Raw genomic sequence first — 111,770 nt, forward strand, 5'->3', positions numbered from 1 at the left:
GAAGCCGATGCTTTTGACATCGAACGATCCAACGGCGTCATGGACCTGCGCATCAACGTTCGCCCAGCCTCCCCCCAGGAGGCGGCACAATTTCGAATCAGCCGCAACAGCTCCGTGCTCGACCTCCTGCGCGTCACCTATAACGACACCGGCCAGCCTCTTCAACTGCTGAAACGCACCGTCAACCCGCAACGGGTCCGCATCATCGACCAGCGCTTGCCACTCACGTCACCCCTGGGCGACAGCGTTAGCTGAAATGCGGTGAGGATCCGGCGAAGACGCCGAACCCTCACCATCAAGCAGTCAACGCCTTCAGTTCTTGTACTGCCGGTAGAGCCCGAGCATGGTCAGGGGTCTGCCGCATCAAGTGGTCGATCCACCATTTGATGGTGGTAGTACGGTGCTCAGCGGGCAGAGCCGTGTACGCCTGCAGTGCCTGATCGAGCCCTTCAGTCGGCCGTTCCTTGACCAGCAGCGTGCTTTGAGCGAGACGAGTAGCCGTTATCGCCCGCTGGTCGCCCCCCACCCCTATCGTTTCAAGCTTCCGGGCGAGCTGGTCATAAGCATCATCAGCCCCACTAAGGACGCTCAGGTTCGTTCGGGTCCCAAAGTGACGTTCCGAAGGCCATCCCCAAATGGCCTTCGTTTCACGAATCGCGAACTCAGGCAGTTCGGCGCCTATCTCGTCGTACCGGCCAAGGACCCGCTCAGCCGACAAAACCGGCTCGCCCGGTACGGGGCTCAGCGCCATGACAACGCTACGACCAATCCAGGCCTCCGCTACTCCTACGCTGGACCTGCCCCCGCTGAGATGCTCGGCTTCCTGAGCAAGCCGAAGTACGAGAGGGGCTGTATAGCCGGGCATGTCCGTTTCAATCGCTGCTTGCCTGCCACGAACCCATACGCGCAGGTCGAGATCGCCGCTGGCGTCCGCTGCGGTCCTGGACGACCTCCACCACCGGCGGGCCTCTGCGAACTGGCCGGTCTCGACCAACGCCATGGCCATTAGTGCCGCGAATTGGGAACCGACTCGCTGAAGTCCGGCCCTGTCACTCTCGGGACGCGCCTCCAAAGCTTTGCGGATATCGACGAAGTCAGGCAGCAACCCGGCAATGAAATCCGTAGGGGGCTTGACTCTGATGTCGAAGGCAGCTTGGTAAGCGGCGGCTTCCCAGTCAGCGAGACTATAGTCTCCGGTCGCGTCCACCGACTTGTCGAAACCGTCTCGGATGATCTCTAGGGCCCCAACGGGCACAGCTGCCCCGACGCTCATTGCCGTCAGGAGTTGGAGAACAGTTCGGCGCTCCATGTCGTCTCCATCATCTCTGCCGTTGGGGACTCGCACTTCGAGAGTACTTCCCGGAGCCCCTTCGGCAACACTCACGACCTGACGCAGAGCTACAAGGACACCGTCGGCGTTGTAGAGCTGATCCAGCAGGGTCACCTTATCCTTCGGCGGAAGCCGCTCACCATGCTCCCACCGGGAGAGCACAGAGTCTGTGATCATCATCTGACCAGCAGCCTCTCTAACGGACAAACCGCACAAGTCCCTCCACCGGCGGAGAACTCCCCCGAACGCGTGCGTAGGGGACTTCGAAGGGTCGATGTCACCCTGACGTCGAGCCACATCTTCTCCTCTATTTTTTCCATTTTTGCCATCTACTTTGGCAAGAAAAAGATCTATGCGCACCCCTTGAAGTGCCCCGATTATGTCATGTGAAGGCGCTCTCGCCAGCCCAAAGAAGACGAGGGTCACATTGCGGGCGCCACAAAAGGGGTGATTACGGACATGGAGACGTTGTCTCGACCCACCCAGGCCTGATTCGTAAAAAACGGACCTGCCGGCCGTTTAGGCCGAGCCGGACAGGTCCTCGATCGCAAGGAGGTGCGATCTGGTGGCGACCATACCGGTAATTTCCGGTTGGCGGGTGTTCCGCAGCGACGCAGGAAGGCTGTGGGCAAGCCGAGAGAGGCCGTTCAACTCGGAAGAGGCCCGCCGCACGGTGGACGCTGACACCGAAGACGAACTGCGTGCTGCGGTTTCCACGCAGGAAGAGCAGGAACAGCGCGCCATGGTCTCCTGACCGCCTCGCTCAAAGCTAACTATCCGACTTCGATCTGCCCAGGATGGTTGGCAATCCCCCGTCGGGGACGGGTGCGGTGAGCGCGCCCAAGAGGTCCAATGACTGCCGGTCGGGGACCTTCATAGCCACCGCGCCCTCATAAGCACGCCTTGAACGCGTGCGGCTGCGGTGCGGGCCGATCTCTCCGTTTGGTCGGCCCGCACCGCCTGGCCGAAAAGCCCCTAATCGGAAAGTCTCCTTACCAGAGATGAAAGAACCGTCCATGGCTGATGTCTTCGATGATGATTTGTGGTCTCACCAGCCAGTCGCCGTGGCTGCCATCGAGGCAGCGCTGCGGCACGGCGGCCGTGCCACCGCGGACTCCGCCTGCGGCACCGGCAAGACCCGCGTGGCGGCCCAGGCCGCGGCCCGGCTTGCCCCGCAGGGGCGGGTGCTGGTGATGGTGCCGTCCCTGGCGCTGGTCGGGCAGATCCTGCGGACCTTCGCCAGGCACGGCGGAGTGGCGCTGGGCCGTGTCGCGGCCGTGTGCTCCGATCCTCACGTGCTGACGCGGCGCGCGGCCACGCTGGATGTGGAGGGCGCGCAGGTGACCACTTCACCGGCTGCGCTGGCCGACGCCCTCACGGGCCCGGGGCGGGTGACGGTCATGGCCACCTACCAGAGCCTGCCCGTGTTGGCCGCCGCTCACGCCGCGCACGGTCTGGCGCCGTGGGATCTGGCGATCGCCGATGAGGCGCACCGCACTGCGGGCCGCGCCGGCCGGGCCTGGGCCGGTTTCCACGATGACGCGGTCGTGCCCATCCGGCGGCGGCTGTACATGACCGCCACCCGCAAGATCCTGACGAGCGGCGGCGACGACGACCTTGTGGTGTCGATGGACGATGAGTCCATCTATGGGCCGGTAGTCTTCAAGCTGCCGACCTCGACGGCGATCGAGCGAAAGCTGCTGGCGGACTACGAGATCGTCGTGCCGCTGATAACCGACGATGAGGTCCGCCGCCTGACGTTGGAACAGGAGAAGAGCCAGGGACAGGGGCCTCGGTTCCGGCTCGACAGGACCACCGTGGACGCCAGGACGCTGGCGGCCCAACTCGCGGTGTTGCGTGCCGCGAGTGAACATGACCTTCGCCGCATCATCACCTTTCACAACCGGGTGAATGACGCCAGGGTGTGGTCGATGACTCTGCCTCGGACATGGGCGATCATGGATCCTCAGCACCGCCCGGCCAGGGTGTCGGGGTATCACATTCACGGTGGTCAGGAGGCCGCCGTGCGCCACGCGGTGCTGGAGAAGCTCAGCGCCTCACCCGACGATGACGGGGAAGTGCGGGTGGTGTCCAATGCCCGGGTTCTCGTCGAGGGAGTGGATGCTCCGGCGGTGGACGCCATCGTGCTGGCCGCACCCCGTAACAGCGTGATCGACACCGTGCAGGCCGTTGGCCGGGCGCTGCGTACTGGAGAACGCCGCGACAAGGTGGCCCGCATCATCGTCCCCGTTTTCCTGGGGCCGGGCGAGGACCCCGCATCAGCGCTGGAGGGGTCGGATTACGATCAGGTTTGGCGAGTCATCTGCGCCATGCGTGCCCAGGACGACCGCCTGGCCGGCTACCTGGATCAGGCGCGAGTTCGTCAAGGCCGCGGCGACCCTCTCGGCAGTCCCGCTGATTCCGGTCTGCGCCCCACCTGGTTGTCCCTGTCGGGAATAGCGATCCCCGAGGGGTTCGCCGAAGCGGTCCAAGTGCGCGTGATCAGGGCGGCCTCCTCCGGCTGGCATGAATACTACGGCGTCGCCTGTGCGTATTTCCAGAAGCACGGAAATCTGAATGTCGATCATTTCTTCCAGACGGAAACAGGCCTTCACCTGGGGGCCTGGGTAAAGTTTCAGGCGGCGCAATACAATGCGGGCAAGCTTAGTCCCGAACGTGTGGGCCTGCTTGACGAGATCGGCATGATCTGGTCTCGGGTGGATTTTCGGTGGAACCGCGCCTTGGAAGTAGCTCGCTCCTATGTTCAGGAGCACGGCACTCTGGTGGGTGTCCCCTTAAAATGGCGGAAAGACGGCGTCTCTCTAGGCTTATGGCTGGCCAGCCAGCGTTCTTATGCGCGTCAAGGAAAGCTCTCCGAAGACCGGCGTCTGGACTTGGAGGCCCTTGACCCAGCCTGGGACAAAACCATGTCGCCCTGGGACGCCAACTACGAGTCGGCGCGTGATTTCTTCGCGAAGCACGGGCATCTGGAACCCGATCCCGATTTCCGGACAGAAAATGGGATAAAGCTCCATATGTGGCTTGCTGCGCAGCGTACCGCATACGGCAAGGGAGAGCTTGCCCCTGAGCAGATAGCACTCCTGAACAGCATCGGGATGGTGTGGTCCGTCAGGGGGGACAGATGGTACACCTTCCTCGAAGCTGCCAAAGATTACGTCAATAAGCACGGCCCTCTCCCTAGGAGAATTGACCCGGCCGATTTAGGAGAGCTTGATTTCCGGAGGTGGCTATCACGCCAGCGGAGAAATTTTCGCGCCGGAAATCTCTCTGAAGATTATCTGGCCGCTTTGAACTCTTTGGATCCCGGCTGGGCTATCGGGAGAGCGAGTAGTAAAACATCCGGCGTGAGGAAACAGCCGTGATCGCCGTTTTTAATGCTCATCGTCCCACTCCGATCGACAGCCTCCTCCTCGCGGGCAAGGACGCCTTTTCGGCCGACGGGTGGCCCTGGCCGGTACGGGCCGCCCGGTGATCCCTCTGCCGGGCACGGCCGCTCACGCCCAGCTCGCCGCGGTGGCCGCCGTGAACAGGGGGCTGCAGCGACTGAAGGGCGCCCTGCAGAAGCGCGGGGTCGGCGCCGAGATCGTGCACGACGGTGGGGCACCCGCGCTGTGCGTGGAGGGCCTGACCATCTCGTGCTCCCCGCAGGGGCAGTACACGTGGCGCGCCGAGGACCCCCGTCGCCCCTCTGAGCCGCTTGGTGATGACGTGGCCGTGATAGCGCCCAGGATCGTCGCCCGGCTGCGCCGCAGGAGCGTCGTGCCGCAGCAGGAGTAAGCCCGCGGCGGCCTGGTGTCTTCACCCTGCGGAGGATGCCGGGTCACCGCGTTACGGAGACGGCGACCGCCATCTTCGCCCTTCCCCTTCTTGGAGTTGTTGTGCCTTCGCGCACCCTCAGACGATTACTCACTGCATTCTCTCTGTTGCTTTTGGTGGGATGTACGGTCCCTGACCCCGCCGCCACCGCCCGCCTGGAAAAACCCGACATCACGATCGGCGTCATGCCCATCCCCGACGTCGCGGGCCTCTACCTGGCAAAACGAGCGGGAATCTTCACTCGGGAAGGGTTTCGGTCCGTCCAGTTGGAAATGGTCCAAGGGGCCGCCCTGGCAATCCCCGTCATGCTCTCCGGCCGCATGGACGCGAGCATCATCAACTACGTCACCGCTGTTACCTCTGTCGCACAGAAAACAGCGGACCTGCGATTCCTGTGCGACGCCTACCAGGCAACAAGCAAAACCTTCATGGTGATGGTCCGGCCCGACTCGCCCATCAAGTCCGTGGCTGACCTCAAGGGCAAGACGATTGCCGTCCCTACCACCCACAGCATCGCCACGCTAACCACCACGGAGATTCTCCGTGTCAACGGCCTGAAGCAAGACGACGTTTCCTGGGTCGAGATTCCATTGCCCAACATGTCTGCTGCCCTACGTTCAGGCAGCATCGACGGCGCGTGGATGACTGAACCGTTCATCAGCGCGGCCGGTATCAAAGACGGCGCCGTCGCCCTGGCCGACACCGCAGCCGGCCCAACAGCGGACTTCCCCATCGCCGGGTGGGGAACCACCGCGCGCTGGGTTCAGGACAACCCCCGGACGGCCGCCGCCCTGAGGCGGGTGCTGGAAGAAGGACAGCGACTCGCCGCCGACCGCAAGGCCGTCACGAACATCCTGCCCACCTATACAGCTATCTCCCCGGCGGACGCGCAGATCATCACGCTTGGCACCTATCCCAGATCTCTGCGTCCCGAGCGAGTGCAACGGGTGCCTGACCTCATGCAGGAAATGGGGTACCTGCCCGACCCGTTCGATATCGCACCACTGCTCCTGTCCTCCTCCACATCCTCCCAGGAAACGTCATGACGCACGCCGAACCTGGCTCCAGGCTGCCCAGTAGGCCGGTTTCCCCTCCTTCTTCGATCCCTGTTCCATCCTTCGCTTCGGCGTCTCGCCGGATTCAGCATGTGCTTGAAAGCGAGCTCGCCTTCGGCGTCCTCGTGGCGTTGGCTCGCCTCGGGGTAGCGGACCTCATCGCCGAAGCGGGTCGCCCCTTGACGAGCTCGGAGCTTTCCGAGCAAACGGATGCCGACCCTGACAGGATGGCGCGGCTGCTGCGCACCGCCGCCGCCTTGGGGTATCTGCGCACCACTCACAACGCTGGGTACGCCCTGACTTCGGAGGGTGCACTGCTTCGTGACCTTCCGGGCTCGCTGAGGCCCGCCCTTCTGGTAGCGGCGGACCCGCTGTGGCGGGAGACGATCACCAACCTGGGTCGGGCTGTGCTCACCGGCAAGGCGGGGACGAACATTTCCCCTTATGACTACCTGACCGCCAATCCTGCCCTTGCTCGGCAGTTCCAGCAGTTCATGGCCGTTCGCAGCGCCGCAGCCGCCGCAGCGCTCGCCCAACGCGATTTCACGCAGTGCCAGACTGTGATCGATATCGGCGGTGGGCAGGGGGCGATGCTCTCCACGATTCTGGAAGCCCACCCGCACCTGACCGGTGTGTTATGGGAGCAGGAAAGCGTCGCGGACATTGCAGTGGTCGCCATGGCCGAACGCGGCCATGCCGACCGGTGTCAGATCATCGCGGGCGACATGATCGACAATGTTCCGCATGGCGGCCAGCAGGCCGTATACATCCTCTCCAATATCCTGCACAACCTTGACGATGGCCAAGCCCACCGGGTGCTGAGTAACGTCCGCGCGGCGGCCTCCAATGGTCCCGCCCAGGTGTGGTGCGTGGACATGCTGATCAATCCGTATCGAGCCTACGTGGGGACGCCCGCGGCCGAACTCACCGATATGCGCATGATGTCCCTTTTCCTTGGCGGACGGGAACGCACCAGCGAGGAGTACCTAGCACTCCTCATTAACGCGGGTTTCCCCTCACCAAGGATCGAACGGCTGAGTGGCCCGATGTACCTCATCAGTAGCGAGGTCACGCCTCTGTCGGCGGACGATGCGGGACCATACGCGCCCTCCCTGCTCTGACTACTGCTCCGTACCCGGTGTGAACAGGCGCGGCGGCATAGCCTCGTGTTCTCGCGCAATGTCTTATGCCGCATTCACCTTTCTGGCCGATCACCATTGGGTGGCCATCAGTGTCTCTCTGGAACTGGAGACGGCATGTTAATGCGCGGAATAACCCATCTCGCCCTGGACTATGGAAGCACTCTAACCGTGCCGGACACCCCTCCTGACCTCGATTTGGGGATGCGGCCGCTCGATCCGCTGGTTATACCGGCGCTGAAGCGGGCTCGCGAAGGCCAGCTCACATTGGTGCTGGCCTCCAACACGCGAAAAGGCGATGACCGCCACCGAGCACTGGAGCGGGCAGGAATTCTCAACTGGTTCGGCCCGACGCTGGAGTCGGCGAAGCTGCGGGTAGGAAAGCCCCATCCGGCGTTCTACCAGACGCTGATCGCCATCACCGGAGCCCGACCCGAACAGGTTTTGTTTATCGGGGATAACCTGGCGAATGACGTCATTGCCCCGATCCAACACGGCATACCGGCCGCCCTGGTACGTCATCCCGCTCTTCCCGAGAAACGTCGCATTCCGCTGCCTCCGGCACTCGAAGGAATCGTGCCGACCATCTCCCATGTCAGCGAACTGATACCGCTGCTGGGCCTTTAGATCACGTGATTTCGGCGGCAGGAAAAATTTCCTGCCACCATTCCTCACCAAACACGCAGGAGGACGTATGTCTCACCCCTGCACTACCAGCTCTTCCAATAGGTACCCCGTCTACCAGCGACTGATCACCGCCGTCGATACAGCTATCGGCACCCGACCATTCTCCCTCGATCAGTTACACGCAATCCCGTTTCACGAGCTGACCACCCTGCATGGCTTTCTCACACAGCACCTACCTGCCCGTATCGCTCTTACCGGTAGCGTTGACCGGCGGCTACTCGTGATCGAGAACACCGTCCGGCGTGCCTGGACCATCGCCGACCTGTCTGGCCACGCGCACCACACCCGCAGTTGGCCCATCTGGACGCAGGGCCGTATCCCGCTGTCTCCGAACAACGGGTGGCTGGCCGAGACCACCATCAGCGACGACACCTTCCAGCGGCTGCTACGGCCAAGGGTGTTGCTCGTCGCGCTCTACCACCCTGAGCACTTCCCGCTGCCCCGCTTCCCGCTAGCCATCAGCGACGTCGCCCGCGCGGCCCGTGCCACGCTCACCGGGCAGGTCGAGCTGATGGACATGCAGCTTGGCGTCACTCTGCCCGACATCGTTGCTCGTACCGATCAGATGCGGCCCGACATCGTGGGGATCTCCGCGACCTTCGGCCAGCACGACCTGATGATCCAGCTCATGGATCACCTGGCCAGCATGCCGGACGCTCCGCTCGTCATCGCCGGGGGCAGCCTCACCGTTCGCAACGAACGACTGCTCCTGCAACGTTACCCGCGCATGCTCATCACCCGCGCCGCCGGTGAGCCAACCATCCAGGACGTGCTCGCGTACTGGCACGGTGATCTGGAGCTGCCGCAGGTCCGCGGGATCGGCTACCACGGCCGTCTCCAGCGCGGCGAGGGAACACTCAGCATCGGGCCAGCCCGCCGCAACGCGGCCGTCGCGAACCGGCAGCAGACCGATATCTGGCCTGAGCTCGACCTGCTGCACACCACGCTCGCCCACGGCGGGGTCGCCCAACTGGAGACCTCCCGAGGCTGCACCAGTTCCTGCTCGTTTTGCCCGCGCGGCCACAAAGGACAGTGGTCCGGCGCCGCCCCGGACGGACTGCCGTGGATTCTCAAGGAAATCAGCGACGTCTTCGATCAGCACCCGGACATCGCCCGCGTCCTGTACCTGGTGGATGAGGAGTTCATCGGCCGCGGCGACGACGCGATCCCCCGTGCGCTAGCCGTCTCTGACATCCTGCGACGGCACAGGTTCCGGTGGGAGACCTCCTGCCGTATCGACCAGGTCGTGTGGCCTGGACGTGATCGCACCTGGCACGTGGATCGCGGCTATCTGTGGCGGGCCCTGCTGGCGAATGGGCTGAGACGATGCCTGTTCGGCGTGGAGTCCGGCGTCGATACGATCCTGGAACGCTTCCACAAAGAGACCACCAGCGAGCAGAACGCGCTGGCGATCCGCACCCTGTCCGCCCTCGGCGTCCCGACGCGCTTCACATACATCACGTTCGACCATCTGATGACCCACGAAGAGCTGCGGCAGACACAAGCTTTCCAGGCCCGTACCGACTTGCTGCTGAAACCGCTCCCACAGATGAGCGTCGAGGAGATCATCGATGGAGTTCGCGACGAGGATTTCGTCGCGGCGCACAGTCTCGGGACGCCGTTCTACACCGGCATCTCCTACATGCTCGTGTCGATGGAGTGCTTGACGGGCGCCGCCTACACTCGCAAGGTGCAGGCCGCTGGCCTGGCCGGGCAAGTCCACCCTTCCATCGGGCGAGTGGACGCCGACTTCGCAGACCGCCGGATCGGCGTACTCAGCCGGTGGAGCCAGCTGTGGGTGGACCGCAACTTCGCCCTGGACTACACCTTCAAGTCCTTGGAGAAGATTCTCGACGGGCCGCCTCGGAGCAGTATCCGCGCCGCCCGTGTGATCTTGAAGCAGGCTGCGTTCGACCTGCTGACCGGAATGCTCGTCCTCTTGGAGGACACAGACACCACCCCCAGCGGCCTGAGCCGTCTCGATGGACGCTGTCAGGATCTCGCCGAGACCCTCATGGAGAATCTGCGTCCGCAGATGACCATGGCAGCAGCCGACGTCAGCGCTCTTCTCCCTGCTGACCGCATGAGCGTCCTGACCCGCGAACACACCCGATGGGCCGCCACCGGAAACACTTGGACTTTGATCAACGCCTCCGACCCGTGCGGCACCTGACCACTTCGTCTGAGGAAAACCTCCTATGTCCCTTGAACTTGAACCCCGGCCCCTGCGTTGCTTGGGCCGAGTCGTCTCCGCGATCGGCGCAGGATGCTGGACCATCGGCGGGCCCGCGACTAATCGCGGTATCCCTATCGGCTGGGACGGCGTCGATCCGGACCGGGCCTACGAAGGATTGGCCCGCGCCTACGCCCTCGGCGTCACCCTGTTCGACACCGCCGACGTGTACGGTCTCGGTGCCTCTGAACGACTTCTCGGCCGGCTCCTGACTTCTGTGCCGCGCAACCAGGTCGTCATCTCCAGCAAGGTCGGCTATTTCGCGGGGACAGCCGCCCATCCCTACCACCCTCTGCAGATGCGCCATCAGTTGGAAACGACGCTGACCAACTTGGGCTCCGACTACCTGGACATGTACTTCCTGCACAGCAGCGACTTCGGGCTCGACGACCGATACTTGGATGACGCCGTGGAACAGATGCGAGCCTTCCAACGTGAAGGTCTCATCAGCGCGATTGGGATGCGCGCTCCGCACGTCTTCGCCCAGGAACGGAACGACGCCTCCACGCAACGATTCCTGCGTCTGTTCAACCAGATCCGGCCGGGCGTGCTGACGGTTCGTTACAACCTGCTGTCTCCGCTCTACAGCGCAGACGAGACCGACATCTTCGACTTCGCCAAGAAACAGGAGGTGGACGTGATCATCAAACAGCCTCTCGCGCAGGGTCTGCTCACCGGCACGCACTCTCCCGACCGTCCCCGGCGAACCAGCAGCAGTGACCACCGCAGCACCGATCCAACCTTCACCCAGCACATCGTCCAAGCCGTCCACGAAGTGCTGCGCGAGGTCGTTCAGCACTTCGGTGACCAGCCTGCGGACTTGGTCCGCGTCGCGTTACGCTACGCCCTGCAACGTGCCCCGGACGCCCCTGTGCTGGTCGGATTCCGCGATGCGGGGCAGATCACGATGAGTCTCACCAGCCTTGGCGACCCCCTCGCTGGGGATGCGATCGCGCTGTTACGTCATCTCACGGCCCCTGCCAGGCAGATGATCCATGACCTGCCCGCCAGGGTTCCGCAGTCCCGACCTGCCAGTGCCTGACCCGTCACTTCGACAGAAAGGATCACCGTGAAGTACACCGAGGTCGAGCAGAAATACGCGCTGTCCGATCCGGAAGCCCTGAAGACGAAGCTGAAGGGCCTTCACGCGGTGCCGGGCACCGCGACCCGTCAGATCGACTCCTACTTCAACGCACCCCACCGCGACTTCCTGAAGCCTGAGGTCGTCTCGGAGTGGCTGCGCATCCGCGAAAGCGACCGCGGCGCCTCGGCCAACTTCAAGGTGTGGCACCCGATCGAAGAGAAGATCAAGACGCACGCCGACGAGTACGAAACCGCCGTCGAAGACCCGGAGGCGATCCGCCTCATCCTGGCCACGCTCGGCTTCACGCCTCTGATCACGGTGGACAAGACCCGGGAGGAGTGGATCGTCCCCGGCCTGGTCGCCGTCGCCTTCGATACCCTCGCCGACGTCGGCACGTTCGTCGAGTTCGAGTTCAAGGGCGCGGCCGACAGCATCGACGATGCTACCGAGCAACTCGACGCCTTCATCACCGCATTGGACGTGCCGCTGGGCGAGCGCATCACCCGGGGTTACCCCCACATGTTGCTCGGCCGCGACCACTGATTACAAGATCATGAGCAAGGAACGGGCCGAGTTTCAGCTAACGCAATAGATCGCCTACCAGCGAATTGGCCAGCTGGCCAACCTGAGCTAGGTCGTTCCTGACGGCTTTGAAGCCCGACCACAAGAAACACAAAAACGCCCCATTCCTCCCCGATAGGGAGGAATGGGGCGTTTGCGTTGCAGGCGAAATTACCGCTGGCTGGACGGTAGGTCCGGCCGCGGGGTGTGCCGCGCCTTCCACCCGGCGACAGCTGCCAGCGCGGTCGGGACCAGGGGCAGGATGATCGCCTCGATCCAGTCAGGCAGGAACGCGATCATCGACGGGGCGTCGGCGACAGCCTGTAGCGCTGCCATTCCGGCGACACCAGCCAGGTAGGACACCAGGGTCATGGCTTTGACCTTGGTCTCAACCGGCGGCTTGGAGTAGGAGAGCTTGGGGTCTGCGTGAGCGTTCATTCGCCCTTCCTTCGGGGGTAATCCGCCATCGCGGCGGGAAGGTTCGGATTGAAAATCAGCGACGGGGCGGCCACGACCATTGGCCGTGGTCTGGGCCTTCGGATCGCGACGTCGCCCAGTAGGAGTGGTTGCCGTCCAGGAACACCTGAAGGTTCACGACCCGCTCGGCGCCTTCGAACGTCCGGACGACTATCGCCGGGTAGGTCTCGCCAAGCTCGACGGGGGAACGGACGACGCCCTGTCCTCCGTAGCTCTGCCTCGACTCCAGGTTGATCATGCTGACGTCGTGGCCAGAGAGCTTGTAGTGAACGATCCGGCCGATCGTTGGCGTCGGATTCGTCTCGGTGGACATGTGCCCCCTCAGAGGGTTGAAATCGGAACCGCTATTAGCGTGCGAACATCGAGATCTTCGCCATCGACACCTTCTCGACGACCGCCGTGGCGATGTCCTTTCGTGGGTTGATCACACGGAGACGAAGTTGGTTCTTCGTGTTGAGCGCGAACTGGCCGCCCATTGACTGCTCCACCCGGCCGTTGACGTCCGCTCGGAAGCTCAGCCGCCAAGCGTCGTCCTCGAACGTCTTGCCGTCTCGTGAGTAACGTGACCACGCCACGTCTATCTCCGCGCCCGGGGGCAGACCACCGACCTTCACCAGGCCGTCCACGATGCACCAGCGGCTCCCGCTGGCCAGGACCGCTACTCCGTCTTCGCCGTGTGCGTTCGGATCGTCGGTCCACTCGGTGTGCCAGCGCACCGCCAGCTCACCACCGGCCGGGATGATCTGGTTCTGTCCGGCTCCCAGAGAAATGATCTCGGGCACGTCTTCCTCCTGTTGTGTCGTGGTCTTGCCGGGGTCGTTGATTTGGTGGGCGACGTGCGCCCGGAAGGCGGCCATGTTGAGGCTGTGCGGGTCAGGCTTCTGCGTGTTGACTTCCTTGTGGCCAACAACCCGAGACGCGGGCAGGTCAAACTCGCGGCATAGCTCGGCGCACAGCGCGTAGTAAGCGTCAAGCTGTACCTGCGGCCACGGGCTGCGGCCGTCGTTCTCGGCCTCAATGCCGACCGACGCCGAGTTGGTGTGGTGCACGCTGGTGCTCGGCGCATTGTGCCAGCATCGCCCGGCGGCGACGACCCAGATCCGACCGGTGTGCTCCAGCCAGAAGTGGCTCAGCGGCCCCTCCAACCCGAGCCGGCCGTTCACCACGATGTGCCGGTCGTTCCACCCAGCGGTGTGGTGCGCCACCACCCCCTGAACGAAGAGCTGCGGTCCGTGTCCGCGGGACTTCCAGCCGCCGACCTCGGTGACTGGGAAACCGGTCCTCCGGGCGACGTCGGCGAGTTGCGTAAGCCAAGGCATCAATCCTCCTGGAACTCTGTAGGTCCGTCGAACACACCCGTTCGACGAGAAAGATGATCAGTGTCAGCCGCGGGTGAGCTGGATCAGCGCGATCACTGTGCCTGCCACGGCCACCAGCACGGTGACGATGGCGATGATCTGGCGGGTGCGCTCGGCGAGCTGGGTACGGCTGACGCAGTTCTTCTCGACCTCGGCCAGCCGGTCCTCCAGCTCACCAACCTGCTTGACCAGCTCGGCGTGCCGGTCATCGACCTGGTCGAGCCTCTGCAGGATCAACGCGTTTTGCCCGTTGACCTGAGCGAACCCAACCTCCACCAACCGGCGCAGCTCAGCCAGGGACAACGCAAGGTTCTCATCCACTGGCCACCCCCCAGGGCTTACGGCCCATCCACGTCGCTGGCGGCTTCGCCTGATACGACGGCACGATGGGAATCTGCTGGTTGTCGCGATACCAGGCCACCGCCAGGCGGCGCGCCTCGACCCGAGCGGGGTCCAGGCGGGTCAGAGCCTTGACCGGCTCTAGTGGATCTTCCGGTGCGACGGCGTTGATGCCGACATAGGCCATGACGTCCTGGCGTACTTGCCGGTCTTCAGCCACCATCCGCACCCGGTGGGTTTTGACGGCCTCGATGCGTACCCGGTGCGCCGCCAGTCGGTCAACGTCGGAGACGCCTGGCGTCCAGCATGTCGGCAGGCCGTGGGTGTCGCGTAGTACTTCAGCCGCGCCTGGCTGGAAGCGGGCCATGGCGTCGTTCGGCGATGGGATCCATGGTTCGTGCAGCACGATGTCCAGCAATGTCGTCGTGTCGTCCGGGTCGATACCGTATTCAGCGCACCGCCATTCCCATGTCGAGTGCGGAATGATGTGCATGCGCGCTGTGCCGTCTGGCCCCACGCGGCTGATGCCCCAGATTGGTTCGGCTCCATCGTGTTCGGTGCGGCTGGCTTGTTCTCCTCCAGCCTGCAGCAGGCTGGTGGTGCTGTAGCCGAGCTCGGCGTCCCATATGGTCCAGGTCTCCGCCACGATCAGCGGTCCCCTCTCGTGATCAATGGCGGTGAGCCCACCAGTAGAAGCCCTTGCCTGAGTACACGCCGCCGCCTTGCGACCAGGCGAGGGAGAAATCGGTCTGGTTGCTCAGGTCCTCGCACCAGTAGAAGTTCGCCTTGACGGCGCCGTCACGGACGACGGCGACGGGCCCCATGTTGGACGCCATGCTCGGCCCGTAGTGGATGGTGACGCCGCCGTAGTCCGGCGGTACCGTGCCTGATCCGGCGTGCACTGTGTCGTAGGGGTCAGCGGTGTTGGTGTCCCAGACGCGGCCGCGCAGGTACCAGCGTCCGGAGCTGTTGCAGTGGATGTAGGACTGTGACGAGGCGTATCCGTCGTCGTATCCGAATCGGCCGTACGACTCGGCGACGTCCAGTCCGCCGCCCTTGCGGGTGGAGAAGGAAGAGTCGCGGATGCCGAGGCGTACCAGGCCGGCGGCGACCTGAAGTTCCGCGCGGGCGGTGCCGGAGGAATTGGTGCCGCTGGTGATGAAGGTCGTGGTTTCGCCGGGGTAAAGCCCATCCACGGCGTAGAACCTGCTGTAGTTGCTGTTCCCCGCTGGGTAGAACCGAAGGTCCAAGGTGCTGCTGTCGAGCACAAACCGTTGCCCTGCGGCCGCTGATCGAACGATTGAGCCGGTGATGGTTTTGCCGCTGATCGCATCGGCTGCGATCTTGTTAGCGGTGATCGCGTTCGCGGCGATCTTGTCCGCTGTGATCGCGTTCGCGGCAACGTGCCCGGCTTGGATCGCGCCTGCGGCTACCTTGTCCGCTGTGACAGCGTTCGCGGCGATCTTGTCCGCCTCAATCGCGAGCGCCCGGATCAGGCGGCCGGTGATGGAGTCAGCGGTGATCTTCGCGTCAGCAGGAATCGACCCCGAGATGATGTGCTCAGCGCCGTCGATAACCTCGCCGATGAGATCTGTGTCCACCAGCGGCAGCGTCGCGATCGACGCCGAGTTCGACGGGCCCGACTCGTTCCTCGACCGGTCAACAGCGGTGAACCAAAACGTGCGAGTGGCACCGTACGGCTGGTCTGGAACAACGATCGCCCCGGCCGCGTCGAGGTAGCCGACCTCGACCGCAGGCTCCGGTGTGAGTGGGTTGTCCATCCAGATCCGTAGCCGCTCGAAGTCGCTCGGCATCAGCACCCCGCCACCGCCGCGCCCATCCCAGGCGACGTGAATCACGCCCAACCGTGTGGAGAGCTGCGGCGCGGTCGGTGTCGGAGGTGGAGTCGCGTCGTCAGGTATCAGCGTGACGACCTGGGGGCAAAAGTCGCCCTTCACCCCAGCCGAGAGCGCCCGGACCTTCCACCCGTACTCCCAGCCGACCACCAGCGGCGAGACCGTCGCTTTCGTGTCTCCCGCCGCGGTCTGCGCGACCATCAGCCACAGCTCCCCCGGCAGGTTGCGCCGGGCGTACACCTCGTACGCATCGACGCTGAGCGCGACCCCGTTCGCATCGGAGGCCACCGCGCTCCACGTCACTGTGGCCTGCCCGCGCGCGTACCCGTGCTCATCCAGGTAGGCGTCCGCCGCGACGACGAGCCCCTGTGGCGCGGCCGGGATCCGATTGTTCGTCTCCGGGGCTGGCTCACCACCTGAACCGCCCGACCCCACCCCGCCGTCAAGAATCCCGGCGGCCTGCCTGGCCAGCCTGATCTCCCTCTCCAGGAAACGATCGTTCAAGACAATGTTGCCGCCGACCTGGCCGTCCTTGTCCACTGACAATGTGATCTGTCGCAGGCGGAGCGACTCCATCGTCCCGCCGTCGCCCGGCGCAAGCAGGTAGTCCCCTGGCTGGTAGTGCTCGAACGGCAGCCAGCGCGCGTGGTCGAACAGCATGCCGCGGGTGACCTGGACCCGCTCCCGGCCGACCCGATCCAGTGCGTTCTGGCCCAGCAGCCTCGCGGTACCGGCGTCCGAGACACCGTTCTGCGACTGGTAGGTCTCCCACCTGCCCCACGGTGCGACAGCGGCCGGGTTGGTCACCTCCACCGAGAGACCGGATTCGCCGCCGATGAGGATGGCGGACACGGCGTCCTCCAGCGTTCCCGTGTCCGGAGCTTCGGTGATGTCACGGCCGAGACGTAGGTCAACCGGTGAAGGACCAGATGCGTGGTCCGTGCCGAGCATCGCGTCCGGGTTAAATACCTGCAGCTCGCGGCCCTGCATCCGCCAGTCGATCACACCCTGCTCGCCCAGGTTGATCAGGACGCTCAGCAGGTCCTTGCCCGGCTCGATCGCCAGCGTCAGCCGCCGCGTGCTGTCCCACTCCTTGTTGTCGCTGTCGCGGATGTCGGAGAAATGGTAGGTCAGGCCGGACAGCGCGCCTCGCGCCTTGCCCTCCTGAATGAACGTCGCGAGGATCGCCCCGGCGCTGACCGCGTTGAACTGGCGTTTGCCGTCCACCATCGCGCTGTTGGGGTACAGCACGACCTTCCTCAACAACCACGCCCAGCCGGGCAGATCATAGGACCGGGAGCCGGCTCGGTCCGCGCTGTCGCCGCTCCGCTTGATGCGCAAGAATCTCGCGTTGGGCGGCTCCACCCATGAGCCGCCGTTCGCCGCGTACTCCACCGCGACCTCGCAATGCCCGGCGATGAGGTCGGCGTTCAGCCCGCCATCCGGGTACGTCACCTTGAGGCTGGACACGTCGTTCAGCGGATCGCCCAGCTCGAAGCCGCTGTGGTGAGGCAGCACACCCAGTCGGTCGCGATTCGGCTCGTACGCCACCAGCCGTAGCGCGAACGTCGCGGGCTCACCTGGGATGATCACCTGCACCGCTGGCCTCCCTCAGTAGTTCGTTGATCTCGTCGCGCTGCTGATCGACCGCCGCCGACAACACGGCGTTCTCGTACGTCAGGTCCTCAATGCGGCGGCGCAGCACGGCGATGATCCGGCCCGGCTCGACCACCAGGTCTTCCATCACGCACTCGCCTGCAGGAGCGCCCGCTGCTGCTCCAGTCGTGTGGCGGCGGTCTTCACCGGATCGATCCCCACGTGCGATCTCAGCGGGTCGAGCACATCGGCCGCCTTCCGCGCAACCGCCGTACGAGCCTTCGGTGCAGCTGTTGTGACGGTCGCGTGGTTCCGCTTGCACCGCTCGACCCGCTCCAGGACGGCGGCGCGGGCCTGCTCCCCTGACATCTGCCACGGATTGCCCTCGAGCAAGGTCGGCTCGTAGATCGGATGGACGGCGCGGTGCATGAGCACGTCGATCACCTCGTCTGTCGAGGTCAGCCCGCACGCCACGGCAGTGGACTCGATCGCCGCCTTCGGCAGAAATACCGCCACCGTGACATCATCGGCGGCCCGAGTCAGCGTGATTTCCCACGCCTCGATCCGACCGGACTCATCGGCTGTGTCGATCACCTCTGTGACCTGCCAGTCATCCGGCACCTTGTCACCTCCAGGCCCAGATGTGGAACGTCCGCGTCGGCGGCGAGGTCCCGGCGGACGGGTCGAAGAAGAACAGGTCGCTGTTAGTGCGGCTGAAGAGCTGCATGGTCGTGGTCTGCTCGGCGACGAACGTGACCTTCGGCACGGTCGGGAAGGTGAAACCGAGTGCCACCTGGTAGTAGGTGGCGCCTCTGGACACTGACAGCGACAGCATGATCAAGCCGGAGTCGTTCGCGTATAGCCAGGTCCCTCGGTGAAACGTGCCTGTCTGGTCGAACACGAGGAGCTGGTCCTGCTGCGTCGGGTGCATCCACCCGATCGACGCCTGGCTCTCGACGGCCGACACCGCGCCGCCGCGCCGCTCCCCGTTCGACGGGTTCAGGATGGCCGCCTGCCAGAAGCCGGCCGCGTGGGTCAGGCGACACATCGCGGTGCTCGCCTGGTTGGTGCCCGACTCCATGACCAGGGTCGCCTCCCCTGTGAAGCGGGAGCCGTCGCTGTAGATGCGCGACTGGTTCGTTCCGCTACCCGGGATGAAGCGGATCTCTGGAGCCGCCGTGCCTGCGGGGTTGACCACGATCCGCGCGCCGGTCACCCCCGATGCGAGCTGGCCGACGATGGACACCGCGCCGGTGGCGGCCGAAATGCTGGCGGTCTGCTGACCGGAGCCGTTGAACGCCACCAGGCCCGAGCTGTTGAGCTCAACCCGCGCACCCGACGCACTGCCCGCGACGACCCGCGTGGACAGCGTCAGCACAGCGGCAAGCTTGTCGGCAACCACCGCGCCAGCCGTGATGTGCTCGGCCTCGACCGACCCAGCGGCCAGCTTGTCGGAGGTGACCGCGTTCGCGACCAGCGCGCCCGTCGTAATGCTCTCGTTCGCGGCGTCGCCCTGGACGAGCTGCACCGCGGCGATCGTCGCCGACGCGGACGAAGCCGACTCATTGCCCGACCGGTCAAGGGACGTGAATCGGAACTGCCGGTCGGAGCCGTACGGCAGGTTCGGGACGAGGATCGCCCCGGCCTCGCCCAGCACGCCGATCTCCGACCAGCCGGGCGCGAGCGGGTCCTGCATCCACACGCGGACGTGCAGGAAGTCGGGCGGCATCGGCACCGAGCCAATCCCGAGCCCGTTCCACGTGGCCCGGACCACGCCGAGACGCGTGGAGAGTTGCGGCGCGGTCGGCACGGGCGGCGCTTCGTCGTCATCGGGGATCGTCACCGCGACCTCGGGCGAGAACGGTCCGGCCTTGCCGAGGTTCACCGCCCGGACTTTGAAGGCGTACGACTCACCGATGACGAGCGGCGAGTATGTGGCCGTGGTGTCGCCCGCCTCAGTCGAGGTGACGAAGAACCACGGCGCGCCCTCCTGGTTGAGCCGCACGAACAGCTCGTAGCCGCCTACGTTCAACGCGACCCCGCCGACGTCGGCGGTGACCGCGCCCCACGAGACCGTCACCTGCCCATGCGGCAGGCCGTGCTCGTCGATGTACGGCAGCGGGTGCACGACCAGCCCAACCGGGGCCGTCGGCGTGCGCGGCTCAGGCGCTTCCGGGGCTGGGCGCGCGCCGGACCCTCCGTCCGCCGTCGAACCGCCGACGATCCCTGCCGTCCGCCTGGCTAGGCGGATGTCCCGCTCCAGGAACCGGTCATGCAGGACCAAGGACCCGCCGACCACACCCATTGAGTTGCGCGCCAACGTCACCTGCCGGACCCGCAGAGGCTCCAACATCCCGCCGCCCCCGGGCGCGAGCACCCGGTCACCGGGCCGGTAGTTCTTCAGCGGCAACCAGCGTGCGCCGTGCAGGACGATGCCGCGAGTCCGCTGCACCCGTTCAGCTCCGGCGCGCTCGAGCGCGGACCGCGCGAGGATCGTCGCAGTCCCCTCGTCGGAGATGCCGCCCGCGCCCACGTACTGCTCCCAAGGCCCCCACGGCTGGACAGCGGCGGGGTTGGTGAACGTCTTGACGAGCCCGTTGTCTCCGACGATGAGCACCGACGACGCCGTGTCCTCCAGCGTGCCCTCGTCGGGCGCTTCGGCGATGTCGCGCCCGTACCGCAGGTCCACCGGGCTGGCCCCGGACGCCAAGTCGCGGCTCATCATCGTGTCGGCGTTGACCACCTGGACGGTGCGGCCGGACATGCGGAAGTCACACACGCCCTGCTCGGCAAGGTTCTGCAGCGCCGTCAGCGCGTCCATGCCCGGCTGGTAGTAGATCGTGATGATCTTGTCCCACGACTGACCTGCGCTGTCCTCCTCCGGGGTGAAGTCCCATTGCAGACCCGGCACCGCGCCCCGACCTTTGGCCTCAGCGATAAACGTCTGCAGGATCTCGCCCGCTGTCGCGCCGAGAAATGCCCTCTTGCCGTCCACCAACGGCGCAGGACCGGGATAGAGCACGATCTTGCGGAGCATCCACACGAAGCCAGGCAGCTCGAACTGGACCAGCCCCGTCTGGTCGGAGCCGTCTCCGCGGCGCTTGATGCGGAGAAACCGCGAGTCCGGCTCTTCGGTCCACATGGTGCCGTCCACGCTCCACTCGACGGCGATCTCGCACGGCTGATCGAGCAGGGCCGCGCCGGTCGCCATGGTGGTGTAGGCCAGCTTGAGCGACGACACGTCGTTCAGTGGCCAAGCAACCTCGACTGATAACGGTTGCGGAAGCACACCAATTCGGCTGCCAAACGGTGTGTAGACCATGAGCCGCAGATCGAAGGTCATGTCAGACCTCCTCCTTACGGAAGAACGTGCTCGCAGAACGACTGACTATGACGGCCTCAATGGGCTGAGCCCCTTGCATAGCAACATGGGCTAGTCGCCGACTAGATCGCGGGCAACGTCCGCAGGGTCCACCTGATACGACATTGTTACTAAGCGACTGCCCAAACACCAGAGGATAGCTGGATCATATTATTGTGAATGGAGATCGCCCACTTTTCACAACAGGACGTACCGTGACAATCGTCGCGATATTTATCATCGTTTCGGGGATTGTCGTCCTTTTAGCAACGGCCATGGATTTAATGCCCCCTTGGTGGGCATGGGTGAAGAAATTCACCGCGTTGGTTTCCTTGATCGCGGCATCCGGATCCCTTCTTGGAACCGAGCGCATGCTAACAGTCCGCGAGACCATCAAACGCGGTACAAAGGATGCTGGACAACGCTTGATCCAGGGAGCCGGGGAGATTTTTTCCGGCTACTTTCGCGTCGAGGGGAGCGCACTGGCGAGGCGAGGCGCCATGAAGACTGGCCAATACAAGCGGGCCAGACGGGAAGCGGCGAATAAAAAAATTATTGTTGATCCAGAAACCGGAAAGGTCCAATGGCCGAACATCTGGGATCAGCAACTCATGGACAGCGTCAGTGAGTTCAAGGAGTCGCGTCTCTACTGGGTATTTTCTATCATTCGGCTAGCAGCATGGGGTTCCATTCAATTCTTTGGATGGCGAGCAATTTTCGACCAGGTCAGCCCCCCCAACAATGTTCCATTGATCATCTTTGCATGGGTATATCTGATTTTGATCGGCTTCCCAGGGGGCGCACTACTCGCATATGTACTGGCGTCAGCAATCGCCACTTTTACAACTACAATAATCGGCTCACTTCTCGGATTGATCTTTCATTTCGTAGACATGCTCATCATTCGCCCCGCGTCCTGGGCCGCCCAACAGGAGACAATCGTTCGCCCTCTCGCCATAGCATTATTTATAATGAGTGGAATAGCATCTATTCAGGATACCATCTTCGGCACATGATTTCACATATAAATACCCACGGAATACGCAAAGCTTATTGAGCAATCAAGATCGACGGATGCTTCGCCATTCGATTTCAGAAAGCAGGAGCGTATTGTGCTACTGCGGGTCAAAGGTAAGCACGCTTCGCTCGGATCTCGACCTGTGATGCGATTGTCGTACTGGTCGCGGACGTAGAGATTAGCACTGCGCGGGAGAACGGATCGCTCACCGCTAGCGCAGGCGTCAGATGCAGCCACCTGTATTGGCTACCGGGGCCGATCGTGTCAATCTGCCCTGTGATGTCCATACCGGCAGCCAAGTCCCACGTATCGGTCGTCACCTTCGCTGCCTGCATTCGACCGCAGTCAATCAGCAGCCGCTCCCCCGTCAGCAGACCGCCAGCATGAAGTACCCAACCTCCTGTGGCCACGTCGCCGATGGACGGCTGTACTGCCGGACCAGTGAAGCGCACCAACGCGTCCACAATCGGCCCCGTCGAGCCTGCGAGTGTGGTCACCGCTTGAGCGAGTTGGTTTGGAGCTCCCAGCCAGGTGGATTCGATCTCATCCCGCCACAGTGCCCCCGGTACCTCAACCACCGCCGTGAGCCGGGTGGTGGCGGCACCTGTGTTGACTTCGGGCTCGGACGTAGCGGTGATCGTCACGTCTGCGACGCGGACGAGCGAACCGGCCTGGTAGCGCAGCTTCATCAGCCGATGCCGCGTTCCGAGGAGCGCCGTCAGCGCTTCCAGGTTGCGTTCCATCTGCTCATAGCCGCCGTCCGCTCCCGCGGGGGTGGCCGACGTGACCTTGAACATCAGGCCGAACGTCGTGGCCTCCAGGTCGAGGCCGACGACCGGGATGTCACCGTGCCGGCCTGGCACGCTGACCTTGACGGCCCGCGCGCCAGGCAATGGCCTGCGCTGTGTCCCCCTTTTGAGACGCCAGCAACCCGCGGGATGATCGAGTGGCACCCCGTCAAGTGAGTAGCTCGGCACCTTAGATCACTCCCATCGCGCCGACGTACTGGAGCGACCGGTTCACGGTTACTGACGTAGGCTCGGCCTGCGGGAAATGGTTCGTCACGTTCACCACCGTCCGCGACATGGATCTACCGCCGCCAAGCCCCTCTGGGATGTTCACTCCGGGTACGGGCAGGTTCGGTAGTGCGGTCTTCGCCGCGAGCGAGGTCACCTTGCTCAATGAGCTAGTGACGAGTCCAGCGGTCTTATCAACGCCGACCGCCAGGCCCTGCATCATGAATCGGCCGATGGCGGCGAAGACCTTCGACGGGCTTTTGATCCCGAGCGTGGACTTCACCGAGTTGACGATTCCGGAGAAGAAGTTGCTGACGTTGGCGTAGAAGGTACTGGCCATTGACTGGATGCCTTGCCAGACGCCGGACACGATGTTCCGGCCGATGCCGGCCATGGTGCTACCAATGCTGGACACCGCCGACGTGATCTTTCCGGGTAGGTCGCGGAACCAGCCGACCAGGGTCGTGCCGATCCATCGGCCGATCGCGTTGACCATGTCCGGAATGATCGAGTGGCCTACGAGCACGTCGTACATCCATCGGAAGATGGCCACGGCGTTGTCGATGTAGGGCTTGATGGAGGCGACGACTTGGCCGACCACCGCGCCGAACTTCAGGAAACCGCTGGCCAGGTTGCTCAGCCAGCTGATCATGGGAATGATCGCCGGGATCGCCCTAGAAAGGATCATAACGCCCAACTCTGTAAGAATTGGAAGCAATGGCGTTATCGATCGCATAAGGGATAAAAAGGCAGGAACGAGCTGATCACGCACCGCCGGGATCAGATCCAAGATCGGCGGCAGGAGCTGCTGAACGACGACAGCCGCGAATTGACCGAAGGCAGCATAGACCGGCTGCATAAGCGGACTGAGCTGGGCAAAAGCAGATGAAATGGACGACAGAGCGGGACGCAGCGCGTCGGCGAGTGCGGAGACAACCGGCGTAAGAGCGGCCGAGAGGTTTTGCAGGGCAACGCCGAAGACCTGACCGACGATCCCGGCCAGCTGACCGACTACGGGAAGCAGCGGAGCGGCGGCGGCGAGGGCCGCCGAGAGCCCTTGGCCGAGCGCGAGGAGCCCAGCCCGGAGCTCGGGTGACGCGAACGCTTGCGCGAGCATCCGCGCGACCACGGTCAGCCCGGGACCGAGCGCGGCCAAGGCTGGGCCGAGCGCGCTTACCGCAGCGGCCAGCCCTGGGCCGAGGGCGACCGCGATGGAGGCGACATGCGGCGCGACCTGCGCTAACGCGCCTCCGAGTGCCTGAAAGATCGGCATCAAGGCGCCGCTGACCTGCGACAACGCCCTGAAGATCGCGATCAGCGATTTCTGGCCTTCGGCGCTCGCCAGAAAAGCGTTGAGCCGATCAAGGAGCTGGCCCAGCACGCCGAGCGCGCCCGACCTGCCAGCGGACATCGCCGAGAAGATCGACTTGACGATGCCGAGCACGTCGCCGCCGACCTGGCCGAGCTGCCGGAACACCCCCAGCGCGCCCTGCATCCAGTTAAAAGCGGTACCGCTATTAGCGGCGTTGGAAAGAAACTCGCCGAACCGCTGCGCTACCGACGCGATTCCCGGCGCCAGTCCGGACGAGAAGGACAGGCCGACCACGGCGATGTCGCGGAACCCGGCCAGTACCGGCTCGATCGCGGGCCGGACGTCCGCGACCGCCGATCGCAGTGATCCGAAGACCGACGAGATCGCGGACACCGTCGCCGACGAGGAAACGAACCGCGCCACCTCCACACCGGCCAGACCGAACTCCCGCGATACCCCCTGCATGCCGGACTGCAGCGGACCGACCACAGCAGCCGCGACCGCTCGGACTTGGCCAGCCAGCGGCGCGAAAAACCCATCTTGCACGGCGCTTCGGAGCTCGTCGATCGCAGGCTTGACCGAGTGCAAGTCACGTGCTGCGACCTGCGCCGCAGGTGAGAGACCCTTCAGGGACTCCTCGTACTTTTTTTGATCACCTCCCAGGGCCGCTTTGAAAGCGTCATCAACGCCGAGCACCGCCACCTTGAGGGTGGCCAGCGCGCCGACGCCCAGAGCAACCGCTCCAGGTAGTGCAGCAACGATGCCGCCAGCCGGGGCAAGCGCTGCGGCGAAGCCGACTGCGGTTTGCGTGGCGGCCGCCATCGACGCCGCCAGGGTGGCCGCTTTGAGCGCCGCGGCGGTGAACTGGAGGCTCATCGACCCGGCTGACTTGGCCAGGCCGCCCGCGTCGATGTCGAGTTTCTTCGCGGAGTCCCGCATGAAGGTCATGAACCGGCGGACAGTGGCCGTGCCCCGGTCCTTCACGTTGATCTCGGCGAACAGCTCCCCGACGTTCAACGCCATCGGTCTCACCTCCTTGGATCTTGGGTGGGGTGAAACCGAGCGGAACGTGCCGCCTTACCTCCGCCCCTCGCCGGGGTCCAGAGCGCGGGCCAGTCGTGAGTCACACGTCAGCAGCCCGTGCAGCCGTGTGCGAAACCACCGCCATGACCTGGTGCGCAGCACTCCGGGCTTGCCGAGGTCGATGCCGTACACCTCATGGAAATCAGGCTCGACGTGAGCCCAACGGCTCAGGATGTCGTGCCACGAGACGGTGCGGCCTTGCGAGACGGAGAGGCCGTCGTCCTCGTAGTAGTCCCGGAGCCCCGAGACCGGATCGATTTCGCCGCCGCTCGACGAGTCGCCCGGTTCGGGGCCGGCGCTTCCCCCGCGCCTCCGGAACCCCAGATCTTCGCGGCAGCCTCCTTGCCAGCCGCGACCCACACCAGCGCGGTTGCACCGACATGCTGGATGCGGGGCCACGTCACCCGGTCGGCGCGCAGTTCGTCCCACACCGGTCCGAGAATCCGCTGGTAGAGGTCGCGTTCCTCGTCGTCGTCGAGCACAACGGCGGCCAGTTCGTTGAGCTGGGGGTCGTCCACTTCTTCGCCTTGCTCGACTGCCAGGCTGGCGTGCATGAGCCGCTGGCACAGCAGACCCACCTCAGCATCCGGGGCGGGGATGACGTAGGTCTTTCCTCCCACCGGAAGCCGAAGGCTGTCGTCGAAGAACTCGTCGAGGTCCTGAAACTGGGTCATGCCGTCACCGGGTTCTCGATCTCGACGGGCGCTCCCTGCCCCAGGAGAGTGAAGTTGAAGGGCTCCAGGTCGGTCACCGAACCGCCCTTGGTGAACTCCGAGACAGTACAAACGCCCCTGTAGGCGTCCGGCGCCCCGTCCCTGCGGTACCACCGCACCGGAATGTTCGCGCCGAAACCGACCTTCCGCGCGGCCTTGCGGATGGCTTCCTGTCCAGGGTCGGGGGTGAACGCGGCGGCGTCGGTCCGCTTCCGGCGGCCTTCCGCTTCAATCTGCCAGGTCCGGCCAGTGACGACGCTGCTGCCCCAGCCCTCCTCGTCGTCGAAATCGCCGTCGTCCTCTGTGTTGTCGTCGGTCGTCTCTTGGAAGCTGGTGAGGCCCCGGATCGGAATCCAAGTGAGGTTCTCCATGTCGGGTCCGGTACCGACGTCGAGCTTCCAGTCCTTCGCGAGGAGGGAACGCAGCCCCATGATCACTCCTTATGGGCATGTCGAATTGCCGAAAGCGGAACCGCTATCAGCAGAAATAGGTGGGTCACACGTCGCGGTGAAGTGACGGCCGATGAGCCATCAGGTCGAACGAGTCGGCCCGTTCCCACCGGCCCGAGCTGTCACGGCCGAGCGGGGCGACCAGTGTTCGACGCGCGAGCAGCACGTACACGCCTGTCGAGAGCGTCACGTTCTCCAGGCCGTGGATGGCGTCGAACACGGCGTCCGCGAGGTCGTCCACGACGCGCGGGTCCGTCTTGGCCCGGAACCTGGCCTGCATCTGCACGGCCGAGTCCGGCTGTTCGACGTCGTCGCCCATCTGGCCCACGCCGTACACTGCCAGCGCAATCGCGGTGTCCGGCTTGGCCGGGAGACCACCGATGGTGAGCGCGGTCTGGTTGTCGGCGTAGATACCGTTGGGGTTCCACGTCGCGACCCCGGCCTCGCCAAGCAGGACCGCGAATCCGGTCAGCAGATCACGGGTCCACGTCACTTGAGCGCCTGCCGGAGTTGCTTGGCGATCATCAGCTTGACCACCTCGGCTTCCTCTCGGAGTGCGAGCTCCAGGAATTTCGCGGCCCGGCCGGGCTTGTGCTGGTAGTCGAGGTTTTCGTGCTGAGCGATGCTGTACGGCGTGTCATAGGAGACGATGCCGCGCAGGTCGTTTTCATCGACCACGGCCGCGCCCGACCGTTCCAACGTGCCCTCGTCGTGCGGTACCCGCTGGTTGGACACCGACAGCACGTGCTCGGTGGCGTGACGGAGACCGCGCCCGGCAGCACGCCGGATCTCGGCCGTGACCTCCTCCGTATTGACCTTGGCGTTGAACCTGGCTCTGGCCATCAGCGGCACACCACCTCAACATGGTCAGGCGTCGGCAGTCCGCCGCCGTCGCGAGAGAAGGATGTGATGACGGTCGTCTGCCGTCCGTTGACCGTGACTCTGCTTCCCTCCGGGCAGATCGTGCCCGGAGGGAAGAACACGGTGGTGTCGGACACGGTCTCAGCACCCTGCGCATCGCGCACCAGACGCCGCTCGTCATCCACGAGGCACCGCGACTCGAAAGGCGGCCCGAACACGGGACCATATGCTCCATCGCCCTGAAACGGCTCGATGATCGCCCGGTGCCGCAACAGCCACTCGGGCAGCATCACCACACGCTCCCGTCGAGGATGTAGCCGGGCAGCAGTCCAGCGCGCCGCAGGATCGAGGAGGCGTCCGGCGAATACCGCGGGGGTGGCGCGTCACCGGACCCTCCACGGTCCAGCCGGACCGAACCGATCGACACCGACTTGAATGCTGAGGCGACGCCGAACTCATCACCCACAGCGATCGTCCAAGCAGCCTGCGCGCACGACGCCCGCTTCATCGCGTCAGCGTCTTCGGGCCGTGTCGGCATGCCGGCGTCGTCGGTCGGGTAAATCGACGCGAACAGCAGCTCGTCTACCCTCTCCGACGCGCGTTCCAGTCGCCGCTCGATATCAGCTGGTCCAGCTTGACCGGTGTACGCCGTGTAGTCGGCAGCTGTTGCGTACCCCACGGCTAAGCCGGCTGTTCGAGCACCCCGACCGTGAGCCCGGCCGGGGCTGCGTAGTCGATGTACACCTTGCCGTTGGCCTGGCGGTACACCGCCGAGAACGGCGGCAGCAAGAGGCTGTCGTTGGCCGGGATCGTGACCGGCAGGTCCACCACGTCCTGGCCCTCAACGGTCGCGGGAATCTGCACCGTCGCCGCCGCCGCCGTGCCGTTGCTGTTCTTGATCACGAGCAGGCGCCGAGGGCTGTGGTCGAAGGCGTGCCCGTCCGCGTTGGCCGCGACCAGGCCGACGCCGAGCGCGATGCCGGCGCGCGGCATGGACCTGACGACCAGGTCAGTCCTCGCCATCTGGGTCCTCCCCGAATTCCTCGATCAGCGCGGCTTTCGACAGCGCCTTGGCGTCGGCCTCGGGCATGCCGCGGGCGACCGCGTACTCGACCCACGCGGCCTTGTTGTCATGCTCGGACGGGCGGACCGGCCCGGCCAAAGCCGGACCGGTCATGTGGGCAGGCTCGGACTCGCCGACGACCTGCCAGTTGTCCAACATGTCCAGGCAGGGGTCTCGCTGTTCGAGCGGGACCACCTGCCCGGTGTTGGTGTTGCGGTAGACGTAGGTCACGCCGCGACCCCATGGATCAGCACGGCCCTGTTCGGGTCCAAGGTCTTGACGCCGTAGAGGCAGTCCACACTGACGATGTCCTGCTTCTTCGAGATGTCGTAGTCCATCACCACGCGGACGCCGAAGCCCTTGTATGACTCGACAGCGGCGTTGGCCGCGCCCTGCGGAAGCACCAAGGGCCTGGTCACCAATGCGAACGCCGTCCGATGAAAAGCCACTCCGACCTCAGTGTTCGGCTGGCCCGCAGCCGGCGTGCCGCCGGGGGTCTCGATGTTCTGCGTCTGGTAGCCGTCGAATCCGAAGATTCTTCGACCCAGGTTCGCCTCGCGCAGACCATCGGTGTCACCTCGGGTGTCGGCCTGGTGGAACAGCGGGTCGCTCAGCCACAGCGCCTCCATCTCCGGACCGATGGCGAGGTGACGGTCGGCGGCCGGGACGTTCCTCTGGTTGAGGACGCGCCGAGCGTCGATCGCGACCTGCGGCTTGTCGTAGTCGTGGATGCCGGGGCCGGTGACGCCCGTGATCGCGGCACCGGCCTTGCCCACCCGCTGCACGATGTCGTTACGCAGGCTCAGGATGTCCCGGTCGATTTTCTGCGCGATGGCCTCCATCGCCGGGTTGAGGAGTTGCGTGCCGAAGTCCTCGATCTCCAACGTCAGCTCTTCCGCTGTCACGGCGAAGGAGACGTCACTGAAGTGGTTCAGCGTGATCGGCACCGAACCTTCGCTGGCGTTCTGGATCTGGATGCCCTGCGCCCGGTTGAACTCGTTCGCCGTGAACACCGCAGGCTTGCGCACAGAAATCGTGTCACCCACGCGGGACACGAACTCCTGCTCATAGTCGCGGTGAACCAGTTGCGCCATCACACACGTCTCGTAGAGCGTGGCCAGTGCCGCCTTCGCGATGATGCTCGGCGTCAGGAAAGTGTTAGCCATTCGGGCCTTTCACCTCTTCAGAGAGCTAATTGCGGTACCGCAATTAGTGGCTAGGACGAGGCGCGCTTCTTACGCCTGGCGCGGAACTCGTCGATGGAGGGTTCGGAACTCGGCGCTCGTTCACCAGGCCCGCCGGTGAACTCGCCTCCGCTCCTGGCTGGCGGCCCCGCCTGGGTGGACGCCTTGAATTTCGGGTTGTTCTCCACTGAGGTCGTAATGATCTCGGTGAGCGAAGTGGAGAAGTCGTCAGCGTCCGGGTCCATGTCCCGGACTGCCTTCAGGAAGTTCCTGCTGTCGAGCAGGGCGTCGGGGTCCGCGCCGACCTTCTGGCTGGCGCGGTGGACCGCGAGCTCGATCAGGGCGCGGCGGTGCCGCTCGCGCTCCTGGTCCCGCTCGGTCGCCGTGGTGTCCCGCTCGGCCGTCAGCGTCTCGATCACCTGCTGCGGGTCGATCGGCTTCTCCTCCTCAGACGCCAGGCCCAACGCCTTGGCGATCTGCTGGGCGAAATCCGTCTTGACCTTCTCGGTGATCTCCTCCGGAGTCGGCCCCTGCTTGCCGGTCGCCTCGTCGGCTGCCTTCTGTGCGTCCTTCAGCTTGGACCGCCAGTCGGCCGCCTCCGCGCGGGTGTCCTTAATGAGCTTCTGCGCCCACGTGGGGAGCTGGTCCACCCTCTTGGCGTCGGGGTTGACCGGCGCGTCGTCGGCCGCTGGCGGCTCGGGCGGCGTGACCTCGGCCTCAGCCGGAGAGTTCTGGTCCTCCTGCTGTGACTGGCCTTCACCGCCTTCGTCCTCAGGAGCGCCACCGGCGAGCAGGTAGATCGGGGTGACACCGTCCTTGCGGTAGCCGAGGAACGCGCCTGGCGTCGTCGGCAGACTGTTTTCGATCATGGCTAGATCGCCCTCCTGGAGCGGATCGAGTGTGTTTCCGGCCTCCGGCCCGACCGAAGGAAAGCTCGGCTCACGCCAGGCGAGCCGAGAGAGACCAGATCAAAGCGCCATCCGGTGTTATTCGGCTCCTCGATTTCGGCCGCGGCGCAGTCCAGTGGCCTTGGCGTGCTGGCGCGCCTTCTGCTGGTAGTCGGCCACCCGTTGTTCGGCCTTGCGCCTGGTGTCGTCGTCGAGCGCAACGGCCGCTCGTCGCTTGCTTTCTCGGACCTTTCGTTCCAGGTACCTGCTCCGCTGCGAGTCGGCGTACGTGGTCGTCGCTTGCACGACCGGTGCCGGTCGAGACACGCCCGGAAGGAAGGCGTTCAGGTTGTGCCCGCAGTTCGGATGCAGCAGCCCCGCCAGCCGGGCCTCCGCGACCGTCCCCTCCACGTGGACGAACGTCTGGACGCCCGTCACTAGGTTCTCCTCCACCCGCATACCGGCCGCGCCGGACAGCGCCAGCACCTTGCCTTCCCAGCGGGAGCATCGGTCGCATGTGTACGGCAGCCGGGACACGCTGACCAGGTTGATCCCGGCCTCGCTCAGTGTGGACAGATGCCCGTCCACCGCCGCCCGCGCGGTCGCAGTCCTCATGGCCATCTCGACGTAGCTGGTCATGGACCAGGTGCGGGGTGGGCTCGCTGAATCGGTGAACCCCGTGATCCCCTGTGCGGTGAGCCGATCGATCGCCCGCTGCGCAGCCTCCCTACGAGTCTCCGAGCCGGTCAGCACCCGGCCGGCCGTCTCGGCGATAACCTCGCGGTAGATGTCGTCCACTGCGCGCAGCGCGCCCTCGTGAACCGATGTGATCAGCCTGACGGACTGCGCAGCTAGCTCAGCGACGCCCTGACCAGCGTTGATGCCCCGCTTCGTGCCAAGGTTCTTCGCGTCCTGCAGCACCCGTTCTAGCCGCTTCCGCAGCTTCGCGTCAGCAACCTGCAGCATGGCTCCCCGCACTGCGGCGTCCATGCCTTCGGCCCACGTGTCCAGCACCGCCGCCTGTGCAGCAGCTTTCGCGGCCGACTCCAGACGGCGGACGATGGACTCGGCCTCCTTGCGGAGCTGAGCGACTTCGCTGAGCCGTTTGGCCGCCCAGTCGTCGCCGCCGTCATCGTTGTCGAGATCCTTGCCGACCCGTGCGGCGATGCGTTTCAGCAGCGCTGTCTCTGCGTCGGCGTACATGGCAGCAATCTTCCGCGCCTGCTCCAGGCCGGCCTCGATCGCGGCGGCTGGAGTGATCGCCATCAGTCCTCGCTGGTCGCGTCAGGAACCCATGTCTCGTCCAGGTTGGCCGGGTCAGGGACGTTCAGCCCCAGTTCGTCGCGGAGCCTCTTCTTCTCTGCCTCCACCTGGATGTCGTCCCAGTCGGGATGCACCCATCTGATCTTGGTGTCGAGGCTGAGGGCTTGCGCTCTGTTCAGCATGTCCAGGGTGCGACCCATCAACTCCGGGTCCGGCATGACACCGTCCGGCCATTCGACCATCGCGCGTTCCGCGACGACTTTCGTGCCGAACACCGCATGGTCGACGGCCAGCATCGCCTCCGACAACCATGCCAAGCGCGGCGTCCAGTAGCCAATCTTCCGGCCGCGCGTGGAATACGACCGGTGCTTCTGCATGTGGATCTCAGTCGCCGTCCGAGCCGCCCCGTCGCCGCCCTCACCAAAGCTCTGTACGGAGTACCCGGCACCGCGCACGATCTGTTCCATCAAATGCTTCGATGTCTCCGAGTGCTCCTGCACTCTGATGGAAAACTGCGACAAGGTGATCATGCTGTTAGGGTTCTGCGGTGACGGCAGCATTCCGCCCAGCGGGCTGTAGATCTCCCTGTCCGGGTCCCACGTTGCGGCCTGGCCTCGGCCAGCCGTGGTCAGATACACCTCCGGGACGATGATCCTCGCCTTACCGAGACGGAGGTCACGCATCCAGCTCGTCCAGGTCTCATCGAGGGCGTCCATGAGCGGTTCGACACCGTCGAAGTCGCTTCGACCGATCGCTGTGCCCCGGATCATCCTGTGGGGCCTCATGTTCGGGACGTAATCGACCAGCAGGCCCCGCTCGAAACCGCTGTCGAACCCGCCGTCTTCGTCCACCAGTTCGGCGAACTCAGCGGTCACCGGGTGATCCTCCAACGGCACCTGCTTACCCAGGTGGTCCTCATCGCCCGCGTACAACCCGTGGTAAACACGGCCCCGTTCGTGCTTCTCCAGGTGCCGCCACACCTCGCCTGACCGGTCGTCTTTGTACACGACCCGCCAGAACGTCACCGCCTTGAGCCTGCCGCTGTGAAACTCGGGCACGGCTGCGTCCGGCGGAAGCGCGTCCACGACCGGATGGTCAGCCATCGTCGTGTCCCAACCCACGCGGAGGTAGACACCCCCGTACGCGGCGGCCAGCTCGGCAGCCTCCAACAGGCTGCCGTACACACCAGCTTCGTGCAGCACGCTATCGAGCCGCTGTTGCCCCTTCTTGCCCTTGAGCTTGAGCGTCGGCGGCTCGCTGAACAATAAGTCGGCGCTGGTAGCGGCAATGTCTGCGGCAAGCGGAACGTGAAGTTTTGTCGCACGAGCCTGCGCGGTCGGGGTAGGCGTTCCCCAGAAGTACCGGACCATCCGACCGAAGTAACCGCCAGCGCGGATCGGCCGGTCCCACCCCTTCGGGTCCATCCCCACTGTTGGAGCTCCCCGATTGCCGCCGTACACGCTCGCCAGCTTGTCCGGGTCTCCGGAGTACCACGCGCCGTGCGTGTCGTAGAGCCGCATCTCCTGTCGGATCGCTGGTGGCGGCCACTCCTGGGTGTGTTCGGGAAGTGGCATCGGCCTTCTCTCTTCAGTGCTCGATCTCTGACAGTGCGGCGGCCAGCTGCGTCCAGCCCTCGGCGATGGAGACCTTGGCATCGACCATCGCGGGGTTGGGTTCGCAGTCCGCCCGCTCCAGGACTTCGGCGGCGCGTTGCGCGGCCTGCCGCCAAGTGATCGTCTGATCCCTCATCCGGCGGCCGGCCAGTGCCAGGTGCCCGGAGCGTCGCCCGGAGCGACGTTGTACTCGTGGAATCCGCCGAGCTGGCCCGGCGTGAACACCCACAGATGGATGTGCGACTCGCTGTCGAGTGCGGGCACTGCGCCGAGCTTCACACCTTCCGGGTTCAGAGTCGTTACGTCTGCTGTGACGATCGCGGCGCGTACAGCCTGAAGGCCTCGCCGACCTCGGTAGCGGACGATGTCTCCGGTGACAGGGTTGCGGTTCAGGGTCACTCCTCAGGTGATGGGGATGGGTCCGCAGGGCATCACCGGCCGCTCAATCGGGCCGGTCACGCGGACCCACATCAGGTAGGTGCCGTCTGTCAACGTGACGCTGCCGCCGGGACCGATGAGAATGCGTGCTCGCGCGCCTCCCGCGGTGAGACTGGCCCACTCGGCGGTGTGCCAGTCAGCCTCGCCCGGTTCAGCGCCAAGGTTCGTAAAAGCGATCTCTACCGGCTCTGTCCCAGACGCTCCCGTGACGAAGGTGTAGACATACGGGCGGCTCAGAGATGAAATCGGCTCCATATCGCTATTGCTCTCCTACGAGGTCGTCGGGGGGTCGGCGGCCCATGAGTTATGCGGCGATCCGGCTCGCCACTCGACGACGGGCGGTGACGCTGCCCACTCAGTGAGAGGAGTGCTAGCCCGGAGCGGCGGCGTCAGCCGCCGGATTCGCTGCACGACGCTGGCTTCGACAACCGTGCCGAGCACGGCCACGATCGGCGGTTGCGGTCGCACCGGCAACGCCGTACCGACCCCAACCGTCGCGACGACCACCAGCACTTTGACTTGGCTGAGGAGCTGCGGCTGACCAGCTTCAGCGGCCTGGCCCAAGCGGTACCCGCGGGCGGCGCGATATGGCTGAGACTGCCCGGCCTCGACGACCGAGCCCAGCACGCGGGTTTTGCTCGGCGCGAGCGGTCGCGCGACTCCGGCTTCAGCGACTTTGCGAACCGCTGCCCATCCTCGAACCGCCTGCGCGGCCCCGGTCTCTGCGACCTGCCCAACCACACGGCTCTTGATCTGGACAGCTGACCGTGCCGTACCGGTTTCGGTGGCCAGACCAAGCGTGCGGGTCACGGTTCGCTGCGTTTGGGCAGCACGGCCCGTTTCAACGGTTCGGGCCAGAACGCGAGCTTTGCCTGGCGTAAGCGGTCGCGCGGACCTCTCCTCGACGACCTGGCCCAGCACGCGGGTTTTGGTTTGGCTGAACGGTTGCGGCTGGCCGTTCTCGGTGACCGCCGTCAGGATCGGTCGTGACGGAGCGCGGCGCACGATGGGACGGGCGGAGATTCCTCGTCCTAGGCGGGGCACCGTTCGTCGCCCTTCACCATGAAGCGGCCCGATGAGCTGCGGCTGTACCGCCCATGCTTGTGCGGGGCCGTACGGTTGCTGACGACGGGGCCGGCCCGAGCTTGGCTGCGGCCACGGCCACTTCATCGACGTACAGTCCGCCGGTCCCTGCGGTATCGCCCCGCAGGTGGGTCTCCATCGTGTACGGCTTGCCGCCTGGCCACGTGACGGTTTCGCTGATGAAGTACCCGTCGTGAGTGGGTGACTCCGCGTCCAGGTAAGACCAGATTTCCGTGGTCCCTGAGCCGCTGGGGCTGATCGTGAACCGCCATTCCAGCCGCACCCACTGCCCGACCGGAGTCATCCCCGCTGTGGAGGCCAGGACCAGCGGCGAAGTATTGCCTGCATAGACCGCTACATGCCCGTCTGGGAAAATCCACGTCTTGGCCGTGAGCCCGTTTGGCCCGAGCAGAGCCATCAGGGGGGCTGCGGTCGCTAATGGTGCGTCCAGGTACAGGTACATGCGGGCGCACAGCACATCAGCGGCGGGTTCCACGCCGATCCAGTCGATGTGGGTGTCTGTACCTGGTGTGGCGGCCACCACTGACAGTCCTGTCTCGCCTCGAACCTTAGTCGTGGAGTACTTCGTCGTGCCGACGAAGTTATTGAACGGGATTCCGCTGCTGCCGCCGGAATTAGCTGCGGTGAGGTTACTTCCTGCCGTACCGCCGTCGAAGGTGTTGGAGACGGCCGTCAGCGGCTGAAAGGTGATTGCGATGTCGTCGATGTAGGCGGCGTCATCCCCGCTGCTGCCGCTGCTGTCCTTGCTGTAGCGGAACTGGACCTGGGTGACGCCGGTCACGTCGAATACCTGCGACTGAGTCCATCCCACTTCGCCGGAAGCCGTCATCCTGACCGTGCCGTTGATCAGGAATTCCAGCTTGTCGTAGGTCGGTTCGGAGGAGACGAAGTACCAAAATTGGATCGTGGCCGCGCGAGGCGGCAAGGTGACCGTGAGCGTCGCGGTTTCGTTATGGCCGATGGTGTCGCTTTTGAACGCCCATACGCCGCTGTGCGCCCGTGCCTGTGTCCAGTTCCAGGCGCCCGACCAGGCTAAACGGAGAGGACTGGCCTCGAAGGTCTCAAGCAGCGGCATACAGCCCCCTTTGTCAGGTTCGTTCGAGCCACAGGCCAGCAGAGATGGTTACTGCGGCGGCGAACTTCGCTCGCAGCACGAACCCAGCCGCTGGTGCGCAGTCGGGAGTGTCGCCCAGCGGGATGTCGTACAGGGCAAGACCACCGTTCGGAGACAGCGGGAAGGTGTCGATCACCGTGAGCACCGTCGGCTCCGATGACCACGCGGCCGCCGCGAGGAAGCCGGGGGCGATGATGCGACCGTAGAGCTGCTGCGGAGTGACCGTCGTGGCGTACGCCATCGTCCCAGTCGCCGGCGGGTTCGTCGTGAACGTTGCGGCGCACAGCTCGACGTCGCCTGGCACTCCCGAAGCGGACACGCCGTACAGGCCGACGCGGAGCTTTTTCAGGTCCAGGCCGAAGCCAAGGGAGGCCGGGGCAAGGACGCCGAGAACGCTGCGGGCGGTGTTGGCGGTCAGCGCGACCGGTGCCGGGGTCAGCGCGGAGTATCCAGACTTGGCCATCTCACACCGCCCGGAAGAACCCGGACGGGTCCACCTGGGCAACGACGTTGCTGCCGTCCGGCCTGATTGGGAAGTCGTGCGCGGTCAGCGGCGTCACGTCGGCGTCGGTGACCGCAGCCCCGGGCCGGTAGCAGATCAGCAGCTTCGACCAGTCCGTTCCTGCCTGCACGTTGGCCCAGGTCTGATCCGGCAGCGTCAGGTCTACCCAGTCGTTGGCGTCATCTGGAGTGACAATGTCCAGGCTGGCCCCTCCGAGGACCTTCCGGGCGTAACCGGCGTTCGCCGCCTCAGTCGAGCCAGACAGCACGTCAGCCAGGGTGTCCTTGTCGCGCAACACCGCGTCAGGTTCAACGCCCGCAGCTGCCAGCGCGACGACGAGCAGGACAGAACCAGCCGGGTCACCGATTTTGACGCGGCGGTACAGCTCGACCGCACGCCCCTTGGAAACGTTGAACTGGAAATCAGCCACAGGCCCTCCTAGGCCGGAAAGGATCACAACGGCCCGGTTGTCCACGTAGCCCCTCAACCACGTGGACAACCGAAGCCGCCGGGCTCAACGCACGTGGGTGGACGTGCGGAGCAAACGCACCCCTTCAGCCCGATGGATTCGGGGTGCGCGTCTGAGGTCAGAAGGCTGGTTGCAGCAACGGCTGCCAAACCGCCTGCGTAGTGTGCAGCGCGTACCGAACGGCATCCAGCGCGTGATCGTCAATCTTCACTGGGACGTCTTCGCCGCGCTCCGCTTTCTTGTCGTCCCATGCGTAGCTGCCCACCTCGTCGAGGAACCCGGACACCGAACGGTGAACGCGCAGGTGGTCAGCTCCGAGCAGGTTGGAAACGGTGCGGATGCCGTCGTTGACGGAGTTGTCCCCCATGGTCGGAGTGAAGCCGTCGCGTAGGAGCTGGGTGATGAACGACGCGGCGGACGGGTCCACCACCACCCACTGCGGCCGCACTCCATGAGTGCCCGGACCGTAGGTGTCAGGGATGCCGTCCAGCCAAGCCCCGAGCTTCCGCGAGTATTCGGCGTCGGTAAGCTGCTTCCGCTCGGCGCGTGAATCCCACCGGAACTCGCTGGCAAGGTAGAGGCGCCGCTGACCGGCGTCGTCCGGGGTGGACACGCCGATGAGGATGGCGTCGAACGGGTTCACCGTGCCGTAGTCCACGCCCAGGACCAACCACCGTTCCATGGGCGGCAGCACGTCCACGACGTGGCGGTCTGGGTCGAACATGTCGAATATGGCGCCCTCGGCCATGACCCACTGACCCAGAATGAAGCGCTTGTACCACAGTCCGGTGTACTCGGCCTTGAGCGCCTTGACGTACGCCGGATCCAAGGCCTCGTTGTCATCGAGCCGGAAGTGCCAGTGCTTCAGATCCAGTTCGTACTTACGGTCAAGGAACTGTCTCTTCAACCAGTGGTTTGGCGCGTCGGGGTTGGTCGTGCCAAACAGCTTGGCGTTCTTCACACTGAGCCGGGCGAGGAGCTGGTCCCAGAACTCGCGCTCGATCAGCGTGATCTCATCGACGTACGCCCCGGCGCAGGTCATGCCTCGCAGTCGGTTTTCCGACCGGGCGTCGTTCGACGAGATGATCTCGACACGGCGCCCCAGAATGTTCGCGGTCGGCGCACCTCTCGTATAAATGACCCGCCGCGCGATCGGCCCCGTGATGGCCGGGTCCTGGAGCACGTCGAACACATTTCTGGCGATCGTGTCCGACGTCTTGCCGACGATCACCAGCGACCCACCCCGCGGGGCGTTGGCGATATACATGACCCACCGCAGCAAACTGGCGATCGTCTTCCCGCTCCGGATCGCGCCCGACCAGATGTTCAATCGCGCGGTGGACTCGCCGATCGAACGCAGCTGCTTGGAAGAGAGGGTCAGCGGCGTCAGGGTCGGCGTGCTCAAAGACCGTCCCCCGACTCGATCTCGCCGATCACCTCGGCCTCGAGGATGCTGTCCGTGTCGGGGTCGGGGATGGCGTGCCGCTGCTGAATCTGGAGCAGCAGGTTGCCCAGCAGGCTGGCCATGTCGCCGTCCGCGACGCCGTTGCGGTTGATCAGGTCCAGGCCCAGCAGGGTTGCCCGCCGGTTGATGCACTTCAGCGCGGTCTCAGCGGCGTTGACCTCGCCTTTCAGGACCTTCGGCCAGAGCGCGGCCATGATGCGGTCGAGTCGGTCGATCTCCAACTGGAGAAGCTGTTCGCTGGCCAGGTGCTCCTGCTTGGCGGCCTTCTGCAGCGCCCGGTCGATGTCCTTGCTGACGGAGGCCGCGCCCGAGTAGCCCAGCCGCTCGGCGATGACGGTAGGGCTCACTCCTGCGATCCGCATCTGAACCGCCTGGTAGCGGCGCTGGGAGATCTCAACCTGGCGGGCCTTGCTGACAACCACGTGAGACCTCCAGATCTGCTAGTCGGCATAGGTGCGCAGCGCGGCCAGCACGATGTGAGTGGTCGGGGCGTCGCCGTCGCGGGCCCTGATACGGCTGAGCAGCGTGGTCATCTCGGTGTGCTCGGCGGCGGTCAGCGTGATGAGGAAGTCAGCCGTCACGCCGGCCTTCGGGCGGGGCGGCGGTGCGTCGTCCTCGGCCGTGCCGTCGTCGTCCAGGTCGTCCTCGGCTTCCTCGTCGTCGAGGTCGATGCGTGGCTGCGGCCGCGGCCGTTCTTCCTGGATGCCGTCGTGGTCATCCGGCCTGGCAGTACGAGGGTTGGCGGGGCGGTCATCGACAATTGCGATACCGCTATCAATGTCGGCGAGCAGGTTGTTTAGGTCGTCGTCGGACCAGCCGGTGCCGTCGAGGTCGTCGAGGCCACGCAGCAGCTCGGCAAGAGCTTGGTCGTCATACGCTCCGTACTCGGCGGTGCGGTTGTCTGCGAGCATGATCCTCGTGGCGGCATCGTCGTCCACGTCCACGATCAAGGCGGGCACTTCGACCAGGCCGTGCTTCTTCGCGCCGCGCCAGCGGTGTTCACCGGCGATGATCCGCATCCGCGACTGCTGAACCAGGACGGTGCCGTAGAAGCCGTTCCGCGCGATCGACGCGGCGATCACGTCCACGTCGCCGCGGTGCGGATTCTCGGGGTGCGGTTCCAGGTCGGTAACCGGGACCATGCGGTAGGTCTGGGCGATAACGCTCGGCATGGCGCCTCCGACGATCATCCGAAGAAAGAGGGGATGGAGAAGCCCAGCTCAGTAGCCGGTTTGCTCGCAGGAATACGCCTTGTCGAACTCGTAGCCGTCGTAGTAGCCGATGGCCAGCACGCACCACACCTGGTCACCCGCGTGGTTCGGCGCCGATGTGGATGCCGAGCACGAGGCGTAGCCGCCCCAGCAGCCTTTCTCGTCGTAGCCAACGGCGCTGCCGTTCTCCAGTAGCTGCACCTGGATGTCGAGGTCCACCGCGCGGGGGTTGCTGCTGCAGCTCATCGTGCCTTTGGTGTGCATGCGGCTGTTCGACCAGTACGGCGTCTGCACGGTGAGGCCGCATGCCTCGGCGGACGCGGGTACAGCGGTGGCGACGGCGGGGATGACGGCCGCCAGGAGTACGGAGAGCACGAGGGCGATGCGCTTGAACATTTAGGACCTTCTAGGTTAATTGCGATACCGCTATCAGCGGAGTTTTCAGTCGGGCATGCCCTGATCTTTAGTTATCGGTTGACCCAGATCGACTCGACCGCCAAGGTGCGCACGTCCGACGACGCCTGCCGCACCCGGTAGTCGATGCGGCGCCACCCAGCCAGCACCTCGTCATACAGCTGCGACCGGTAACCGGACAGGACGACCGCGCCACGGCAGGCGTTCAGTAGTTCCAGCAGCTGCACGTGCTCGTCGTCGGCGTCCATCTCCTTGACGTACCGGCCCGACCCAGCCGCGTTCCGCGTCGAACGAAGGTATGGCGGGTCGAGGTAGAACGCCGTGGTCGGCGAGTCCATGCGGGCGATGAGCTCCAGGGCGTCACACTGCTCGATGAACGCTTCACGAAGTCGAGCCGCGTGCCAACGCAACGCGCTGCCCATGCGCTTCGCGGTCATGGGGTTGTTCACCCGGGTACGGGACGTCGGGCGTCGCCATGACGCGCCGGCCTCGCCGGATCGGGACTGGGTGCACTGAATCCACCAGCGGCGCGCCCGCTCCAGGTCGGAAGCACTGGTGTCGCCGAGCTTCGCCGCGGCGTGCTCGGCGCGAGCGTACGGGGTGAGCTGGATAGCGCGCTGCAGGTCACGAGGTTGGTCGCGCAGTACCCGCATGAAGCACACGAGGTCGCCGTTGAGGTCGTTGATCGTCTCGATCTTCGCGGGCTCCTTGGCGAAGAACACCGCAGCGGACCCGGCGAAGGGCTCACAGTACACCTCATGCTTGGGCAGCAGCGAGGAAAGGAAAGGGCCGAGCCGACCCTTAGCGCCGTAGTACTGAAACGGAGGGCGAAGCGCCATGTGCTCCCCCTTATATCCAAGCACGGATGATCTAGTGGCTCAGGTACACGCTGTGCTCGACGAGGACGAAGCCCCCGAAGTGGTCAGAAGGCGCTCGCGGAGCCGTACGGAGCTCGGCGAACCGCTGCGAAGGTGGCGCTTCTCGACCTACTGCTAAGTCATTGACCTGCAGAAATTTCTCAGATCGATTTTAACAAGATCGATCTCAGGGTCCATTGGATTACATTCGGAAGGTCGCGAACACCCCCCAGCGTTGATTTGGGACACGCGAATCTTTCGTACTCAATGCTCTAAATTTCCACGAAAACGACGAATGCGAAGTTCCACGCCAGACCATTCCACCAGTACCGCGTTACACCACGACCGAATTACCGATATAAGGCCGACCAAATTTACGATCGAGACGGTCACCCGACACAACTCCACCCCTGCGCTAGCATGAGACATACGCTTCACCCCAAGGGAGTGCATGTGAGGATTTCCAATCCCATCACTTCTCTACTATCTCGCGCACACAAACTAATATCACAGCAAAGCGAAAAAAGGAGAGCCAAAGCAGATAAGAAAGAAAGGGAAGCTGCGCAAATAGAAATTGAAAAGCTCCTCATCCGCTTAGCCAAGCGTCGAGCAATAACCCCCGAGCGCCGCATTCGCTATACAATTGAAAAGCTCCTCATCCGCTTAGCCAAGCATCGAGTAATAACCCCCAAGCGCCGCATTCGCTATACAAATGCAATTACAGACTCCATCCCCCTCTACAGAGAGCGCCTCCCCCACTACCAGGCAGAGGGCATCTCTATAAGCTCAAAAATCCTCGAAGAACTGGCACAACGCTTCGCACATCTTCCAGGCCTCCCCGATAATGGGGCTTATCACCTATTAGGATCCTATGCCGCATACGTATATACCGCCAAGGAAGCAGCCAGCCAAGAAGAAACGATCGATCCAGCAATCGATTTGCTAAAGCTAAGCGAAAATGAAGAAACTGTAAGCTCGGCCCGCACTATGGCCGAAGGGCTAGATAACCTGTTCAAGCGACTGGGGCCCCCACCTCCCCATCTCCGCTCTGGAGACAGGACACCACTTCTACTCGGAGGCGGGGGAGCAGCTGAATGACTCCCGGTCAACAACAAACGCAGCCCACTGGCCTTGAGATAGCGGTTCAATGGGGACAGCTTCCGCCCGAGCACCTACGCGCCGCACTGAAAGCGCTTGAACCTCAGCTCGCCCGGGAGCACGCTTATCGGATGGCCTGCTTGAAGGCCGAGATGCAGTCGGAGAAAGACCGACGCGCCCACGTGCTGCGCATGACAGGCCTCGTGGCAGGGCTTGCCATGGCGGTTGGCATGCTCGCCGCCGCCGTCGTACTTGGCGTCAACGGTCAACCGTGGCTGGCGGCCGCCCTGTCAGGCCCGAGCGTGATCGTGCTCGTCAAGATCTTCGTGCTCGGTCACGTCGGTGCCGACGACGTCAAGCAGCTCATGAAGGGGAGCAACTCCCAGATGCCCGCCCCGCCTCAGCCAGCGCCGGAGCCGACGCCAGGTAGCCCGCCGTTTGTCTGACTGGGGACACTGAGCGATCACTCGTGAACATAACAGATCGGTGATCCCCAAATCGCGATTTGGTGAATCATCTAGCAGCGTACCGGCCGACAGCGATCAAATGTCTCCGTGACCGATGCCAACCCTAGGAAGTCAAAAAAAGTACCGAAAATACCTCGGGCAAGATTGGCGATCATTCAGGCCTCCCTGACGGTATGTATGGGGGTTGCACTAGCGACCACAGCCACATACTTATCCTCAGGGGAGAACGACACATCGTTCATTCCAACCCTTATTTCTTTCTTGATTTCATTAACCCTCGGCGGGGTAAGCGCAATTGTTATCCGCTTGACCAGGAGGTCCGATCAGCCCACAGCGCCTGTAGATCCTGGCGAACGACTTCGCCACCGCATAAAAGCAGTCAACAATGCCTTCGAGCAGGCCAACACTATATTTGCCGAAGCCGGTGCTCTCACCGAGGAACTACGACGCGAACTCATCGCACAACAAGCTGCTCATCAGCAGCTCGTGGAGGAAGCTGAGCGCCAGCGCGTCCTGATCAACATGGATCGCGAAGAGGCTGAAGCTGTTCAGTCACTCATCTTCGGAAATACTCAAGCGGACAAGAAGCGTCAACGCATCCGCGAATGGGCCTTCTTCCTCTCGGGACTAGTTCTCGCCGTCCCCATCAACATTGTGTCGAACCTCATCTGGCCCAGCTAGCAGATGTCAGTCAAGGCGCGAGTTATAGCGTCTACTCCGTCGGGCTCGTTCGGGGCACCCGTCGGTTACCGCCCCGCGACCGCAGTTCCACCCCCGCCTCCTGCAGCAGCCGGTGAACGAACCCGTATGAGCGGCGCAGCGAGATCGCCAGAGCTCGAACCGACTCGCCCTCCAAGTATCGGCGCTTCAGGTCCGTCTTCAGCGTCTCACGCTCTTCGCCCGTCACCCTCTGGTACTTCTTCGTCTTCACAGCCATCACAGCCACCCCTGTCTGATTTTTAAGCGGCCGACGTCAATCGGGCTCGCATCGCGTCTCGAGCTTCTGGCGTTTCGGGCACAGGATCGCCCCGCCAGATGCAGCCTTCGATCGTGGCCAGATCCGCGAGGTCGTACACGACCTCGCGGCCGGATTTCCCCAGCACCCGCACGCTGTACCGGCGCGCCCACTGGCGGATCGTCACCGCTTCCCGGCCTAGCCGTACCGCGGCGGTTTTCGCTGTCGCAGGGGACATGAACCACCCCCGAGCAGCAGAAAGCCCTCGAACCACTGATTCGGTCCGAGGGCATACGTCTTCCGTTGGCGGAAAGTGTTACACACCCCTGCCGACCCACGCAAGCGGTACCGCTATTAGCTCGCTATCTCTGCTTCCACCCGGCCTGCGGCTTCCGGCTCTGAGACGTGCGTCCCGCATGTGGTGCACACGTAGAAGCCCGCCGCGGCGTCCCACCGGAACGACCGCTCCCCGCACCGGCACCTGGCCGGCGTCCACGCGGGCGGTTCGTCTCCCGCCATCCGTTCCAGCACTGTTCGCCATGACAGGGCGAAGTCCATCAGGCCCACCAGGTCCTCACGGACGAGGATGCTCTCCAGTCGGCCCGACTCCGTCAACCACCCCACCGCTCGCGACCGAGCGACCGCCGACCGGGAACCGCCCAGACGCGCCCCGGCCTTCAGCCACGCCCGCGCCTGGTCCTCGACGTCGAGCAGCTCACCCGTCAGCTTCTCCAGCAGGTCCCCCACCGGCGACGCATCCGGCTTCGGCCTCGACCCCGACACCCTCGACCACTTCGACGGCGGCCGGAATCCGTCCACCTCCCGGGCGAGCTGCGCAGCGAACGTATCCACCTCCAGCAACGCCCTCCGTACCGTCGCCACACACCGACCGCACACCAGCGGCTCCCCCGGCCGCCACTGAACCTCAGGAACTTCAGGCTCCGCAGGCGGGTCGCCCTTCTCCCCCTCGCACACCCACGCATCCACCAAATCCGCGTGCGCGTCACGAGCCGCCTCGAACGCAGCCCAGGCCCGCCGCTGACGCCCGTTGCACGGACCCACGCACGCACCACCAACAGCAGACACCGCAACCCCCAACACTCCAGGCGAAAACCACCACACCCTACAAGATCAATTTCTTTTCGCAAGGACCAAGCCGAGTACGGCGTCCCGCCGGACCTTGGACCGGCCCCCCGGGGGACGCGAAAGCGCCGGTCCGCGCGATGCGGACCGGCGCCGATGTGCGGCATTGAGCCTAGACACGAATGCCCGCGCGGCTGGCAAGCCGTCGCGCGTTCCGGGCGATGCGCAACACGTCATCCCATGCATGGCGCTGTGTCGCTGCCCGGATGGTCTGCAGGAGGACCAGCGTGCCCGCGATGTACTGGCCGGTCTGTGTAGCGCTCTCCCGTGTGGCGCGGGTCTCCGCTCCGATGAAGGCGGCGCTACTCCAGCTCACGGAGATCCCGCCGGTGCTGTTTCGTTCGGCCGTCACGTCGAGACTGACCCCATGCTGTGCCAGCACGGCGCAGCACAGTTCTACGGCGTGCTTCACGGTGGCCAGCCTCATGCGCTGCAGGGATTCCCGGTCGCTCGGCTGGACAACGGGAAGTGTGGCGATGAACGGGCGGATGCCCTGCCCTCGTAGGACGTAGCCGACCCACGGGGTTCGCGGGGTCAGTCCGGCCACGACGAAGACCATCTCTCGGTACTCACTCCGAACGCCGTGGTAGGTGACCTCGGTACCGGCGGGAAGGTAGGCCGCCAAGGCGTCAGCCGCCTCCCGTGCGATCTTGCCCGCTCCCCGCTGCAACATGCTGCCCAACACGCACGGGATGGGTTGGGTCGTGCACATGCGGCACTGCTGCGTGTGGGTGCGGAGGCTGGCTAGGGCGCTGAGGGCGTGTTCCCTGGTCACTTCGGCTTGTTCGCGGCGGATCATGTGGTTCTCCTGTTGGGCTTTGTGGTGTTGGTCGGTGAAGGCGGGTGCGCCCGTGGTGGCGTCACGGGCGCACCCGTAGGGGTTAGGCGTTGGCTGCGGCTTCTTCGGCAGCGTCGGCAAGCGTCTTGGCGTCGGCTTCGACGGTCAGGGCCGCGATGATCTCCCGGACCTGATCCCAGGTCAGGCCACGCTCTGACATGACGTCGTCGTAGGTCTCGGCCGTGTGCGGGGCCTTGAACTTCTCGGCGAACTTCCACGTCAGGCGGACAGCGGCGACGTCAGCAGCACGCTTAGCAGCGGCCTTGCGACGCGCTTCGATCTCCGCCCGGTAGTCGGCCATGCTCGGCAGGTCGGTCAGGAACTTCTGAACCTGTGCGGCGCTCGTTCCGGGGACCTTGCCCAGGTCGATCAGGATCGCCTGACCGAATCCGACCTGTGCGGCCACGTGCATACCGATCAGGGCATAGGTGGAGAACTTCCGTGCGTTCTTACCGGTGCCGTGCGTCGCGATGCACTCGGCGGGCAGGTCGGTCAGGTCATCACCCGTGAGAATGCGGTCGGCAACGCTGCCCTCAGCATCGGCCTTGGCAAGGGCGTCAAGGCGACCCGTGGCAGCCAATCCCAGGACAACGGCCCCGATCGGGCGGGAGACTCCGAGCCGGGTGAAGGTCTTGGGGTAGGCGACGGTCACGGCTTCGATCGCGTCGAACAGGTATGCGGGGTTGTTGTCGAGCATTGATGAGCCTTTCGGGGTTGGGTGCCCGCCCGGGGTCCGGGCGGGCGGGATGGTTACAGGACTTGTGTGGCCTGAGACTCTTCGCCAATAGCGGTTTCGCTATCAGCTTGTGTGGTCGCCTTGCGGCTCTGGCGTCGCCGTCTGATCAGGAGCCCGGCCGTGATCGCTACGCCCACGACCAGTAGCAGCACCCCGGGTAGGAGGGGTGTTTCGTTGGATCGGGGGTCCGCGTTGATCTCGCTAGGCGTGTCGGACGGTTCTTGGTCAGGGGCGCCGAAGGCGTGTGACGTTCCGGGCGGGGTCGGTCCGGGCGGTCCGGTTGGCCCGCCCGGACCGGTTAGACCGGTTGGACCGGGGTTGCCGTTCTTGCCGGACGGTCCCGCCGGACCTGTAGGCCCTGCCGGACCGGGTTTACCGGTTCCGGTTGGACCGGTCGGACCGGGGTTGCCGTCCTTGCCTGGCTTGCCGGTCGGTCCAGGGTCGCCCTTGTCACCCTTGTCGCCCTTCGGTCCGGGGTCGCCCTTGTCGCCCTTCGGTCCGGGGACAGAGATGTGTGTCGGGGTGACAGTGATGGCGGGTCCGGGGTCGCCCTGCTTGCCTTGTGGCCCCATGGGACCGACGGGTCCGGTTTCGCCGGGGTTCCCCTTCGGTCCGGGCGGTCCGGCGGGTCCGGTAGGTCCGGGGTCGCCTTGCGCCCCTTGCGGTCCGGGGTCGCCCTGTGCGCCTTGCGGTCCGGGGTCGCCGGGGTCGCCCTTCGGTCCGGGCGGTCCCGGGGGTCCGGGCGGTCCGGAGACCGTTACCGTGACGGTGGGTTCGGCTGCAACGAAGGACATCACCTCTTCCCCTCCCTGCAGCGTGTTCGCTACCAGGATCGCGATAGCTGCGCTGGTCAGCCATGCGATCCGTGCGCTGTGTCGTATCTGCACATTACAAACCGTAGACCGATATAGACATTCAGGGAACCGGATTAGACAACGCTTTCATGTCATGTTTGCAACAAAGTCATCACGACCCTCGGGAACCCAGGAACCCCAACAAAGGGGAACATGTGTTCGATATCCGCGCCGATGGCTAATCGTGTGCATTGGCGCAAGGCGGCAACCTTTCGGCAACTGCGACTTCGCGGCCACCCCTAGAGGGCACCTCATGCAATGATCTTGAAATGACACCCCCAGAGCGATGTAGAGCGTCTAACCGTCCTAGGGGTAGTCCTACTACCGAGCATGCGGAGTTCGTCCGTCTCCGTTGACCTCAGAGCGTTACATGCGGTTCGCTTGGTTCATTTAGTTCACTTAGACGATTTTTTTGTTCCACTTGGACCACACTCTCCTGCCGGAACCGAGGAGGAGGACCAGCTTCGGCAACGAGGAGGTTCGGCTCGTTTTCCCCGACCTGGAGCGCATCCTGCGCGCAGTCCGGCCTTCCGCCTTGCCACGTTTGTGCTGGTGGCGGATCAAACGAATCCGCCACCAGTCGTCACAGGTCCGGCCGAGCCTTGGCGTCGCCTGCGCAGCTTATGCACGGCTGGGGAAGCCAGTGCTTGTCGCACCGGTCGGTCGCACGACCAGCGCGAACCGCCTTGGTTTCCTGGTTGCGCGTGGTCTCACGCCAAGTGCGCAAGTCTGCGGTGGGGATGCCCGCGACGTAGACGTGCAGGGACTTGCGGACGCTGTTCTCGCGGGCAATGGTCTGGGCGATGCGCTCGGCCTCGTCGAGAGGGCATCCGATCCGCGTGGTGATGACTCGTGCGGCGCGACTGGCGACCGGCGACTTCTTCTCTTGAGTGATCTCGTCGTCTTCCGGGTGGTCGGCGGCCGGTCGGTACGGTTCCTCCTCGACCTCGTGCGGAGATGATGAGGATTGAGAGTGAGGAGTGAGATGAGGATTGGGGGGAAGTCCAGACTTCCCCCTTTCCGGTCCAAACTTCCCCCTTTTGTCATCAGACTTCCCCCTTTCGGTCTCGGAAAGGGGGAAGTCTGGACTTCCTGGTTTCCAGTTGTCCACACTGTTATCCACAGGAGAAAAGGGGAAGTCTGAGCTTCCCCCTTTCTGGTCATCGGATTCCAGGTCTACCGGACGGGGCGGCTGCCCCGGCAGGTAACCAGGCATCGGCGGAATGTAGAACACGGTTGCCTTCCGGCGCCCTCCCCCGGCTTCAAGCACGACAAGCAGGCCGGCCGCCACCAACCGCTCCCTCAGCGCTTTGACCGATCGCACGTCGATCCTCGCCCAGTGCGCGATCTCCTCGCGTGTCAGCCAGCCGGTGCGGGTGTGGTCGTTGATCCTGCGAGCGATGGCAATCAATGCGAGCAGATCCCTCGGCGGGGTCGCCTTCGGCGCGTTGATCGCCACCTCGTCGGCCAGCTTGTACCCCATCAGGCCCCTTCACGTGCTGGTCTTCTCCAAGAAAGCCACCGAGGGAAGAGGCGTCCGGTAACGATAGCGGTACCGCTATTAGCATTCATCTGGCTCTTGGTGCTCGCCCTGTCAGGGCTTAGGTCTGACGTCACTCACGGTCGGGCAGAACGTGGTAGACCTCGCCGATCTCCTGTCGATCACGCGGCGTCTCCGTTGTACCGCGCGAACACAGCGTTGATGGCTTCGAGCTCCGCCTTCGCCTTGTCACGGTCGGCCTTGACCTCGCCCAGCTCGACGAGGAGGTTGTCCCGGTCGGCGCGAACCTTTTCCAAGGCAGTTCGAGCCAGATCCCGGTCGGTGAGGGCTTGGTCTCGCTCGGCTTCGGTTCTCCGGATCGCCTGTTCGAACCCAAGGAGCGCCCGCAGCGCCGGGCCCGCGGTGGCCGGCGGCGACATTTCAGCGGACGACGCAGGTGCGGGGGTCGTCCGCGCAGCGCTCTTCTCGACCGGTGCGACTACCAGGGGCTGGGAAACGGGCTTCGGTGTGGTTTTGGTGACGGTGAGTCCGCCGTCGTTCCACTCCAAGGCGACCCACCACACCGGAGGGGTTGCCCGAGGCCGGTGGCAGCGGGTGTGCTCGGTTCGGTTGAGGTACTGGCGGACATCCTGCTCGTGCACGGTGTCCCAGTCGGGACAGGCGGTCTTGATGATCTGAGCCAGGGCGCCCTGCCACTGAACACCGACGACTCCGCCGTTGGTCAGCGGCTTGTCTCCCTGCTCACGTGCGGCGTCACGCAGCAGGCCCCACAGGGCTTCGGCGTCGGCGGTGATGTCGCGGGGCTTCGTGACGTGGGCGGTCTCTCTGGTCGTCGGCACGGTGATTCCTTCGGTGGCGGCGTTGGTGTTCTTGGTGAGCTGTGCAATTACTTCGTCCTTGCGGGTGTGCAGCATCTCCGCGAAGGGCTGAGCGTCGATCGGACCAGGGGTGTGGAGAAGGCCTCCTGATACGTACGGTCTGAGGCCGTGGGAGTAGGCGGCGGCGAGGAGCGCTTCAACGCTCCACCAGGTATCGCGGGGCATGCTGTCGGCTTTCTCGGTGGCGACGGCCATAGGTGAAGGCTTCGTGGGATGGTTTTGCAGCAAAGACCGGATCTTGGTCTTGTAGTTGTCCAGGCCGTGACCTATGGCCTGAAGTGGGATTTCAGCGGACCGGCCGTTCTGAGGATTGGTGATCACCCAGCGACCGTTGCCGAGCGTCATCGTGAAGCCGAGGCGATCGGTCTCAGTCTCGACGAGTTTCTTCACATCAGACTTGCTGGTCATCCGTGTCTGTCCTTTCGATGGCGGCCCAGTTCACGAGGTCGTCAATGATCAAGAGAGAGGCGCGCTGGCCTTTTTGAGTTGGTGGAGCCCAGCTGTGCCAGCCCACTGATCGAGCCCACCGTTGACCGTGGTCGCGCCGCGCGAGTCTGCACCAGCGGCAGCCGCCCGGCGCGACCTCTTGTTCGATCACCCGCCGCTACGCATCCGGCGTCGCTCACGGCGAGCCATGTGAAGCCGGATGCCGTACACGCCGCCGCGGCGGTGCGGAATCCACTCGGCCTCGACGTAGCCGCCGAGCTCGACGCCCACGGTGCGGACTGTGTCCACCATCTCCGTCATGGACATGGGGTAGAGGCGGCCGCAGCTGTCGAGCCACACGACGAACCCGGCGGCACGTCCGCGGGCGAACTCGCCCAACTCGAGTCGAGCAGTAAACGGTTCCGGGGCTTTCCACACGACTTCGCCTAGCGGTGCCCATGCGGTGCGCAACAGGTTGCCGAATTCGTCGAACGGCACCAGGCCCTCGTCAGTGGGCATGGTTGTTCTTCTTGTCGAGCTGGGCTAGAGCATGGCGAGCGATGGCCGCTCCGCGCAGTCCGCTCGGTGGATTAGGGAGAGGCACGCGCGCGAGTTTCGCTGTCGGCGTCGGCGGTTCGGTCCATCCGTTAGCTCGGAGCCAGAGAACGAACTCGAATGCGAAGTCGGTCGTACTGGTGCGGCCAACGATGTCGGTGTGGTCGCGGTCGTAGACGCGGTTTGCGAGAGCCCTGGTCGCGGCTTCTATGGCGTCGCTCGTCATGGGGTTCTTCTTTCTTGTGCTGGGTCTCGTTGCTGGCTGAGGTAGGAGGTGCGCTCAGCCTCGTCGAGTCCTCCGGCAACGCCGTGCTGGACAACGCTGACTTGCAGGTGCCATTCCAGGCATTCGGTCCGGACGGGGCATCGACGGCAGATCGTCTTCGCTTTTCCCGTTCGGGTTTCTTTCTCTTTGGTGTTCTCCCGGGTTTCGCCTTCGCCTGGTCCGAAGAACAGTTCGAGGCGTTCGCCTTTGCAGGCTGCGCGGTCTCGCCAGGAGGAAATGGCCATTAGCGTCTCCGCATCAGACCCAGTGCGTAAGCGGCCGCACTGTACCTTTCGGCTTGCCTCGGTGAAACTCGCATCTCGTCTGCGGCTTCTTGTGGCGATTTACCGCTAGTGCGGAGGGCTGCGTACTTGTAGACCCGGGTGAGGCTGCGTGGTGTGACAGGCATCCAGGCCGGTTCTGCGTCGGAGACGGGCCGGATGATGTATCCGGCGTGGTCCAGCGCAGCGAGGATGGTGTCGGCCGTGGGCGTGCTGGAGGCTAGGACCTTGGAGATGATGTCGGCCGGTGTACCGCCTCCGGTCGGATCTTTAATAGCAGTAACGCTATTAGCTTCGCTCATAGCATTGGCCTTCCAGAGGTCTCTGGGCACTTCTTGACGGTGAACAGCTCATCTTGATAGCCAACGACTTCGTCTCCAACGACTACTGGTTCACTTTCGATCACCGGTTCGCTTTCGGCCGGTCGGTCGCGGTCCCTGGTCACGCGGATTTCCGTTCCCGTAGTTCATTGAGGTTGATGTTCGCTCGAAGTAACGCCCGCTCCAGTGCTGCCCAGCTCGTACCGAGCCGTTCAGCGAGACGTTCGCCGTCGATCTCTAAGGTTTTCGGGTTGATCGGCGGGTCGGTGGCGAGCACAAACCGAATGTCCTCAATCAGGGCGCTGCGGTTCCGTATGATCCGCATGCCGTCGAAGCTTCCTCGGTCGTGGAGCCGCTTGAGGTGGACTTCACAGAGCAGTCGCTCGTCCTTGGCCCCGCGGATGCAGGTGGGGTGGGAGCATCGGATCGTCGTCCACGGCTGGACCGCAGGGTCGTCGATGGCGTCCGCCCACGCCTCCATCGGATACCACCCGTTGGACATTGCCCGTTTGCGAGAGGCAGTGACAGCTGTGGACCGGCAGTGGTCATACGGGTTGAGCTGAATCAGGACGTCGTAGGTCTCCCGGATCAAGCGGGCGGTCCGCACGAGAACCACGGTTCGTTCTCCGCGTCGGATCGACTTGAGGCCTGACCAGTCAGCTCCTGTACGGTGGGCTACCTCGCGCATGGGCCATCCGGCGACCGACAGCGCTCGCAGTCTCCGCATGGCCCCTACTGTGCTGATCAGGTAGTTGTCCGGTAGGTCGTCCACGGTCACTGTGAGAAGTGCGTCGGATACTCGCGCTGTGATTCGACCGGGAGGGGGAAGCTGCCGGGCTGGGGTGCCTTCAGCGATGTGGCTCACTGTGGTGCCGCCGATTCCAGCGAGTTGGCCGATGGCCTCGTAGCTGACGAGCCAGATCCGGTGCAGGTTCTTCACATGCTCGCGGGCCTTAGTGGCGTCTATCATCCCTCGCCAGGTGCCGGCCTTGATCTGCCGGGCGCGTTTTTGCTCGTAGCGGCGCCGGGCTTCGGCGAGTGCGTCGCGGCTCATCGGGTCACCTCTGGCCACGTCATCCGGTCCAGCGCTACCCGGTGTGCTTGCGGCATGATCGCCAGCGGGTGGCCGAGGTAGTCGGCTCCCATCGCAGCGAGCACTGCGGCGTCGGCCATGTCATGGTTGCCGCCTGTGACGAATACCGGCAGTCGTCGAGCGATGGAATCGACAATTTCCGTCTTGGAGCCGACGCCCTTGCCGAGCGCGTATGTCTTGAGCGTGGCTTGCGGCACCTCGACGACGGGCACACCAGCATCCGCGATGATGCCCATCGTCCGGTAGTAGAGGTAACTCCGTTCCCCGGCGCCGCCGCGGCCGCCGTCCTGCCGGTTGAACACCAACTTCTCGACGAGGACGAGGTCCGCTTTCTCTGCGCTGGTGAGCACGATGATTCGGCTGGCCAGGTCATTGAGCACCTGGTATTTCGCCCGCAGGGGCAGTTTGGTGACGCCGTCGCGTCCGACCTTTTCGCACCAGCCGACTCCGGTGGCCATGCCGGTGCTGGTGATGGAGATGTCGAGTCCAACGATGTGAGGAGTCACGTCCACTCCTTTGGGGTTCTGAGGACTTTGTGCAGGTCGTGATCGAGGAAGTAGTCGGACCACATGGCGGGGTCCTTGGCGACTTGCTCGGTCGGTCTGGTGGCCCGGTAGTCACGAGTGCTGCGGAGACGGCGCCGCTCCGCTCGCAGACCGACCACCACCAGGAGCCCAAGCGTGATGACGCCCGTCACCGTCAGTGCGCCGATCGCTGCGAGGATGTTCACCGTGACCTTCACGCTGGGTCCCCGTGGAGGACGTCGAGCTGGGCACGAAGCGAAGTCTTCTCGGCGGCCGAGGCGAGCAGGTCACGCTCGGCTGACTCGGCCCGCTGCGCCATGGCGGTTAGCTCCTCGTTCAGCTTGTACGCCAACTCGGATGCGGCTTCGTACTGGGAGCGAAGTCCGGCCATCTCAATCTCGGTGTCGCGCCGCATCATCTCGGCGCCGACGGTCAGTCCAAGCAGGGTGCCGACGCCCAGGCAGGCGATGGCGATGACGAGCGCCCACATACCACCGAAGATGACCAGCCCCCCGAAGAACGCAATGATCACGCCGAGTACGAAGTACTTCTGGTACGGTTCGGCCTTCGTCTTCACTTTGTGACCTCGCCCTCAATGCTGAGGATGTTCGGGTAGGACGAGGTGGCCGGAATTCGCCATCCGTTGATCTTGAACCGGTAGGTGTGGCCGGGCTTGAGCGCGCCGTAGATGTCGGAGCTGTTGAACTTCCCGCTCAGCAGGGCGTCGGTGTTCTCGTAGACACCCTGATCAGTGAAGATGAGGTACCTGCAGTTGCGGCTGCTGTCGCACACTCGCTCCTTCGACTCAACTGTGGCGGTCTCGACGCGGCCTGTGCTGGTTTTGATCAGCCCGATGACGACGGCGAGCACCAGAAGAGCTACTAGGGTGAGACATCCGGTCATGAGTTCTCTGTCGGTGCGTCTCACCAGGCACCCCCCTGAGCAGCGCCGGTTGAGGTATCCCAACCGATCTCAAGGACACGAGCGGGCCACCCGGGCAGGGTGATGGTGTAGGTATTCACGATCTTCCTAAGTGGTCTTGTCGGCGTGGGCCTGCTGCAGGCCGAACTGGGTGAGGAGTCAGGTGGTGGCGTTTTCGCGGGCGTACTGCTCGCCGTCGAGCTGCTGCAGTGCGGCCACGATGTCTCCGCGCCAGCCGACGACGGCGGAGGACAGCCGGTCGGCGATCTGCAGGGCCTCCTGCAGGGCGGCCCGGTCGGTCAGGGCGGCGGGGTAGCGGCGGTTCCCCATTGCGAGGACGGTCTCGTGTGCGGATAGCCGATGCTCGATCGTGGCGGGGGTGACGTCGTCGTACTCGACGGTGATGCTCTTCATCGAAGCTCCTTGAGGGGCGAGCCCGGCGCCCGCGGGGCGCAGGCGCCGAACGGGGCAGTTAGATGTGGTGGTCGGGAGGAAGCAGGGCGTAGGGGTCTTCGACCTCCTCGCCGTGCCAGGCGGTAGCGAGGCGGACGATGACGACCCATGCGGCGTCGTGGGCCGTGCGGGCCAGAGGGGCGCCGGATCGGGCGTGTTCGGACAGGTCCTGGTGCACGTCGCGGATGCGCTCCATGCGCTCTACGAGCTCGTCGAGCCTGTACCGGAGCCGCTCGTATTCTTCGCGGATCGTGGGTTCCGGCATGTACTCAACGAGCAGCCGGAACGCCTTGCAGAGCAGGCAGCGGTGATGGTCTACGCATGCTCCTGCGTGGCGCGCGATCTCCGCGAACAGGGAGGTGCGGCGCTCGCGCTCGCGTTTGGCCCGCGCGAGCCGGTCAGCACGGAATGCCGCCCGTTGCTCGTTGGTCAGCGGTATCACTGGCCACCGCCTGGGATGACCTCGCTGTTGGTGAGCTTCTGTAGGAAGGCGGCGAGGTCGGCGTTGGTCGCCTCGGTGACTGGCTTTCCCATGTGCTGCTCAAACGCAGTGGAAAGCTGTTGGTTGGAGCCGCCGAGGTCGGACCAGCCGTTGACGATGCGCTGCTGCAGGTCCTTGCGGCGGTCGGCGGCCTGCTGCATGAGCAGCCTGACCCCGTCGTTCACCTGCGCGGCGTTGAGGTCCTTCGTCGAGGCGACGGTGACGCCCAAGTGCCCGGAGATCCAGGCGAACCGGGCCTCGTCGTTGGCCTTGGTCGCGCCCTTGCCGGTGTGGATGGTGACACCGGCTTCCCCCAGCCAGATGCCGAGGTCGCGCAGTGCCTTGGCGGTCGGCTTCGGCTGCTCCTCTTCGACGACCACCGCGTCCACGATGACTTCGCCGTCATCGGCCGCCGCAACGTTCTGCGCGCGGGTGGCCTCGAGAAGCGCTTCGCCTCGCTCGGACACCTTGCGGGGTTCGTCCGCGATCGGACCTGCGGCGGGCTGGCCGAGCTGGTTGGCGAACTGCTGGAGCTGCTGCAGAGTCGCGGCCTTCAGCGTGGTGCCGGTCGCTTTCTTGAACTCGGTGTGGAGCTGGCTCATCGTGCCGGGCCATGCGGTCATGATGTGCTGGCGAATCCGGTCCGCTTCGGGTTCGCTCGCCTCCGGCGCCGCGTCCGATCCCTGCGGCGGGTTGTGCGGAGGCTCCTCGCGTGGGGCCTTGGACTCGTCGGGCTGTGCAGCGGCCGGGGCGGGCTGTCCCTGCGGTCCGTCCTTGTCCGGCTGCGGGAGGAAGGTGGCGACGCGCGCCTTGGCCGCGGCCACCACCTCTTGCTCCCGGCCCGCCCAAGCGGGGTCGAGCTTGGACGTCCTCCAGATCGCCTCGACGGCGTCGCGGTCCGGGGCGGCCTCGATCATCGCGAGGTAGTCGGTCGCGGGCGCGGCCTCGATCGCTCGCTGTCCACCACCGCGGCCTAGCTCGGCGCGGCGCGCGACCTCGCCCGACATTAGCTCGTCGAACCCGATGCCCTCGATCGTCAGGCCGGGCACCATGTACGTCGCGACCTTGACCACGCGGTCCTTGTCGTCGAGGAACGATCCGGTGCGCTCGGCCACGTACAGCCAGGCGTCCACGTACGTCCCCGCGTGGGCGAGGAACTCGGCGGCGTTCGGCAGCTCGGCCGCAGCGTTGCCGCCCTTGCTGTCGAGTCTCCACAGACCCAGGCTGGGCACTTCCTTGAGGAAGACTCCGAGCCTGGTGTGCGGCTTGCAGGCCCGGCTCTTGATGTCGCGGTCCGCGCCGCACAGGCAGGGGCCGACGAACGGGGGCTGCATCGCGACGCCGGTACAGCGACGAATGCACAGCTTGCCATCCCAGAGCTCCATGTTCTGGCTCAGCCCGTTGGGCGGGACGATGACGGGGATGCGCTGCGCGTTGGTGATGACCTCGAACTGCGGGCCCTGCGGCGACTTCCATGGCTTGACCTCGCCGCCGTAGTTTTCGGCGACGCCCCGGATCATGTCCTCGGACGGCGACGTGAATCGGAACGTGTCGATCTTGCTGGGGTACTCCTTGCCGTTCTTGCTCATCTTCTTGATGCCGAGACGGATCCGGCCGTCCTGCCAGTGACGGCGCTGCAGTACGGAGGGGTCGATGGGCATCAGGCGGCGTCCTTCCTGGTTGTGGTCTTGCTCGGGGGCTGGATGGGCTTGAAGCCGCGCATTTCGAGCCCGTGGACGTAGTGCGCGAGCGGCAGCAGCCCGCAGAACGCCTCGAATGCCGCGGCGTCGGCCGGGAGTGGCACGAAGCCGTAGCCGTTCGTCCTGAGGTTGAGGATCGCCGCGCCGACGAACTCTGGGACGGGGAACTCGTGGCTGTCGTCGTGGTGGTCGCTCTCGCCGTACCTGCAGTCGGGCGGGCAGATGAGCGCGACTTCCGCGTTCCGTAGCGCGGCGAGCTGCATCAGATGGTCCTCGTAGACGGCGCTGGCTGGCTTGGTGAGGCTCGTCTTGATGTCCACGAGCCACAGCCCGGACGGTGTCGGGAGCGGGGTGGCCGGCACCGCGCGGGGCTTGAATTTCGGGACGATCGGCGACGTCGAGCTGGGGAATCGCAAGCGGGCCCAGATGTCGCTCGTCCCGCCGTACGGGATCGTGCGGTTGATGACCGTGCACTCGGCCGCCTTGATGTCGCGGCGGATGTCCACTCCGAAATCGCGCAGGAACTGCAGGTAGGCGTCCACGAACGGCTCGGCTTCCTCGTCCGGGATGTACGGGGCACCGAGGTTGATGGCCTCAGCGATGTTGTGGACTCGGCTTCCGAGGTCGGCTTTCTTGTCCCACTGGAGGCGGTATTGCTTCTTGGCCTCCTTGATGAACGCCTCCATGTCGTCGGGGTCGGCGGCTGCGCGGATCGCGGCGGGGAGGTTGTCCATCAGCCAGATCGCGGTGTCCCTCGCGGCGGCGGGAGCCAGCGCCTCGATCATGTGCTGGTCGAGCGCGTTGGTGACGCTGATCTTCATCCGGTTCGGGTCGTCCAGGTCGCACATCGGGTCGCAGTAGTAGCGGCCCTTGCTGGTGGGGACGGCATGGCTCGGGTCGTATTCGTCCCGCTCCTCGTCGAGGATGGTGATGTTCATGCACCACCGCCGATGTGCCCGTCGTAGTCGGCTTGTCCGTATGGGCTGAACCGGTACTCGTCTTCGGTCATGGGGTCGAGGCCGGGGCCGCCGCGGTAGATGGGCCAGCGCGGTACGTGTTGTTCGTCGTTCTTGAGTGCGCTGATGTACTCGGTCAGTTCGGGGTCGGTGGGGAGAGCGATGCTGGGCGGGGTCATGGGTGTCCTTCCTCGGCGGCTACCAGGAGTTTTCGGCCGGTCTCTTCGACGAGGTCGTAGGCGGCGTCGTAGTCGCCGAGGATGTCGGCGAGTAGATGGATGAGCTCGGATTTGGCATCCCAGGACCAGTGCTGAGCTGCTCTTGCGGCGATGAGCCGCACCAGTTCGTCGTGAGTCAGTGGCGTTGTGGTGTTGGGCATGCTAAATGCGGTATCGCTATTAGCTGTTTGAGGTGTATGTGGCGTACACCCGGAGGACCTTTTCGCCGTCGTTCCCGGTGACGGTGCGGGTGACGGCCTTGTAGGTCCCGGTGCCGGGAGCAATGGCGCCGCAGCGCTTGATGGCGTTGACCATCCGGCTGGTTTCGCGCCTCCCCTCGGTCGTGAGGGGGTTTTCGGCCACTACCGCCCACTGGTCGGGGCGGTCCCTGAGGCTGGCGGCGATAGGGGCGTAGTCGATCTTTGTAGTAGCTCGCGGCGCTGGATCTTCCCAGCTGAGGATGCCGATGGACATGGTGCTCCCATGGTCAAGGTTGGTGTGGTGTAGGCCGGGACGCTTTGATGCGTTCCTGATTCAGTCACGCATGCATCTACCGACACAACCGACACTATCGTCCACCGAGACGCGATGCAACACTTTGAACAGAAAGATGAACTTTTTGTTCAAGGTGAATCTTCGCAGCTAGAAGCACTAGTTACATAGAGTGACGAGCACTGCGAACGCTTTGTGCGCCATGTTGATAATGTTGCGCAAAGTGCATCCGACCCGCCGAAGGGACACTGACACGCATGGCCAAGGTCGAAGACGTGGTGCAGCTCATAGCTGACCGCAGGGAACACCCCGGGCCGCTGCGCCGCCGCATCTCCTCACGCGCCGCTACCAGCCGGTTCACCGAACTCAGCGGCGATCCTCTATCTGTGGGGACCTGGCGGCGGATTGAGCTGGGCGAGAAGGTCCCAGAAGACCGAGAAGTAGTGTTCATGTCGGCCGCGATCAATGACTTGGCGGGCTCGGAGCTCATCACGCCAGATGACCTAGCTCAGCATGGGCGGCCAACGGCCGCCGACTTGCTTCGACAGTGGAACCAGGAGAAGAAAGCCAAGAGCGATCCAGAGCACTCCCTTACCACCGACTCGCTCCAGCAGAGACTGCAGGACATGATCAGCGAGATACACGCCTTGCCCGGAATCTCTGCCTCGGAGAAGTCACAAATGGAAAAAGTCTTGCTGTCTCACATTGAATCCACCATCAAGGCTTACAGCACGCAGCTACGCATCCTTAAGCCTCGGTAACACAGGGTGGGCGCCAGGAAGTAGCCGTCCCCCAGCCGAGCTCCCAGCCGAGTTGGCGCGGATTCATTGAGCCTTGCTTCATCGCAAGCTCGCAAGGATCCGCGCATGCCTCTGTCCAAGTTCAAACGCCTTACGGGCAGCTTGGGCGCGTCGCCAGCCAACCATGAGATGGAACGTTGCAAGCGTAGATGCGACTGCCAACATGCCCAGCGGCAGCACCATTGCACCGGCCAGGCCGCCTGCCGCGATCAGGACGAAGAGCGAAGAGAGCGTCGCCACCCAGCCCGTAGCCGACATGACGGCCATAGCAAGTAGCCACACGCGAACCTCACGACTGATCATGGGCCGGGCCTTCCATCCTCTTCGACGGGCTAATGATCCTTCCTGCAGTCATAACGGGTTGTCAACTGCAAAACAACACTATTCGCCAGTTTTCCCCTTCTACGGCGATATGTGTACTGTTGAACTACAACGACCCCGGGCGCGAGGAGCGGCAGCGTGGCATTCTCTGCTGAGCGGCTGGCCATGGCGTTGGAGCGCAAGGGCCTATCCGCCCGCAAGGCCGCTCGTGAGCTGAGGCGCATCCGGCCAGAGCTACGCGTCACACACGCTTACATCAGCTTCTTGGCAAACGGAACACGTACAAATCCATCTGCCGACGTCGCGGGCGCGCTGGCGCACCTGCTTGATGTGACAGTGGACTGGCTTCTTGGAGGGCAAGACCCCCCCTTGCAAGCAGCCGAGGACCAGCAGCACCAGAAAGTCCGCGAAGGGTTAGCTGACCTCGGTGTGCAACACATCGCCGAACGCCTTGTCGGCTTGTCGCCGTTGTCTTTGGAAGCCGTCGAGAGAATGGTGGACGCAATGCGTGCGGCCGAACGCCTTGATGGCGACCCCGACGGGTAACGCTTCCGGTCACGAGCGTAGCTACCCGATTTCGCGCATGCGCGGAAGGTTGTGATATTGCCCTCCCCCACGCTGCTGGATGCCTTGGCAGCGGCTCCCATCTCGTATCCCTTTAGCCTCGAAGAATTCATCGCGCAGATGCGGGCGCTCCGTCTACGTCCGCTGCATATGCACGATCTACCCGCTGAGGCTGCTGGTGCTGTGTCCGGGCTGTGGATCGCAACTCGCCGCGCCGACCATATCTTCGTCGCGCCTGGCGCATCTGGACTGCTGCGCGTCAACATCATCCTGCACGAGGTCTCACACATGCTGCTGGGGCACGGCCGAGTCGGCGGAGATGTAGAGGAAGTCTTGCGCCGCCTGCTCAAGCCCACAGTGATGGGAGCACGCAGCGGTCGCTACGAGACTGTCGAAGAGCGAGACGCGGAAAAGCTCGCAACGCTCATCCTGACCCGTGCACACACTCCCCCGGAGAACGACGACGCATCCCTTCGTCGTCTCTCCAGAACCTTCGGATACAACACCTAAATATCGAGGAGTCACATGACCGCCATGGATTGGCTGGTCCTGAGCTTGCTGTGGGGAGCATCGATCTCCCGCATCCGACCTGCCCGGCATTCCCTTGAGCACCGCGTGCTGTGGGGGGCGTTCACTGGTCTGGCCCTGTCCCGCGTGTTCACCGCCGCGCCAGTGGTGACATGGATGGACACCACCACCGGAACCGAGCTGGCCACCCTGCTCCGGCACTTAACCGGTCTCACCTCCGCCACATGCCTGCTGGCGTACGTAGAAGCGATTACCCGGCATGGGCGACCATCGTGGGCTCGTTGGATCTGGCCGACCGCCGCCGTGGTGATGACCATCCTCGTCGCCATGTTCGCCGCCCGCGGTGGCCGCATCTACTGGATCGACGGCGCACATGCTCCGTTTCCAACCGCGCCGTCCGGCCGCGTCTACTTGGCGGTGTTCGACGCCTGGCTCATGACCTGCCTCACGGCGGCCGGCTGGATGTTCGCCAGGTACGCGCGGGTCGCGCCACCGCTGTTGCGGCTCGGCCTAGTGCTGTCCACTATCGGCATGGTCGCTGGAGTGATCAATCGGGCGCACGTCATGACCGTCAATATGGTCACCTTGCTCGACTCTGGCACGAGCCTGCGGGAGACCCCGATTCTCGGTCGGGTGACCCTGCTGGTGTGCATCATCGGCATCACGGCCGGCACGTCGATCCCAGCCTGGCGAACCGGGATGGCCAGGCTGCGCGACATGGCGACACTTCGGGAACTGCGGCCGCTCTGGAAAGCGCTCGTAATTCAGTACCCGGACCTGTCACTGCCGATGGAGATACCCATGCGCGGCCGGGTGGTGAGGCGCGTACTGGAGATCCGCGACGGGATGCTCAATCTGACCACGGTCAGTGAACCGCCGCCGAGTGACGACCCAGGCGTAGTGGCCGAGTGGGTGGCTGACACTCTGGCCGCTGCCCGTACCGGGTGTGAGCCTGGGGTGCCATCCGGCACGATTCCGGGCCCTGATTTTGCTGGTGACATGCAGAGGGAGACAAAGTGGCTGGGACAGGTCGCGACGAAGTTCAATCAGCTCGACAGCGGCCGGAGAAGCGTTTCGCTCGACTCCTGACCGATGTGTTCGCTCCGATGTGGATTGTGATCGGTCTGCCCCTGGCGGTAGGTGCGGTCACCTCTGGATGGGGAGGGTTGGGCTGGGGGGCTCTTGCCGCTGGTCTGTGCGGAGGCGTGCCTGCCGTGGTCATCTTCGGTGGGGTTCGGCAGGGTTGGTTCGGGGACTGGCACATTGGGGAGCGGTCTCAACGGCCCAAGCTGGTTGCCGTCATCGTCGTGCTGGTTTTTGTAGCGCTTGCCCTGCTGGTGGTGCTGGGCGCTCCACGGATGATGGTGGCGTGCGTGGCTATCATGCTCGCTACGCTCGCCGTCGTCGGGCCAATCACGCTGCACTGGAAGATCTCGTTTCACACGGCTGTGGCCTCGGGTGCGGTGGTGATGCTCGCGTGGATTTTGCCAGCGGTGCCCATGCTCGTGATCGGCGGTGTGGTGGTGGCGAGTATTGGGTGGGCCCGCGTTGTGATCCTTGACCACACCTCCGCTCAGGTTCTCGCTGGAGCTGCGGCCGGTGGCGTCGCCACGGCGGTAACGCTCACGCTACTAGGCTAAGAGGAACGTTCCACGCCTTGAAAGCAAAACGCGACGCGCCATCAAGTTACCCTACCGTAATAGTAGACAAGAGAACCCAAATATACTTTTATGGCCATCACAAACCGGCGAATATGCGTTCACCGCAGGCCACCCGCAACGCCAACGGCAGCGCAGCACCGGGAGCGATAGGAACCATAGAAAAAAGGGGGCTGATCATGACGCGAGCGATGATAACCATCACTCTGGTTTTCATCATGAGCACAGCTGCGTTAGCAGCGCTTTTCATCGAGTTCGATGACCTTGACCGCCTAGACGCCACCTATGCAGCAGGTGCGGGGCTAGGTGTCACCGCTAGCTTGGCAGCGGCCGTGCGGCGACGTCCAACGATAAAGTCATCGGTTACCGCTTACGCAGCGGGGTGTAGCGAACACGCTGATTAAGCGTCCGGCCACTTATCGGGAGTCGCTACAAATGTCCCGATCGCGGGCACGGTATAAACCCAACCTTGTTCACGCAGTAGAGCAAGAGCAGCACGCACCGTTTTCTTGGCTACTCCATACTTTTCCATCATCTCCGTCTCTGACGGCAGAACCTCATCCGTTTTGAAGTCACCGCGCCTGATGTCTGCGACCACAGCGGCCGCGACCTCTTCGCGTGGCCATGCTGGGCGAATCTTCGGAGCATCTTCGGGCCCGACGTACGACCCTTCGGTACGGACGGTATAGATCAGGCCTTCGTCACGAAGAACGCCCAAGGCCTTACGAACCGTCAACCGTGACGCGGCATGAGTCTCGCCGAGATCGGCTTCTGTAGGCAGCTGCTGGCCGGCCTTGAGTCGGCCAGCAGCGATGTCGTCCTTCACTGCGTTGACGATCATCTGGTAGATCGGCACGGGGCCGCGGACCGGTCGCTTGGGCATGCTCAAAGCATACATGCCTTGCACCTCCATACACATATACGGAACCAATACAGAAGCCCCGGCGTCACCATCAGCGACGCCGGGGCTTCCACATACGTCTGAGACACCGGAACGATCAGGGAACCCGTACGGTAAGAACGCACACCACACCACACGCCACCTACAGGAAGCCCTACATGGCGCACAACCGGAAGCCGCCACAACGCGCTCTGTTCGATGACCCCACACCTGAGCAGCAGCAGAAAGCGGAACCGCAATCAAGCCGTCGAACTGGGCCGCGCCGTGTTCGCGCCGTTCGATGGACAGAGCTCGTTCCCACGTCTATCTACCTGTACAGCGACCTCGATGACCGCCTCACTCAGACTCTTGCGGCTACCGGCATGGGGCTGCAAGAAGCATGGGAGGTGGCTATCAACCTCTACTGCGACACGTTGCAAATCCGTACTGAGTTCCCTGAGATCAACAAGGCCGACCTTTCGTTGCCACGCGACCCCAACCCTCCGCGAGTCGGGACACCGCACGAACGGCCCGTTGCTCCGATCACCTCAGTGCGGCTTAAGCGGACTACAAGGGCCCGGCTCGTAGCCGCGTGCAGGCAGGAACAGATGGGCGGCGCGGCCGCCCTCAACGACGCCATGGAGGCGTACCTCGACGAACTGGACTTGGAGGTCGGCAGCTCCGAGTAACGACGGAAACAAGGCTCATCGCTCAAGCCGCAACGAGTCATCGTTGCGCTAGTCATCGAGCGGAGTGTCATGCTCGCCTTTTCTACGCCGAGCTTCCTGTGAGGACTCGGCCACTTCGTGCAGCCCGCACGGACACTTGAGCCACCAGAAGTACCGGTCGATCTCGCGGATGAATGCTCCGTTCGACGAGTAGTTCTTGTGCCGCTCGGTGGTTTTCGTGATGGTCACCCGGTGAACGGGCTGCACGCCTTCCCTCCGGTGCGGGATCAAGTCGGGCCGCAGTTTGGCCAGCGTCTTGTACGCTTCGCGCCACTCCATGCGGAGCTGGGCGAGCCGGGCGTCATCGAGGAGCGCGATGTACTCCCAGCCGAGGTAGTCGTCTTGCCACTTCCGGTACTCCTCCAGCAGCAGCCGCGGCGGCTCCACTACATCGGCGCCGGCCAGCTCGACCAGGTCGCCGCTGGGCATCCGTACGAGGTAGTCGAAGAACGCGGGCTGGCTCCGGCGGATCACCTCCACAACGTGGCCGACCAGAGCGTACACGCGGCGAGGTTGCACGCGGTCCCCCGGCTCGTACGTCTTTGGCTTCGGCCGCCGGACTGGCTTGCGGCTAGGCACTGGCGGCTTCCTCGATGAGCGTTCGGGCCCACTCGTACGCCTCGTCCACGTCGATGCCATGGTTCTGGGCGACGATGAGGTCCACGAGGTCGTTGACTGCGCAGGCGGCGTCCCACGCGGAGACGACGCGTACGGCCTGGTCTTCGTCGGATTCGGCGACGAGTGCGGCGAAGCCGATCTCCTTGACTGCCTTGTTGGTGGCGTCCTGCAGCAGGGCACGCCTGCACTGGTCAAGCGGTTCGTGGCAGTGGAAGCACATCACGGACATCAGGAATCCCTTTCGGATCAGGGTGAGTTGTGCGGGTTCGGGAGCGAGTGCGGGGATGCGCGATGCGGCCTGGGCCGTGCACACGGGCGCGAGGCCGTACCGGCCGTCGTACGGGTCGTGCACCAGCTCGCACGAACCGATCAGCGACTGGGCTTCCTCAAGCAGCAGTTGCCACGTCCAGCGCAGAACGGACGGCAGGTGCTTGCCGGGGCCGTTGGTGAGGAGCATTCCGTCCGCAGAGATCGGTTTCGAAGGTGTACTCACTCGGGATCTGGCGGCTCTCAGCGTTCTGGACACCGGGTGTCTCCTGGAGCACCGAAGCCGAACGCGAAGGTGGCGCGGCGAAGTCGAGAGGCTCCGCGTCAACCTCACAGCTGCGAGCAAATTCGCGTAGTTCGCTGAACGCGCCCAGCGGGCGGCCACGATCAACCTGGGTATGCCTACTTTCCGCAGGATCGCCAGTCGAGTCGCCGTGGTGTCCAAAAGGGGCCATGATCAACCCATGGATCCGACAACGTAGTGACGGGAGAGAACTGAGATGGCTCCTCAGACGCCGGAGAACCTACCAGTCCCGATGCAGCCGCAGCGCTTGGCCGTCGCAGCTCGCGCAGACCTGGAGGCGTTCGAGAATCTAATGTTCCAGGTGCTGGATGCCTGGGGCTTGCCGACAGACAACATCATTGTCTCCGCCCGGCATCGAGAGATCCTCCTCCGCAACACCCCAGACATCATCGGCGAAGAACTCAGCGAAGAAGAGCGCGCGAAGTCGCCCTACCTGGCAAAGATGATCATGGCAGGGTCGGTCGGCCTATTCGACGCTGCCCTGAACTACCTCTGGAACGAGACCATCAACCGGCTGCGAGACCACGTTGTTGCTTTCGACGTCGCCTACTTCTTCGACCTGGCCGAATCCGACCCAGCTCGCCGCAAGAACCTGAAGTCCCGCGAGGACCTGGCCCAGCTTGACGACTTCAAGCTGCTGGAAGCCGCTAACAAGATCAAGTTGATCAGCGATGTTGGCTACAAGCAGCTTGTCCTCATCAACTACATGCGCAACCACGCCAGCGCCGCACACCCCAACATTGAGGAGCTGACCGGCCTCAAGCTCGCCGAGTGGCTGGAAACCTGTATCAAAGAGGTTTTCCAGATCAAGCCTCGCAACGTGGTCGCCGAGATCGGCAAGTTGCTCCATAACGTGAAGGCCAAGCGGCTGCCGGAGACCGAACTCAAGACGGCTGCGGCCTTCTTCGGAGGCCTACCGCAAGACCAAGTTGACAACCTAGCAGCCGGTTTGTTCGGCATCTATACCCCAGCTGACGCAACCCCCGATGTCCTGGACAACGTCCGCCTGCTCTGGCCTGATCTCTGGCCAGAAGTCAGCGAGGAAGCCCGCAACGACCTGGGCATCAAGCTCGCACGCTTCCGTGCCAACGCTGACCTCGACCGAGCAACACGAGCCAGGGAATTGCTGGACCTCGTCGACGGGGCGGCCTACCTGCCCGAACCTGAGCGCGTTGTCGAGATCCAGCTCGCCATCGACGATCTTCGACGCGCCCACGAAGCACCTCGGAATAACTTTTACGAGGAGCCGCCCGCCGCACAACGGCTAAAGGACGTGGTCGGCCGCTACGGCGACATCCCTGATCAGCTTGCTTTCAACTACGTCGGTAACCTCGTCAACGTTTTCCTCACCAACTCCTACGGAGTGGCTTGGAACGCCGAACCCATCTACATCGAACTCATCGGCCGGTTCAATAGCCTTCAGGCCGGTCTGGCACTGCGCTCATTCATGATCAAAAATATTCGACTCAAGCTCACGGACCAGCTGCCGAGAGCCAAGTGGCTTGACCTGCTCAATCTGATTTCCCCGAAACTGACCAGCCGCAGCGACCGGAGCTTCCTCGAAACCGTCCGTGCTTTCAAGGGGACGCCCGACCAACTCGCCTCCGCCCCCAAGATCAGGACAGCAGCCACAGACTGGCTGAACCGCACCAAAGCCTGACCCCCGCGATCTCACAGGAAGAACCTCCCTCCAGTTCAGAGAAGTATCCCAACCACCAGATACGGTCAAGGTACGGGTATGAGCGGTTGATGCTGGCGGCCGTTGCCGACGACGTCGGGCGCGGTCGCGAACAAGCAGCGATCAGCTACCGGCGCGCGTTCCCCCAGCCAGTCCATGTACGCCTCGTCACCGATGTACGAGTTGTCGAAGATCCCGGAGTCGGCGGCCCACCAGCCGTCCTCGGGCACGCGGTTGCCCGAGGACGGGGTGAGGATGGCGCCGAGCCTGCGTGCGTGAATGTGCTCCCGGATCCGGTCGGTGGACGGCGGCGCCAGGTACAGCAGCGCGTGCATTAGCCGCAACCAGCCGCGGCGTCGAACAAACTCGGCTGCCGGACCTTCTTGTGACGACGGACCAGACCGGCCTCATACCGGCGGCGAAGCTCCGCGAGCGTCAACGGGTGCTTCACTGCCAACCACTTTCGGAGGAAGATACTGACGTGGATCGTTTAAGCCTCTGGGATGAAGCGCGCACCTGGCGCGTCCCACTGATTACCTTCATTGGAGATCACGAGAGTGTTGATGACTCGATCAGGCGTATAGAGGACGCCCTGGAGGAGGATAGCGACAAGGTTTTCCTCGATGTGCTTAAGACGGCTAAAGAGCTTGTGTTTGACGTGAAAGCCGATGGGGCGATTACCCTCACGCCAGTGAGCTGGATTTTGGACTTAAACACTCAACAGCAAGCACTTATGGCCATCTATACTCAAGAGTGTGATGAGAGCGAGGCTAAGGGCAGAATCATGAGCGCCATGCTCTTTGATGTTCCCGTCATCCCCAACCGACCGGAGGTATCTGATGTATTAGAAGTTTTAGTCGGGGAGGTATTGAATACCGGATTTACTGTTTTAAATAACGACGGATCTTCTATGCATTTAAGGCCTCGTGCGATAGCTCGCTTCGACAGGGGCAATGACCAGCCTCGTATTCGATCGCTTGTGCAACCCGCCGAAGTCGTACACCTCGTAAACGCTTTAGATCAAGAGCGTCGTCAGAACGAGCGCGCGAAAAGCATCTTGGCCTCACTGGATCGAGCAATTCTCGACTTGCAGAGCCTCTTGGCAGCATCCGAGCGCAATGAGCATGACCTGCAGCGCTGCTTAAGTCGATACCCGATCTTCTTCGGCCCGAGCTATCGTCGAGTAATTCCTAAACATCGACTCGGATCCGAATATGAGCTTGACTATGCACTCGAACTACTCGACGGCAGCATAGACGTGGTTGAGATAGAGGCTAGCACTCACCGCTTGTACGGTCTCAAGGGGGATCCTACTTCTGCCCTGGTACATGCGGAACAGCAAGTACTCGACTGGCTCGCCTGGCTTGACGAGCACTCACCGTACGCTCGCGCCAATCTGCCAGGCGTTCGGCGCGCAACTGGCATTGTGGTGATTGGCCGCCGGACCACTCTTACAGAGCGCGATGTTCAGCGGCTAGCATGGCGGAACGATACATTCGGCGGCCGCTTGGTCGTTCTAACGTTTGACGATTTGTTAGAACGCGCTCGGTCTCTACGCCGCTTTCTCAGGGAAGAAGTAGGATCAGATTAGTTAATGGCGATTGTTGTGCGCGAATTTCGCCGCAGGATGACGCGGGGTGACTAAAAGCGGTACCGTAATCAGCAACTCAAGCTGCGAGGTCGTGCTCGAAGCGGGACAGCTCGATGCCCAGGAACGCCTCGATAAGGGCGCAGGTCAGGATCTCGGCCATGGGCGGCGGGACCGCGTTGCCGATGAGCTTGACTTTGTCGCGGGCGGTGTCAGCGACGAACACGTACCCGTCCGGGAACGACTGGGCGCGTTGAAGCTCCGGGATCCGGAGCATGCGGAACAGGATGGACGACACGTCGATCTGGCCGTCCGGCGTGAGCAACGCCCACCGGTCCCGGGTTGGGATCGTCCCCAGAGGCTCGTCCGTGCTCTGCGTGCGCCCGTTGCCGTAGTACGCCATGAGCAGCGTTTCGGGCATGGACAGGCCGGGCGGCGCGGTGACGAGCGACTGGTGTCCAGTTGTGGTGACGGTGCGCATGTGCTCGCTGGTCGGTGTGACGTGCTCACGCCCGTCGCCCTTGGAGCCGTTGTTCCGCATGAGAAGCGCTGACGGCGGCTGCCAGCCGGGAGGGACGCCAAGCCCGTGGTGGAAGCCACCGGCCGTGACCGCGTGCGCGGGGTCCTCGAACGCGGGCCTTGACTTGAACTCGTCGCCGCCGCCGCGGAACGGGAACATCAGCGGCAGCATGCCCTCCTCGAGGGCAGGTGCGGTGGGGAGCCCGTGGTTGGAGCCGTTTGAGACGAGGGCGGTCAGCGGGTCCGTGGTCGGGTTGGTGTTGCGCGGCTGGCCCGATCGCATGAGCGATAGGGACGAGGGGAACACGCCTGGTTGTGCGTTCGGAGGGAAGGCGATGCCGTCCTCGTTCCGGGTGGTACTGGTCCGCTTCGGCATGCTGACCAGCCGTGCTACCTTGCCGTCTCGGCCTTCGCATGGCACGACCAGCGCGTTCGCCTCCCGTGTGGTGAGCGCGGGGATCGGCTCGTCCACTCCCCTCGGCCCGTCGTTCCATGTGCCGCCCGCGGGCGTGATGAACGGTTTGATCCAGTGTTCCTCGACCCCGGCGCGGATGCGGGCGATCGTCTTGGGTGCCAGCCCCTCGGGTTTCTTTTTCGTCTTCTTCCTGCTCCCGATGGGGGTTCCGAGGTCGGTCCAGTCGATCGTGTACGCGGCCGGCAGCACGGGCGGTTCGATGAGTTGCCCTTGGCAGGCGACCTCGGGGCATACCCATACGTACTGGCCGTTCTTGATGCCGTAGACGCCCATGTCCGCGCCGCGCTTCTTCCATGCGCGGACGGCCTGTACCCATCCGCCGTGGCGGGGGCAGAAGGCGTACGGGTCGACCCACTTGCGGTAGTTCGGCGTGCGGCCCACGGATTCGTGGATGCCGGAGATGAGCATCCGGTCGCGGGACTGCGGGGTCGGCAGCGTGGTGCGTCCCTGCACGTGGGCGGCGTTGACGGCGTGGATCTGGATGATGTAGCCGAGCTTCCGCAGCTCGCGGATCCACCGGTCCCAGTGGGCCCACAACCTCGCCTGGACGACGTTCTCTACGCCGAACCCGAGCACCGGCCGCCCGTAGCGTTCCTGGCAGTGGCGCAGGTAGGTGACTACCTCCTCCATCAGCGCGCGGCTTCTGATGCGGGTCTTCTGGTGCTCGGTCAGGTTGTCCAGGTCGTCGGCCCAGAGGGCCATCTGGTTTTCCTTGTCGAAGTACCGCGTCTCGCCCGAGGCTGTGGAGAACGCCGGGCAGTTGTGGACGGTGATGCCGTCCGCGACGTAGGACTCGTCGTCGGCGACGTGGATGTTGTAGACCAACTCCAGGCGCCGCGTGCTGGCCGGGTGGTGGGTGTTCGACCAGCGGTGGCCTTCGGCTTGGGCGTACTGGAAGCGCTGCGGCCCGGCCTTCACCCAAGACACGGTCCACGTCGGCCGCTCGTTGACGGCCCTTCCGTCGATGACGCGCTGCCGCTTGCGGGCGGGCTGGTAGCCGAGGTTGGCGACGTGTCCGAGCGAGTTGGCCAGCATCCGGATGCCGATCGCCAGCTTCTTGGACACGGTAGACGCCCTGGTGTACTTCGCGTCGGTGGTGCCGTCCGCCGACAGGTAGCCGTCGAGCAGCGCTTCACGCCACACCCGCGGCATGGTCATCGCCCACGCTGGGATGGTCTTGCCGTAGGCGTGCTGGCCGAAGTGCTCGGCCATCCACTCGACCAGGCCCCGGTGTGAGGCGACGAGTCGGGCGGCGGTCTTGGTCCGGCCCCGGTTCCAGGTCAGCTCGTCGAGGTTGTCGAGCCGCTGGGCCAGCTCCTCCACCTCGTGGTAGCCGCACGTAATGGCCAGCTCGTACCGTCCGTGATGCGGGTTGCGGCGCACGCTGGCTCGCCTGCAGCGGTCCGAGCAGAACAGCCGGACACGGCCCGTGGTGCTCTTGCCGTGCTCCCGCGTCTTCCCACCGCACATGACGCACGGCGACCCAGCCGGTTGAGAGCGTCGGCGCGGGTTGGGGTCGAGCTTGGTCGATCGCTTGGCTCGCAGCCAGCCGTCGCCAACCCACCGGCCGACCATCCACCAGAACTCCGGCGTGAACTTCATCCCGCACCCGCCGACCTCCGGCACCGGCAGCGCGTCACCGAAGTCGGTCGGGGTCGCCCAGCAGATGCCCGGTCCGAGGTCCTTCGCTTCGGTCCATTCGGACTCGTCGGCAACGGAGTATCGATAAGTGCGGGCCTCGTTGTCCCATACTCGGGTGCGCTTCCGCGTGTAGAAAGGGTGCTCAGCGGTGGTTTCGATGCCCTGATGGAAGCCCTTCCCGGACACGACGACGGTCGGAGCGAGCTTGCGCATGGTGCCGGTAACCGGACGCCAGCGGCGCTGGTGGGTGAACACCTCGTCTCCTTCGCGAACCTCCTCGATCGGCACAAGGCCGCGACGGGTGAGGATGAGCGTGCCCGCGACGAAGCACGCCGGGCTCGCCCAGAAGAAGCTGGCGTATGGGAACTTATCGATCGCGTCGGCCGCCTGGACATCGCCGAGCCAAAAGTCCACGTCGGGGTGGTTCTCGACGTACGTCCACTTTGCGGGCTTGGCGTGATTGGCGGCGAATCTGATCCTGGTACCGGGGACGGCGGCGATCCCGGTCCCGGAGCCGCCACCGCCCGCGAACATCTCGACAACGTCGAGGTCGTCGGGAAAGAGCCGGTTCAGCATCCGGGCTCCCTGCGAGACGACTCCTCGGCGGCCCGCACGACGCGGACCCGCGCGACTGCCTTGGCCAGCTCGCCCTCCTCGGGGAGCGGGACGCGGATCGTCTCCAGGAACTGGTAGACGATGCCGCCGGTGGCCGTGACGACCGCCTCGTAGCGGCCGGGGAACGACCAGAACACGGACGCGGCCCGGACAGCTCGACTCGCCTTGACAGGCGCCAACGCTGAGTGATTTTGGGCAGGGGGTACTGCAGAGTGGCGGTTCATCTGTGGTATTGCCTTTCGCAGATAGCGAGGGTTTAGAACGAGAGCTGGGCAGGCCAATCAGCTCAGCTAGAGCCAGATCCCCATTGGGGGCATGGTTCTCATGGTCGCTTCGGCAACCAAAGCGACTATGACCTGCTCAAATACTGGGGTCATCATCAGGCGCTCGACGTGCGTGGTCGTCGTTGTGGGACCTCGTGATCGGACTGGGCTAGGTTGTGTAACACGAACTGGCCCAGGATGGGGCACTAGAGCCTAAGCTGGTGCATCGTGAGCGATCGACTAGGTGACGCAGCCACTCCGGATTCCGCATCGCAAGCGGATGAGAGAGCATCGTTACGGACTCTCTTCCCTGGGTACTTTCGGCCCTCTAGTGACCAACTCTCCGTCTTCATGAAGCGCGGGATGATCGCCTTCGATACCAACGCCCTCTTCGACGCCTATCGATTGAACGGCGATGCTCGTCGAGAGTTTTTAAGCGCTCTCCAACTGGTGGGCAATCGACTGTGGATTCCACACCAAGTCGGCCTGGAGTTTGTGCGCGGCCGCTTAGGCGTTGTACAGGAGTGCGTTAACGCTGCCGACGAAATAAGCCAAGCGGTCGAGCGATCAGTAAAGCCAATACTGCGGGAGTTGGGAAAGCGTCGCGGCCTTCAACAAAAGGCGACAAAAGATCTCGAAGAGATCATGGATCAGGCCGTGACAAATATCAAGAATGCGGTATCTGCTCTTTACCAGTTCGACGTCCCGCCTCACGCACATCCAGACGAGGACCCGATATTTCTACAACTGGATACTTTAATGGAGGGAAAGATCGGATCGCCGCCGCCTTCTCAGAGCATACCCACCATAGAGAAGGAAGGGTTACGTAGGATCGCAAATAAAATTCCCCCTGGATACAAGGACAAACATAAGGATGATCCGCACGCTCTAGGCGATTACATACTGTGGGAGCAGATTATTCTTGAGGCCACGAAGCGCCAGCTTCCTGTTTTGTTTGTCACACGGGACGCAAAAGAAGACTGGGTCTGGAGAGAAAACGGCCGAACCCAGGGGCCACGTGTAGAGCTAGTCGAGGAAATGGCTGTCCGGACAGGTCAGCCTTTTTACCTGATCGACGTTACCTCCTTCCTTCGACATGCCGCGACATACCTCAGCGCAAAAATCAGCAGAGCAACTCTAGAGCAAGCGGATAATCTCTCGGCATCGAATCATTATAACGGATTTGCGATGCGCGTCTTCACGGGGAAAACTAAACTAGGCAAGTGGGCGCGCCATCGGCTTGCCGAGCTGATTTCCGATAGGCAGATGACAATCAGCACCGCCACAACCATGGTGTTAGCCGAATGGATTACAAGAGCCTCAAAAACCCCCTCCTCCCCCGAGCAAGTTCTGGACGATATTAGGCAAGTTCTAAACATACCGCCTTCTCGAAAGAGCGAAAGGATCCTCGAAGCTGCTCAGCGAGCAATGGTAGAGGCAGATCTTAGAGGGCGTGAGTTTGAGTTTGCCGAGGAACTGCTCATACTCCTAAACGGCGACAGACCGCAGACGGAGACTGAGGGCCCTGACGGTTTGTGATTTATTACAGTCTTCCGGAAATGGCCCCCGCCCCTGGCTCAGAGCGACGGGGGCGCGCAAGGTCGGCGGCTACTGCTCGGCGGGAATGACCACGACGACCGTGCTTGCACCGGTCGCAGGAGCGAACGAGTTCTCGGGCAGTTCCTCGAACCAGCCGCTGCGCTCCTCGACCAGGGAGCGGAACCGTTCGACTGCCTTAAACTTCTGGTGCAGCACCCCGGCGGCCATCACCGCGACGAGACGACCGCCGGGCTTCAGGAAGCCGAGTGCGTGAGTGACGTGCGCGAGGTCCTTCCCACCGGAGAACGGCGGGTTCATTACGACCCTGTCGTAGGCGGCCTGTTCCATCCGCTCCAGGTCAAGGAAGTCCGTGCGGTGCACGCTGTTCACGCCGGGGACGCGCTCGACGAGGACGTTCGCTAGACCGTTGTCGAGTTCTACACAGTCCACGACCGCTCCCAGTTCGACGGCCGCCAGGGCGATGTTGCCGGTGCCTGCTGAGGGTTCGAGGACGCTCATGCCGGACTCAATCCCGGCCAGTTCCATGAGTTTGTCCACCACGGCGGGCGGGGACACGAACGCTTCCCGGTCCCGTCCCACGCGCACGTCGAGGGTCCTCCGTCTGGCCGCCTCCAGCTGGTCGGTGTCGAGTTTCGGTACTAGGACCTTCGGCGCCGCCAGCCGGGCACGGGCGGGTTCCTTGTGCGCGACGATCGCAAGCTCGCCACCGTGCGGGCACTCGACCTTCAGGACGTCGGTGTACTTCACCTTCGGCGTCCAGTGGTTCCGAAAACCGAGCTCGACGGTGGTGGGGTTGGTTTTGAGGGCGAGCCCGTTGTACCCCCAGGCCCACACGCGGTCGCCAGGGTGGATGTTGTGTTTGCCCCACTCGACGAACTCGCCTTCGTCTGTAGCGGCGACGAGCTGCTGCCGGTCGTAGGCGAGCTGATTTTCGATGTGCTCCTTCTGCGCGAGGAGCTGTTCGCGGTACTCGCCGGTCGCGGGCTCATGCTTCTCGATGTAGTACGGTGTGCCGTCGTGCTTCAGGTGCCTACGTGTGTAGCCGTCGAGGTTGCGCTGTACCCGCCGTAGGTCCGACTCCAGCCTCTTGATCCGGCGGGCGGTGACGCGCGGCCGCGCGGAGTAGGTGGCTTGGCTACCGACCGCGTTTGCGCGGCGGGCGGCGTCCTGCGCGGCCTCGTCCTCCTCGATGCTCTTGCGCATGGCGGTGTCCATGCGCTTTTGGTCGCGCCGCGCGCCACGTTCGGAAGGGTGTCCGATGAGGATGGGCTGCCCGCCTGCGAATCGCTCCGAGATCTGGTTAGCGCGGTCGGCGGCGGCCGCGGCGTGGCCGGCGTGGCGCGCTGCTTTCGCCGCGAGAGCGTCGCGCCGGTCGTCCAGCCGATCGGCTTGATCGGCGAGGACTCGGGCGCGGTCGCGCGGGGTGTCGTCTATCTCGACGACGACCTCGAACCCGGCGTTCCGCAAGGCCTCGGCGGCGCCGTTGATCTTCCAGCGCTTGGCCACCTGGTCCCGAGACTGGCGGATTCCGATCGTCTTGATGGACGGGAAGAAGTGGAAGCCGTGCTTGCGCAGGATCTCCCATGCGCCGTCGCCCTTGACGGTGCCGTCCACGAGGGTGCCATCCTCGTGGTTGTGCGTGATCGTAATCAAAATGCCTCACTCATGGAGAGGCGCAGGGCAGCCACCCGCCGCCCTGCGCCGGGGGTGGTTACTGCTGGGGGCCGTGCTCGCAGTCGTGGAGCAGGTGGGTGTCCATCGCGACGTCGAGCAGCGCGCTGTAGGTCTTGCTGCTTTCCCACGCGGTACTGACCCGCTCGCGACACAGCGGGCAGTTGACCTGGAGCTTCCGCCCCTGTCCGTCCCTGGCGGGAAGGTCGTAGTAGCCGTGTCGGCGAGCGTTGCGGGCGATCTGGCGGCGGCCCCTCCTCGTCGTCGGGTCCGAGGTCACTTCTCGCCGCCTTCGTCCTCGTCGGTGTCCTTGAGCTGGCTCTGCATCAGCTCGATGACGAGTTCTCGGGGCGGTTTGCCGCCGGGCCGGGGCGCGAACACGACGCAGTCCGATGGGCACTGCGTGGTGTGGTCGTCGGGGCCAGTTGGGGTGGTGCCGCAGTGCGGGCACCGTTCGCCCGGTACGGTCTGGGCGATGTCAAATGTGCCGCGCTTCACGTAGTAACGTGGGCCGCGCTTCGTGCTCTGCCAGCCCTCCTCGGTGAGCTTCTTCTCCTCGGCCTGCTCCTCGTCGGTCTTCTTCCGACCGATGTGACGCCACGTGCCGAGAGACTTCTCTCCCTTGGCGACGCACCGCCCCTGCGTGAGCCAGTAGTCGAAGCCGCCGCACCAGGTGAGCGGGCGGCGCTGCGCGGCGAGCAACGCGACGTTCTGCAGGGAGTAGCCGGGGTCGTCGCTGGCGGGGTCGTACTTCCAGCCGACGCTCGCCGCGATGTCGCGGAACTGCTCCAGTTCGGCCGGGTCGGAGAGGCAGAGCACGGCGTAGGCGTGAAGGGCCTCGGTCGCCGCGGTACGGCTGGCGGTGTCGCGGTCTTTCATGGCCTGCGTGACGCTGCGGCGCCTTCGGGGCTTCTTTGTGGCGGTCGCCATTTTGGCGTTCTCCCAGTTCAGATAGTTAATTGCGGTAGCGCTATTAGCTTTTAGGAGTGGATGATCTCGTAGGCGTCAGGAATCGATACGGCGCGGTTGCACGTCAGGCACTCGAAGCCGTCGTTCTCGAAGCTGCTGTCGCCGAGGTGCGCGGCGATCACGCCGTTCTCCGAGAGGTACAGGACGTTCTCCCGGCTCGCCACGTCCAGCTCAACGATGTTGTCGGTGGCACGGCAGTCGAGCCAGGGGCAGACAAGCGTGCCGTTTTCGATGAGAACCTCGGGCTCGTTACCTTCGTCACCCTCGTCGGCTCCGCTGTCGAGCGTTGCCTCACAGCACTTGGAAACGATCGTGCCTCGTGAGTCGCCACGGGTGATGATGCGCGAGCAGGTGCCGCAGGATGGGCATGGACGCCGTTCCACCTGAGAGTCGTTGGGGTCGCGGGGCATTGATTTCTCCTTAATTGCGGTACTGCCGTCGGGCGGGGCTGCGAGCGATTACAGCCGGACCCAGGTTCCGGCGCGCGGGACCAGGTGCCAGATGGTGTTGGTCGTCTCATGGCGGGCCTTGATCAGGCCGCCGTTCTCGCGAACGCGCAACACGATGTACAAGCCGTCCTGTCCTTTGACGACGCCTTCGACTTTGACGGGCATGGAGGGTGGGGTCACTGCTGCGTCTCCGACTCGACGGGGAGGCCGTACTGGGCGTCGGGAGGACCGAGGATCACCGTCACCCCGAGTGTGGCGGCGCGGGCGAGTGCGGCCGGCCCGTCTGCTGCCCACTCTCGGACCCGCCACCGGCCTCGGCTTTGGTCGCACAAGGCGTACTTGCCGTGTTTCTGCAGGAGTTCGCCGTGTGTGCCGTATGCGATCGGCCCCATAGGCCGGTAGCGCGGGGTGCCGTCCGGAAGGGTCACCTTATGCTGCGCGTGTGGTTGGCAGAAGCTGCAGGGCCATACGTTCACACAGTCGAAAATGACCTGGTAAGTGCCGGTCACCTTGCTCGTCTCGGTGATGCCTTTGAGCTTCGGGCAGCCGGGAACGTGGAAGTCCTTTCCGTGACGGCCCGGCGCGAGGATGTAGGTGTGCTCGTCGTCCGGGGTCTGGTAAATGCGGTGATTCAGCAGCGCGATCGGTCGGCGGATGAGCTTCACTTCGTCCGCTTTCCCTCGGCGCGGACGTGCGTGGTGTAGGGCTCCCCTGCGCTGCCGTCGTCGTAGCGGACAACGAGCCTGACCGTTGTCTCGTCAGGGACGATGTCCTCCACCACGCCGGGCTTGTCGCCGACGACAACCCGCTGACCGCAGCGGAACGCCGCCATCTGCTCCCGGTGGCTCTGCAGGTATCGGCTCACGGAGGAAAGCGGAAGGACGGCCGGGTGGGAGTGACCAGGTCGCTTGATGGCGGCCGCGAACGCTTTCTCTACCTGAATCGCGACGTAGATCGTCCAGTCGTCGCGGGCCAACGTCAGTTCAATGGTGCCGTCGTTGCCGACCTGGTCAGTCTTGACGGCCCATCCGCGCAATTGCGCCTTTGCGGTAATCACGGTGCGGTTGGTAGCTGGGCTGACGGAAGGTCGAATTCTCATCATTGATCACCCTCGTTGAGGTGGTTGTGAGTGGCCTGGCCACGACGTTGACCAGGTGATGTGTGGTGGTTCATCTGTGAGCCGCGAAGTACTCCTCGAACATCAAGGTCGCCTCCGCGTCCGCCCGATCGGCTGCGACTCTGTTCCGAGCGGCTGCCAGCTTGAAATGCTCGTGTGCGGCCGCCCACGTCACCTCCATGTCCTCTTCAGCCTGGGCGGCGACGAAGCCCGCTTCCTCGTAACTAGGCGGGTCGCCGTACAACACGGACTGCTGGGGCTGGCCGTTCTCGAGGGCGGCGCGCGACTGGTCAAGGGCCCTTTGCATGGGCAGGATGGTGCGGACGATCCGGAGGTAAGCGTCGGCGTCTCGGTCGCCGGTCGCTACCAGGACGTCCCGAATCACCGTCACTTCGTCCAGCCGTGCTCGGGTAGGCAGTTGAGCAGGTCGATGATTTCGGACGCACCACCGCCCTCCCTCTTGGTTCTGTTCGGCACCCAGGTAAGGGAGATCCGCAGAGATCGCCCCTTGTCGGCGGAGACATCGAGGGCTCCGAGGTACAGGCCGCGGCTGAGCCGAAGCTGGTAGACGCGACGGTACGGTTCTGCGGGGACGTCTACGGTGAAGCCGTCCCGGCGGAGTCGGGTAATGATCTGGGCGGCGGTCCGGTTCGGTTGGAACACGGGTGGCTCCTTTCAGTGCTGAAGTTCCAGAGGAAGTTCGACGATGGGGATGCGCTGGACGTAGGCGCCCGCACCCCAGTTGCGGACGGTGTTCCAGGCGTGTGCCCGCGCCCATTCGCAGGGCACAGGACGCCGGTTATTCGGGTCGCGCTCGGGAGGTGCGCAGGTGAGGCAGGAGCGGCCGGTCACGTAGACGTTGCCGCCACCGTTCGAACTGACCGCCATGTAGGCGTAGCCGCGCTCGCGGTCGAGGTTGTCGTTAAACATCAGTGGCTCCCGGCCGCAGCTCCGACAGTGACCGGATGTAGCCGAGTGCCTGATCCGTCGTCCACCGCGTGACGCGCCTCAATCGGACGACCCCCGACAGGTGATACGTCAGCGCCCACCAGTCGGTGTCCGTCGTCTCCGGGTCGGCAAGGACTTCCGTCATGCAGATATCCATTACGGCGCGGGCCATCTCGTCGCCGCCAGTGGCGGCGAGGCTTGGCACGTAGACGATCTCGCCGCAAATGGTGTGACGGTATGCCCAGTACCCCATTGGGGCGGTTGCCTGGTCGGCTTCCTCCCACACGGGACTGTTCTCCAGGTGGAGGAAAGCCTTGTGCGGCGGGGCGTCCAGGTTGAGGAACTTGCGGGTGGTGATGGCGGACATTCCTTGGTTCTTTCTCAAAGGGGAGTGGCCCGCCCCGCGGGGTGGGCTATCGGATTTTGATTGCGATACCGCTATTAGCTGGCGGTGTTGTGATTAGGTCCAGTTGATGGAGCAGTCGTAGTGGTGGCCTTCCGGGGGTGCTCCCTTAGGCGCCGAGCAGTCTCCGCATTCGTCGTCGATCTCCATGGGGAATGCCTTGGCGACGTCTTGGGATGAGTCCTCTTCCAGGTCGATGTATCGGTAGTCCACGATCACGCCGGGGCAGCCGACACCGGCGCACCAGTAGAGGTCGTTCCAGTCGGGATGGTCGGGCTCGACGAGTGCGCCGCCGGGCAAGCAGGGGTGGAAACCGGCGTACGACGGGGTGTTGCCGCACAGGCAGGTGATGTCGCCCCACTCGTCTACTGTCACGATGCCGCTCGGCGGGGCCTCTCCGCGCACGCGGATGGGCTGGATGGTCCTTGGGCTTTCTCCGCCGCGTTGGTGAGAGGGGTAGGCGATGATCCCTTCGTACGCGCGATGACGCCCCTCTATGCACTGTGGGGCGTCACAGGTCACGGTCGTGTACGGTCCGTCACAGTCGTATTCGATCACACGCGGTCGAGCGCGACACCAAGAGCAGGCAGGCACCCGTTCGACCCTGAGCGGCAACGCGGTGATAGCGAGCGGCAGGCCCGCGAGACGGGCCGGACGCAAGGACCGGATCACCTGGAGGTCTTCAGTGATGATTGGCCCGATCTGGCTGCCTGGTATGGCCACCTGGTAACGGCGGATGCTGATGTCGATGTACTTCATTGGTCCTTCAGGGTTGGAAGCCGATAGGCTCGGGTTTAGGCCCTTTCGGGCCAGGCTTTGTGGTGTTGGGATGGCCGGGCCTGTGGCGGGTCCGGCCATCAGCCTTCAGGAGCGCAGGACACGCAATGCCTGCGGGTTGATCGCCTCGACCCAGACGCCTGCAGGTAGCGGGATCGACGGGCAGTCGCATCCTTCGTCGTATCCGCCCCAGCAGGCGAGGAACGTCCAGTCGGGCATGTTGTCCCAGACGATGACGCGGCCGGCCTCGCCGTCCCAGTCCGACGGCATGACCTTCGGCCAGTAGTCGCGGTCAGCGTTGAAGTGCTTTCCGATCGCGTCGGCGATCTGCTGCGTGATCTCGTCGGTGACTTCGACGATGGTGTTCGTCTGGTAGCCCGTGCGGGTGGCCATCATCGCGTCGGCTATCGAGATGTGAGAGTCCATCGCTAGGTAGATCGCCTCGTCAGCCATCCCTCGGCCCCAGCTTTCCTCGGCCAGGACCTTGATCAGGGCTTCACGTACGTCGCCGTAGGCGCCACCGTGCTGGGCAGCCAGTCGTTGGTTGTCGGCTCGGTCGAGCAGTCTCAGCGTCTCCAGGAGGTATTCGGCGATGCTCCGGGTGCTGGCGTCTTGGGTCGTTGTGATCACAGCTGACCGTCCACGTGCGCGACGGCCTCGGTGATGCACTTGCCGGTCTCCAGCGCGTAATTGATGGACTCGACTGCCAGCGTGCGGTTCACGGACTGGGTTCTGAGCAGCGTCACCAGCGCCTCACGGATCGAGAGGTAGGTGGGCCCGAAGTGCGGGCCGGACTCTACCTTGAGCGTGGCCGCCTTACGCAAGCCGTTGAGCAGGTGGTCGGCGAGTTCGACCGGCGGTGCAGGCGGTTCGACCAGCGTGTCCGGTTCACCGTGCGAGGTGATGACGTACCGGATGACTCTCATCTGGTCGTGGCCGACCAGGTCGTCGAACGTCGCGGTTTCGTGTGGGTATGGGGTGGCTCCGGTCTCGGTTTCGTACTCGCTGGACAGGTCGTCGTAGTAGAAGCCCGCCGTGTTGAACACACTGACTGTCTTCTGTTCGATCTGAGGCGGGGAGGCGTTCGGCCCGGTCAGCATTCGCGCGATCGTGTGGAGCATCTGGGTCGTGGTGCCGCCTGCGTCGCGGACCTCCGTGGCGGCCACTAGTAGTTCGCCGCAGGTGCCGGTGGTGAGAGTGTCCATGTTGTTCTCCTCAGGTGTGAAGAGGCCCCGCGATCGTGGCGGTCGCGGGGCTTAATCAGTTGATGTCGGCACCGCTATTAGCGGAGCTGGGGCGGTGTCGGCCGTTCGCGGAAGTCGATGGGGACGCAGAACTCGTCCTCGAACTCTCCGACGTGGGCGACGATGTCCGCGAGGAGTTCAGCCTGGTGCTTCGGCGCCAGGTCTTCGTAGGAGAATCCTTCGCCGCTGGTGTTGTAAGTGCCGTCCCAACGTTTGGCGATCCAGAAGGTGGCAGCGCTTGTGATCAGTTCAGTCTCGACGGTGATGGCGTGGTCCCAATTGCCGTCGTATTCGGTGTGTAGTTGCCAGGCGGCTGCGCTGTAGACGATGCCGTCCATCGTGGATGTGAGGGTGGCGTTTTCTTCCCATGCGGCCCGCGCGATGCAGTATGGGGCGGGAATGGTGGCGGTCACGGTTTCCTTTGTGGCGTTTCGGCTGGTCATCAGCGGTTTCGTGTGGTGCTTGGAATTCCAAGTTAACACATTTAGGAGACGTATAAATACAATCAGGGAACCGGTGGCCACTCCAATTGGTCACGATTTGATTAACGTCTCAGACGCAATCTGAGACGCTCAAAGCTCTAAGCACATCCAGATACCACGCGCACCACAAAATCGTCTCAGCGTCGATCTGATTCGCGCAGAGCAGTATCTGCGCATGCCCCATCGCCTTCGACGCCGCCTTTACGGAATAAATCGGATTTGTCGTTTTGTCGGTCCGGCGGTCTCTGCCGTTCACGACGTGCCCGCTCTACCGCCCGTGCCCGCGATAACCGGCGACGCATCAACTCCGCATCGACCTCTTGGACGGGAGCTGACTCCTCGACGAGCATCGGCTGCGCCGAGACCGCCGCTTGCGCGGCCTGGTCAATCCGCTCCCACCGAGAGCGCTCCACCACTCGGCGAGGCTGCGCAGAACCCTTCTCCCGCATAACCCGCGCGGCCGCCGGAGAGGCCTGCGCCAACATTTCCCGCGCCTTCCGGGCCCGGTCAACGTACGCTGCACCCGTCCCTCCGGCACGTTGTGCATTCCTCTTCTCCGACTGCGCGCGTGCAGCCCGTTGCTCGGCGCGAAGCTGCTCGGCCGCGAGCTTGAGCCGCTGCAACTTTCCGGGCAGAGGCCGGCCGTGCTCGTCCAGCCAAGCTGACAGCCGGAAGCGCACCCACCCGGGAACATTGCGGATCTGGTCGCGGCTCGTCCAGGTGTAGGTCCATGCGGTCCCGTCCGGCTTGTGATCCAAGGCGTGAAGCACATCGCTCGCGGTCCACTCGGCAGCGACAAAGGTCTTGATCAGGTAACGGATGTACCACGGTGTCAGCCGCTGCAGCGTGCTGCTTGCGTCGTAGAGCTTCTGGGCGACCTGAAGAGCGTGCTTGCGGGTCCCTGGCGTAGCGGTGGGCTCGCCGGTCGTTGAGATTCGTTTCCCCTGGCGGCGCGAAGATGATCTTCCCTCGCGCGTGTGCGTAGGACCTTCATTGACTCTCTTAGGGAGAGTCAATGAAGGGGGTTCACTTGTCGTTTTGTCGGTGTCCGGAGCGTGTTCGTCCAGCTCCAAAGGGATACAGAGCACCCACACCGCCGCCCGGTTCCCCATGCCGTCGTCGTCGAGCCCGCACCGGGTGCCCCTGCGGAACCGGACAGTGGTGCCTTCCTCCACGACACCGAGGAAGCCGCGTTCACGCAACCATCTGATCCAGCGCTTCACGGTGGACAACGCCAGGTCGAGGTCGTCAGCGATGCGCTGCTCGGTCGGGCGGGTGGTCATCGTTGTCCAGTCGGCCCAGGCAGCCAGCTTGGCCGCCACCTCTGTCAGGTTCCTATAGGCGTGGCACCGGAGCGCAAGGACATCGGAGTGTTCCTTGACAGCGCGTAGGAATGCACGTTGAGAGGTGGCGCGGCGCATGCCCTTGGGAACAGCCGACAGAACCACCGTGCGGAATGGGATCAGGGAAAGCTGAGAGGCGTTCCGCCGTGGAGCCGCCCAGGTGTTCGGGCGTGCTGGGGCGAACGCTTGGCAAGGTGGTATCTTCGGCTCCAAGCATCTAGGGGCACCAACCCGATCGGTTCGTCTGGCGACCAACCTGGAACCGGTCAGGGGTGCGGTGTCACTGGCCATGTGGCTCAGGCGCTCTCCGCTTCGCGGGGGGCGCCTTTCTTTTTGTCCGGCCGGGCGGCTCCTGAGGGGCGGGCGTCCCGGGCGCAGACTCTCGCCGCGCCCCGGAAATCTCATGTGGTACAAATAATACAACTTAGTGAACTTTTTGATCTAAGTGCACCATAGCGTGCAGCTCGCGCGAACGCGAGAGGCACTAACAAGATCAACACGGTGCGAGAGGCGAGTTGCACGGAGAGCGATTCGCAGAAGGTTGCACTCCTGCTACCAGGCGAAATGCCAGACAAAGCAACCCGCCACGCGCCGGTCAACCCCTCAGGAGAAGCACGATGGCCCGCGTCAAGGACCTGTGGTTCAAGACCGTGAAGGACCCAGACGGCAAGACGAGACGGGAAAAGACCGCACGCCACGGGAAGGGGAAGCGCTGGTTAGCTGTCTGGACCAACCCCGAAGGGCGGGAACAGACGCAGGCGTTCACGAAGAAAGTCGATGCCGAGAACCACGGCTCGAGGATGGACGCCGACAAGACGCGAGGTAACTACATCGACCCCAACGGTGCCAAGAAACGTCTGATCGCCCTTGCCGAGGGCACCGAGGGCGGTGAAGAAGGCTGGCTGAAGTCGCTGGTCGCGGACCCCTCCACACGGCAGATCTACGGCGGGTATTGGCGGGTGCACATTAAGCCACGGTTCGGACATCGCGAGATTGGCTCTATCCTGCCCAGCGAGATCCGCGCCTGGATCAAGCACCTCGAAACCAAGCTGTCGAAAACTACCATTCGCAATGTTCTCAGGCTCTTCGAACAGATTCTTCAGAGCGCCGTAGACGACGACCTGATCGCCAAGAACCCATGCGCGTCGAAGAGCATTAAGCGACCTAAGGTCGAGCCACGCCAAGTCGTGCCGTGGACCACGGAACGTGTGCTCGCAGTACACGCCGCGCTGCCGGAACGATACGCCATCATGGCGCTCTTGGGCGCCGGATGTGGCCTGAGGAAGGGCGAAATCCTCGGCCTCAGCGAAGACGCGGTGGACTTTGACAAGGCCGTCGTCCACGTACGGCAGCAGGTGAAGTTGGTCCGCTCAAGGCCGCTGTTCGCCCTGCCCAAGCACGACCGCATACGGGCAGTCCCCCTACCGGCATCTATCGCCGAGGCGCTGAAGAAGTACCAGATTCAGTTTCCAGCTCGCGAGGTGACCCTTCCCTGGGAGGAGCTAGACGGGAAACCTCGCACATTGCGACTGATCATTACTGGCCGTAACTCCAACGCGCTGCGCGGCTGCACCATCAGCGACAAGGTCTGGAGGCCTGCTCTCGTCCGCGCGGGCGTAGTCACCCAGGAGCAGGTCGACGAGCGGACACCTGGGCGTCCCAACCAGGCCATCCGCCAGCATGGTATGCATGCGCTACGGCACTACTTCGCCAGCATGCTGCTTGACGCCGGTGTGTCCGTCAAGGCGCTGGCCGAGTACCTTGGGCACTCGGACCCGGGATACACGCTGCGGACGTACACGCACCTGATGTCCGGCAGTGAGAATCGAGCCGAGAAGGTGATCAACGCAGCGTTCCACCGCGAGATCCTGGGGACTGGAACAGAACCGGAACGGAGCCTATGACGATCGGGAAAACCGCAGGTCAAAGCACTACATAGAACACATCTTGTTCATTCGTTCCCCTGAACGGTACGGACGAGGCGATGGGCGTCCGATCTCCCACGCAGACGGTACTTCCCCCCTTCCTCGGCCACATATCCGGGCGCTCCGGAACCGCGGTTCTTTTCCCTGCCATTCATATGGCGCCGGGAAGCGTGTTCACGGAAAAGGGGAAACCGCTTGGCGGCGGGAACTCTTCTCGTTTCCGGCGCCGAAGGATCAGGCGGTATGGTACATGCTCGTTGAAAATCACTGCTGGCCCGAGTGTCTGGATTACCCGGTCGGAGGATCGTGAGCGGCGAGGACCGGCCGTGGGCGGGGGATTCTCCGGCGGGCACCTGGGGCACCGTCCGCACCCGCCGCAGCGTCCTGGCCGTGGCCAGGAACATGACCTCGGCGGGCCGGCTGCTCGACGTGCTGCCCATGTTCGGCTCCGACCTGCGCGTCCGGACGCTGTTCACGACCGTCGAGGGGTCGGCCTTCGACGACGGGCTCGACGTCTACCTGCGGGCGGCGGGGGCGAGGACCATCCCGTGGGCGCAGGCGGTGGCGACGCGGTTCGACCTGGCGCTGTCCGCCAGCGCCAACGGGGACCTGCACCGGATCGACGCCCCGCTGCTGCTGATGCCCCACGGCGCCGGTCACAACCGCCTGCTGCGCACCGGGAACGGCTACGGCCCCGAGGTCTCGGGCCTGGCGCGCAGCCAGCTGGTCCGCGACGGCCGGGTGGTGCCCGCCGCGATCGCCCTGTCCCACCAGGAGCAGCTGGGACGCCTGGCGCGCTACTGCCCCGAGGCCGTGACCGTCGCCACGGTCACCGGGGACCCGTCCTTCGACCGGCTGGTCGCGCACCTGCCGCGCAGGAGGCGTTACCGGCGCGCGCTCGGCGTTCCCGACGGTCTCAGGCTGGTGCTGGTCAGCTCGACCTGGGGTGAGCACTCCCTGTACGGGGCCAACGGCGACGTGTTGCCCCGTCTGCTGGCCGAGCTTCCCCTCGACGAGTACCGCGTGGCGCTTGTGACGCATCCGAACATCCCGCTCCACCACGGCGAGCTGCAGTTACGGCTGTGGCTGGCGCGTGAGCGGAGCGCGGGCCTGACGGTGATCCCCCCGGAACGGGGGTGGCAGGCGGCGCTGATCGCCTCGGACGTGGTCGTCGGCGACCACGGGTCGGTCACCTTCTACGGGGCGGCGCTCGGGCGGCCGGTGCTGCTGGCCTCCTCGGGGCGGGAGGCGCAGGAGCTCGACCCGTCCTCCCCGACCGCCGAGCTGTGCGGGGTCCTGCCCCGGCTCGACCGGCGCCGTGGTCTGCTCGAACAGGTGGAGGAGGCCCTCTCCGCGCACGTGCCCGGGGCCTACGACCGCGTGACGGGCCGTACGCTGGGAAACCTCGGCCGCGCGGGCGAGTCGCTGCGCGAGGTGGCCTACCGGCTCATGGACCTCGCCCATCCGCCCGGTTCCGCGCCGGGGGTGCCGTTCGCCGAGCCGTACGGGGCGCAGCCGGCTCCGGCCTCGTTCCTGGTGGAGACGTGGGCCGGCGAGGACGGGGCCGTGACGATGCGGCGTTTCCCGGCGGCCGTCACCCGCCCCCTCGACGGCGAGCCACGCGAGACGCACCTCACCGTGGACGCCGAGGAGCTGAACCGGCGGCTGCTGGAGAGCGCGGCCGTCATCGTGCACCGCGACGGCTCACCGGAGTGGGCGCGGGAGGCCGTACGGCGCCACCCGGGCTGCGCGCTGGCCGCCGCGGTCGTCGACGGGCGCCGGGTCCACGTCGTCCTGCGGCGTGACGGGCGGGAGTTCGTCCTCGGCCTGCCGGAGACCTCCCAGGTGACGGACCTCTCGTGCCTGCCCTCCGCGCTGTACGGCTGGCTGGTCTCCGAGCGCCGCGCCGGGGAGCCGCCGTCCGTGTTGCGGCTACGGCTCGGAGCCGTCGAGGGTCGCGTCGAGGTCACCCCCGTCCGGCCGTGAGTCAGGAGTCCGCCGGGGCCGGAGGGGGCAGGCGTCCGCCCAGCTCGTCGGCCTTCGCCGTCTTCCCCAGGTCGAGGTAGACGGCGATCGCCCGGCGCAGGTGCTCCTCCGAGCCCCGCTCGTCTCCCAGGTCGGCGGTGAGGCCGGCCAGGATCTCCCAGGCCCTGGCCTCCTTGAGGGGGACGCCCCTGGCCCGCATGGTGCGCGCCGCCTCCGTCACCCTCCCCACGATCTCCTGCGGCCTGCCGAGCATCCGGTGGACGAGTCCCAGCTCGATGTCGATCTTCGCCTGGCTGGTCTCGTCCTCGGTCCCGATCAGCCCCCTGGCCCGCTCGAACGCCTCGAACGCCTCCCGGGGGCGGCCCGCCGCGGTGTGGGTCAGGCCGAGATGGTAGGACTGCAGCCCCGCGCCCCGGGTCCTGCCCAGCGCTTCGTTGACGGCCAGGGCCTCGGTGAAGTGCCCGATCGCGGCGTCGAAGGCCCCTCGGGCCAGCTCGACCTGGCCGAGTGACTCAAGCACCGCCGCCTCAAGCCGCCGGTCGCCGGACTCCACGGCCAGGGACCTGGCCAGGCGCAGTTCCTCGTCCGCGGGCCCGAGCTCGCCGAGTTCGACGAACGCCCTGGCCGTCTGGTTGCGCATGCGGGCCTCCGCGGCCCGGTTCCCGAGGCGGCCCGCGGCCAGGGTGCCCAGCCTGCCCGCCTCGATCCAGTCGGCGTAGTGCTTGCGGCTGTGGTGCAGCACCCACAGCGCCTCGACCGTCTGCCAGACGACGTCGTCCCATCCGGCCCGCTCCGCGAGGCGGAGGACGGCGAGCATGTTGCCGCGCTCACCGTCCAGCCAGTCCAGGGCCTGCCGCGCCGAGGAGAACGTCACCTCGGGCTCGACCGGCTCGGGGGCGGGGGCCAGACGCAGCCGGGACCTCGTGACCGCCCGGTCGGCCGCCATGGCGCACGCCCGGTACCAGCGGGCCATCCGGCCGAGCGCCGCCTCCCGCTCCCCGGGGGCCTCCTCCCGCTCGGCGAGCCGGGCCGCGTGCAGCCTGACCAGGTCGTGGAACCGGTAACGCTCCTGCGCGGTCTCCTCAAGGAGATTGGCCTCAAGGAGCAGTTCCAGCGACTCCTCCGTCTCCCGCTCCCCCGTTCCCGCCACGACCTGCACGGCCTGGACCGAGAGGTCGGCGACCGGGACCGCGCCAAGCAGCCGGTAGAGCCGTCCCGCCCCGGGCGGCAGCGCCCGGCACGCCGTCTCGAACACCGCCTCCACGATCGTCTTCCCCCCGACCGCCAGGCGTTCCAGCCTGCGGCGCTCGTCGGTCAGCTCCGTCACCAGCCTGGCGATCGGCCGTCCGCGCCGCTGCGCCAGGCGGGCGGCGGCCACCCGCAGCGCGACCGGCAGCCCTCCGCACAGCCGCGCCAGCTCCCCGGCGGCCTGCGGTTCCGCGTGGACGCGCTCCTCCCCGAGCACGCCCGCGAGCAGCCGTACCCCCTGCTCCTCGTCGAGTGGTGCGAGCGGGACCGGGACCGCGCCGGTGACGACCAGTTCGCCGAGTCTGCTGTGGCTGGTCACCACGACGACGCCGCTCCCGGACGCCGGAAGCACCGGCGTCACCTGGGCGGCGTGTTCGACGTCGTCGAGCAGGATGAGAAGCCGCAGGTCAGCGGTCCTGGAGCGGAACAGGGCCGCCCGCTCGGACGGGTCGGCGGGGATGCCCGCCTCGCGGACGCCCAGGGCCCGCAGGAAACCGCCGAGCACGTCGCTCACCGCGACCCCGCCCCCGTGACGCAGGTCGCCCAGGCTGGCGTAGAGCTGACCGTCGGTGAACCGCTCACGCACCCGGTGCGCCCAGCGGCGGCTCAGCGCGCTCTTGCCCACCCCGCCGAGGCCGTTCACGACGGCCACCAGGGGCGCGGAACCGTCACCGCCCTCGGCGAGGAGCCGGTCCAGCTCGTCCAGTTCCCTGACCCTGTTGACGAAGTCGCGCGGTTCGGGAGGCAGCTGCCGGGGAATCTCGGCGACGGGCGGCTCCTGGGCCGCGAACGTGAGGTGCTGGATGACTCCGGCCTGCACGACGTTGCCCCCGACCTGGCCGGAAAGCTCGTTGCGCGTCCCGCTCGCCCCTGACCGCTCGTCATCGGATTCGATCACCATGCTCAAGCAACCGCCTCAGGTCTGGTCACACTTCGGACGGCGGCCCGCCACCGGGAACACGCCTGGGGTAAATGATCGCAACCACGACGCCACTTCACGAGTGGCTCAGGGCCTCGAAGCCTGCCGTGCGTCTCCCGCTTCTCGAAGACCGGCCCGGTCCGCCGGAATCCGGCGGTGAACGTCTCTGCACATGTTCCGCATCGCCACGTGGAAGACCTCGGCCTGGTGGGCGCCGATGAACGTGGTGTGCCCGAACACCTCCAGGGCCACGAGACCGTGCATGCGCCCCCACGCGTCCAGGAAGAGGGACACCGCGGGGGGCGGCAGGGCTCCGAGGCCGTCCGGGGGCAGGTGTTCCAGGTGCGCCCTGAACGAAGGTGAGAGTTCCGGGGTGTCGGCCGCGGCCAGTTGCTCCGTGGAGAACTCACCGAACAGTTCACGCATGAATATGGCGCTCATCCGACGGACGGCCTGGGTGGTCGGCCCCTCGGCAGGCGCCTCGTAGTGCCGCAGCGGCGTTCCGTAGATGAGCTGGAACCGCTCGGGATTGACCATGGCCCAGCGCCGGTAGCCCTCGGCGGCCAGCACCGCACGCGGCACCGTCGTCCTGTCCGGGGCGGCGTCGACGGCACCCTGCACGGCGTCGGCGAGGTCGTCGTACGCCTTGGCGATGAGTGTCGTGACGAGGTGGTCCCGGCTCGGGAAGTAGTGGTAGAGCGCCTGCACGGTCATTCCGAGACTTCGGGCGACCGCTCGCAGGGACATCGCGGCGGGCCCGTGTTCGGTGAGGTGGCGCTCGGCGGCGGTCACGATCTCCTGGACGGCGACGGCCCGGCGCCGCCGGCGCAGTGGCGGTACGTCGGTAGCCGCTTCGTCGGATGTCATGCGGTGACCGTACGGCATCCCCTCCACGGCTCCAAGGAAACCGCGCCCCGTTCGGAAAATCTAACACTGCCAAATTCTCTTTCCGCTCACTAGCGTGATGAACGCCCACGGGAAACGGCCCAGCCCACAGGAGGGGTGGTGACCGGCACCGACCCGGGACGCCGGGATCCGCCGCCCCTGCGGTGCCGGACATGTGGTGGAGCGCTCCGCCGAAGAGGCATCCGGGCGGCGGCGCCGTCCTCAACGCGATATCCGTCCGGCCGGACCCGAACCCCGTCGGCAGGCCCACTCGTCCACCGGTATTGGAGTACCCCTATGACCGCCTCGCCCGCCCCCAGGACCAGCCGCCGCCGGTGGTGGGCACTGTGGGGGCTGATGGCCGTGTCCGCGATCGGCATCACCGCCTACGCGGTGCCCCCTTACCTGTCGGGGAACCCGGCCGACAGCAGCGTGCCGATCGACCCGAACGTGGCACTGCACTACCTGTCCCTCGCCGTGCACGCCGTTCCCGGCGGTCTTGCTCTGATCATCGGCCCCCTGCAGTTCATGACCTGGCCGCGCGTCCGCAGGCCCGGGCTGCACCGGGTGATGGGCCGGGTCTACATGATCTCCGTCCTGATCGCCTCCGGCGCGGCGGCGTTCGCCGCGACGTTCTCACTCAGCGGCTTCTCGATCCAGGTCGCGTTCTACCTGCTCGTCGTGGCCTGGCTGTACACGCTGGCCGAGGCGTACCGGAGCATTCGCCGCGGCGACGTACAGCTGCATCGGATCTGGATGATCCGTAACTACGCCCTGACCTTCGCCGCCGTCTCCCTGCGCGTCTATCTGGCCGTCGGCCTGCAGCTGAAGCAGTCGTTCGTCTCGTTGCCGTTCGACGAGATCTACGACGCCAGTGGCTGGGCGTCCATCCTGGTCAACGTGGTCGTGGCCGAGTACTTCATCATCCAGCGCACACTGGCGTCGCCGGCCCGCCGAGCAGCGTCGGCAGGCCTCCCCGACCGCGACCCGCTGCGGCGGTGAACAGGGCGGTCCGGGGCGCATAAGGTACATCGTGACCTCCATCCTGCTCGTCGAGGACGACGACGTGATCCGCAGAGGCGTCTCGATGGCCCTTGAGCGGTACGGCTACCGCATGGCCACCGCCTCGGACGGCCTGGGCGGCCTGGAGTCCTTCCTGGCCGGTGACCACGACCTGCTGGTGCTCGACGTGATGCTCCCCGGGCTCGACGGCATCGGCCTGTGCCGCAGGGTCAGGGAGACCAGCCAGGTGCCGATCCTGATGATGTCGGCGCGCGGCGACTCCCCCGACGTGGTCTCCGGGCTGGAGGCCGGGGCCGACGACTACGTGGTCAAACCGGTCGACATCCCGGTGCTGGTGGCCAGGATCAGATCGCTGCTGCGCCGTACCACCGCCCCGGTCTCCCAGCCCGGCGTGCTGAGGTTCGGCGAGCTGACCGTCGATCCGGCCGCCCTTGAGGTACGGCTCGGCGGGCGGCCTGTGGCGCTGGCGCCGACCGAGTTGCGGCTGCTGCTGGAGTTCGCGGCCAATCCGGGGATCGTGCTCGAACGCGCCACCCTGCTGCGCGACGTGTGGGACTACGGCTGGGACGGCGACAGCCGGGTCGTCGACCTGTGCGTGCAGCGGCTGCGCAAGAAGATCGGCGCTGACCGGATCGAGACCGTGCGCGGGTTCGGTTACAAGCTGCGCAAGGCATGAAGCCCTCGCTGCGCTGGAAGGTGGCGGCGCTGATCACGCTGGCCTGCTGCGCGGTGACCGCCGTGGTCGGGGTGCTGGTCCACCGGACGACCTTCGACCGCACGATGGGGCAGGCCAAGGAGCGGGCGGTGGAGTCGGTCCACAAGGCCGTCGAGGGTTACCGTGCGAACGCTCCCGCCGAGGATCCCGCCGCCTGGATCGGGCGGATCGGGCGGCTCGGCGAGCTGCCCGACTCCCTGCGGGCTCTGCTGACCGGCGACGAGGCCGCCGCCTGGTACGACGACGGCAGGCCGACGCGGCCGTGGATGTGGGCCGCGCAGCGGATCGACGGGGATCTGGTGGCCTTCTCCCGGCTGGAGATGGGCTCGGAGAGGGTGAGGTTGCACGCCCTGGACCGCGCCATGGTCCAGGCCGCGCTGATCGCGCTCGCGGTCGTGGTCCCGGTCTCGGTCGGCCTGGCCGAGCTGACCAACCGGCGGCTGAGGCGGGTCGCCGCCACCGCCCGCAGGATCGCCGACGGCGACCTGAACGCCCGTGTCGCCGCCCCGGGGCGCGGGCTCGGGCGTGACGAGATCGCCGACATCTCCGTGGCCGTCGACTCCATGGCGGCGAGTCTGCAGTACCGGCTGCTGGCCGAGCAGCGCTTCACCGCCGACGTCGCCCACGACCTGCGCACCCCGCTGATGGGTCTGGTCACCGTGGCCGGGCTGCTCGACGAGGGGGAGGCGGCCGACCTGGTGCGTGACCGGGTCGGGGTGCTGCGCTCGCTGGTCGAGGACCTGCTGGAGGTCTCCAGGCTGGACGCGGGCGCCGAGGTCGCCGAGCGGGTCCGGGTGCCGCTGGCCGAGCTGGCGCGACGGTCGGCGGCCCGCGTCGGGGTCGAGGTGGCGGTGACCGTCTCGGGGGATCCGGTGGCCGAGACCGACCCGCGCCGCCTGGACCGCATCCTGGCCAACCTCGTCCTCAACGCCCACCGTCACGGCGGCCCGCCGGTCGAGATCACCGTCGGGGACAACGTGGTCGAGGTCCGCGACCACGGGCCGGGTTTCCCGCCCGAGCTCCTGGCCGACGGGCCGAAGCGCTTTCGCACCGGTGCCGCAGAACGCGGCCGGGGCCACGGTCTGGGGCTCACGATCGCGCTCGGCCAGGCACACGTCATCGGCGCCGGCCTGACCCTGGCCAATGCCCCCGAGGGCGGCGCCGTCGCCACCCTCAGGCTCCCTGCCTGATACACGGCTGATACACGATTAAGCCACGGTGAAGACACGACGGCGACGGGCCGGAGACATCAGCGGCACACCGTTTCACGTATGCGATATGTCCTGGCTTATCTCCTGGCGTTCGTCCTGCTGAGCGGCTGCGGCGCCGTACCGGCCGTCTCCGGAGCCACGGTGCCCGGCGTGCCGCTGCCGTGGCCCGCCGAGGGGCAGGCCACGGTCGAGGTCGAGGGGGTGGGCAACCTGGGTCTCAGCGGCGGGCGGCGGCCGGTGCCCATCGCCAGCGTGACGAAGGTGATGACCGCCTACGTGATCCTGCGCCGCCACCCGCTGCGGCCCGGCGAGAACGGCCCGCTGGTCACGGTCGACCACACCGCCGCCAACGAGTCCTACCTGCCACAGGAGTCGACCGTCCCGCTGCGGGAGGGCCGCAGGGTACGGCTGCGCCGCATGCTTGAGCTGATGCTGGTGCCCTCGGGCAACAACGTGGCCCGTCTCCTGGCCCGCTGGGACTCCGGCTCCCAGGAGCGCTTCGTCGCGCGGATGAACGCCGAGGCCCGCCGCCTGGGCATGAAGGCCACCACGTACACCGGCGCCAGCGGCAACGAGGACAGCACCGTCAGCACCGCCTCCGACCAGCTCAGGCTGGCCAGGCAGGCGATGCGCGACCCGGTCTTCCGTGAGGTGGTCTCACGGGCCGAGACCGTCGTCCCCGGGGACGCGCTCAGGCTGGCCAACACGAACACGCTGCTGAACAGGCACGGCGTCATCGGCGTCAAGACCGGCTCTGGCACCGCCGCAGGAGGCAACCTGGTCTGGGCCTCGCGGGTGCGGGGACGCCTGGTGCTCGGGGTGATCCTCTCCCAGGCCGCGGGCACCAACCCGGTGGCCGCAAAGGCCGCGGCGCTCGACGTGGGCGGGCGGATGAGCGAGGCGGTCGAGCGGTGGCTGACCGGCCCGGACTCCCCGCTGCCCGCCCGGTGAGAACCGGGCCGGTCAGTGCCGCCCGAGCCGTGCGCAGACCGTCTCCAGCACACCGAGCGCGGCGGTGAGGGCCGGCCGCCGCCCGGTCGCGGTCCGCCACACGCCGTAGACGCGGCGCAGCGGGGCCGAGCTGACGGGCAGCGCGCGGACGGTCGCGGGCAGCGGCCCCCGGCCCATCCTGGGGACCAGGGCCACGCCGAGACCCGCGCCGACCATCTCGATCTGGCTGGCGTACTCGCTGACCATGTGGGTGAAGCGGGCCGTACCCGGCGCGTCGCGGTAGGCGTTGAGCAGGAAGTCGTGGGCCACGGACCCCGGCTCGTAGAGCCAGCTCTCCTCCCGCAGGTCGTCGAACTCGACCGAGGTCCGGCGGGCCAGCGGGTGGGTGTGGGAGACGAGCACGTCGGAGACGTCGTCGCCCAGGTGGCGGGAGTGCAGCCCCTCGGGCAGTTCGAGTGGCATCGCGGCCCAGTCGTGGGCCACGGCGAGATCGACGGTGCCCTTGGCCACGAGTTCCACCGCCCGGTGGGAGTCGACCTCGACGAGCTGCGGTTCCAGCGACGGCCAGGTCTGCCCGAGCTCCCGCATCGCCGCCGGGATCACCCCCCGCGCCGCGGTGGGGAAGGCCGCGACGCGCAGCGGGCCGGTGACCGTCTCCGTCTGCGCCTGCAGCTCGGCGTTCATGCTCTCCAGCTCGATCACGATGCGACCGGCGGCCTCGGCGAGGATGCGACCGGCGACCGTCAGGGTCATCCGCCGTCCCTGGCGGTCGATGAGGACCTGGCGCACGTCGCGTTCGAGCCGGGCGATCTGCTGGGAGATGGCCGAGGGGGTGTAGCCGAGGGCGCCCGCGGCGGCGGTCACCGACCCGTGGGTCGCCAGGGCGTCGATGGCGCGGAGGCCGGCGAGGCTCAGGTTGGTCACGGATGTCACCTCGTTCCCGCCGTGGTTCGCGCCATGGTCCGCGGGACGCGACCGGCAGGACACGCCGTCGGCCTACGGCTCGTGCTCGTCCGGCAGCTTACAGCGATGGCCTCCGGGGGGTCGAGCGTCGCCCTCCGCGGGCGGGGCGGGCAGGTGCAGGACCGCGTCCACCTCGACCTTCACCTCGCGCAGCCCCGCGACCACCGTGGTGCGGGCCGGGCGGTGGCCGCCGAAACACTCGGCGTAGGCCGCGTTGAACTCGCCGAAGTACTCGGGCCGCGCCAGGTAGGCGGTGACCTTCACCACGTCCCCGAGGCCGCCGCCCGCCGCGTGGGAGATCTCGGCCAGGTTGCGCAGGGTCAGCAGTGTCTCGGCGCGCACGTCGGCGGGCGTGTAACCGCCGTCCGGCGCGCGTGGTACCTGGCCGGAGACGTACACGAAGTCGCCCGCCCGTACGGCCTGGGCGTAGTGCCCGGCCGGGGAGGGCGCCCGTCCGGTGTGGACGGGTACGGTGCCGTGCGCCGGCGGCGAGGCGGTCCGGTGTTCCTCCCGGGTGATCGCGTCCTTGGACGTCTGGTCGCTCGGCTCCATGGCGGCTCCTCACTGTGGGCGACGTGCCCCGGCCCCGTCCCGAACCCTGCCGGGGCGGACGGCGGCCACGGGAAGAGGTCCCGTCGCCGACCGCAGAGTCTGCCAAAAAGCCCGGAGACCGGACAAGAAACGTTTTCGAAATCGGTGTTTTAACGTCCGCTAAAAAAGCGGGCCGGGCGGCGACCGCGCCGGGGCCCGTTAGCAAAGCTAAAAGAGACGGTGCAGATTCCCGCGCTTGCCCGTTTCCCGGGGGTTCCCGTTCACTTGATTGACCGCGGCGGTTCCGAGACGGCCCACCGGCCACCGCCTCGACACGACGGGACGCGTCGGCGACTTCAACGGAGCGAACCACATGAGAGCGACGGGGCATTCCATGGAACAGAACCCGGAACCGCAGCCGCGATCACAGCCGGGGTCACGGCTGGAGTCACGGCGCCTGCGGGCGACCCACCTGCCGGAACGGGCGCGGCTCATCGGCTCGTCCGTGCGTGAGGCCGATCTCAGCCTGCGGCTGGACGGCGCGGGGCACGGACTGCTCGACACGACCCATTTCGACACCGTGCGCTTCCCGCCGCCGGACTGGGCGCTGGAGACCTTCGCCCTGGCCGCCGGGGACGGTGAACTGGCCTACACCGCCTACCGGGGCGGCGACGGGGTACGGCGGGCCTGCGCCCGTCCCGTCGCGGAACTGCTGGGCGTGGACGTCGATCCCGACCGTCACCTCGTGCTGACCGCCGGGACCCAGAGCGGCCTGTTCACGACGCTCAGCGCGCTGGTCGACGACGGCGACACCGTGGCGCTCGCCGACCCGGAGTACCTGTTCGTCGAGCGGATGCTGCGTTTCCTCGGCGCCAGGGTGGTGCGGGTCGGCATGGTGGACGGTCCCGACGGGCCGCAGCTCGACCTGGACGCGCTCGACGAGGTGGCCGGGAACGGGATCAGGCTGCTGCTGACGTCCAACCCCAACAACCCGACCGGCTCGGTCTACACCGAGGAGACGGTCCGCGGCCTGGCGCGCCTGGCCGTACGGCACGACTTCCTGGTGGTCGTCGACGAGCTGTACTGCAGGCTGGTCTATCCGGACGTCCCCTTCTTCCATCTCGCGGCCCAGCCGGGGATGGCGGAGCGGACGGTGACCATGCTCGGCGGGTCGAAGACCGAGTCGCTCAGCGGTTACCGGATCGGGGTCGTCGTCGCGCCCCCGGAGATCGTGGACGCGATCGAGCAGGTGATGGCGATGACCTGCCTGCGCGCCCCCGCCTACGCCCAGCAGCTGCTCACCCGCTGGCTGGTCGACGACCGGGAGTTCGTGCGGCGCCGGGTCGAGGAGCTGCGCGTGATCCGCGACCTGACCGTCGAGCGGCTGCGTCAGGTCGACGGCCTGGTCGTACGGCCCGGCGCGGGCACGGCCTACCTGTGGCCCGACGTCTCGGCGCTCGGCCTCAGCGACGTGGCGGTGGCCCGTCTCCTGCAGCGGGAGGCGGGGGTCGTGGTGAGTCCCGGCTACCAGTTCGGGCCGTCGGGGGTCGGGCGGTTCCGGGTCTGCTACGCCAGGGACGAGGCTCAGTGGGAGGCCGCCCTCGACCGGATGGTGAAGGCGCTGAATGACACACCTGACCGACATCGCTGACTCAAAACGGACATTACCCGCACAATAGGCTAGCCTTCCCTAATCATGACGTCGGGAGGCGCGGGTGAGCCGGTCGAGGTCGCCGGGACAGGTGGTTCTACGCCGGGCGCTCGGCGGGCGGCGACGCCTGGTCCTGGCCGGGTCCGTGCTGCGCGCCGGGCACCAGGCGGGAGAGGCCACGGTTCCGGTGCTGATCGGCCTGGCCGTGGACCAGGGTGTCGTCGCGGGTGACCTCGGCGCCCTGCTGCGCTGGCTCGCGGTCCTGGCGGTCGTCTATCTCGTGCTGTCCTTCAGCTACCGGTTCGGCGCCCGTGCCTCCGACCGCGCCATGGAGGAGATCGCGCACACCCTGCGCGCCGAGGTCGTCGGCCGGGTCCTGCATCCCGGCGGCGGCGCCGAGTCCGGGCGGCTTCCCGGCGCGCTCGCCGGAATCGCCACCGAGGACGCCAGGCGGGTCGGCGCGCTGGCCAACGCGATCCCCGGTGCCGCCGCCACGTTCACCGGGCTGCTGGCCGGGGCCGCCGTGCTGCTGTGGATCTCGGTCCCGCTCGGCCTGGTCGTGCTGGCAGGCGCCCCGGCGCTGCTGTGGCTCGGTCACCTGCTGAGCAGGCCGCTCGAACGGCGCAGCGCCACCGAGCAGGACCGGGCCGCGCGCGCCTCCGGCGTGGCCGCCGACCTGGTCGCCGGGCTGCGGGTGCTCAAGGGCATCGGCGCGGAACGGGCCGCCCTGGACAGGTACCGCGCGACCAGCCGCGACTCCCTGGCGGCGACGATGCGCGCGGCCAGGGCGGAGGCGCTGCAGAACGGCGTGGTCCTGGCGTTGACCGGCTGCCTCATCGCGGTCGTCGGGCTGTCCGGCGGACGGCTGGCCGTCGACGGGCGGATCAGCCTGGGCGACCTGATCTCCGCGGTCGGGCTCGCGCTGTTCCTGATCGGGCCGTTGCAGTCGCTGGCCCGGGTCAACACCGCCTTCGCCCAGGCCAGGGCCTCTGCCACCAGGATCGCCGAGGTGCTGGCCACGCCGCCCGCCGTCACCCCCGGCGCCGTACGGCTGCCGCGTGACCTCCGGGGCGGTCTCAGCCTGCGCGCGGTCGGGCACGCCGGGCTGCGCGGGATCGACCTGGAGGTCGCGCCCGGCGAACTGCTCGGTGTCGCCGCGACCGACCCGGCGGACGCTCTCGCGTTGCTGCGCTGCCTGGACCGGCGGGCCGACCCGGAGACCGGGACGGTCGAGCTCGACGGGGTCAGCCTGCGCGACCTCGACCCCGGTGACCTGCGCTCCGCCGTCCTGGTCGCCGCGCACGACGCCGACCTGTTCGAGGGCACGCTGCTCGGCAACGTCGGGGCCGTCGCCGAACAGGACGCCGACCTGGGGCGGGTGATGGCCGCGGCCGGAGCCGACGAGGTCGCCCGCGCCCTGCCGTACGGGCAGGAGACGGCGGTCGCCGAGCGCGGCCGGTCGCTCTCCGGCGGGCAGCGGCAGCGGGTCGCCCTGGCCAGGGCGCTGGCCGCCGACCGGCCGGTGCTGGTGGTCCACGACCCGACGACGGCGGTCGACACGGTCACCGAGGCCAGGATCGCCGCCGGGATACGCGAGCTGCGCCGGGGCCGTACCACGATCATGGTCACCACCAGCCCGGCGCTGCTCACGGTCGCCGACCGGGTGGTGCTGCTGGACGGCGGCCGGATCGTGGAGACCGGGCCGCACACCGAGCTCGCCCGCCGCAACGAGACCTACCGCTCGGCGGTGCTGACGTGACCCGGGACCGCGGGAGGGAGCCGGAGACGGCGCCGCCCCCCGAGGGAGCGCTGCCGACGGCCTCCCCGGCGCGGACCCGCGCCCTCGTGTGGGAGCTGCTGCGGCCGCGCCGCGGGCTCGCCACCGCCGGGTTCGCCGTGATGGTCGGCGCGACCGCGTTCGGGCTGCTCCCCCAGCCACTCCTCGGGCACATCGTCGACCTGGTCGCCGAGGGCCGTCCCGCCACGGAGCTGACCGGTCCCGCCGTGCTGCTGGTGCTCGTCGCGCTCCTGCAGGGCGGCGCGACGGCGCTGGGGCTGACGCTGGTCTCGCGGCTCGGCGAGACCATGCTGGCCGCGCTGCGGGAGCGGTTCGTCGAGCGCGCGCTGCTGCTGCCGCAGGAGCGGGTCGAACGGGCGGGCTCCGGCGACCTGACGGCCCGGGTCACCGGTGACGTGTCCCGGGTGGCCGAGTCGGTGCGCAACGCCCTGCCCGAACTGGCCCGCTCCCTGCTGGCCATCGTGCTGACGCTCGGCGCCATGGCGCTGCTCGACTGGCGCTTCCTGGTCGCCGCGCTGCTCGCGGTGCCGGTCCAGGCGCACACCGCCCGCTGGTACGTGCGCAACGCGGTGCCGCTCTACGCCCGCCAGCGCGTCGCGGCCGGGGCGATACAGCAGCGCCTGCTCGACACGATCGGCGGCGCGGAGACCGTACGTGCCTTCCGGATGGAGGAGGAGCACGCCGGGCGGGTCGCGAACGCCTCGCGGGCGGCGATCGAGCTGACGATGCGCGGGGTCAGGCTCGTGGTGGGCTTCTACAGCCGGCTGCACATCGCCGAGTACATCGGGCTGGCCGCGGTACTGTTCGCCGGGTTCCTCCTGGTTCAGGATGGCTCGGCGTCCATCGGCACCGCGACCGCCGCCGCGCTGTACTTCCACAGTCTGTTCGGCCCGATCAACAACGCGCTCGTGCTGCTCGACGACGCGCAGTCGGCCCTGGCCGGGCTGGCGCGTCTGGCGGGGGTCGCCACGCTTCCCCCGGAACCCGAGACGGAGCCGGAGGCCGGGCGGGAACCGGGCCCGGAGCAGCGGACGGTCACCGTGGCCGACGCCGGGCACGCCTACGAGGCGGGACGACCGGTGCTGCGCGGGGTGGACCTCGTCCTGCGCCCCGGTGAGCAGGTCGCCCTGGTCGGCGCGAGCGGGGCCGGCAAGTCGACGCTCGCCAGGATCGTCGCGGGCGTCCAGCGCCCCTCGTCCGGGACCGTACGGCTGCCCGCCGCCCGGCCGGGCGCGCGGCGCGCGGTGGTGCTGGTCACGCAGGAGTCGCACGTGTTCGCCGGGCCGCTGGCCGAGGACCTGCGGCTGGCCAGTCCGGAGGCGGACGAGGAGGAGCTGTGCTCCGCGCTCGCCCTGGTCGGCGCGCTGGAGTGGGCGCGCGCACTGCCCGACGGGCTTGACACGGTCGTCGGCGAGGCCGGGCACCGGCTCACCGCCGCCCAGGTGCAGCAGCTCGCGCTGGCCCGGCTGGTACTGGCCGACCCGGAGGTCGCGGTGCTCGACGAGGCGACGGCCGAGGCGGGCAGCGCGGGCGCCCGCGCGCTCGAACGGGCCGCCGCCCGCGCCGCCGAGGGCCGTACCGCCCTGGTGGTAGCGCACCGGCTGACCCAGGCCGCGACGGCGGACCGGATCGTCGTCATGGAGGACGGGCGCGTGGCGGAGAGCGGCACGCACGAGGAGTTGCTGGCCGTGGGAGGGCGCTACGCCGCCCTGTGGGAGGCCTGGTCCGACACCCGCGCCACGGCGGAGTGATCACCTGTCACCGTTCCCCCACCCCCGGTGACAGAGTGACGGAAGGTGCTTATAAGGTAAGGCTTACCTAAATCTCCCTCCGTCATTTGGAGATCGCATGCTCACCGCCGTACGGTCGCGATCCAGGACCGCACTGGCCGCGCTGGTCACCCTGACCGCCCTCGCGCTCGCCGGGTGCTCCGCCTCCCCCGCCGAACCCGGGGCGCAGTCCTCTCCGGGCCAGGCCGCCTCCCCCGCCGTGCCCTCCGGCGACGCCTTCCCCGTCACCATCCCCAGCGCGCTCGGCGACGCCGTGATCACCAAGAGGCCGGAGCGCGTGGTCACCTGGGGCTGGTCGAGCCAGGACGCCGTGCTCGCCCTCGGCGTGGTCCCGGTCGCGATGCCCAGGAACACCTACGGCGGGGACGCCGACGGCGTGTTCCCCTGGGACGCGGACAAGATCAAGGAGCTGGGCGGTGCCACCCCGGTCCTGCTCAGCTCCGACAGCGGTGAGGTGCCGTTCGAGGAGATCGTCGAAGTCCGCCCCGACGTCATCCTCGCCCCCTACTCGGGCATCACCAAGGAGGAGTTCGCCAAGCTCAGCAGGATCGCCCCGGTCGTCGCCTACCCGGAGAAGCCCTGGGCGCTGCCCTGGCAGGACCAGGTCGAGATCATCGGCAAGGCCCTCGGCCGCAGCGCCGAGGCCACGGCCCTGAAGGAGAGGACCGCCGCCTACGTCGCCTCCCTCGCCGCGGCCAACCCGGTCCTGAAGGGCAGGTCCTTCCTGTACGGCGCCGCCAACGAGGCCGACCAGCTCAACGTCTACCGGGCCAGCGACCCCCGGGTGGCGCTGCTCGGCGACCTCGGCATGACCGTGAGCCCCAGCGTCGCCGCGCTCGACGCCGACCCCAAGGCGGGCTCCTACTTCTACAACGTCAGCTACGAGAACGTCGGCAAGATCGAGGCCGACGTCCTGGTGATGTACTTCGGCTCCCAGAAGGAGGCCGACAAGTTCGTCGCCGACCCGGTCATCTCGGCCATGCCCAACGTCAGGGACAAGCGCTTCGCGCCCATCGTGGGTGAGTCGTTCGTGATGGCCAGCAGCGCACCGACGGTGCTGTCCATCCCGTGGATGCTCGACCGGTACGTCCCGCAGCTCGCCGCCGCCGCCGCGAAGGCCGGCGCGTAGCCCTCTGGAGATCCGTACGTGCCCGTCCTGTCCGCGCCCCGGGACGCCCGGGGACCCGCGGTCCCTGCCGGTCCCGCGTCCCGGCGCCGGACCGGCCCCCTGGTCGCCGGTCTGCTCCTGCTCGCCGTCGCGCTGGTCGCGGTGTGCGCGTTCAGCCTCGCCGTCGGCGCCAACGCCCTGCCGCCGCGCACGGTGTGGCAGGCGCTCACCCACTACGACCCGGCGGACCCGCACCACCTGGTGATCGTCGAGAAGCGGCTGCCCCGGACCCTCGTCGGGGTGGTGGCCGGGCTGGGCCTGGCCGTGGCCGGGGTGGTCGTCCAGGGGCTGACCCGCAACCCGATGGCCGACCCCGGCCTGCTCGGCGTCAGTTCCGGCGCCTCCCTGGCCGTCGTCGTCGCCGTCAGCGTCCTCGGCGTCCAGGACGGCGGCAGGATCTGGTTCGCCTTCGCCGGGGCCGCGGTGGTGACCGCCTTCGTGTACGGCGTCGCCGGGGCCGGAGGACGCGGCGGTGCCGGCCCGGTCACCCTGGTGCTCGCCGGGGCCGCGGTCACCGCGGCGCTCACCTCGCTGGTCACCGCGGTGCTGCTCACCGACCGCTCCGCCCTCGACCAGATGCGCTTCTGGCAGGTCGGCGCGCTGGCCGCCCGGGGGTTCCCGGTGTTGTGGCAGACACTGCCCGGCGTCGCCGCCGGGCTCGTCCTCGCCGTCGCGGTCAGCAGGCCGCTCAACGGCCTGGCCCTGGGCGAGGACACCGCCCGTGGCCTGGGCCAGCGGGTCGGGCTCACCCGGGCGCTCGCCACGCTGACGGTGGTGCTGCTGTGCGGCTCGGCCACCGCCGCCGCCGGGCCCGTCGCCTTCGCCGGGCTGATCGTCGCGCACACCTCACGCAGGCTCGCGGGACCCGACCACCGCTGGATGGTCCCGTACGCGGCGCTCTCCGGCCCGATCCTGCTCATCGGCTGCGACGTGCTGGGCCGGATCGTCGCGCGGCCCGGCGAGCTCCAGGTGGGCGTGGTGGTCGCGGCGGTCGGCGCCCCGCTGCTCATCGCCCTGGTACGGCCGCGCGGGAGGGGACGCCGATGACCGTCACCGGATCACCGACCGGCAGGCTGCGCAGGCGGGCCCGGCTGCGCGAGGCCTGGGTCACCGCCGTGCTCGCGGCCGGGATCGCCGCACTGGCCGTGTGCGGGCTCGCGCTCGGCAAGGCGTCGGTCAGCCCGCAGGAGGTCCTCGGCGCCGTCCTCGGCCGCGCGGACCCGATGACCGGGTTCGTCATCATGGAACTGCGCATGCCGCGCATGCTCACCGCGCTGCTGGCCGGGGCGTGCCTGGGCCTGTCCGGCGCGCTGCTCCAGTCGATCCTGCGCAACCCCCTGGCCAGCCCGGACGTCATCGGTGTCACGCAGAGCGCGGGTGCGGCCGGGATTCTCGGGCTCATCGCCTTCGGGCTGAGCGGCCTGTCGCTGACCGGTGTCGTGCTCGGCGGCGCCCTGGTCGCGACCGCCGCCGTCTACCTGCTGTCCTGGCGGCGCGCCGGTCACCGCCTCGTCATCGTCGGCATCGGCGTCTCCGCCCTGTGCACGGCCGTCGTCTCGTACGTGCTCACCAGCGGCGACGTGCGCGACACCCAGGAGGCGCTGGTGTGGATCAACGGCAGCCTGGGCAGGGCGGGCTGGGACACCTCGCTGACGCTGGCGGCCTGCGGGGTGGTGCTGGTGCCCGCCGCGCTGGCCGCGGGGCGCGGGCTGCCCGTCCTCGAACTGGGCGACGACCCGGCGACGGCGCTCGGCGAGCGGGTCGGGCGCGTCCGGACGCTGGTGCTCGGGCTCGCCGCCGCCCTGGCCGCCACGGCCGTCGCCGTCGTGGGGCCGGTGCCGTTCGTCGCGCTGGTCAGCGCCCCGGTGGCGCGCCGCGTCGTCCGGACGGGCTCCGTCGCCCTGCTGCCGTCCGCGTTGGCCGGGGCCGCGCTGCTGCTCGCCTCCGACCTGGTCGCCCAGTTCGCGGTGCCCGGCGTGCCGCTGCCCGCGGGTGTCGTGACCGGTGTCGTCGGGGCGCCGTACCTGCTGTGGCTGCTGGTCAGACGCCGCTAGAGCAGGTATCGCACCCACAGGTACGGCGTGGCCACGGCGACGGTGACGAGCGTGACGACGAGGCCGTACCTCGTGAAACCCCAGAAGCTGATCGGGGTGCCGTTGCGGGCGGCGATGCCGAGCACGACGACGTTGGCCGCGGCGCCGACGGCGGTGGCGTTGCCCCCCAGGTCGGCGCCGAGCGCGAGCGCCCACCACAGCACCCTGGCGTGCTCGCCGCCTCCGGCCGCGTTCACCAGGTCGGCCACGATGGGGCTCATCGTGGCCACGTACGGGATGTTGTCGACGATCGCCGAGATCCCGGCCGACCCCCACAGCAGGCCCGTGGCGGCCACCCCGAGCCGCCCCTGGGTCGCCTCGACGGCGGCGCGGGAGACCTGTTCGATGACGCCGGTCTCGACCAGCGCTCCGACCATGACGAACAGCCCGGCGAAGAAGGTCAGGGTCGGCCACTCCACCTCGGAGATGGCCTCCTCCGCGGTGACCCTGGTCGCGGCCACCAGGAAACCCGCCCCCAGGATCGCCACGACGGACGGCTCGTAGTGCAGGACGGGGTGGAGCACGAAGGCCACCAGGACCAGGGCAAGCACGACCAGGCTCTGCCACAGCAGCCTGCGGTCGGTGATCGCCTCACGTTCGTCGAGTGCCATCACGTCGGCCGCCCGCGCCGGGTCGTGCGCGAACGCCCCGCGGAACAGGAACCGGCACAGCACCACGAAGACCACCATCAGCAGCACGATCAGCGGCGCCAGGTGGACCAGGAAGTCGTTGAAGGTCAGGCCGCCCCGGCTGGCGATGATGATGTTGGGCGGGTCGCCGACCAGGGTGGCGGTGCCGCCGATGTTCGAGGCCATCGCCTCGGCGATCAGGAACGGCGCCACCGGTACGGCCAGCCGTTCGCACACCAGGAACGTCACCGGGGCGATGAGCAACACGGTGGTGACGTTGTCCAGCAGGGCGGAGGCCAAGGCGGTGATGACGACCAGCAGCACCATCAGCCGGTACGGCCTGCCCCTGGCCCGTTTGGCGGCCCAGATCGCGAGGTACTCGAAGACGCCGGTCTGCTTGAGCACTCCGACGATGACCATCATGCCCAGCAGCAGGAAGACGACGTTCCAGTCGACGCCGGTGTGCTGGGAGAAGAACGCGGCCTCGGCGTCGGTCGCGTGGATCAGCAGCATGATCCCGGCACCGCCGAGGGCGGCGGCGACCCGGTGCACCCGTTCGGTGGCGATCAGCGCGTAGGCGCCCAGGAAGACCGCGACCGAAAGCCAGGCGAGGGCGCTCACGCGGCCAGGACCCGGTCGAGCAGCGTCCGCAGGGTGACCGCGCCCACCAGGCGGCCGTCGTCGACGACCGCGGCCAGCGGGCTGTGGGTGCGCGCCATGAGGGCGGCGACCTCAAGCACCGTCGCGTCCGGGTCGGTGACCGGCAGTTCCCTGCGTTCGCGGGGCATCGCCTCACGTACCGTCCGTCCGGCGACCGCCCGCAGGAAGCCGTCGGCGTGCGCCTCGTCGACCACCCGGGCCAGCGCCGGGTCGTCCTGGCAGTAGCCGGGCACGGCCAGGCGCAGCACCTGCGTGCCGGGCAGGATGCTGATGGGCAGGCCGTCGCCGTCGACGACGATCAGGCCGGGCAGTCCCTGGTCGGCCAGCAGCCGGGCCGCCTCGGCGACCGGGGTCTCAAGGGTGACCGTGGGAAAGGCGGTCAGCAGGTCGCGTGCGCGCATCGGAGAGTCCTCCTCGCCGCGGCGACCCGCGGCACTGGTTCCGGTGACGTGGGTCCTCCGCCGGGCGGGCGGTGGTTCCCCGGGCGGGTCAGGAGCCCGGCGGGCGGGGACGGAGACATCGGCGAGCACCTTCCAGGCCATACGGCATGACAGCGCCGACCAGGCTTCCCGGCTCACCGGGGACGACTTTATCAGTGCCCTGTTCTCACCCACGGGACAGGAACGAACCCTGATTGAGCAATCTTGCCAGCTGATCGTGATGCTCTCTCGGCACCATGAGCAGCAGGTGTTCTGTTCCACGATTCCTGGAGGCCAGCCCTGCACTCCCCGGCGCCGGAGATCCATCGCAGATCACAGGCGGTACTCAAGATCCTTCCGTTCGCGGTGATGGGCGCCGTCGGCCTGACCGACATGCTCGCCGGTCCGAGGCTCGGCTTCCTGCCTCTGCTGACCCTCGGGCCGACCTTCGCCTCGGTGTCCGGCGGCGTAAGGCGCACCGTACTCGTCGGCGCGCTGGCACTGGCCATCTGCCTGCCGCTCTCGGCCTACAGCGGCGTGCTGTTCAACCGGCAGAACAACCTCACGATCGCGACGATCACCGCGGTGACCGGTGCCAGCATGCTGGCCGCCCACCTGCGCATCCGCCGCGAGCGCGAACTGGCCAACGTGCGGATGGTCGCCGAGACGGCCCAGCACGTGCTGTTGCGCCCGGTGCCGCGCCGGGCGGGCGACCTGCGCATCGCGCTGTCCTACACCTCGGCCGCGGCCGAGGCCCGCATCGGCGGGGACCTCTACGAGGTCGTCACCACACCGCAGGGGGTGCGCCTGCTCATCGGCGACGTGCAGGGCAAGGGGCTGCAGGCGGTCGAGACCGCCGCCTGGACGCTCGGCGCGTTCCGCGAGGCGGCCTACGACGAACCCGACCTGCCGGGCATCGGCGACCGGCTCGAAAACAGCCTCGCCCGTCACCTGGGAGGCGAGAGGTTCGTCACCGCCATCCTCGCCCAGGTGCACGAGGAGGAGATCTCCCTGCTGAACTTCGGCCACCCGCCGCCCCTGATCATGCGCAGCGACGGCCGGATCCTGCTGGCCGAGCCGGAGGAGGAGATCCCCCCGCTCGGCCTCGTCTCCCTCGGGCCCGCCGTCCCCGCCCCCTACCGGGTGCCGTTCGGGACCGGCGACCAGATCCTGCTGTACACCGACGGCGTCATCGAGGCCCGTGACGCCTCCGGCGCCTTCTACCCCCTCCTCGACCGCGCGGGGGTGCTCGGCGGCTCCGACCCCCAGGCCGCGCTTGAGGAACTGCGTGCCGACCTGCTCGACCACGTCGGCGGGCCGTTGCAGGACGACGCGGCGATGCTGCTGCTGCGCCGCCATTCCCGCCCTCCGGCGAGGGACGGCGCCGGGATCACCAGGTGACCGGGATGCGGTCGACCCCTCCGGTGAGCGAGTCGCTCTGCTCGGTCAGCTCCTCAGGCGGCACGGTCAGGGCGAGCGTGGGGAAGCGGCGGAACAGGCCGCCGATCATCTCGCGCATCTCGATCCTGGCCAGGCTCGCCCCGATGCAGTAGTGGATCGCGTAGCCGAACCCGAGGTGCTGGCTGCCGGGGGCGCGCCCGATGTCGAAGCGGTTGGGGTCGGTGAAGGCCCGCTCGTCCCGGTTGGCCGCCGTCATGGCGATGATCACCGCGTCGCCGCGCTCGATCGTCACACCGCCGATCGTCACGTCCTCGTGCGCGTAGCGGGGCAGGCCGTGGTTGCTCGGGGCCGCGATCCGCAGGATCTCCTCGACCGCCCTGTCGATCATCTCCGGGGTGGCGACCAGGGCGTCGCGCTGCTCCGGGTTGGACAGCAGCAGGAGCACGCCGTAGTCGATCTGGTTGATGGTCGTCTCGTGGCCCGCGAACAGCAGCCCGGCGGAGAGCATGGCGACCTCCTCGTCCGACACGTCCGCCCTGGCCAGGTCGGAGAAGACGTCCTCGCCGGGATTCTCCCGCTTGTCGATGACGATCTTCCTGGTGTACTCGCCCAGCGCGTCCATCGCGTCCTGGGCCCGGCGCGGGTCGCTCAGGTTGCCCACCGTCTCGGCCAGCTTCCTGAAGTAGCCGCGGTCGGCGTACGGCACGCCGAGCAGCTCGCAGATCACCAGCACGGGAAGCGGGAGGGAGATGCGCTCCCGCAGGTCGGCCGGGGGGCCGTGCTCGGCCATGTCGTCGAGGAGCGTGTCGACGAACTCCCTGATGCGCGGCGTGAGGGCGCTCATCCTGCGGGCGGAGAAGGCGGGGGCGAACAGGCGGCGCATCCGCTCGTGCTTGACCTTCTCGACCTCGATGGTGTCGCTGCGCGGGCCGCCCAGCAGCACCGAGTTGGAGATCCTGGACACCCGCTCCGGGGTGGGGGTCGAGCGGCCCAGGCGTCGCTCGGCGAAGGCCTCCCTGGCCTCCTCGTAGCCGGTCACCAGCCAGGCGACGTCGCCCGCCTGGGTACGCACCCTGGCCACCGGTTCGTCGTTGAGCAACGCGTGGTAGGTCTGCGGCAGGTCAAGAGGGTTACTCCGCGCGAAGGGGAGCGCGGGCAGGTCCGCGGAGTCCGCGAGGTCGTTGACGTCATCAACCATGGCCGGGAAACACCTCTCGAAGTGGACGACGAGCCGTTTTCCCAAGCTCTCACTGAATGGTTTTCCCGACAAGGATGTTTTTGTGGAAAACATTAACCTCCCGAGGCGACACAGCGGTGTCGCTAAAGTTCCATACGGCAATTTTTGGGCCGGACAAAAGGGCAGAAAAGCTCGCTCAAGCCATCAATTCGGGCCGTTTCCGGCCTCTGCTTTCTCTGTCCCGCACCGCGCCGAAGGGTACACAGAAGATCCTCCCACCAGCCAGGACGGGGCGGGAAGGAAGCGGGGGAGCACGCTTCCAAAAAGCGCTTCCGGCACCCGGTCATGTGACACGACGACCGCGAACCAGGCAAAAACCTTTCCCGGCACGACTTCCCCGAAGAACCCGTATTAAGGAAATGTTTCGGCTTGGGGCCCGCGCCGTCCGGGTCCCCGTCGTGCGGTGTTCGTCACCGGACGGCGGCCGTGCGCCGGCGGGCCCACCCCGGCCTTGACGACCACAGCGGCCTCGACGGCCCGATGGTCTCGGTGGCCTCGGTGAACCCGCCGGGCTCCGTCATCGCCCTCGTTACCCCACGAGCTCGGCGATCACCTTGGCGAACAGCTCGTTGTGCCGGTCGACGTCGGACTCCTCCGACAGCGGCGAGAACAGCGCCGCGCCACTCATCCCGTCGAGCGCGATCCCCCGGTTGGCCAGGTACAGCCACAGCGCCTCACGCAGCGAGGCACTCCGGGGGTAGGGCTGCCCGGCGTTGCGCGGCGGCTGCGGGGTGAAGGCGTACATGACGCGGCCCCCGAGGCGGCCGACGTGCCAGGGCAGGCGGTGCGCCGCGACGACCTCCTCGATCCCGCGGCCGTAACGGTCGGCGAGACGGTTCATGTGCGCGTACGTACGCTCCGTCATGACCTCTTCGAGCACCGCCCGCATGGCCCTGACCGCGAGCGGGCCGCTCGCCAGCGTGCTGCCGAGACCGCCGTCGCCGTCTTGGGTGTAGCGCGCCGCCGCCGCGGCGACCTCCTCGGACATGCCGTACACGCCCGCGGGGACGCCCCCGGCGATCCACTTGCCCATGGTGACGAGGTCCGGTTCCAGGCCGAACTCACGGACGCAGCCGCCCGGACCGGCCGGGATCGTCTGGGTCTCGTCGATGAGCAGCAGGGTCCCCGTACGGCGGGTGATCTCACGCAGGCCCGCGTGGAATCCGGGGTCGGGGTGGATCACCGCGCCGCCGTTGGTCATCACCGGTTCGGCGATCACCGCGGCGACGTCCCGTGGCGCGAGCTCCCGTTCCAGCGCGTCGAGGTCGTTGAACTCGACCACCTTCGTGGTCCGCCGCACGTCCACGCCGCCCGTGTCGACGCCGGGCAGCGGCGTGACGCCCTCCTCGGTCAGCACGGCGTAGGTCTGCTCGACCGCGCCGTGGTAGGCCCGGTTGAACATCAGGATCCGCTCCCGCCCCGTGGCCACCCTGGCCAGCAGCAGCGCGAACCGGTTCGCGTCGGTGGCCGAGACGGCGAACTGCCAGCACGGCAGGCCGAAACGGTTCCGCAGCTCCTCGGCCACCCACACGTGGTCCTCGTTCGGCCACAGGGTCACGCTGCCCCGGCCGAGCTGGTCACGCAGCGCCGCGACGATCGCGGGGTGGTCGTGCCCCCACAGCGCCGCCGTGCCCGCCAGTCCGAAGTCGGCGTAGTCGTGCCCGTCGACGTCGTGCAGGCGGGCGCCGGTGGCCCGCTCGACCGTCAGCGGCACCGGCGGCGGGAACTGCCTGATCCAGTGCTGCGGTGTGCCGTGCAACTGCGAGGCGCGGGCGCGCTCGTACAGCGCCGCCGACCTCGGCCTGCCCTCGATCCAGGCGGCGCGCTCCCGCGTCAGCAGCGCGGCGAGGCTTCGTTCGTCGATCCCCTGCGGCACGACGGCCGTCCGGTCATCCGTCATCGTTCCTCCTGTGCGGGCGGGGCCCCCGGCAGGGGCCGAGCCTGTGGGACGGCCGAACGGGCCATGTCGGCGCGGACCCCGGATCGACGCTACCTTCCACCATGAGTCCGGAAATAGGACCGGATTACCACGTTTGCCGGGACCGCAGACCTCCCCGGCCCGGTCGTCCTCAGGCTGTGACGGCTCCCCGCGCGGCGGTGACCAGGGACCGGGTGTAGGGGTCCGCCGGATCGTCCAGGACGTCGCCGGTACGGCCGTGCTCGACGATCCGCCCCCGGTGCATGACCGAGACCTCGTCGGCGACCGCGCGGACCACCCCCAGGTCGTGGGTGACGAACAGCACGGTCAGACCGTCACGGCGCAGCGTCGTGAGCAGCTCCAGGACCGCGGCCTGGACCGAGACGTCGAGCGCGGAGGTGATCTCGTCGCAGATCAGCACGCTGGGGTCGCAGACGAGGGAACGCGCGACGGCCACGCGCTGGCGCTCGCCCCCGGACAGCTCCCCGGGACGGCTCCTGGCGATCTCCGGGCGGAGCGCCACCCGGTCGAGGGCGTCCAGTGCCCGCCGCCGCGCCTCGTCCTGCGAGACGCCGAAAAGGTGCCTGATCGGGGTCCGCAGGATCTCGGCGACCGTGTGCCGGGGGTTGAGCGCGCGGTAGGGGTTCTGGAACACGTACTGGATCCGGCGCCGCAGCTCGGCGGGCCTGTCCGTCCCGGCGACCGCCAGCGGCGCCCCCGCGTAGGACAGGGTGCCCGTGACATGGCCGCCGAATCCGGACAGCACCCGGGCGAGGGTCGTCTTGCCCGACCCCGACTCCCCGACCAGCGCGTGGAAGGCCCCCTCCCGCAGGTCGAGGGAGACCTCGTGCAGCACCCGGTGGGCGCGACCGTAGGAGAAGGAGACGTCGCGGGCCCGCAGCAACGGCTCCGCGTCCGCGCCGGGCCGTACCTCGGGGAGGTCCGCGACGACGTCGGCGACGGCGGTCTCCGGGACGGCGACCGGGTGGTGGCAGGCCACCAGGTGCTCCGGCCCCTGTCCCGTCTGCGAAGGCGTCTCCTCCCGGCAGAGCGCGTCGGCCCGGGCGCAGCGCGGCGCGAACGCGCAGCCGGCCGGCCTGGCCGTCAGCGACGGGGCGTGGCCGGGGATGGACCGCGGCGCCCGGCGGACGGCGACGTCCGGGGAGGCGGCCAGCAGGCCACGCGTGTACGGGTGCCGCGCTCCGGCGGACGCCCCCGGCGTCCCGGTCGTCCCGGTCGTCCCGGTCGGGAAGAACGTGCCGAGGGGGGCGGTCTCCACGACGCGGCCCGCGTACATGACCGCGATCCGGTCGGCCAGGCCCCGCACGACCCCCAGGTCGTGGGAGACGTAGACCGCGGCGGCCCCCCGGTCCCGGCACATCTCACGCACCGAGGCCAGGACACGCGCCTGGGTGGTGACGTCGAGGGCGGTCGTCGGCTCGTCGAGCACGACGAGCCGGGGGCCGGGCAGGAAGGCGAGCGCGATGAGCACCCGCTGCTGCTGGCCTCCGGAGAGCTGGTGCGGGTAGCGCCGCAGGAAGGCCTCCTCCGAGGGCAGCCCCGCCGCGTCGAGCGCGGCCCCGACCTCGGCGGCCGCCGCCCGGCCGCGCAGTCCGGGCCGGTGCACGGCCACCATCTCGGCCAGTTGCGTGCCGATCCGCAGCGCCGGGTTGAGGGCGGTCGCCGGGTCCTGGGCGACGTAGCCGACCAGCCCGCCGCGTGCCCGCCGCAGCTCACGCGGCGACAGCCCGAGGACGTCGACGCCGCCGACCGTGACCGAGCCCCCGGTGATCCGGGCCCCCCGCCTGGCGTGTCCGAGCAGGGCGGTGGCCAGCGTGGTCTTGCCTGAGCCCGACTCCCCGACCAGGCCGACGATCTCGCCGGGGCCGAGGGTCAGGCCGACGCCGGACAGGACCTCGGGGCCGGTGTCCAGGGCGACCCGCAGTCCCTCGACGCGCAGCAGCGGATGGGTGCTCACCGTTCCTCCTCGACCGGCGCGACGGTACGGCCGAGCCCCTCGGCCAGGGTGTTGACGCCCAGCGCGAACAGGGCGATCAGGACGACGGGGGCGAGCACCGCCCAGGGCTGCAGGCGCAGGCCGCCGTGGTTCTCGTTGACCATCAGCCCCCAGTCGG

125 protein-coding genes (2 of these 125 running past the window's edge) are annotated in these 111,770 nt (G+C 66.3%); 37 read left to right on the forward strand and 88 right to left on the reverse strand.

Going from position 1 to position 111,770, the window contains the following annotated elements:
- Positions 1–255, forward strand: partial view of a GntR family transcriptional regulator gene (locus tag ABZ470_RS26200; protein WP_362914483.1) — the final stretch only. Its footprint begins 468 nt before the window's first position; only the last 255 of its 723 coding nucleotides appear in the window; its start codon lies off the left edge, out of view; the stop codon is at positions 253–255.
- Between the two features lie 40 nt (positions 256–295).
- Here the strand turns inward: ABZ470_RS26200 and ABZ470_RS26205 are convergent, their stop codons facing one another.
- On the reverse strand, positions 296–1,756 hold the full coding sequence (locus tag ABZ470_RS26205; protein ID WP_362914485.1) for a helix-turn-helix transcriptional regulator: 1,461 nt from the start codon (positions 1,754–1,756) through the stop codon (positions 296–298).
- 139 nt (positions 1,757–1,895) lie between these two features.
- Here ABZ470_RS26205 and ABZ470_RS26210 point away from each other — a divergent pair, with 139 nt between their 5' ends.
- The 9 genes from ABZ470_RS26210 to cyaB all read left to right on the forward strand — a co-directional run bounded on the left by ABZ470_RS26210 (position 1,896) and on the right by cyaB (position 11,908).
- Positions 1,896–2,084 carry a hypothetical protein gene (locus ABZ470_RS26210; protein ID WP_362914487.1) on the forward strand — a complete coding sequence of 63 codons (189 nt, stop codon included), beginning with the start codon at positions 1,896–1,898 and terminating at the stop codon, positions 2,082–2,084.
- 247 nt (positions 2,085–2,331) lie between these two features.
- Positions 2,332–4,713 carry a Helicase associated domain protein gene (locus ABZ470_RS26215; protein ID WP_362914489.1) on the forward strand — a complete coding sequence of 794 codons (2,382 nt, stop codon included), beginning with the start codon at positions 2,332–2,334 and terminating at the stop codon, positions 4,711–4,713.
- A gap of 106 nt (positions 4,714–4,819) precedes the next feature.
- Positions 4,820–5,128 (forward strand): hypothetical protein, encoded by a 309-nt coding sequence (locus ABZ470_RS26220; protein WP_362914491.1) that lies wholly within the window; start codon positions 4,820–4,822, stop codon positions 5,126–5,128.
- A gap of 101 nt (positions 5,129–5,229) precedes the next feature.
- On the forward strand, positions 5,230–6,213 hold the full coding sequence (locus tag ABZ470_RS26225) for an ABC transporter substrate-binding protein (RefSeq protein ID WP_362914493.1): 984 nt from the start codon (positions 5,230–5,232) through the stop codon (positions 6,211–6,213).
- A gap of 101 nt (positions 6,214–6,314) precedes the next feature.
- A complete protein-coding gene (locus ABZ470_RS26230) occupies positions 6,315–7,343 on the forward strand; it encodes a methyltransferase (RefSeq protein ID WP_362914495.1) in 1,029 nt (342 codons plus the stop codon).
- A gap of 135 nt (positions 7,344–7,478) precedes the next feature.
- Positions 7,479–7,988 carry an HAD family hydrolase gene (locus ABZ470_RS26235; RefSeq protein WP_362914497.1) on the forward strand — a complete coding sequence of 170 codons (510 nt, stop codon included), beginning with the start codon at positions 7,479–7,481 and terminating at the stop codon, positions 7,986–7,988.
- Between the two features lie 280 nt (positions 7,989–8,268).
- A complete protein-coding gene (locus ABZ470_RS26240) occupies positions 8,269–10,221 on the forward strand; it encodes a hypothetical protein (protein ID WP_362914499.1) in 1,953 nt (650 codons plus the stop codon).
- A 25-nt stretch (positions 10,222–10,246) separates the two neighbouring features.
- Entirely contained in the window at positions 10,247–11,323 is a 1,077-nt protein-coding gene (locus ABZ470_RS26245) for an aldo/keto reductase (protein ID WP_362914501.1), read from the forward strand.
- Between the two features lie 27 nt (positions 11,324–11,350).
- A complete protein-coding gene (gene cyaB / locus ABZ470_RS26250; RefSeq protein WP_362914503.1) occupies positions 11,351–11,908 on the forward strand; it encodes a class IV adenylate cyclase in 558 nt (185 codons plus the stop codon).
- Between the two features lie 189 nt (positions 11,909–12,097).
- Here the strand turns inward: cyaB and ABZ470_RS26255 are convergent, their stop codons facing one another.
- From ABZ470_RS26255 to ABZ470_RS26295, 9 genes are all read right to left on the reverse strand, one after another.
- Entirely contained in the window at positions 12,098–12,364 is a 267-nt protein-coding gene (locus ABZ470_RS26255; RefSeq protein WP_362914505.1) for a hypothetical protein, read from the reverse strand.
- 55 nt (positions 12,365–12,419) lie between these two features.
- On the reverse strand, positions 12,420–12,716 hold the full coding sequence (locus ABZ470_RS26260) for a hypothetical protein (RefSeq protein ID WP_362914507.1): 297 nt from the start codon (positions 12,714–12,716) through the stop codon (positions 12,420–12,422).
- A gap of 34 nt (positions 12,717–12,750) precedes the next feature.
- A complete protein-coding gene (locus ABZ470_RS26265) occupies positions 12,751–13,722 on the reverse strand; it encodes a peptidoglycan recognition family protein (RefSeq protein ID WP_362914509.1) in 972 nt (323 codons plus the stop codon).
- 63 nt (positions 13,723–13,785) lie between these two features.
- Positions 13,786–14,082, reverse strand: coding sequence for a hypothetical protein (locus tag ABZ470_RS26270; RefSeq protein WP_362914511.1), 297 nt, complete (start codon positions 14,080–14,082; stop codon positions 13,786–13,788).
- Positions 14,075–14,746 (reverse strand): hypothetical protein, encoded by a 672-nt coding sequence (locus ABZ470_RS26275; protein WP_362914513.1) that lies wholly within the window; start codon positions 14,744–14,746, stop codon positions 14,075–14,077. Before ABZ470_RS26275 ends, ABZ470_RS26270 begins: the two co-directional genes overlap by 8 nt.
- A 22-nt stretch (positions 14,747–14,768) precedes the next feature.
- Complete coding sequence (locus ABZ470_RS26280; RefSeq protein WP_362914515.1) at positions 14,769–17,555, reverse strand: hypothetical protein; 2,787 nt, start codon at positions 17,553–17,555, stop codon at positions 14,769–14,771.
- Positions 17,533–17,700 (reverse strand): hypothetical protein, encoded by a 168-nt coding sequence (locus ABZ470_RS26285; RefSeq protein WP_362914517.1) that lies wholly within the window; start codon positions 17,698–17,700, stop codon positions 17,533–17,535. Before ABZ470_RS26285 ends, ABZ470_RS26280 begins: the two co-directional genes overlap by 23 nt.
- Positions 17,700–18,173 (reverse strand): hypothetical protein, encoded by a 474-nt coding sequence (locus tag ABZ470_RS26290; protein ID WP_362914519.1) that lies wholly within the window; start codon positions 18,171–18,173, stop codon positions 17,700–17,702. Before ABZ470_RS26290 ends, ABZ470_RS26285 begins: the two co-directional genes overlap by 1 nt.
- A gap of 4 nt (positions 18,174–18,177) precedes the next feature.
- Complete coding sequence (locus tag ABZ470_RS26295; protein ID WP_362914521.1) at positions 18,178–20,895, reverse strand: hypothetical protein; 2,718 nt, start codon at positions 20,893–20,895, stop codon at positions 18,178–18,180.
- Between the two features lie 233 nt (positions 20,896–21,128).
- Between ABZ470_RS26295 and ABZ470_RS26300 the strand changes: the two genes are divergently transcribed.
- Positions 21,129–21,929: a hypothetical protein gene (locus ABZ470_RS26300; protein ID WP_362914523.1), complete on the forward strand. Its 801-nt coding sequence runs from the start codon at positions 21,129–21,131 to the stop codon at positions 21,927–21,929.
- 109 nt (positions 21,930–22,038) lie between these two features.
- Here the strand turns inward: ABZ470_RS26300 and ABZ470_RS26305 are convergent, their stop codons facing one another.
- The 17 genes from ABZ470_RS26305 to ABZ470_RS26385 all read right to left on the reverse strand — a co-directional run bounded on the left by ABZ470_RS26305 (position 22,039) and on the right by ABZ470_RS26385 (position 34,068).
- Positions 22,039–22,794, reverse strand: coding sequence for a hypothetical protein (locus ABZ470_RS26305; protein ID WP_362914525.1), 756 nt, complete (start codon positions 22,792–22,794; stop codon positions 22,039–22,041).
- 115 nt (positions 22,795–22,909) lie between these two features.
- On the reverse strand, positions 22,910–25,282 hold the full coding sequence (locus ABZ470_RS26310; protein WP_362914527.1) for a hypothetical protein: 2,373 nt from the start codon (positions 25,280–25,282) through the stop codon (positions 22,910–22,912).
- Between the two features lie 227 nt (positions 25,283–25,509).
- Positions 25,510–26,016, reverse strand: coding sequence for a hypothetical protein (locus ABZ470_RS26315; protein WP_362914529.1), 507 nt, complete (start codon positions 26,014–26,016; stop codon positions 25,510–25,512).
- A complete protein-coding gene (locus ABZ470_RS26320; RefSeq protein ID WP_362914531.1) occupies positions 26,013–26,486 on the reverse strand; it encodes a hypothetical protein in 474 nt (157 codons plus the stop codon). The genes ABZ470_RS26315 and ABZ470_RS26320 overlap by 4 nt, the downstream gene beginning before the upstream one ends.
- Before the next feature lie 64 nt (positions 26,487–26,550).
- Positions 26,551–26,997, reverse strand: a complete 447-nt coding sequence (locus tag ABZ470_RS26325; RefSeq protein WP_362914533.1) for a minor capsid protein — start codon at positions 26,995–26,997, stop codon at positions 26,551–26,553.
- Positions 26,994–27,356 carry a hypothetical protein gene (locus ABZ470_RS26330; protein WP_362914535.1) on the reverse strand — a complete coding sequence of 121 codons (363 nt, stop codon included), beginning with the start codon at positions 27,354–27,356 and terminating at the stop codon, positions 26,994–26,996. The genes ABZ470_RS26325 and ABZ470_RS26330 overlap by 4 nt, the downstream gene beginning before the upstream one ends.
- A complete protein-coding gene (locus ABZ470_RS26335; protein WP_362914537.1) occupies positions 27,347–27,658 on the reverse strand; it encodes a hypothetical protein in 312 nt (103 codons plus the stop codon). Before ABZ470_RS26335 ends, ABZ470_RS26330 begins: the two co-directional genes overlap by 10 nt.
- On the reverse strand, positions 27,655–28,044 hold the full coding sequence (locus ABZ470_RS26340; protein ID WP_362914539.1) for a hypothetical protein: 390 nt from the start codon (positions 28,042–28,044) through the stop codon (positions 27,655–27,657). Before ABZ470_RS26340 ends, ABZ470_RS26335 begins: the two co-directional genes overlap by 4 nt.
- 2 nt (positions 28,045–28,046) lie before the next feature.
- Positions 28,047–28,388 carry a hypothetical protein gene (locus ABZ470_RS26345; RefSeq protein WP_362914541.1) on the reverse strand — a complete coding sequence of 114 codons (342 nt, stop codon included), beginning with the start codon at positions 28,386–28,388 and terminating at the stop codon, positions 28,047–28,049.
- Complete coding sequence (locus tag ABZ470_RS26350; RefSeq protein WP_362914543.1) at positions 28,375–28,659, reverse strand: hypothetical protein; 285 nt, start codon at positions 28,657–28,659, stop codon at positions 28,375–28,377. The genes ABZ470_RS26345 and ABZ470_RS26350 overlap by 14 nt, the downstream gene beginning before the upstream one ends.
- Positions 28,656–29,594, reverse strand: coding sequence for a P22 phage major capsid protein family protein (locus tag ABZ470_RS26355; RefSeq protein ID WP_362914545.1), 939 nt, complete (start codon positions 29,592–29,594; stop codon positions 28,656–28,658). Before ABZ470_RS26355 ends, ABZ470_RS26350 begins: the two co-directional genes overlap by 4 nt.
- 50 nt (positions 29,595–29,644) lie before the next feature.
- Complete coding sequence (locus ABZ470_RS26360) at positions 29,645–30,481, reverse strand: hypothetical protein (protein WP_362914547.1); 837 nt, start codon at positions 30,479–30,481, stop codon at positions 29,645–29,647.
- A 117-nt stretch (positions 30,482–30,598) separates the two neighbouring features.
- Entirely contained in the window at positions 30,599–31,765 is a 1,167-nt protein-coding gene (locus ABZ470_RS26365) for a phage minor capsid protein (RefSeq protein WP_362914549.1), read from the reverse strand.
- On the reverse strand, positions 31,765–33,282 hold the full coding sequence (locus tag ABZ470_RS26370; protein ID WP_362914551.1) for a phage portal protein: 1,518 nt from the start codon (positions 33,280–33,282) through the stop codon (positions 31,765–31,767). Before ABZ470_RS26370 ends, ABZ470_RS26365 begins: the two co-directional genes overlap by 1 nt.
- A gap of 67 nt (positions 33,283–33,349) precedes the next feature.
- A complete protein-coding gene (locus ABZ470_RS26375; protein WP_362914553.1) occupies positions 33,350–33,511 on the reverse strand; it encodes a hypothetical protein in 162 nt (53 codons plus the stop codon).
- Positions 33,508–33,639, reverse strand: coding sequence for a hypothetical protein (locus ABZ470_RS26380; protein ID WP_362914555.1), 132 nt, complete (start codon positions 33,637–33,639; stop codon positions 33,508–33,510). Before ABZ470_RS26380 ends, ABZ470_RS26375 begins: the two co-directional genes overlap by 4 nt.
- 138 nt (positions 33,640–33,777) lie before the next feature.
- Positions 33,778–34,068, reverse strand: a complete 291-nt coding sequence (locus ABZ470_RS26385) for a hypothetical protein (protein WP_362914557.1) — start codon at positions 34,066–34,068, stop codon at positions 33,778–33,780.
- 264 nt (positions 34,069–34,332) lie between these two features.
- Between ABZ470_RS26385 and ABZ470_RS26390 the strand changes: the two genes are divergently transcribed.
- Positions 34,333–34,578 (forward strand): hypothetical protein, encoded by a 246-nt coding sequence (locus tag ABZ470_RS26390; protein WP_362914559.1) that lies wholly within the window; start codon positions 34,333–34,335, stop codon positions 34,576–34,578.
- A 292-nt stretch (positions 34,579–34,870) separates the two neighbouring features.
- Here the strand turns inward: ABZ470_RS26390 and ABZ470_RS26395 are convergent, their stop codons facing one another.
- The 8 genes from ABZ470_RS26395 to ABZ470_RS26430 form a co-directional block, all read right to left on the reverse strand.
- On the reverse strand, positions 34,871–35,992 hold the full coding sequence (locus ABZ470_RS26395) for a hypothetical protein (protein WP_362914561.1): 1,122 nt from the start codon (positions 35,990–35,992) through the stop codon (positions 34,871–34,873).
- Between the two features lie 13 nt (positions 35,993–36,005).
- Entirely contained in the window at positions 36,006–36,494 is a 489-nt protein-coding gene (locus ABZ470_RS26400; protein ID WP_362914563.1) for a hypothetical protein, read from the reverse strand.
- Position 36,495: 1 nt separating this feature from the next.
- Complete coding sequence (locus ABZ470_RS26405) at positions 36,496–36,963, reverse strand: hypothetical protein (RefSeq protein WP_362914565.1); 468 nt, start codon at positions 36,961–36,963, stop codon at positions 36,496–36,498.
- Between the two features lie 157 nt (positions 36,964–37,120).
- Positions 37,121–38,407 carry a PBSX family phage terminase large subunit gene (locus tag ABZ470_RS26410; protein ID WP_362914567.1) on the reverse strand — a complete coding sequence of 429 codons (1,287 nt, stop codon included), beginning with the start codon at positions 38,405–38,407 and terminating at the stop codon, positions 37,121–37,123.
- Positions 38,404–38,889 carry a hypothetical protein gene (locus ABZ470_RS26415; protein ID WP_362914569.1) on the reverse strand — a complete coding sequence of 162 codons (486 nt, stop codon included), beginning with the start codon at positions 38,887–38,889 and terminating at the stop codon, positions 38,404–38,406. Before ABZ470_RS26415 ends, ABZ470_RS26410 begins: the two co-directional genes overlap by 4 nt.
- 18 nt (positions 38,890–38,907) lie before the next feature.
- Positions 38,908–39,657 carry a ParB/RepB/Spo0J family partition protein gene (locus ABZ470_RS26420; protein WP_362914571.1) on the reverse strand — a complete coding sequence of 250 codons (750 nt, stop codon included), beginning with the start codon at positions 39,655–39,657 and terminating at the stop codon, positions 38,908–38,910.
- A 30-nt stretch (positions 39,658–39,687) separates the two neighbouring features.
- Positions 39,688–40,053, reverse strand: a complete 366-nt coding sequence (locus tag ABZ470_RS26425; protein ID WP_362914573.1) for a hypothetical protein — start codon at positions 40,051–40,053, stop codon at positions 39,688–39,690.
- Between the two features lie 92 nt (positions 40,054–40,145).
- The gene (locus ABZ470_RS26430; RefSeq protein ID WP_362914575.1) at positions 40,146–40,931 is read right to left on the reverse strand and encodes a DNA adenine methylase; all 786 of its coding nucleotides are present in this window, start codon (positions 40,929–40,931) and stop codon (positions 40,146–40,148) included.
- A gap of 471 nt (positions 40,932–41,402) precedes the next feature.
- Here ABZ470_RS26430 and ABZ470_RS26435 point away from each other — a divergent pair, with 471 nt between their 5' ends.
- From ABZ470_RS26435 to ABZ470_RS26445, 3 genes are all read left to right on the forward strand, one after another.
- Entirely contained in the window at positions 41,403–42,047 is a 645-nt protein-coding gene (locus ABZ470_RS26435) for a hypothetical protein (protein ID WP_362914577.1), read from the forward strand.
- Entirely contained in the window at positions 42,044–42,493 is a 450-nt protein-coding gene (locus ABZ470_RS26440; RefSeq protein ID WP_362914579.1) for a hypothetical protein, read from the forward strand. Before ABZ470_RS26435 ends, ABZ470_RS26440 begins: the two co-directional genes overlap by 4 nt.
- A 108-nt stretch (positions 42,494–42,601) precedes the next feature.
- Positions 42,602–43,195, forward strand: coding sequence for a hypothetical protein (locus tag ABZ470_RS26445; RefSeq protein ID WP_362914581.1), 594 nt, complete (start codon positions 42,602–42,604; stop codon positions 43,193–43,195).
- A 31-nt stretch (positions 43,196–43,226) separates the two neighbouring features.
- Here ABZ470_RS26445 and ABZ470_RS26450 read toward each other — a convergent pair whose 3' ends face one another.
- The 21 genes from ABZ470_RS26450 to ABZ470_RS26550 form a co-directional block, all read right to left on the reverse strand.
- The gene (locus ABZ470_RS26450) at positions 43,227–43,451 is read right to left on the reverse strand and encodes a helix-turn-helix domain-containing protein (protein WP_362914583.1); all 225 of its coding nucleotides are present in this window, start codon (positions 43,449–43,451) and stop codon (positions 43,227–43,229) included.
- 372 nt (positions 43,452–43,823) lie between these two features.
- Positions 43,824–44,216, reverse strand: a complete 393-nt coding sequence (locus ABZ470_RS26455) for a TFIIB-type zinc finger domain-containing protein (protein ID WP_362914585.1) — start codon at positions 44,214–44,216, stop codon at positions 43,824–43,826.
- Between the two features lie 508 nt (positions 44,217–44,724).
- A complete protein-coding gene (locus ABZ470_RS26460; RefSeq protein ID WP_362914587.1) occupies positions 44,725–45,411 on the reverse strand; it encodes a hypothetical protein in 687 nt (228 codons plus the stop codon).
- Positions 45,412–45,493: 82 nt separating this feature from the next.
- Entirely contained in the window at positions 45,494–46,147 is a 654-nt protein-coding gene (locus ABZ470_RS26465; RefSeq protein WP_362914589.1) for a hypothetical protein, read from the reverse strand.
- 1,476 nt (positions 46,148–47,623) lie between these two features.
- On the reverse strand, positions 47,624–48,523 hold the full coding sequence (locus ABZ470_RS26470; RefSeq protein WP_362914591.1) for a hypothetical protein: 900 nt from the start codon (positions 48,521–48,523) through the stop codon (positions 47,624–47,626).
- Positions 48,524–48,702: 179 nt separating this feature from the next.
- On the reverse strand, positions 48,703–49,827 hold the full coding sequence (locus ABZ470_RS26475; protein WP_362914593.1) for a hypothetical protein: 1,125 nt from the start codon (positions 49,825–49,827) through the stop codon (positions 48,703–48,705).
- 186 nt (positions 49,828–50,013) lie between these two features.
- Complete coding sequence (locus ABZ470_RS26480) at positions 50,014–50,364, reverse strand: hypothetical protein (RefSeq protein ID WP_362914595.1); 351 nt, start codon at positions 50,362–50,364, stop codon at positions 50,014–50,016.
- The gene (locus ABZ470_RS26485; RefSeq protein WP_362914597.1) at positions 50,354–50,626 is read right to left on the reverse strand and encodes a hypothetical protein; all 273 of its coding nucleotides are present in this window, start codon (positions 50,624–50,626) and stop codon (positions 50,354–50,356) included. The genes ABZ470_RS26480 and ABZ470_RS26485 overlap by 11 nt, the downstream gene beginning before the upstream one ends.
- On the reverse strand, positions 50,623–50,910 hold the full coding sequence (locus ABZ470_RS26490) for a WhiB family transcriptional regulator (RefSeq protein WP_362914599.1): 288 nt from the start codon (positions 50,908–50,910) through the stop codon (positions 50,623–50,625). The genes ABZ470_RS26485 and ABZ470_RS26490 overlap by 4 nt, the downstream gene beginning before the upstream one ends.
- Before the next feature lie 477 nt (positions 50,911–51,387).
- Positions 51,388–52,320, reverse strand: coding sequence for a hypothetical protein (locus tag ABZ470_RS26495; RefSeq protein WP_362914601.1), 933 nt, complete (start codon positions 52,318–52,320; stop codon positions 51,388–51,390).
- On the reverse strand, positions 52,317–52,865 hold the full coding sequence (locus ABZ470_RS26500; protein ID WP_362914603.1) for a hypothetical protein: 549 nt from the start codon (positions 52,863–52,865) through the stop codon (positions 52,317–52,319). The genes ABZ470_RS26495 and ABZ470_RS26500 overlap by 4 nt, the downstream gene beginning before the upstream one ends.
- Positions 52,862–53,089, reverse strand: a complete 228-nt coding sequence (locus ABZ470_RS26505) for a hypothetical protein (protein WP_362914605.1) — start codon at positions 53,087–53,089, stop codon at positions 52,862–52,864. The genes ABZ470_RS26500 and ABZ470_RS26505 overlap by 4 nt, the downstream gene beginning before the upstream one ends.
- 8 nt (positions 53,090–53,097) lie before the next feature.
- Complete coding sequence (locus tag ABZ470_RS26510) at positions 53,098–53,460, reverse strand: hypothetical protein (RefSeq protein WP_362914607.1); 363 nt, start codon at positions 53,458–53,460, stop codon at positions 53,098–53,100.
- Complete coding sequence (locus tag ABZ470_RS26515) at positions 53,457–53,810, reverse strand: hypothetical protein (RefSeq protein ID WP_362914609.1); 354 nt, start codon at positions 53,808–53,810, stop codon at positions 53,457–53,459. Before ABZ470_RS26515 ends, ABZ470_RS26510 begins: the two co-directional genes overlap by 4 nt.
- A 153-nt stretch (positions 53,811–53,963) precedes the next feature.
- The gene (locus tag ABZ470_RS26520) at positions 53,964–54,218 is read right to left on the reverse strand and encodes a hypothetical protein (protein ID WP_362914611.1); all 255 of its coding nucleotides are present in this window, start codon (positions 54,216–54,218) and stop codon (positions 53,964–53,966) included.
- 58 nt (positions 54,219–54,276) lie between these two features.
- Entirely contained in the window at positions 54,277–54,699 is a 423-nt protein-coding gene (locus ABZ470_RS26525) for a hypothetical protein (protein ID WP_362914613.1), read from the reverse strand.
- Positions 54,696–56,399, reverse strand: a complete 1,704-nt coding sequence (locus tag ABZ470_RS26530) for a hypothetical protein (protein WP_362914615.1) — start codon at positions 56,397–56,399, stop codon at positions 54,696–54,698. Before ABZ470_RS26530 ends, ABZ470_RS26525 begins: the two co-directional genes overlap by 4 nt.
- Positions 56,399–57,376 carry a hypothetical protein gene (locus tag ABZ470_RS26535; RefSeq protein WP_362914617.1) on the reverse strand — a complete coding sequence of 326 codons (978 nt, stop codon included), beginning with the start codon at positions 57,374–57,376 and terminating at the stop codon, positions 56,399–56,401. Before ABZ470_RS26535 ends, ABZ470_RS26530 begins: the two co-directional genes overlap by 1 nt.
- Positions 57,373–57,573: a hypothetical protein gene (locus ABZ470_RS26540; protein WP_362914619.1), complete on the reverse strand. Its 201-nt coding sequence runs from the start codon at positions 57,571–57,573 to the stop codon at positions 57,373–57,375. Before ABZ470_RS26540 ends, ABZ470_RS26535 begins: the two co-directional genes overlap by 4 nt.
- Entirely contained in the window at positions 57,570–57,773 is a 204-nt protein-coding gene (locus ABZ470_RS26545) for a hypothetical protein (protein WP_362914621.1), read from the reverse strand. The genes ABZ470_RS26540 and ABZ470_RS26545 overlap by 4 nt, the downstream gene beginning before the upstream one ends.
- Positions 57,774–57,792: 19 nt before the next feature.
- A complete protein-coding gene (locus tag ABZ470_RS26550) occupies positions 57,793–58,086 on the reverse strand; it encodes a hypothetical protein (RefSeq protein WP_362914623.1) in 294 nt (97 codons plus the stop codon).
- A gap of 275 nt (positions 58,087–58,361) precedes the next feature.
- On the opposite strand from ABZ470_RS26550, the gene ABZ470_RS26555 reads away from it, so the two are divergent.
- Positions 58,362–58,865, forward strand: a complete 504-nt coding sequence (locus tag ABZ470_RS26555) for a hypothetical protein (protein ID WP_362914625.1) — start codon at positions 58,362–58,364, stop codon at positions 58,863–58,865.
- Positions 58,866–58,943: 78 nt separating this feature from the next.
- Here the strand turns inward: ABZ470_RS26555 and ABZ470_RS26560 are convergent, their stop codons facing one another.
- A complete protein-coding gene (locus ABZ470_RS26560; RefSeq protein ID WP_362914627.1) occupies positions 58,944–59,207 on the reverse strand; it encodes a hypothetical protein in 264 nt (87 codons plus the stop codon).
- A gap of 156 nt (positions 59,208–59,363) precedes the next feature.
- On the opposite strand from ABZ470_RS26560, the gene ABZ470_RS26565 reads away from it, so the two are divergent.
- The 4 genes from ABZ470_RS26565 (at position 59,364) to ABZ470_RS26580 (ending at position 61,957) form a co-directional block, all read left to right on the forward strand.
- The gene (locus ABZ470_RS26565; protein WP_362914629.1) at positions 59,364–59,771 is read left to right on the forward strand and encodes a helix-turn-helix transcriptional regulator; all 408 of its coding nucleotides are present in this window, start codon (positions 59,364–59,366) and stop codon (positions 59,769–59,771) included.
- A gap of 57 nt (positions 59,772–59,828) precedes the next feature.
- Positions 59,829–60,299 (forward strand): hypothetical protein, encoded by a 471-nt coding sequence (locus ABZ470_RS26570; protein ID WP_362914631.1) that lies wholly within the window; start codon positions 59,829–59,831, stop codon positions 60,297–60,299.
- A gap of 15 nt (positions 60,300–60,314) precedes the next feature.
- On the forward strand, positions 60,315–61,406 hold the full coding sequence (locus ABZ470_RS26575; RefSeq protein WP_362914633.1) for an MAB_1171c family putative transporter: 1,092 nt from the start codon (positions 60,315–60,317) through the stop codon (positions 61,404–61,406).
- Positions 61,407–61,522: 116 nt separating this feature from the next.
- Positions 61,523–61,957: a hypothetical protein gene (locus ABZ470_RS26580; protein WP_362914635.1), complete on the forward strand. Its 435-nt coding sequence runs from the start codon at positions 61,523–61,525 to the stop codon at positions 61,955–61,957.
- A gap of 418 nt (positions 61,958–62,375) precedes the next feature.
- Here the strand turns inward: ABZ470_RS26580 and ABZ470_RS26585 are convergent, their stop codons facing one another.
- Complete coding sequence (locus ABZ470_RS26585; protein ID WP_362914637.1) at positions 62,376–62,858, reverse strand: winged helix-turn-helix domain-containing protein; 483 nt, start codon at positions 62,856–62,858, stop codon at positions 62,376–62,378.
- A gap of 548 nt (positions 62,859–63,406) precedes the next feature.
- On the opposite strand from ABZ470_RS26585, the gene ABZ470_RS26590 reads away from it, so the two are divergent.
- Positions 63,407–63,544 carry a hypothetical protein gene (locus tag ABZ470_RS26590; RefSeq protein WP_362914639.1) on the forward strand — a complete coding sequence of 46 codons (138 nt, stop codon included), beginning with the start codon at positions 63,407–63,409 and terminating at the stop codon, positions 63,542–63,544.
- 48 nt (positions 63,545–63,592) lie between these two features.
- On the opposite strand, the gene ABZ470_RS26595 is transcribed toward ABZ470_RS26590, so the two are convergent.
- Together ABZ470_RS26595 and ABZ470_RS26600 are read right to left on the reverse strand one after the other, a co-directional pair.
- Positions 63,593–64,087 carry a hypothetical protein gene (locus ABZ470_RS26595; RefSeq protein ID WP_362914641.1) on the reverse strand — a complete coding sequence of 165 codons (495 nt, stop codon included), beginning with the start codon at positions 64,085–64,087 and terminating at the stop codon, positions 63,593–63,595.
- A 67-nt stretch (positions 64,088–64,154) separates the two neighbouring features.
- Positions 64,155–64,658, reverse strand: coding sequence for a hypothetical protein (locus ABZ470_RS26600; protein WP_362914643.1), 504 nt, complete (start codon positions 64,656–64,658; stop codon positions 64,155–64,157).
- A 346-nt stretch (positions 64,659–65,004) separates the two neighbouring features.
- Here ABZ470_RS26600 and ABZ470_RS26605 point away from each other — a divergent pair, with 346 nt between their 5' ends.
- A complete protein-coding gene (locus ABZ470_RS26605) occupies positions 65,005–66,432 on the forward strand; it encodes a hypothetical protein (protein ID WP_362914645.1) in 1,428 nt (475 codons plus the stop codon).
- Between the two features lie 65 nt (positions 66,433–66,497).
- Here the strand turns inward: ABZ470_RS26605 and ABZ470_RS26610 are convergent, their stop codons facing one another.
- Complete coding sequence (locus ABZ470_RS26610) at positions 66,498–66,785, reverse strand: hypothetical protein (RefSeq protein WP_362914647.1); 288 nt, start codon at positions 66,783–66,785, stop codon at positions 66,498–66,500.
- Between the two features lie 146 nt (positions 66,786–66,931).
- On the opposite strand from ABZ470_RS26610, the gene ABZ470_RS26615 reads away from it, so the two are divergent.
- On the forward strand, positions 66,932–68,041 hold the full coding sequence (locus ABZ470_RS26615) for a Shedu anti-phage system protein SduA domain-containing protein (RefSeq protein ID WP_362914649.1): 1,110 nt from the start codon (positions 66,932–66,934) through the stop codon (positions 68,039–68,041).
- Positions 68,042–68,117: 76 nt separating this feature from the next.
- Here the strand turns inward: ABZ470_RS26615 and ABZ470_RS26620 are convergent, their stop codons facing one another.
- Both ABZ470_RS26620 and ABZ470_RS26625 read right to left on the reverse strand, forming a co-directional pair.
- Positions 68,118–71,249, reverse strand: a complete 3,132-nt coding sequence (locus ABZ470_RS26620) for a DNA cytosine methyltransferase (RefSeq protein WP_362914651.1) — start codon at positions 71,247–71,249, stop codon at positions 68,118–68,120.
- Positions 71,243–71,425, reverse strand: coding sequence for a hypothetical protein (locus ABZ470_RS26625; RefSeq protein WP_362914653.1), 183 nt, complete (start codon positions 71,423–71,425; stop codon positions 71,243–71,245). The genes ABZ470_RS26620 and ABZ470_RS26625 overlap by 7 nt, the downstream gene beginning before the upstream one ends.
- Positions 71,426–71,914: 489 nt before the next feature.
- Here ABZ470_RS26625 and ABZ470_RS26630 point away from each other — a divergent pair, with 489 nt between their 5' ends.
- Positions 71,915–73,090: a PIN-like domain-containing protein gene (locus ABZ470_RS26630; protein WP_362914655.1), complete on the forward strand. Its 1,176-nt coding sequence runs from the start codon at positions 71,915–71,917 to the stop codon at positions 73,088–73,090.
- 69 nt (positions 73,091–73,159) lie between these two features.
- On the opposite strand, the gene ABZ470_RS26635 is transcribed toward ABZ470_RS26630, so the two are convergent.
- The 15 genes from ABZ470_RS26635 to ABZ470_RS26705 all read right to left on the reverse strand — a co-directional run bounded on the left by ABZ470_RS26635 (position 73,160) and on the right by ABZ470_RS26705 (position 82,493).
- Positions 73,160–74,764, reverse strand: a complete 1,605-nt coding sequence (locus ABZ470_RS26635; RefSeq protein WP_362914657.1) for a DUF3560 domain-containing protein — start codon at positions 74,762–74,764, stop codon at positions 73,160–73,162.
- Between the two features lie 58 nt (positions 74,765–74,822).
- Positions 74,823–75,062 (reverse strand): hypothetical protein, encoded by a 240-nt coding sequence (locus ABZ470_RS26640; RefSeq protein WP_362914660.1) that lies wholly within the window; start codon positions 75,060–75,062, stop codon positions 74,823–74,825.
- Positions 75,059–75,661: an ArdC-like ssDNA-binding domain-containing protein gene (locus tag ABZ470_RS26645; protein WP_362914662.1), complete on the reverse strand. Its 603-nt coding sequence runs from the start codon at positions 75,659–75,661 to the stop codon at positions 75,059–75,061. Before ABZ470_RS26645 ends, ABZ470_RS26640 begins: the two co-directional genes overlap by 4 nt.
- 101 nt (positions 75,662–75,762) lie before the next feature.
- Positions 75,763–76,161: a hypothetical protein gene (locus ABZ470_RS26650; protein WP_362914664.1), complete on the reverse strand. Its 399-nt coding sequence runs from the start codon at positions 76,159–76,161 to the stop codon at positions 75,763–75,765.
- A gap of 215 nt (positions 76,162–76,376) precedes the next feature.
- Positions 76,377–76,865, reverse strand: a complete 489-nt coding sequence (locus ABZ470_RS26655; protein WP_362914666.1) for a hypothetical protein — start codon at positions 76,863–76,865, stop codon at positions 76,377–76,379.
- A complete protein-coding gene (locus tag ABZ470_RS26660) occupies positions 76,862–77,257 on the reverse strand; it encodes a hypothetical protein (RefSeq protein ID WP_362914668.1) in 396 nt (131 codons plus the stop codon). The genes ABZ470_RS26655 and ABZ470_RS26660 overlap by 4 nt, the downstream gene beginning before the upstream one ends.
- Before the next feature lie 112 nt (positions 77,258–77,369).
- Positions 77,370–77,702, reverse strand: coding sequence for a hypothetical protein (locus ABZ470_RS26665; protein WP_362914670.1), 333 nt, complete (start codon positions 77,700–77,702; stop codon positions 77,370–77,372).
- A gap of 2 nt (positions 77,703–77,704) precedes the next feature.
- Complete coding sequence (locus tag ABZ470_RS26670; RefSeq protein ID WP_362914672.1) at positions 77,705–77,980, reverse strand: hypothetical protein; 276 nt, start codon at positions 77,978–77,980, stop codon at positions 77,705–77,707.
- A gap of 12 nt (positions 77,981–77,992) precedes the next feature.
- The gene (locus ABZ470_RS26675; RefSeq protein ID WP_362914674.1) at positions 77,993–78,247 is read right to left on the reverse strand and encodes a hypothetical protein; all 255 of its coding nucleotides are present in this window, start codon (positions 78,245–78,247) and stop codon (positions 77,993–77,995) included.
- On the reverse strand, positions 78,240–78,632 hold the full coding sequence (locus ABZ470_RS26680; protein ID WP_362914676.1) for a hypothetical protein: 393 nt from the start codon (positions 78,630–78,632) through the stop codon (positions 78,240–78,242). Before ABZ470_RS26680 ends, ABZ470_RS26675 begins: the two co-directional genes overlap by 8 nt.
- 93 nt (positions 78,633–78,725) lie before the next feature.
- Entirely contained in the window at positions 78,726–79,427 is a 702-nt protein-coding gene (locus ABZ470_RS26685) for a hypothetical protein (RefSeq protein WP_362914678.1), read from the reverse strand.
- A 105-nt stretch (positions 79,428–79,532) separates the two neighbouring features.
- Positions 79,533–80,075, reverse strand: a complete 543-nt coding sequence (locus ABZ470_RS26690; RefSeq protein WP_362914680.1) for a hypothetical protein — start codon at positions 80,073–80,075, stop codon at positions 79,533–79,535.
- Positions 80,072–80,650, reverse strand: a complete 579-nt coding sequence (locus ABZ470_RS26695; RefSeq protein ID WP_362914682.1) for a hypothetical protein — start codon at positions 80,648–80,650, stop codon at positions 80,072–80,074. Before ABZ470_RS26695 ends, ABZ470_RS26690 begins: the two co-directional genes overlap by 4 nt.
- Before the next feature lie 77 nt (positions 80,651–80,727).
- The gene (locus ABZ470_RS26700) at positions 80,728–81,102 is read right to left on the reverse strand and encodes a hypothetical protein (RefSeq protein ID WP_362914684.1); all 375 of its coding nucleotides are present in this window, start codon (positions 81,100–81,102) and stop codon (positions 80,728–80,730) included.
- A gap of 206 nt (positions 81,103–81,308) precedes the next feature.
- On the reverse strand, positions 81,309–82,493 hold the full coding sequence (locus ABZ470_RS26705; protein WP_362914686.1) for a hypothetical protein: 1,185 nt from the start codon (positions 82,491–82,493) through the stop codon (positions 81,309–81,311).
- A gap of 638 nt (positions 82,494–83,131) precedes the next feature.
- On the opposite strand from ABZ470_RS26705, the gene ABZ470_RS26710 reads away from it, so the two are divergent.
- Both ABZ470_RS26710 and ABZ470_RS26715 read left to right on the forward strand, forming a co-directional pair.
- Entirely contained in the window at positions 83,132–84,418 is a 1,287-nt protein-coding gene (locus ABZ470_RS26710) for a tyrosine-type recombinase/integrase (protein WP_362914688.1), read from the forward strand.
- A 327-nt stretch (positions 84,419–84,745) separates the two neighbouring features.
- Positions 84,746–86,425 carry a translation initiation factor IF-2 gene (locus ABZ470_RS26715; RefSeq protein WP_362914690.1) on the forward strand — a complete coding sequence of 560 codons (1,680 nt, stop codon included), beginning with the start codon at positions 84,746–84,748 and terminating at the stop codon, positions 86,423–86,425.
- 1 nt (position 86,426) lies between these two features.
- On the opposite strand, the gene ABZ470_RS26720 is transcribed toward ABZ470_RS26715, so the two are convergent.
- Together ABZ470_RS26720 and ABZ470_RS26725 are read right to left on the reverse strand one after the other, a co-directional pair.
- On the reverse strand, positions 86,427–88,574 hold the full coding sequence (locus tag ABZ470_RS26720; RefSeq protein ID WP_362914692.1) for an NB-ARC domain-containing protein: 2,148 nt from the start codon (positions 88,572–88,574) through the stop codon (positions 86,427–86,429).
- A gap of 105 nt (positions 88,575–88,679) precedes the next feature.
- Positions 88,680–89,459, reverse strand: coding sequence for a TetR/AcrR family transcriptional regulator (locus tag ABZ470_RS26725; RefSeq protein WP_352011820.1), 780 nt, complete (start codon positions 89,457–89,459; stop codon positions 88,680–88,682).
- A gap of 315 nt (positions 89,460–89,774) precedes the next feature.
- On the opposite strand from ABZ470_RS26725, the gene ABZ470_RS26730 reads away from it, so the two are divergent.
- From ABZ470_RS26730 to ABZ470_RS26745, 4 genes are all read left to right on the forward strand, one after another.
- Positions 89,775–90,479: a DUF2306 domain-containing protein gene (locus tag ABZ470_RS26730; RefSeq protein ID WP_362914694.1), complete on the forward strand. Its 705-nt coding sequence runs from the start codon at positions 89,775–89,777 to the stop codon at positions 90,477–90,479.
- A 31-nt stretch (positions 90,480–90,510) separates the two neighbouring features.
- A complete protein-coding gene (cseB, locus tag ABZ470_RS26735) occupies positions 90,511–91,176 on the forward strand; it encodes a two-component system response regulator CseB (RefSeq protein ID WP_362776271.1) in 666 nt (221 codons plus the stop codon).
- Complete coding sequence (locus ABZ470_RS26740; protein WP_362914696.1) at positions 91,173–92,405, forward strand: HAMP domain-containing sensor histidine kinase; 1,233 nt, start codon at positions 91,173–91,175, stop codon at positions 92,403–92,405. The genes cseB and ABZ470_RS26740 overlap by 4 nt, the downstream gene beginning before the upstream one ends.
- 81 nt (positions 92,406–92,486) lie before the next feature.
- Complete coding sequence (locus ABZ470_RS26745) at positions 92,487–93,377, forward strand: hypothetical protein (protein ID WP_352011816.1); 891 nt, start codon at positions 92,487–92,489, stop codon at positions 93,375–93,377.
- A 12-nt stretch (positions 93,378–93,389) separates the two neighbouring features.
- Here the strand turns inward: ABZ470_RS26745 and ABZ470_RS26750 are convergent, their stop codons facing one another.
- Positions 93,390–94,301 carry a LysR family transcriptional regulator gene (locus ABZ470_RS26750; protein WP_362914698.1) on the reverse strand — a complete coding sequence of 304 codons (912 nt, stop codon included), beginning with the start codon at positions 94,299–94,301 and terminating at the stop codon, positions 93,390–93,392.
- Between the two features lie 72 nt (positions 94,302–94,373).
- The gene (locus ABZ470_RS26755; protein WP_362914700.1) at positions 94,374–94,892 is read right to left on the reverse strand and encodes a Rid family hydrolase; all 519 of its coding nucleotides are present in this window, start codon (positions 94,890–94,892) and stop codon (positions 94,374–94,376) included.
- A 373-nt stretch (positions 94,893–95,265) separates the two neighbouring features.
- Here ABZ470_RS26755 and ABZ470_RS26760 point away from each other — a divergent pair, with 373 nt between their 5' ends.
- The 6 genes from ABZ470_RS26760 to ABZ470_RS26785 all read left to right on the forward strand — a co-directional run bounded on the left by ABZ470_RS26760 (position 95,266) and on the right by ABZ470_RS26785 (position 103,332).
- The gene (locus ABZ470_RS26760) at positions 95,266–96,522 is read left to right on the forward strand and encodes an aminotransferase class I/II-fold pyridoxal phosphate-dependent enzyme (protein WP_362914702.1); all 1,257 of its coding nucleotides are present in this window, start codon (positions 95,266–95,268) and stop codon (positions 96,520–96,522) included.
- Positions 96,523–96,586: 64 nt separating this feature from the next.
- Positions 96,587–98,281 carry an ABC transporter ATP-binding protein gene (locus ABZ470_RS26765; protein WP_362914703.1) on the forward strand — a complete coding sequence of 565 codons (1,695 nt, stop codon included), beginning with the start codon at positions 96,587–96,589 and terminating at the stop codon, positions 98,279–98,281.
- Positions 98,278–100,071: an ABC transporter ATP-binding protein gene (locus tag ABZ470_RS26770; protein ID WP_362914705.1), complete on the forward strand. Its 1,794-nt coding sequence runs from the start codon at positions 98,278–98,280 to the stop codon at positions 100,069–100,071. The genes ABZ470_RS26765 and ABZ470_RS26770 overlap by 4 nt, the downstream gene beginning before the upstream one ends.
- A 97-nt stretch (positions 100,072–100,168) precedes the next feature.
- Positions 100,169–101,239, forward strand: a complete 1,071-nt coding sequence (locus ABZ470_RS26775) for an ABC transporter substrate-binding protein (RefSeq protein WP_362914707.1) — start codon at positions 100,169–100,171, stop codon at positions 101,237–101,239.
- 18 nt (positions 101,240–101,257) lie between these two features.
- Positions 101,258–102,325, forward strand: a complete 1,068-nt coding sequence (locus ABZ470_RS26780; RefSeq protein WP_362914709.1) for an iron ABC transporter permease — start codon at positions 101,258–101,260, stop codon at positions 102,323–102,325.
- Positions 102,322–103,332 (forward strand): iron chelate uptake ABC transporter family permease subunit, encoded by a 1,011-nt coding sequence (locus ABZ470_RS26785; RefSeq protein ID WP_352011808.1) that lies wholly within the window; start codon positions 102,322–102,324, stop codon positions 103,330–103,332. The genes ABZ470_RS26780 and ABZ470_RS26785 overlap by 4 nt, the downstream gene beginning before the upstream one ends.
- Here ABZ470_RS26785 and ABZ470_RS26790 read toward each other — a convergent pair.
- Together ABZ470_RS26790 and ABZ470_RS26795 are read right to left on the reverse strand one after the other, a co-directional pair.
- Positions 103,329–104,621, reverse strand: a complete 1,293-nt coding sequence (locus ABZ470_RS26790; RefSeq protein WP_352011807.1) for an ArsB/NhaD family transporter — start codon at positions 104,619–104,621, stop codon at positions 103,329–103,331. The genes ABZ470_RS26785 and ABZ470_RS26790 overlap by 4 nt on opposite strands.
- Entirely contained in the window at positions 104,618–105,061 is a 444-nt protein-coding gene (locus ABZ470_RS26795) for a CBS domain-containing protein (protein ID WP_352011806.1), read from the reverse strand. The genes ABZ470_RS26790 and ABZ470_RS26795 overlap by 4 nt, the downstream gene beginning before the upstream one ends.
- A 387-nt stretch (positions 105,062–105,448) precedes the next feature.
- On the opposite strand from ABZ470_RS26795, the gene ABZ470_RS26800 reads away from it, so the two are divergent.
- A complete protein-coding gene (locus ABZ470_RS26800; protein ID WP_362914711.1) occupies positions 105,449–106,480 on the forward strand; it encodes a PP2C family protein-serine/threonine phosphatase in 1,032 nt (343 codons plus the stop codon).
- Here ABZ470_RS26800 and ABZ470_RS26805 read toward each other — a convergent pair.
- The 4 genes from ABZ470_RS26805 to ABZ470_RS26820 all read right to left on the reverse strand — a co-directional run.
- Positions 106,470–107,678 carry a cytochrome P450 gene (locus tag ABZ470_RS26805; protein ID WP_362914713.1) on the reverse strand — a complete coding sequence of 403 codons (1,209 nt, stop codon included), beginning with the start codon at positions 107,676–107,678 and terminating at the stop codon, positions 106,470–106,472. The genes ABZ470_RS26800 and ABZ470_RS26805 overlap by 11 nt on opposite strands.
- Positions 107,679–108,246: 568 nt before the next feature.
- Positions 108,247–109,617 (reverse strand): transaminase, encoded by a 1,371-nt coding sequence (locus ABZ470_RS26810; RefSeq protein ID WP_362776293.1) that lies wholly within the window; start codon positions 109,615–109,617, stop codon positions 108,247–108,249.
- A gap of 169 nt (positions 109,618–109,786) precedes the next feature.
- On the reverse strand, positions 109,787–111,613 hold the full coding sequence (locus tag ABZ470_RS26815) for an ABC transporter ATP-binding protein (RefSeq protein WP_362914715.1): 1,827 nt from the start codon (positions 111,611–111,613) through the stop codon (positions 109,787–109,789).
- Positions 111,610–111,770, reverse strand: partial view of an ABC transporter permease gene (locus ABZ470_RS26820; protein WP_362914717.1) — the 3' portion only. 727 nt of this gene lie beyond the right edge of the window; 161 of the gene's 888 nt are visible here — the last part of the coding sequence; the start codon falls outside the window, past its right edge — the gene reads right to left on this strand; the stop codon is at positions 111,610–111,612. The genes ABZ470_RS26815 and ABZ470_RS26820 overlap by 4 nt, the downstream gene beginning before the upstream one ends.

Source organism: Streptosporangium sp. NPDC020072, assembly GCF_040631445.1.
Classification (GTDB): Bacteria; Actinomycetota; Actinomycetes; order Streptosporangiales; family Streptosporangiaceae; genus Streptosporangium.

Excerpts from the sequence above, each read along its gene's own strand:
- ABZ470_RS26560 (WP_362914627.1), bottom strand. The coding sequence starts at position 59,207 with ATGATCAGTCGTGAGGTTCGCGTGTGGCTACTTGCTATGGCCGTCATG.
- ABZ470_RS26800 (WP_362914711.1), top strand. The coding sequence starts at position 105,449 with ATGGGCGCCGTCGGCCTGACCGACATGCTCGCCGGTCCGAGGCTCGGC.
- ABZ470_RS26395 (WP_362914561.1), bottom strand. The coding sequence starts at position 35,992 with ATGCCGCTGCTTGAGACCTTCGAGGCCAGTCCTCTCCGTTTAGCCTGG.
- ABZ470_RS26360 (WP_362914547.1), bottom strand. The coding sequence starts at position 30,481 with ATGATCGAAAACAGTCTGCCGACGACGCCAGGCGCGTTCCTCGGCTAC.
- ABZ470_RS26550 (WP_362914623.1), bottom strand. The coding sequence starts at position 58,086 with ATGTCCATCGGCATCCTCAGCTGGGAAGATCCAGCGCCGCGAGCTACT.
- ABZ470_RS26260 (WP_362914507.1), bottom strand. The coding sequence starts at position 12,716 with ATGTCCACCGAGACGAATCCGACGCCAACGATCGGCCGGATCGTTCAC.
- ABZ470_RS26720 (WP_362914692.1), bottom strand. The coding sequence starts at position 88,574 with ATGGTGATCGAATCCGATGACGAGCGGTCAGGGGCGAGCGGGACGCGC.
- ABZ470_RS26805 (WP_362914713.1), bottom strand. The coding sequence starts at position 107,678 with ATGGTTGATGACGTCAACGACCTCGCGGACTCCGCGGACCTGCCCGCG.
- ABZ470_RS26245 (WP_362914501.1), top strand. The coding sequence starts at position 10,247 with ATGTCCCTTGAACTTGAACCCCGGCCCCTGCGTTGCTTGGGCCGAGTC.
- ABZ470_RS26675 (WP_362914674.1), bottom strand. The coding sequence starts at position 78,247 with ATGTTTAACGACAACCTCGACCGCGAGCGCGGCTACGCCTACATGGCG.
- ABZ470_RS26490 (WP_362914599.1), bottom strand. The coding sequence starts at position 50,910 with ATGGCCATTTCCTCCTGGCGAGACCGCGCAGCCTGCAAAGGCGAACGC.
- ABZ470_RS26400 (WP_362914563.1), bottom strand. The coding sequence starts at position 36,494 with ATGGCCAAGTCTGGATACTCCGCGCTGACCCCGGCACCGGTCGCGCTG.
- ABZ470_RS26365 (WP_362914549.1), bottom strand. The coding sequence starts at position 31,765 with ATGGCGATCACTCCAGCCGCCGCGATCGAGGCCGGCCTGGAGCAGGCG.
- ABZ470_RS26545 (WP_362914621.1), bottom strand. The coding sequence starts at position 57,773 with ATGCCCAACACCACAACGCCACTGACTCACGACGAACTGGTGCGGCTC.
- ABZ470_RS26440 (WP_362914579.1), top strand. The coding sequence starts at position 42,044 with ATGACTCCCGGTCAACAACAAACGCAGCCCACTGGCCTTGAGATAGCG.
- ABZ470_RS26475 (WP_362914593.1), bottom strand. The coding sequence starts at position 49,827 with ATGACCAGCAAGTCTGATGTGAAGAAACTCGTCGAGACTGAGACCGAT.
- ABZ470_RS26345 (WP_362914541.1), bottom strand. The coding sequence starts at position 28,388 with ATGGCGAGGACTGACCTGGTCGTCAGGTCCATGCCGCGCGCCGGCATC.
- ABZ470_RS26650 (WP_362914664.1), bottom strand. The coding sequence starts at position 76,161 with ATGCCCCGCGACCCCAACGACTCTCAGGTGGAACGGCGTCCATGCCCA.
- ABZ470_RS26755 (WP_362914700.1), bottom strand. The coding sequence starts at position 94,892 with ATGGAGCCGAGCGACCAGACGTCCAAGGACGCGATCACCCGGGAGGAA.
- ABZ470_RS26795 (WP_352011806.1), bottom strand. The coding sequence starts at position 105,061 with ATGCGCGCACGCGACCTGCTGACCGCCTTTCCCACGGTCACCCTTGAG.
- ABZ470_RS26495 (WP_362914601.1), bottom strand. The coding sequence starts at position 52,320 with ATGAGCCGCGACGCACTCGCCGAAGCCCGGCGCCGCTACGAGCAAAAA.
- ABZ470_RS26295 (WP_362914521.1), bottom strand. The coding sequence starts at position 20,895 with ATGACCTTCGATCTGCGGCTCATGGTCTACACACCGTTTGGCAGCCGA.
- ABZ470_RS26610 (WP_362914647.1), bottom strand. The coding sequence starts at position 66,785 with ATGCACGCGCTGCTGTACCTGGCGCCGCCGTCCACCGACCGGATCCGG.
- ABZ470_RS26645 (WP_362914662.1), bottom strand. The coding sequence starts at position 75,661 with ATGAAAGACCGCGACACCGCCAGCCGTACCGCGGCGACCGAGGCCCTT.
- ABZ470_RS26730 (WP_362914694.1), top strand. The coding sequence starts at position 89,775 with ATGACCGCCTCGCCCGCCCCCAGGACCAGCCGCCGCCGGTGGTGGGCA.
- ABZ470_RS26320 (WP_362914531.1), bottom strand. The coding sequence starts at position 26,486 with ATGGGGCTGCGTTCCCTCCTCGCGAAGGACTGGAAGCTCGACGTCGGT.
- ABZ470_RS26355 (WP_362914545.1), bottom strand. The coding sequence starts at position 29,594 with ATGGCTAACACTTTCCTGACGCCGAGCATCATCGCGAAGGCGGCACTG.
- ABZ470_RS26540 (WP_362914619.1), bottom strand. The coding sequence starts at position 57,573 with ATGACCCCGCCCAGCATCGCTCTCCCCACCGACCCCGAACTGACCGAG.
- ABZ470_RS26520 (WP_362914611.1), bottom strand. The coding sequence starts at position 54,218 with ATGAAGAGCATCACCGTCGAGTACGACGACGTCACCCCCGCCACGATC.
- ABZ470_RS26285 (WP_362914517.1), bottom strand. The coding sequence starts at position 17,700 with ATGGAAGACCTGGTGGTCGAGCCGGGCCGGATCATCGCCGTGCTGCGC.
- ABZ470_RS26480 (WP_362914595.1), bottom strand. The coding sequence starts at position 50,364 with ATGCCCACTGACGAGGGCCTGGTGCCGTTCGACGAATTCGGCAACCTG.
- ABZ470_RS26745 (WP_352011816.1), top strand. The coding sequence starts at position 92,487 with ATGCGATATGTCCTGGCTTATCTCCTGGCGTTCGTCCTGCTGAGCGGC.
- ABZ470_RS26430 (WP_362914575.1), bottom strand. The coding sequence starts at position 40,931 with ATGGCGCTTCGCCCTCCGTTTCAGTACTACGGCGCTAAGGGTCGGCTC.
- ABZ470_RS26695 (WP_362914682.1), bottom strand. The coding sequence starts at position 80,650 with ATGGACACTCTCACCACCGGCACCTGCGGCGAACTACTAGTGGCCGCC.
- ABZ470_RS26575 (WP_362914633.1), top strand. The coding sequence starts at position 60,315 with ATGACCGCCATGGATTGGCTGGTCCTGAGCTTGCTGTGGGGAGCATCG.
- ABZ470_RS26235 (WP_362914497.1), top strand. The coding sequence starts at position 7,479 with ATGTTAATGCGCGGAATAACCCATCTCGCCCTGGACTATGGAAGCACT.
- ABZ470_RS26585 (WP_362914637.1), bottom strand. The coding sequence starts at position 62,858 with ATGCCCAAGCGACCGGTCCGCGGCCCCGTGCCGATCTACCAGATGATC.
- ABZ470_RS26465 (WP_362914589.1), bottom strand. The coding sequence starts at position 46,147 with ATGCTCGACAACAACCCCGCATACCTGTTCGACGCGATCGAAGCCGTG.
- ABZ470_RS26315 (WP_362914529.1), bottom strand. The coding sequence starts at position 26,016 with ATGACCCAGTTTCAGGACCTCGACGAGTTCTTCGACGACAGCCTTCGG.
- ABZ470_RS26760 (WP_362914702.1), top strand. The coding sequence starts at position 95,266 with ATGGAACAGAACCCGGAACCGCAGCCGCGATCACAGCCGGGGTCACGG.
- ABZ470_RS26605 (WP_362914645.1), top strand. The coding sequence starts at position 65,005 with ATGCAGCCGCAGCGCTTGGCCGTCGCAGCTCGCGCAGACCTGGAGGCG.
- ABZ470_RS26450 (WP_362914583.1), bottom strand. The coding sequence starts at position 43,451 with ATGGCTGTGAAGACGAAGAAGTACCAGAGGGTGACGGGCGAAGAGCGT.
- ABZ470_RS26535 (WP_362914617.1), bottom strand. The coding sequence starts at position 57,376 with ATGAACATCACCATCCTCGACGAGGAGCGGGACGAATACGACCCGAGC.
- ABZ470_RS26485 (WP_362914597.1), bottom strand. The coding sequence starts at position 50,626 with ATGACGAGCGACGCCATAGAAGCCGCGACCAGGGCTCTCGCAAACCGC.
- ABZ470_RS26470 (WP_362914591.1), bottom strand. The coding sequence starts at position 48,523 with ATGGGGTACAAGCTGGCCGACGAGGTGGCGATCAACGCGCCGAAGGCG.
- ABZ470_RS26385 (WP_362914557.1), bottom strand. The coding sequence starts at position 34,068 with ATGGAGCCGATTTCATCTCTGAGCCGCCCGTATGTCTACACCTTCGTC.
- ABZ470_RS26785 (WP_352011808.1), top strand. The coding sequence starts at position 102,322 with ATGACCGTCACCGGATCACCGACCGGCAGGCTGCGCAGGCGGGCCCGG.
- ABZ470_RS26375 (WP_362914553.1), bottom strand. The coding sequence starts at position 33,511 with ATGAGGGATCAGACGATCACTTGGCGGCAGGCCGCGCAACGCGCCGCC.
- ABZ470_RS26555 (WP_362914625.1), top strand. The coding sequence starts at position 58,362 with ATGGCCAAGGTCGAAGACGTGGTGCAGCTCATAGCTGACCGCAGGGAA.
- ABZ470_RS26600 (WP_362914643.1), bottom strand. The coding sequence starts at position 64,658 with ATGCTCCTCACCAACGGCCCCGGCAAGCACCTGCCGTCCGTTCTGCGC.
- ABZ470_RS26740 (WP_362914696.1), top strand. The coding sequence starts at position 91,173 with ATGAAGCCCTCGCTGCGCTGGAAGGTGGCGGCGCTGATCACGCTGGCC.
- ABZ470_RS26265 (WP_362914509.1), bottom strand. The coding sequence starts at position 13,722 with ATGCCTTGGCTTACGCAACTCGCCGACGTCGCCCGGAGGACCGGTTTC.
- ABZ470_RS26630 (WP_362914655.1), top strand. The coding sequence starts at position 71,915 with ATGATCGCCTTCGATACCAACGCCCTCTTCGACGCCTATCGATTGAAC.
- ABZ470_RS26460 (WP_362914587.1), bottom strand. The coding sequence starts at position 45,411 with ATGATCCGCCGCGAACAAGCCGAAGTGACCAGGGAACACGCCCTCAGC.
- ABZ470_RS26810 (WP_362776293.1), bottom strand. The coding sequence starts at position 109,617 with ATGACGGATGACCGGACGGCCGTCGTGCCGCAGGGGATCGACGAACGA.
- ABZ470_RS26680 (WP_362914676.1), bottom strand. The coding sequence starts at position 78,632 with ATGTCCGCCATCACCACCCGCAAGTTCCTCAACCTGGACGCCCCGCCG.
- ABZ470_RS26620 (WP_362914651.1), bottom strand. The coding sequence starts at position 71,249 with ATGCTGAACCGGCTCTTTCCCGACGACCTCGACGTTGTCGAGATGTTC.
- ABZ470_RS26530 (WP_362914615.1), bottom strand. The coding sequence starts at position 56,399 with ATGCCCATCGACCCCTCCGTACTGCAGCGCCGTCACTGGCAGGACGGC.
- ABZ470_RS26775 (WP_362914707.1), top strand. The coding sequence starts at position 100,169 with ATGCTCACCGCCGTACGGTCGCGATCCAGGACCGCACTGGCCGCGCTG.
- ABZ470_RS26215 (WP_362914489.1), top strand. The coding sequence starts at position 2,332 with ATGAAAGAACCGTCCATGGCTGATGTCTTCGATGATGATTTGTGGTCT.
- ABZ470_RS26370 (WP_362914551.1), bottom strand. The coding sequence starts at position 33,282 with ATGCGGCTCTACGACACGCACGGCGCGTGGTACTCCGGAGACCCGGAC.
- ABZ470_RS26420 (WP_362914571.1), bottom strand. The coding sequence starts at position 39,657 with ATGATCGTCGGAGGCGCCATGCCGAGCGTTATCGCCCAGACCTACCGC.
- ABZ470_RS26310 (WP_362914527.1), bottom strand. The coding sequence starts at position 25,282 with ATGGCGTTGAACGTCGGGGAGCTGTTCGCCGAGATCAACGTGAAGGAC.
- ABZ470_RS26725 (WP_352011820.1), bottom strand. The coding sequence starts at position 89,459 with ATGACATCCGACGAAGCGGCTACCGACGTACCGCCACTGCGCCGGCGG.
- ABZ470_RS26255 (WP_362914505.1), bottom strand. The coding sequence starts at position 12,364 with ATGAACGCTCACGCAGACCCCAAGCTCTCCTACTCCAAGCCGCCGGTT.
- ABZ470_RS26685 (WP_362914678.1), bottom strand. The coding sequence starts at position 79,427 with ATGAAGTACATCGACATCAGCATCCGCCGTTACCAGGTGGCCATACCA.
- ABZ470_RS26710 (WP_362914688.1), top strand. The coding sequence starts at position 83,132 with ATGGCCCGCGTCAAGGACCTGTGGTTCAAGACCGTGAAGGACCCAGAC.